The organism is Sneathiella sp. P13V-1, assembly GCF_015143595.1.
Taxonomy (GTDB): Bacteria; Pseudomonadota; Alphaproteobacteria; order Sneathiellales; family Sneathiellaceae; genus Sneathiella.
This window is the reverse complement of sequence record NZ_WYEU01000005.1, coordinates 1-115,343: the sequence shown is the minus strand read 5'-3', so window position 1 is coordinate 115,343 and position 115,343 is coordinate 1. Positions and strand designations below refer to the sequence as shown.

Sequence of the window (115,343 nt, the reverse complement as noted above, 5' to 3'; positions counted from 1 at the left end):
CTGGGGGTCTCAGAAAGCCGGTTTCCCAAGACCAATTGCAAGTTGGAAAAGGATGATAGTCATCCTGCGATGACCGTAGACCTGAACGCCTGCATCCAGTGTGATCTGTGTGTACGCGCGTGCCGCGAAGTTCAGGTGAACGATGTGATTGGCATGTCAGGTCGGGGGGCACATTCAGAGATTACCTTTGATCTAAACGATCCCATGGAGACAAGCACTTGCGTTGCATGTGGTGAATGTGTTCAGGCGTGTCCCACGGGGGCGCTCCTTGAAAAAACAATGATCGAGGCACCCGCATTTGACCGTCAGGTAAAAAGCGTCTGTCCATTTTGCGGAGTTGGCTGCCAGCTGACCTATAATGTCAGTGGAGAAAAAATTGTATCTGTTGACGGGCGCGATGGCCCTGCCAATGAAGAACGCCTTTGCGTGAAAGGGAGGTTCGGGTTTGATTATATCCACAACCCGGATCGGCTCACGGTCCCTCTCATCCGCAAAGATGGCGTTTCAAAAACTGATGTCGAGACTCTGGATCCTAAAAACCCGCTTACCCATTTTCGTGAAGCCACCTGGGAAGAAGCACTGGAAAAAGCGGCTTCAAGTTTCAATCGTATAAAAGCAGAAAAGGGAAGTTCTGCGTTGGCCGGGTTTGGATCAGCCAAAGGGTCGAACGAGGAAGCCTATCTTTTCCAGAAGCTGGTGCGCACGGGCTTCGGCACCAATAATGTGGATCACTGCACGCGCCTTTGCCATGCTTCTTCTGTTGCGGCACTATTGGAAACTGTGGGCTCCGGTGCCGTGTCTGCACCTTTTAACGAAGCCAAAAACGCGGATGTCATTATCATCATTGGCGCCAACCCAGCCGTAAACCATCCGGTTGCCGCTACATTCTTTAAAAATGCAGCGAAATCTGGCACGAAACTGATCGTCATCGACCCGAGGCTGCAAGATTTGTCACGCCATGCCACCCATCACCTTCAAGAAAAGCCGGGATCAGATGTGGCACTTCTCAATTCTATGATGCATGTGATCGTGGAGGAAGAGCTTGTTGATCAGCAATATGTTGCGGAAAACACAACGAACTTTGAAGAGCTGAAACTGCATTTGTCTGGCTTCTCCCCGGAGGAGATGGAAAAGGTCACGGGTGTTCCTTCAGATGAAGTGAAAGACGCCGCCCGGTTATTTGCTAATGCCAAAGCCGGAATGATCTTCTGGGGAATGGGGATCAGCCAGCATGTTCATGGCACAGATAATTCGCGCTGCCTGATATCTCTTGCCCTTCTTACAGGGAATGTGGGGCGACCTGGTACAGGGTTGCATCCCTTGCGCGGACAAAATAACGTCCAAGGGGCATCTGACGTTGCCCTGATCCCAATGTTCCTGCCAGATTATCAACCTGTCACCGACCCAACCGTCCGCGCGCATTTTGAAGATTTCTGGGGCGCGGAACTTGATCCAAATGCTGGCCTGACTGTGGTGGAGATCACTCACGCCATTCATGAGGGGAACATAACGGGCATGTATATCATGGGTGAAAACCCGGCTATGTCTGATCCTAATGTATCCCATGCGCGGGCAGCGCTTGCCAAACTTGATCATCTGGTCGTGCAGGACATTTTCCTGACCGAAACCGCAGCCTATGCGGATGTAATCTTACCAGCATCGGCGTGGCCGGAAAAAGACGGCACCGTTACCAATACCAACAGGCAAGTTCAGATGGGACGCACAGCTGTTTCGCCGCCAGGCGAAGCTAAGCAGGACTTGATGATTATCCAGGAAATTGCCAATCGCATGGGATTAGGTTGGACTTATTCTCATGCCAAAGATGTGTTCGCCGAAATGACTGAGGTGATGAACAGCATCAAAGGGATCAGTTGGGATCGGCTTGAACGCGATGATGCTGTTACTTACCCATGCCCGTCCCCAGATGATCCCGGTCAACCCATCATATTCACCGAAGGTTTTCCAACGGAGAGCGGCAAAGGATTATTTGTCCCGGCGGAACTTATCTCGCCTGATGAAGTTCCCGATAAAGAGTTTCCGATCATCCTGACCACGGGGCGATTGTTGGAACACTGGCATACAGGGTCGATGACACGCCGCGCAGATGTGTTGGATGCGGTGGAGCCAGAACCCACGGTTCAAATGGCCCCTGCAATGCTGGAAGAAATGGGAATAGAGAACGGCGATTACGTCAGAGTCTCTTCTCGCCGCGGCGAAATTAAGATTAAAGCCCGAAGTGACAATGCCGTTCAAAAAGGCATGGTCTTTATTCCCTTCTGCTTTGCTGAAGCAGCGGCCAATCTTTTGACCAATGATGCACTTGATCCATTTGGCAAAATCGCTGAAGTAAAATATTGTGCAGTGAAAGTGAGAGTTCCTGAACCCATATAGAATTCAGGATAAGTGGATGAGTGATAAAAAGATGAAAATTGGTATTTTGCTAACTGGACATATCACAGGTGAACTTGGCGAAAAACATGGCACCTACGCTGATATGTTCATGGATCTGCTTGGATCAGAAGATTTTGAATATGAAACTTTTGTCGTGGCCGATGGCACATTACCTGACAATGTAGAACAGGCAGATGGCTGGATCATTACAGGATCCAAACATGGTGTTTATGAAGACATCGAATGGATTCCAAGACTTGAACAGTTTATTCGCGATCTTCACGCCTCAGGTAAGCCAACCATTGGTATTTGCTTTGGGCATCAAGCCATTGCGCAAGCACTTGGCGGTAAGGTTGAAAAATATCATGGTGGTTGGGGTGTCGGCCATCAAACCTATAAAGATGTGAAGAACGACCGGGACGTCACCTTGCTCGCCTTCCATCAGGATCAGGTCATCATTCCGCCTGAAGGTGCGAAAGTCACGCATACATCTGATTTTTGCGCGAATGCCGGACTGGAATATTCTGACAATATGATGTCTTTGCAACCACACCCTGAGCATGGTCATGAATTCTCAGAAGATCTGCTGGAGGAGCGTCGCGGTCACATTGTGCCGGATGAAGTGGCTGATGCCGCCATTGCCCGCATGAGTGACACGCACCATCACATTGAATATGCGGCGGAGCTTAAGGAGTATTTCCTCTCCCGCCAATAACAGCTCAAGTTTACGAGGCGCCTCAAGCGCCTCGTTGCACTTTCTGTTCCCGATAGAAGGTATAAATACCTGTCGCCACGATAATAGTGCTGCCAATGATGGTGAAGGTGTCAGGAATATCCCCAAACATCACAATACCCAGCAGAATTGACCAGATCAGGATTGTATAACGGAACGGGGAGACAAATCCGATATCCCCAATCCGCATGGCAGAAACGCTGAGCACATATCCCACCATCAGGAACATTGATGCGTAAACCAGTGTCGAGCCATTCTCCCACGTGACCGGGGTCCAATCAATCAGCGGTAACGTTGCCGCAGAGGCTATTGTTATTCCAACCGAGGTCATGAAGGACACCATAGAAGACGGGACAGAACGGCTGATTTTACGGGTCGTCAAATCCCTTAAAACCAGCAGCACGATCGAACCGAGCGCATACAAAGAATACTCGTTAAATCCATCAGTCCCGGGGCGCACAATAATCATCACACCGGCGAAACCAATGATAACCGCCATGTATCGCCGCCACCCCACCGGCTCATTTAGGAAAACAGCGGCCCCAAGCGTTACCGCCAACGGCATGGACTGCAGGATGGCGGTCGCATTGGCAATTGGCATGTTGAAAATGGCGTTCAAAAACATGAACGCACCACAAATCTCTCCAATGGTCCTGAGGAAAATCAGCTTCCGATCTGTCTTGCCAATTCCAATATGAAAGGCTTTTTGCTTCCACGCGTAAAGCCCCAGAAAAACAGACGTGATAATTGAACGCAGGAAGATGGCTTGAAACAGGTGAAAATCTTCACTGGACTGTTTCATCAACGCGTCATTAATACCAAAGGCTGCCATGCAGATCGCCATGAAAAACGCGCCCTGCATATTCTCGGAAAGATTCAATTTCATACTTTCCTCTTTATGCTCATTTTGTTTAAACGCAAACAAAATTTCATCGTTTGACAAATATTCTTGAGGAATTTTACCTTAAGCTTTTTAGGAGCCCTTCATGCCCATCTCTACGATTGCCTTCGATGCAGATGATACGCTTTGGGAAAATGAAGAGTTTTTCCGCCTGACCGAGGAGCGCTTTAGGGACCTGCTCACCGAGCATGTGGACCGTGAAGACATTGCAAAAGATCTTCTGGAAACTGAAAAAAGAAATCTTCGTTACTATGGATATGGAATCAAGGGGTTCACTCTATCCATGATCGAAACAGCTATCGAGGTAACCGGCGGTAAAATTCCAGCGACCATCATTCAGGAAATTTTGCATGCCGGCCGGGAAATGTTCGACCACCCAGCGGTTCCATTATCTGGTGTTCGCGAAACCCTTCAAACACTACATGGGAATTACCGTATCGTGTTGATTACTAAAGGGGACTTGTTCGACCAGGAACGAAAACTAGCCCAATCGGGTCTTGGCGATTTCTTTGATGCTGTTGAAATTGTTTCAGAAAAAGAGGCCGACACCTATCACCGGATATTCGATCAATATGGTGATGGCCCAGCGCGCAGTACGATGGTGGGGAATTCCATGAAATCAGATGTGGTGCCTGCCATTGAAGCCGGGGCCTTTGGCGTTTTTATCCCTTCTCAGATTACTTGGGCAATGGAGGAAGCTGCACCACCTGATGGTCATGAGAGGTTTCATCAGCTTTCCAACATCACCCAATTACCTGATCTGATCGAGCAGATCACAAGCGCTTAACGTCTTGCGGTCACTTCAATTTCAATCTTCATATCGGGTGTCATCAATGGCACCTGAAGCATGGTTGCCGCTGGTTTTGCCACTGAAAATGCTTTGCGCAAATACGGCCAGCATTTTTCGAAATCACCGCCATTCGGCAGGTAATAATGAACCCGTACAACTTTGTCCAAAGATGACCCCGCTTCAACCAAAGCGTCTTCAATATTCTTCAGGCACTGCTCAACTTGTTCTTCGATTGTGGCTGGCATGACCATCTTTTCATAGTTCATACCAGTGGTCCCCGCGACAAATACGTAATGATCATCAACAACCGCGCGGGAATATCCGATTTGTTCTTCAAAAGTGGAACCGGATGAAATGTGCTTTACCATAAAAAAAGCCTCCTCGTTTCAGAGGAGGCCATAGCGCCATATATTAATCGGGAGGTCAATATATGAAAGCGAGGCTACTCACGCAGCCTCAACCGAGTATTCGATTAGCTTTCGCGGATCATGTTAATGATGCCGGAGAAGTCAGCGGTTTCACCATCGCCTGAGACGTATTTCTCATACAGTTCCGTTGCGGCTTTACCAAGTGCTGTACTGGCGTCATAGCCATCAGCTGCAGACTGGGACAGATGCATATCTTTCAACATGTTCTGCGCAGAGAAACCTGGTTTGTAGTCATTGTTCGCAGGAGACGTCGGTACAGGGCCTGGCACCGGGCAATAGCTTGTCAAAGACCAGCACTGACCAGAGGCGGTAGACGCGATGTCATACAAAGTCTGATGGTCCAGCCCCAGTTTTTCGCCCAAAACAAAGGCTTCTGAAACAGCAACCATGGAGATGCCCAGGATCATGTTATTACAGATTTTCGCAGCCTGACCATTGCCGGATGCACCAGTGTGAACAATGTTCTTGCCCATGGCTTCCAGAACTGGTTTAGCCGCTTCAAACGCACCCGCAGGACCACCAACCATAAAGGTCAACGTACCGGCAGCCGCGCCGCCAACGCCGCCACTTACAGGGGCGTCTACCATCATCATGCCTGCACCGTGAGCCGCGTCTGCAACTTCACGTGCAGTGGCAACGTCGATGGTGGAACAGTCAATAAACAATGTACCCTCAGATGCAGCCGCAATCGCGCCACCTTCACCAAGATACACACCGCGCACATGATCACCCTTTGGCAACATGCTCACGACGATATTAACGCCTTTGGCAGCGTCCACTGCACTTTCAGCAGCTTCCGCACCAGCATCGACACAGATTTTTACCGCCTCTTCAGACAGATCGAAAACTTTTACGTTATGTCCGGCTTTCAAAAGATTGAGGGCCATTGGGCCGCCCATATTTCCAACGCCGATAAAACCGATTTTGGCCATTTTGTTTCCTCCAAAGCAAAGTGCCCCGCATGAGCGAGGCACTTGTCGTCACATCTTATTTGTGAGTTGGCATTACGAACTCAGCACCTGCTTTAATGGAGTTCGGCCAACGGGAAGTTACTGTTTTCACTTTCGTGTAGAAGCGAACGCCTTCCGGACCGTGTTGGTTGTGGTCACCAAAAGCGGATGCTTTCCAACCGCCGAAGCTGTGGAATGCCAAAGGAACAGGGATCGGAACGTTCACGCCGACCATACCAACTTCAACATTGTTGGAGAAGGCACGTGCAACGTCACCGTTCTGAGTGAAGATGGAGGTACCGTTACCAAATTCGTGCTTGTCCACCATGTCGATCGCCTGGTTGAAATCATCTGCGCGAACCACTGACAGAACTGGACCAAAGATTTCTTCTTTGTAGATGCGCATGTCTGTCTTCACGTTATCAAACAGGCAACCACCCATGTAATACCCGTTTTCGTATCCCTGAAGGGTCAGTTCACGACCGTCAACAACCAGATCAGCACCTTCGTTGATACCCAGATCAACATAACCTTTAACTTTGGCCAGGTGCTCTGCTGTTACCAGTGGGCCCATATCGCCGTCAGCCGCACTTGGACCAACTTTCAGGTTACGGACACGTGGTGCCAGGCGTTCTACAAGCTGATCACCTGCATCGCCAACAGCCACAGCGACAGAAATCGCCATGCAACGTTCACCTGCGGAACCGTAACCTGCGCCAATCAACGCATCCGCAGCTTTATCCATATCCGCATCTGGCATAATCAGCATGTGGTTCTTCGCGCCGCCCATTGCCTGAACACGTTTACCAGCAGCTGCTGCATTTGCGTAAACATATTGTGCGATTGGTGTGGAGCCAACGAAACTGATCGCTTTAACGCGTTGATCCTGCAAAAGAGTGTCCACAGCAACTTTGTCACCGTTTACAACGTTCAGAACACCAGCAGGTGCACCAGCTTCAAGCATCAACTCACCCAGTTTCATTGGAAGAGAAGGGTCTTTTTCAGAAGGCTTCAGGATAAATGTGTTACCGCAAGCGATGGCAACTGCGAACATCCACATTGGAACCATGGCTGGGAAGTTAAAGGGTGTGATACCAGCAACAACGCCAAGTGGCTTGCGCATGGAGTACATGTCGATACCGGAAGATACGTTATCGGAGAACTCACCTTTTAGGAGGTGCGGAATACCACATGCAAATTCAACAACTTCCAGACCACGAATGATAGAGCCTTTCGCATCGGAGTGAACTTTACCATGTTCGCTGGACAGAAGCGCGGCAAGCTCATCGATGTTGCTCTCCACCAGTTCTTTAAATTTGAACATAACGCGGGCACGGGTAATTGGGGAAGTCGCCGCCCAGCCTGGGAACGCTTCCTGCGCATTGGCAATTGCGTCGCCAACTTCACCTTCTGTCGCCAGACAAACATTACCTGTCTGCTCGCCAGTGCTTGGGTTGTAAACTGGACCAAAGCGGCCAGATGTGCCTTCGACGTATTTACCGCCGATAAAGTGATTGATTTGCGTAGCCATAGGTTTCGCTCCCTGAACAAAATTCGATTGGCGGCACTTTACATGGGTATAAATGCAAAGTAACTAAGAAAGATTGCACAATGTCTGTGCATTTTTACACACAATGAGATCAACTGATGTTTGACTGGAATGATATCCGTTTTTTTCTTGAACTTAGCAGAAAAGGCCGCCTTACAGAAGTCTCAAAAGCCCTGAAGGTAGACCACACCACAGTAAGTCGTCGGATCGCTACTTTAGAAAAAGAACTGGATGCAAAACTGTTTGAAAGCACAGCCCGCGGATATGTCTTAACACAGGCAGGAGAAAAACTTCTCCCGCAAGCGGAGGCCATGGAAAGTGCATCCGCGACTATTCAGGATGATGTGGGCGGGGAAAACCGAAACCTAACCGGTGTTGTCCGTCTTGGTGTCCCGGAAGGCTTTGGTAGTCAGTTCCTGTCCAAAGACATGCCGTTATTCCGAACTATCCACCCCGGTATTGAACTCGAATTTGTGGCCAATGACCGATTTGTCAGCCTCTCCAAACGTGAAGCGGATCTTTCGATCACTCTTGCCCGCCCTCGATCAGGCCGATTGGTTTCCAAGAAACTTACCGATTATACGCTTCGGCTTTATGCCAGCCGGGATTATCTTGATAATCACGCCAAGATCAAAAATATTGACGATCTAAAGGACCACAATTTTGTTTCTTACATCGAGGAATTGGTCCCTGCCCCTGAGATGCTTTACCTGACAGAACTGATCAACAATCCAAATGTCACGTTGAAAAGCTCCAGCATTGTATTTCAGTTTCAGGCTGTCTTATCTGGCGCCGGCCTTGGGATCATGCATTGCTTTGTCGCTGATGAATATCCAGAATTGGTCCCGCTTCTTGAAGAGGATATCGAAGTAAAAAGAACGTTCTGGCTTAATACACCCGAAGATATCCACGATCTCGCCCGCATTAAAGCCGTCACGCAGTTTCTAACGGAGCGCGTAGAGGCGCGTAGAAAATCTCTTCTAGGTATTAGCTAATCTTCTTTTTCGAATTATTTTTGTCCACATGGGGCGAAATCAAAGCCATTTGACTTTCTTTGCTGGCATTCTTAGTTCAGAATTAAAGCCGTAAAAAAGAGGTATATGTCGATGCTTCAAATTGCTGTCGAAAAAGTCTCGGACGTTATTATCAATGCCCTCGCCCTTGGAGCCATTCAGGAAGAGGGAGGCGATGATTTTACTGAAATTCCTGATATCGACGATGATTTGGAATTTGCCCCTCCGCGCGAAGATGCCCATTTGGAACTGAAAAGGGTGATCGACAAATATAATGTGGAAGAACGGCAAAACCTGGTTGCCCTTGCCTGGCTTGGCCGCGGTACATTCTCAAAAGATGAATGGGATGAAGCGATTGCCCAGGCTGAGGAGTTGAACGCTGATCGCATTTCAGACTACCTGCTGAACATGGAACGCCTTGGTGATTATCTTGAAGAAGGCCTGTCTGAACTTGGCTATTCATCCGAAGAATTTGAAACCGGATATCGTTAATCTTCTTTGTCGGCCCTTGCAGTGGCGAGGGCCAGATCTTCTTTAGTGTTCACGTTAAAAAACGGATCCCCCTCTTCTTCCGGCCAATGAACTTCCTTCAAGACATACCGGTTTGCAAAGACCCTTATTTTTCGCAAGTCTTCGATCACCAATGCCTGCTCCAACGCATCCGCAATTGCAAAGGGCCACAGGGAAATTACTGGATGAATACGCTCGTTTGAATACGCCATAACGATTTCGTCATCCGCAAGTTCACCTTCACCACGCAGCCTTTTCACCAAGGTTTTCGGAACAAAGGGAATATCACAAGGACACACAAGCATATGTGATGCTTCGGTACCTTGCGCTTCGAAGTAGCGAAGCCCGCTCAAAACACCAGCCAACGGCCCTAAAAACCCCTCATTCAGATCTTTGATCACTGGATATCGATCAGTATCAACCTTGTCATTGGCATTGATAACTATATCGCCAACTTGAGGTTCCAACCTATCCAGAATTCGGTCCAGAAGTCTTTTCCCACCGATCTGAACTTCATATTTATGGCCACCGCCCATGCGGCGAGATTGTCCGCCAGCCAGTAAAACACAAGGTAAGTTACTCATCTTCAATCTTGGCCGCCCTTACGCTGATGTTTCTTGTTTTCTTCCAAAACGGTTTCGGGATCAGCGTCAAACACTAACCTTTCCACACCAGACACACATTGAAACCGCTTGCCTTTTGCACGTCCGACAAGGGTAAGTCCCACCTGTTTTGCAAGCTCCACCCCCCATGCTGTAAAACCACTTCTGGAAATAAGAACGGGGATCTGCATTTGTACTGTTTTGATAACCATTTCCGAAGTCAGTCGGCCGGTCGTATAGAAAAGTTTCCCCATTGCCGGCACATTGTTCAGCCACATGTAACCAGCAATTTTATCAATAGCATTGTGACGACCAACATCTTCCATATAGATCAAAGGGCGGTCCCCTTCGCATAAAACGCAGCCATGTATGGCTCCTACTTTCAGATATAACGAGGGTTGCTGGTTGATTTTTTTTGACAGCGCGTAAATCCAGGATGTTTTTAGTTTCGCGCTAACGTCCAAAGAAGTGTCGTCAAACTTCTCCATGACATCGCCAAACACTGTCCCTTGCGCACATCCGGATGTTCTTATTTTTCGGGAAAGTTTCTCTTCATAATTGGTTTCTTCTGCTGTCCTGACAATGACCACCTGCAGGTCTTCATCCACATCAATGGAGGTAACACTGTCCGTTCTACGTAGCATATTCTGATTAACAAGATATCCGACCGCCAGATATTCCGGATAATCGCCGATCGTCATCAGGGTGACTATTTCCTGTTTGTTCAGATAGATTGTCAGCGGTTTCTCGTTAATCACGGAGAGCCAATTTTCATTCCCCTCGTGATCAACGGATTTAACCGTTTCATACAGATCGTCCGCCTCTATATTAGGGCTAATTTCAAATTCCTTCATATCCCTACTATTAACACCACATACCCGCCTGTAAAGGCTTGCAATAAACGGATGACATAAATGAAAGAATGGTTATTCTGCGCCCACGTTATTGATAACAGGGAAAATCTGAATAATGGACCGTCAAGCCGTTACTGATGCAATTGTTAAAATTGCCCGCGATGCAGGTGACAAAATCCTTGAGATTTACAATCGTGATTTTGAAATCGACACCAAAAGCGATGAGTCACCCGTGACCGAAGCTGATGTAGCGGCGGAAAAAATTATTCTGGAAGGGCTTTCAAAAGTAACACCGGATATTCCTGTCCTCGCAGAAGAAAGCGTTGCGGCGGGCCGTGTTCCAGATCTGTCAGGCGGCACCTTCTGGTTAGTGGATCCGCTCGACGGTACCAAGGAATTTATCCACAAACGTGGAGAATTTACGGTCAATATTGCCTTGGTGGAAAACGGCCGCCCGACCATGGGCGTTATCCATGTTCCGGCAAAGGACACTATCTATTACGCCTTTGGTAAGGGTGAGGCGTATATGGAGGATGAGGGCGGAAAACGCGCCATTCAGACCCGCGAAGCACCAGCGGAGGGACTAACAGTCGTCGCCAGCCGTTCGCACCGCACACCAGAAACTGATGATTATATTTCGAAGTTTAAGGTAGCCGATTTGGTATCTGCAGGGTCGTCCTTGAAACTGTGTTTGGTTGCGGAAGGTAAAGCGGACCTATATCCACGTTTGGGCCGCACGATGGAATGGGATATTGGTGCGGGCCAAGCCATCTTAGAAGCTGCTGGTGGTGTCGTTGAGACACTGGATGGAGCGCCACTAGGTTATGGCAAGGATGGTCACGACAATCCTTACTTTGTTGCAAAAGGGCGGGCATAGGCGCCGCCCCCTCGCATTATTCTGTTAGAGACATTCCTGGAAACGAACAGGCTGTCCGGCTGAGGTTCCAAGAAGTTCCCCATCACGCATGACCTGACGGCCGCGAATAATGGTGCCGACAGGCCAGCCCGTCACCGTCTTACCTTCAAACGGTGACCACCCGCATTTGGACGCCAGCCAATCACCAGTGATTTCCTGTTCCCGTTTCAAATCAATTAATGTCAGGTCACCATCAAAGCCAAGACCAATACGTCCTTTACCGGCCACACCATAAATCCGGGCCGGGCCTGCGGATGTCAGATCCATAACGTGTTGCAGTGACAGCTCACCTTTATTGCAATGATCCAGCAGAAGCGGCAACAAAGTCTGTACCCCCGGCATCCCGGAGGGACTTGCTGGATAAGGTTGCGCCTTTTCTTCTTTAGTATGAGGGGCGTGATCAGACCCGATCACATCAACCACCCCATCTCGAACCCCCTGCCAAAGACCCTGACGGTGCACTTCTTCCCGAATAGGTGGGTTCATTTGGGCGTAGCTGCCCAACTCCTCATAACATCCTGGGGATGATAAGGTCAGATGTTGAGGTGTGGTTTCCACTGTTGCGATATCTTTATATTGTGCGAGAAGCGCAATTTCTTCTTTCGTCGTGATATGAAGAACATGAATGCGGCGCCCCGTCTCCCGGGCAATTTTCAAAACGCGTTCCGTTGCACGGTAGGCAACCACGTCATCTCGCCAGACAGGGTGGTTTAATACTGTATCTACTGCCAGATGGCGCCGCTCAAGTAAGCGAGGCTCGTCTTCTGCGTGAATGGCAACGCGGCGCACACCGCTCGCCAATACTCTCCGGATATCATCATCGTTATCAACAAGAAGACTGCCAGTGGAAGATCCCATAAAGAGCTTCACACCAGAGACACCCTCTTGGCGCTCCAGCATCGGAAGGTTTTCTACATTTTCTGCCGCTGCACCAATAAAGAAGGCAAAATCGGTCCAAGCTTTCTCGCGGCCACGACGAACCTTATCCGCCATATCAGCAGCTGTCAGCGTAAGTGGATTAGTGTTCGGCATTTCAAAGATCGCTGTCACCCCGCCTAAAGCAGCGGCGGCTGTACCGGTTGCCAGATCTTCTTTATGCTCAAGTCCCGGCTCGCGAAAATGCACCTGACTGTCAATCACCCCCGGCAGAACATGCAGTCCAGTTGCGTCGATCACTTCTGTTGCCTCAACGTCCCCAAGAGATCCGAGGGCGACAATTTTCTCGTCTTTAATGGCGATATCAAGCTGATCAATTCCCCGGTGAGAAACGACAGTTCCATTTTTAACGAGCAGATCGACTTTTGACATTTCAGGCCTCCTTTAAATGATACGCCCTTCTTACCCTTGATCCAATGTTATGCCAAGACATCCTTGCAACCTTGGTAAAGGGTGATAGGATACAAGACCATTTTGGTCTTGTTGAAATCCGGTGCCATGACAGAAGTAACCTACGCCAAACTAGATGATCGATCCTTGCTTAAAATCAGCGGTGATGACCGTACTGATTTTCTCCAGAATCTGATAAGTAACGATCTGGGCCAACTGTCAGCGGACAAGGCTATTTATTCGGCGCTTCTGACGCCTCAGGGCAAGTTTCTTTTTGACTTCTTCCTGATGGACTTCGGTGATTATCTACTACTGGACTGTGAAAAATCAAGATCTGCAGATCTTATAAAGCGGCTCACTATGTACAAGCTACGCTCCGCCGTTGAAATTGAAGATATTTCAGATGCGCTTTCTGTTTTTGGAATTTTCGACAAAAACCCGGGATCTGACATTACTCCACCCGATAATTTGGACGGAAAACTGGTTGCAGATCCTCGCTTATCCGCCCTTGGATATCGGCTTTACACCTCAGGCTCCTCAATTGATCATCTTGAAGAAGCGGACGAAGGTGCTTATCGCCATCATCGTTTTGCACTTGGCGTCCCAGAGGGTTCCGAAGATATTCAGCCTGAAAAGAACTTCCTGCTTGAAGCCAATTTCGAAGAATTAAACGGCGTCAGCTTTTCAAAAGGTTGTTACATTGGGCAAGAGCTCACTGCGCGTACAAAATTCCGCGCAAAAATCAAGAAACGCCTTTTCAAGTTTGAATATGACGGTGACTTAAGCGCTGGCGATCTCATTTCCTCAAATGAAAAAGAAATTGCGAAGGTGGTCAGTTTTTCAAAACCATACGGCCTCGCCATGACCCGTCTTGATGCCTTTGGCAGCTTGTCGCCAACTCCTGAGCTATCTCCAGCGGGGCTAAGACTCACCAAACCTGACTATGTAATTTTGTCGGAAAAAGAAGACTAAGCCCTTTTCCTGTTTGCCTTTAACAGCACTTTATCGTACCGTAAACAAAACAGGAACATTTAAGGGATAATTCATGTCCGAACATGCGCATGTGGGCGAAGATGGGAAGGCGCGCTGCTTCTGGTGTGGCGACGATCCCTTTTATCAGGAGTACCATGATACAGATTGGGGCGTACCCGAGCATGACAGCCGCGCTTTGTTTGAAAAACTGATCCTTGATGGATTTCAGGCTGGCCTTTCCTGGATTACAATATTAAGGAAAAGAGAGAACTTCCGCGAAGCCTTCGATGGATTTCGGCCCGATATCATTGCCGATTACGGCCCGGAAAAAATTGAAAGCCTTATGCAAAATACCGGCATCATCCGCAATCGCGCAAAGATCGTCGGCACTGTAGCTGGCGCACGCCTTTTCTTGGAGATGGAAGAAAAAGAAGGCGGCTTTTCAAACTATCTTTGGAATTTTGTGGACGGCGAGCCTCTTCAAACCCATCGTCGGGTGAGATCTGAAGTCCCCGCTCAAACAGAGTTAAGTCAACTCATATCAAAAGATCTAAAAAAGCGCGGTTTCAAATTTGTTGGCCCAACTATTGTCTACGCCTTTATGCAGGCCGTTGGTATGGTCAATGATCACCAAACCGATTGCTTTCGATATGAGGAAGTCAAAAACCTTGGGGGCGGCAGATGACACCGTCCGCAGCCATTGATCACTTCCCCCTCTCCTCTCGGGCTCAATATTATCTTGAGAAATTTGGTGAGAAGACTGCAATCAAGCTAAAGGAAGAAGCCGACTTTTGGGCAGAGGAAGGCAACCTTCACCGCCGCAATACGCTTTTGCGGTTACTAGACGAAGTCCTCATGATATATCCTGACCTGGAACAAAAATAGACAACAGGTTATTCATGGAACCGCGACTAAAAGCAGAAATTTGGATCAAGGCACATATCAGAAAATGTGCCTTTCAAAACATCCCTGTTTTTGTTGTACATCGCGGGGACGAAACAGCCGGAATTCCATTAATTAAAATTAACCGGTTAAACGGAAAATCAATGATATTGACACCCATGACGGATTTCGAAACGGGAAAACGCCAATGGTTTCAGGCAACTGGACCAGATTGGGTAGAGGAAGCTGTTTCAGACACATATATCAGAAAGCAACTTTCCAATGATCCTGACATGTGGGTTATCGAGATTGAAGATCCGGAAGGACGACATCTTCTTGATGAAAAGGTCGTTAGCTGAGAGCCGACAATCGCTTACCTAGTTCCTGATCCAGGATCTCCTTATTTTCCAAAAGCTCTCTGATCCAGTTATATCGTGCACCCATACTATGATGGAGTAGTCGATTGCCGCGAACGTAACGTCGGCCTCGCAACTGACGCTCGAAACGATACTCCGGATCTTCAATCAACATTTTGAGTTTTTCCGCGAACTGCGCAGGATTCGTTGCGAACTCAACAAACTTTGCTTCTGGATCTGTTTGCTCATAGACAACAGGGCTAGCTATTGCCACAGCGCCACTTCCGGCCACTTCAACAAGCTTCAAATCAGATTTCATACGATTGAATTCAGTATCCTGAAGCGGAAGAAGTGCGATATCTGCCTTTTGCAAAATCTCCAGATATTCAGAATACTCGCATTCAGGTGCGAAACTTTTCTTGTCAGTCTCCAACGCGTCAAAAAACTCTTTGTCAAAAACCACATCAAAATGAAAATCGCCGGACACGCCTTTCAGTATTTCATTTATCTGAGGCATAATCGGCTTCCAGTCATCTTGCCTGTTTAACGCGCCAAAGAAGATATTTGGCACCTCAGAAGCCTGCCTTAAATCCCGGGCTGGCATCTTGTTGAGTTGGTTTGGGAACACACCGATATGTGGGTTAAATTCCCTAAAGAGATCTGCAAGTTCTTCCTTCGTTGTTTGAACAGCGTGAACACCAACGAAATTCAGGTACTTGTTTGCTTCAATTGCAGGCCAAGGCGAGTAGTGATCATCAAATTCTGTAATAATCAGATACCCGGCTTTTCTCAAACTCTGGATATGTTTTAATCCTTCATCCAGCGTCAAAATAGGCCTATGCCAGATAAAGATCTTATTCATGTTAGTGGGGCTATTAACCACCAATTTTTCAGCACGGCTGGCATGAGATAAAACCCCAGGCAAACTGGACAAGGCTGTCAGAGGTTCGTGTATCCGCACGTCGTTTACGCCACCGACTGGTTTTAAGACTTGCGCTTGAATACGCAATTGCGGCACCTGATGATCCATCAAGCGCATGATCAATCTTTCGGCACAAAATGACATCATCATTGTTCGCAGCAATTTTTGCCCGTTATTATCTACCTCTTCCATCTTTCCCGTTACCCAGCTTTGCGCTGTCGGGTTTGGAAATTGGAACAGGTGATCAAAAAAGAGACCGGTATCTTTCAGCAGTAAGTTGACCTGCGCCTGGAAAGTCTTCTGTTTTTCCATCAGTCCGGTCAACAATTGTGCGGATAACTTCGTTTCCTTGCCAATTTTCTGTTCAACAAACTGATAATAAAAAGGATTTATCACACAGGTAAGGATCATTCCCCCTTCGACCAAATGCTCCTTAAGCTCTGTCAATTGAGTGTGAAAATCTGCGTCATTTGCATAAGCGTCCAGAACAACTGCTGTCTGATAGGTCACTTCCGGCCGTTCCTGCACCGCCATCACGAAACGTTTAATACTTGGGAACAGTTTGACCTTACAGTCAGGGTTATAGGGACGGAATTCAGCACTCACATCAGCCGCGTTGCTGCCGATTACAGCAATATTGCGCGCAGTTCTTGGAATAAGATCAACAATTTTCTTCCGGATGAAATCGCTTAGCACTTCTGTCCCCTCGATAGCTGTGTGACTTGAACGAAGTTTACGCTTTGACTGCAATTGAGTATGGCGAAATAGGTTAAAACATTCTATCTTTGCTAAAATTTTTCACAGTAAAAACCTCATTTACTGAGGTAGAGTTTGAAATATGCAACAATATCTGGACCTTGTAAGAAAAATACGTGAAGAAGGCAGCTATAAGGCCGATAGAACAGGGACAGGCACCTATAGCCTATTCGGACATCAGATGCGCTTCAATCTGGAAGACGGCTTTCCGCTTCTCACCACGAAAAAGCTGCATTTGAAATCAATTATTCATGAACTCCTCTGGTTTCTGGCGGGTGACACCAACATTAAATACCTGCAGGATAATGGTGTTCGAATCTGGGACGAGTGGGCCGATGAAAATGGGGACTTAGGTCCCGTTTATGGATATCAATGGCGTTCATGGCCCGCCCCCAACGGCGGCCAAATTGACCAGATTACAAATCTGATTAATCAGATAAAAAACAATCCTGATTCACGTCGGCATATAGTCACCGCATGGAACCCTGCTGAGGTCGACAATATGGCCTTGCCGCCTTGCCATTGCTTGTTCCAGTTTTACGTTGCTGATGGGCGCCTGTCTTGCCAACTCTACCAACGAAGTGCCGATGTTTTCCTGGGCGTGCCGTTCAACATCTCGTCCTACGCCCTTCTCACCATGATGATTGCACAAGTTTGCGATTTGAAACCAGGTGATTTTGTCCATAGCTTCGGCGATGTGCATCTTTATGCTAACCATGTGGAACAGGCCGATTTACAGCTCACACGTACTCCCGGCAGTCTGCCAACCATGACGGTTAATCCGGATGTAAAAGACATTTTCAGCTTCAAGTTCGAAGATTTTGAACTGACCGACTACAACCCGGCGCCTCACATTTCTGCCCCTGTCGCTGTTTAAGGGCATCACATGAAAATCAGTGCAATCCTTGCTGCATCAGAAAACAATATAATTGGTATGGAAGGTGATATGCCGTGGCACCTTCCAAATGATCTGAAGTGGTTCAAAAAGAACACCTTGGACAAACCAATGATTATGGGCAGAAAGACATTCCAATCCCTGCCAGGCCTTTTACCAGGCAGAACCAGTATCATTTTGACAAGGGATCCTTCTTTCTCCGCAAACGGAGCTCTGGTAGCGAATGATGTTGAAACGGCGTTGGAACTCGCCTCAGAAGATTGTCGAAACCGCGGAACAGATGAAATAATGATCGTTGGCGGCGGAGAGATTTACAAATTGTTCTTCGAAAAAACAGAACGGTTTTATCTGACCAGAGTGCACACGGATATCGAAGGTGACACTTCTTTCTTTGATCTTAACGAAGGGGATTGGGTTGAAAAGTCCAAAGAAAAACACTCTTCGGATGAAAAAAACCAATTCGATCACACTTTTATGGTCCTCGATCGCAAGAAATAGCGAAATCTTGAGTGATTAGCCCCTTTTAAAACCGCTTTCAAATGTCTATATTGAGGCCGTTGGGTAACCAACTATGGCAATAAACGTTTCGTGGAATAAACGTTGCGGACCCGGGGGCGGTACCCGGCGCCTCCACCAAACTTTCTTTTGGGGGCGAAATAGGTTCGACGCGCGCAGTAAAGACGTAATTTTTGCCCGGCATGATACCACCGTTACCGGGGTCAAATTTATAAATGCTAACGATAATGAAGCATTTGCCGTAGCTGCTTAATCAGCTACACGGGGTTCGGGGAGGCACCTGGCAACAGAAGCCTCCTCACTTAAAGACGAGAAAATGCTTGTCATAAGGCCTGAGATCATACGGCGGGCGGGAGAGTATGAAAGTGACTGACGGCGATTTTAACTACAACATTCTTGTTGAACAGGCGCTGATGGATGTGGTGCGCAAAACCTTGAGCCATGTGGCCGAAACAGGTCTTGTCGGACAACAGCATTTCTATATCACCTTCAAAACACATTTTCCCGGCGTTGCGATCCCTAATCACCTGCGGGAACGCTACAAAGATGAAATGACAATTGTCATGCAACATCAATACTGGGACCTTACCGTCGATCAGGAGAAATTCAGCATCGGTCTGAGCTTCAACCATCAACGCGAAACTCTGGTCATTCCGTTTGAGGCGGTCACTGCATTTGCTGATCCTTCGGTTCAGTTTGGTTTGCAGTTTAATGTCTCTGAGGAAGATCTTGAAATGGACGCGGCCTTGGAAGAAGAAGATGCACCTCTGGATCAACCGACAGAGGAACCCTCCGAAGAAGCTACCAAATCGGATGACGAGAACAAACAGGGTGAAGTTATTGCCCTAGACGCATTTCGCAACAAGTAAACAGGCATGTGCGGTGAGATATCCCCTCCTCGCCTTCGCCTCACATATTAACCGTCCAAATCAAGTCGGGACAGGAACCTAGAAGAATGCCAGAATTTCACTATCAGGATGTCTTCTCACTCGGGAAAGACAACACCCCTTACAGAAAACTCACCGATGAATATGTCTCTACGATTGAAGTGGATGGCCGTGAAGTTCTGAAGATTGAGCCTGAAGCATTGGAACTTCTGTCAGCCGAAGCAATGCGAGACGCCTCACACCTGCTACGTCCTGCCCATCTTCAGCAACTTGTCAAAATTCTGGACGATGATGAGGCTTCTGAAAATGACAAGTTCGTTGCACGGGAGCTATTGAAAAACGCCAATGTCGCAGCTGGTATGGTACTTCCAAGCTGTCAGGACACCGGCACAGCCATCATTATGGGTAAGAAAGGCCAAAACGTTTGGACACAGGGGCAAGATAAAGCTCACCTTTCCAAAGGCGTATTTAAAACTTACACAGAAACCAACCTGCGTTACTCCCAGCTGGCACCGCTCAGCATGTTTGATGAGAAGAACACAGGTACTAACCTTCCCGCGCAGATTGATATCTATTCTACAGATACAAATGCCTATGAGTTTCTGTTTGTCGTCAAAGGCGGCGGATCTGCTAATAAAAGTTTCCTGCATCAGGCCGTTCCAAGTGTTTTAACCGAAGATCGTCTGCTGCCGTTTCTGAAAGACAAGATCATTGAGCTCGGAACCGCGGCGTGCCCTCCTTATCACCTCGCTATTGTTATTGGCGGCACATCTGCGGAAGACACCATGAAAACGGTGAAACTTGCCTCTACTAAATATTATGACGAGCTTCCAACGACAGGTAACGAGCATGGCCGCGCTTTCCGTGATCTTGAAATGGAAGAGGCCATTCACAAACTGACGCAGGATATTGGTATTGGCGCACAGTTTGGCGGTAAATATTTCTGCCATGACGTCCGCGTTGTCCGTATGCCGCGTCACGGCGCAAGCGTTCCTATTGGCATCGGTGTTTCCTGTTCTGCAGACCGTCAGATCAAAGGTAAAATCACCAAAGAAGGTGTTTTTCTTGAACAGCTTGAAACAGATCCGGCAAAATACCTGCCTGAAGTCACAGAAGAGCATCTGGATGACAACGTGGTTGAGATTGATCTCAACCAGCCAATGAAGGACATTCTGGCAACTCTCACTCAGTACCCAATCCGTACACGCCTCAGCCTCACCGGTACAATTATCGTGGCGCGTGATCTGGCGCACCGTAAATTACGGGAAAAACTGGAAGCCGGTGAAGACCTTCCACAATATTTCAAAGACCACATCATTTATTATGCAGGTCCCGCGAAAACCCCTAAAGGGTATGCTTCTGGATCCTTTGGACCAACAACAGCAGGGCGTATGGACGGTTATGTGGACCAGTTCATGAGTCATGGCGGCAGCATGATTATGCTTGCCAAAGGCAACCGTTCGAAGGCTGTTGTCGATGCCTGCAAGACCCATGGTGGTTTCTATCTGGGATCCATTGGTGGTCCGGCTGCGATCCTTGCGCAGAACAATATCAAGAAAGTCGAAGTCCAAGAATTCGAAGAACTTGGTATGGAAGCGATCTGGCGTATCGAAATCGAAAACTTCCCTGCCTTTATCGTTATGGATGACAAAGGTAACGATTTCTTCGCACGATAAAAGGTCTGGTGACGGATATGACAGATGGCATGGTCAAACATTCCGTCAGCATTTCAGGCCATAGAACCAGTGTTTCTGTTGAGAAGGAATTCTGGGATCTGTTTTGCAAGGCCGCGCAATCGCGCGGCCTCAGCATTAATCAACTCATCACACAAATTGATGCAACCCGCACAGGCAACCTCTCCAGCGCCATACGCCTTTTTGTCCTAAAAGAACTTACCTCAGCTAAAGATTAGCAATCAAAACTTGAAATTTTCTGTATTCTCCCAATTTTAACCATATGCATCAGGGTATAAAGGAACAGGACAATGGGGGATGTCGTCAATCTGAATAAATTCAGAAAACAGCAGCGCCGATCTGAGCAGGAAAAGCAGGCTTCAGAAAACAGGACGCGCTTTGGCCTGAACAAAATGCAAAAGAAAGAAATACGGGACAAAGCGGAGAAAGCGGAGAAAGAGTTGTCCGGAAAGAAGCTCGATGATCCTGAAAATTGATCAGGAAAATACGCAAATCCTCTTATTAGAAATCACACACATATCTTTATAAGCGGACACTAAATATACATCAATTATTCACAATTCTGACGCAATGATTACCTAAATCAGAGCCGACAGAAATCAGGCAAAGGGGTAGCCTCGTGAGTACAGCAGAAAAATTCTTTGAAGAACCGTCGATCGAAGAATTATTGGATGATCCCATTCTTCATGCCGTCCTTGAACGGGACGGACTAACCATTGACGATGTAAGGGCTGTTATTGATACCTATCAACAGAACATACAGCACGGTGAATCACTAACTCATTGACATGCAGATTGCGTTAATCAATCCATAACCGCTTTTCTAAACTCTGAAAAGCAGCTAATGTCAGGGGAGCCGGTTTGGCATCGGCTCCCTTTCCTATTTGTGTAGAAGACCATGATTGTTAAGAAAATCAAACTCAATCCACTGCAATCCAAAACACTCGTCCTACTAAAAGTACTCGCGCGCGATGACAACACCTCAATTGCGGACGCTGCAGAGGGAGGCAGAAAAATTCTCTCTCTTCCACACGCCCATGGCAACCACATGCATGTTGGAGAATTTGTGGTTTCCGCTAAAGATGCAAGTGGATTAACCAATCCATCAGTTTGGAAAGCGCTCGCGCGCAAGGGATTTGTTAAAGACAATTGGCCAAATGAGATGGTGATCACAAAAGCTGGACTTGAATTTTCCACCGGTTTGGAAGACAAATTTATGAGTGTTTCCGATCACTAACGGGGAACAATGATGGGGCAAACAACAGAACGCAAACTTACCACCATTCTCTGTGCCGATATGAAAGGTTACAGCAAGATGATGGAACAGGATGAAGAAAGAACTCTTCAGTCCTTAAAAGAAGCGCGCGCCCTGTTCCAAGAAGAAATCGAAATATCCGGCGGCCGCATCATCAACATGCCGGGGGATGCCATCATCGCTGACTTTCCGAGTGTCGTAAAAGCGCTTGATTGTTCCGTGACCATTCAGAACCGACTGAATGACGACAAGGTGGATGAACTGTCACCACAGTTTCGCATCGGCCTGAACCTTGGTGATGTCATTATCGAAGGAAGTGACATATTCGGTGATGGCGTCAATATCGCCGCTCGTCTGGAAGGTTTAGCGCCAGTTGGTGGCGTGTGCATTTCTGGAACTGTCTACGACCATATTAAAGCCAAAAGGCCTCTTGAGTTTGAATATATGGGCGCCCAGCATGTGAAAAACATCCAAGAGGATGTTGACGCCTATGCCCTTAATTTAGCCGGTGACAAAGAATTCAAAAAAGCAGCGCCTTCGAAAAAGAAGCAAAAAACCCGACATTACCATCAACAGGCAGAAATTGAAGGTGAGGATGAAGAAGCCCAGCTGCGCCGTCAGGTGAAACGCGAAGCGGGGTTCTATCGGCGCCTCCTACCAATGGGAGGTGTTATCCTGCTCCTGTTCCTCATCAACATTTTCACCTCACCGGGATATTTATGGTTCATTTGGCCTGCCATGCCTATGTCAGTTGTCATTGCACTGGATGCCATGCGGGTCTTTGGAAGACGACATTCGGATGATTGGGAAGAAAAGCGTTTTCAGGAACTGAAACAAAAAAAGGGGCCTCAATAGGCCCCCTTTCATTTGGCAAAACCAAATTTAGAAGCCTTTGCTTGATCCCATCTGCCCCATGCGATTACAGATCTCGTGAAAACCGGTAACGGTTTCCTCTATGATGTCAGCGACAGATTTTTGTTCATGGATTAGCGCAGATGACTGACCAGCAAGTCCTGCGCTTGCCTCCATATCCCCTCCAAAATAAAGCTCTTGAATGCGAGCGAACATGTCTTTTGGCATCAGTCCTTCTTCATAGATCTCTTTGGTGCGCTCCGTTTTCAAAGCGCGGATACATGGTGTAGCTTTCTTATTAAGAACCAGAGTTCCTGTATCTTCTGCATCGATGATGGACTGCTTGTAGTTGTCATGGACAGGACTTTCCTTCGCCGAAACAAAACGGGTCCCCATCTGAATAGCCTCAGCGCCTGCCGCAAATGCCGCAGCCATACCGCGTCCGTCAACCGTACCGCCTGCCGCAACCATTGGCACATCCACCTGCTCACGAATGGCCTGAAGAAGCACCAGCAGAGACACCTCTTCCGGATTTTTAAACCCGCCGCCTTCACCACCTTCAACGACCAAGCCATCAACACCTGCTTCCACCGCCTTGACCGCGGCTTTCACAGTTGGCACTGCGTGATAGACAACAATGTCATGCTCTTTCAGGATGCGGATCAGTTTTTCAGGGTTGCCTGCTGATGTGGTTACAAATTTCACCCCGGATTCCGCAACAAACTTGATCATATTTTCATCGCGCAGGAACAGAAGTGGCAGATTGATCCCAAACGGTTGATCTGTCATTTCCTTCATCTTCTTGATCTCAGCGATACAGTTTTCAGTCTCGCCAGAAGATGTTTCGATAATGCCAAGTCCACCTGCATTGCAAACTGCGGACGCCAGTTGAGAGCGAGCGATCCAACCCATTGGCGCCTGAATAATTGGATATTTAGCACCTGTATGTTCAAGAAATCTGTTCATAATAACTCTTTTTTATAATTGGATTTGTTAATTGAATTTGCGACCAAGTGCAGTGCCCAGATCATCAAGCAATTGATCTTCACCCAACACCTTGATTGTCTGCATTCCCATCTGAGCCGCAGGTTTCAGGTTCACGCCTAGATCATCCAGATACAAAATTTCATCTGGTTGCATACCCATTTGCTCACACGTATATTTGTATATTTCCGGATCAGGTTTCCGCATTCCAATTTTGCTGGATTCAATAACCTGATCAAATAACTGCATGACCTCCAATACCGCTTTCTGTGCTTCTTCTGAGCGGCTCATTCCAGGTCCTTTGCCTGCGGATACGTTATTGGTCAAGCACACACATTTCATGTCTTTTGATATTTCGGTCAGGGCACTCACCACCCGCGTTCGAATATCACCAGCGAGAAGTTGTATGACCGCTTGCCCCCTAACAGGATGTCCCAAGGCGGTACTTTCTTTCAAGAACAGCTCATCAAACTCTTCTGCTGTTACCTGACTTCTTTCGAACTTGGCCCAGGCATTTTCATGCGGGTTTGTTGAATTTACAGTTCTCAGAAAATTATCTGGAAGCCCCTGTTCTTTTTCATATCGATTGAAGGATTCAAAAGGGCTTGTTGTCAGAACGCCCCCAAAATCCCAGAGAACGGCCTTAATTGATTTATTTGTCATTATTTTTATTGGGGAAGTTCCCCACCCTGATTTTCATTTTTTTCGGATAGTGGCAGTATGATAAAAATAAGTCAAACGCTCACGATCAATTGAAATGTAAGCAAAATATAATTAGATAGAGTTGAAACCGAATTTATTCCGACCGGAGGAATTACATGAGATCTGTATTTGTTACAGTTATTGGCTTAGCTGCGACTACGCTGACTTTCCAAGCTCAAGCGTATGACGAAAACGATCTCAAAAAATTGAAATCGGATAATGCCTGTGTCGAATGTGACCTGCGACGCACCAAAATGCATTCAGCTGATATGATGGGAGCAGATCTGAAAGACGCAAACCTTCGCGAAGCGATCCTCAAAAATATCGATCTTAAAAAGACAAATTTGGATGAAGCGGACTTACGGCGCGCGGATCTGGAAAAAGCCAATCTTGAAAATGCATCCTTGGTTGATGCAATTTTGAAAAACACAGATCTTGAGAAATCCATTCTGCATAAAGCAAATTTCACTGAAGCTGATATGCGTCAGGCCGATCTGGAAAATGCAGTTGGTGACAACACAGTCTTCACCAAAGCGGACATGCGTCAGACTAATTTCAAGCGAACAAGATTCAATGGTGGTCTTTTTAATGACGCACGATTAAACGAGTCAAATTTTAAACGTGCTGTTCTAAATGGCACTGATTTTTCGAACTCAAAAATCAAAAACACTCGCTTCACACGCGCTGAACTGAAAAATGCCAATTTCAATGGCAGTACTCTGGCGCAGTCCAACTTCTATCGAGCAAATCTGGTAAGCGCGACATTTGAAAAAGCTGACTTGGAATCGGCCATTTTCTGGCAAGCGGATTTGTCTGGCGCTGACATGAGTGGTGCGAAGAATTTAAAAGCGGAGCAATTAGACGGGGCGTGCGGTGATGACAAAACCCGCCTTCCGGAAGGATTGCCATCACTGCCAAATTGCAGCTAACCAAACAGGTTAAATGATCTTGCCTGGATTCATGATGTTATCTGGATCCAGCGCTTGTTTCAGGGTGGCCATGACAGCAACAGCCCCATCGCCAAGTTCTTTCGGTAGATACTTCTTCTTTCCTATTCCAACGCCATGCTCGCCGGTACAGGTGCCTCCCATGGACAAAGCACGTTCAATGAGCCGGCCATTGATGCGTTCTGCTTCGGCGATTTCATCCGGATTGTCTTTATCCAGAACAAATGCCAGATGGAAATTACCATCTCCAACATGGCCAACAAGCGGTGCTATAAGCGGACTGTCCTCCAAATCGGCTTTGGTTTCCATAATACAATCAGCGAGGCGTGAAATCGGCACACAAACATCTGTAGCCCACATAGAAGCATCAGTACGTAGAGCACGCGCAGCATAAGCCGCATCATGGCGCGCTGCCCAAAGTTTCGTCCGGTCTTCCGCTTGGGTTGTCCACTTGAAATCTTTGGCACCAAATTCGTTACAAATATCGCCAACCATTTCCGATTGTTCTTTTACCCCCATGTCACTTCCATGGAATTCAAGAAACAAGGAGGGCTGAACCGGTAAATCCATGTTGGAATATTTGTTAATGGCATCAATTTGCACTTCATCCAGCAGCTCAATACGCGCAATCGGAATACCGCTTTGGATAGTCAGAATCACAGATTGCACGGCACTTTCGATATCCGGAAAGGAAACGGTAGCTGCTGCAATTGCTTCTGGAATACCGTAAAGGCGAAGCGTAATTTCAGTGATGATACCAAGCGTCCCTTCCGCCCCAATGTATAGGCGTGTCAGATCATAGCCCGCGGCGCTTTTCTTTGCGCGGCCACCAGTTTTAATCACATCACCGTTCGGAAGAACGACTGTCAGGTTCAGGATATTGTCTTTCATCGTTCCGTAACGGACCGCATTCGTTCCCGACGCCCTCGTTGAAGCCATGCCGCCAATGGAAGCGTCCGCACCCGGATCAATTGGGAAAAACAATCCGGTATCGCGAAGGAACTCGTTAAGTTGTTTACGGCGCACACCTGGCTGCACAACGCAATCCAGGTCTTCAGGATGGATTTTCAAAATCTGATTCATCTGGTTCAGATCGATAGACACCCCACCTTCGATAGCATTGATATGTCCTTCGAGCGATGTTCCTGCACCAAATGGTACAATCGGTACTTTATGCGCTGCACAGATTTTGACAATAAGGGAAACTTCTTCAGTGCTTTGCGCAAAACAAACGATGTCCGGCGCAGATGCTTCATGCCAGCTTTCATCTTTTCCATGCTGATCACGGACCGCCTGAGACGTGGAACATCTGTCCCCCAAAAGCTCGGATAGTTCTGATTTCACCTGTTCTAGAATTTCTGCCGATACGGCCATCACACACCTCTTACTTTTGAACCTGATAATTTCAGGGAAACCCTGCCCTGTTTGAGGTTCTTTATACTTCGAAGCAGATTTTATCTAAAGCATTTACAGGCATAAAATTTCGGGTACCCTGTTTACATGGAAAAATCAGAACTAATGAAAATAAGATCAACGCATGTCCGCCCGGAATGGATTGATCACAACAACCATCTGAATGTCGCTTACTATGTGTTGATCTTTGATCAATCTTTGGACGAACTGCTGGATCATATTGAACTGACCAGGCCCTACCGAAAAGAAAGCGGAAACACTGTTTATGTTTTGGAGACCCATGTCTGTTACCTGCAAGAGGTAAAAGAAGGCGATCCACTTGAGATTTATGTTCGTGTTGTGGATTGCGATGAAAAACGCATTCATCTGTTCCTTGAAATGTATCATGAAACGGAAGGATATCTTGCCGCTACTTCTGAACAGATGATCCTTCATATTGACAGTTCAGGTCCAAGAGCGACGGCGATGCCAAGGCATATTCAAAACAATTTAGAGAAACTCAAATTAGAAATGGCCCACTTGCCAGCATCTCCCCATCAGTCTTCCAAGATCGGGATACGCAGAAAGAAAGTAAATGCCTAGCTTGAATAGACAGCAGCTCCTTCTAATAGGAACTTCTCTCATTGCCGCGATGAGCTATCTGCTCGTGCCATTTGAAGTAGGATCAGTCCTTATTATCATTCAGAAATCGCTCGCCTGTATTTGTCTGGCGGCAGCCGTTGCTCTGGGAGGTTTAACAGGGCAAACCAGAAAAACTCTGGTATTGGCGCTGTTGGCATCCTCCGCGGGAGATGCGTTCCTTGCGGTTAGATCAAGCGACATGTTCGTTCAGGGCCTCGGCTCATTCCTCATCGCACATCTTTTGTATATTCGCATTTTTGCCCGCCACAGGGCTGTTGGTTTCTTTTCTGAACATAGCCGAAAAAGAGATCTGTTAAGTTTGCTAACGGTCGTCTTGGCGGGCGGCATGCTATTTATCTTGTGGCCCGCACTTGGCGCTATGAAGATTCCGGTATTTCTATATGTGACAGTCATCGCCGCAATGGGTGTCTTCGCCATTTATTCAGCTTTTCCCACTGTTATGGTGGTCGCCGGCGCCTTTAGCTTTATTTTTTCGGATGCTAATATCGCAGTAAACAAATTCATGCACCCATATGACTTGGCGGGGCCGATAATCTGGATAACATATGTGCTTGCGCAATATCTAATTACCTTTGCCATTCTTAAAGGACTTCAAACTAAAAAGGCCAGCTGATGCTGGCCCCTTTATATTTTGCTTTGAGTAACCGGAAGATCAAGCGGCAGATGCGCCTTCATCTCCCTTACTAATCCTTGAGATCAGGTAATCCACATTCCCAGCATCAAAGCGGTCTTGGAAATGTGTCAGAACGCGCGAAATGACCTGGTCACGGAAACGCGCACGGTCACCCGGGTTTCCATCATATTCAAGTTGGCGAACCACATCCAAGGCAACACTGATCATTTCAACCAGCCCTTCAGGGATCTTACATTTCTTACAGAGTTGTGTGAGTCCCTGACCACCCTGATCATTGATCAGAATATGTACGTTGGCGACGCTAATATCTGCGCCTCTTGCAAGGGCCGTTTCAAAGAAATCAATATCACCCATGCACAGAGCACGAAGAACAATGGTTGACGTCAAGCGGCCGTTCTCATGAAGTTGGTCGATCAAGCGAACAAGCTCGCCGCTGCTGGTACCTTCCTTCAACAACCCAATCATGGATTTCTCACGGCTGGCAAGGATAAGATCCGTGGCAGTCTCCGGCGACATCTCATGGTGGGTTACAAGATGTTCCTGCAATTTGTCAGAGACAAGGCTGACAAGTCGTTCCGCCACAGTAATTGGTAAGGATTTACGTGTGGCCATTGGCGCGTTGACTTTTTCGCTATCTCCATACTCATCGAGAACTTTTTCAAAGGTTTTCTCAGAGATCTGCGCACCTTCGTTGCCCATCAATGTCGCGACAACTTCCTCGCTTCCGCTCTCTGCAAGTTTGTCAGACACAGCTTCCGAGACAACAGCCCGTGACGCAATTGCAGCCTGGTGGCTCTCAGACTGGCTGCTGACAATTTCCATAAGATCTTCATCGCTCAGTGCCTCAGAAAAAGTGAGCATTGGCGTTGCTACATCGGCAATGTCCGAAGCCAGTGTTTTGGCAATATCACTTGGCAGATCCGGCAACTCTTTAAGAGTTTCCGAAAGTGTTTGCCTTACCAGCACCTCAGCGTCTGAAACCAAAACCCGAAAGATGGCTTCGGCTTCTTTTCGCTCTGCTGAACTGAATTCTCGATCAGTCAGGCTACTTGCGATTTTTCCAACTGTCTCTGCACGCGCTTCCGGCGATCTATCGCTCAAGAGGCGCTGAACATCTGCGGGACTTAGTGAACCGTTTTCAGACACACTGGCTCCAATTACCAATAAATAATATTGCCTATATCTAAAGATAATACTCTTAAGATACTCTTAATAGAGATATGGCGCAGGCAATTTCAGAACAATTAGGGGTATCACCTAAACCTGTTTCCAAATGCGACAAATTGCCATAGTTTTTACACTTTATTTTTATTTAGTATGCGATATTAAACATACTATATCAGAGCTAGAGACACGATTAGGTGTATAGGAGAGTTTCATGAAGTCCTCAAAACTGTTGGTATTGGGTACAGCCGCAGCAATCGCGCTGTCTGCCGCTTCCGCACATGCCGCTGGTGATGCCGCGAAAGGCGAAAAGGTTTTTAAAAAATGCAAAGCCTGCCACACTGTTGAAGAAGGTGGAAAAAACAAGGTTGGCCCTAATCTTTTCGGCATCGTTGGGAGAGAAGCCGCAAAAGTTGAAGGCTTCAAATACTCCAAAGCGATGGTGGAAGCCGGTCTTACTTGGGATGCAGAAACATTGGACAAGTATCTCGCCAGCCCTAAGAAATTTGTGAAAGGTACGAAAATGTCTTTCGCAGGCCTGAAAAAAGAAAATCAGCGCGCAGACGTTATTGCTTATCTTGAAACGCTGAAATAAAGAACGTTTCATTCAAAAAAAGGCCCGGAAATTTCCGGGCCTTTTTTATTTTGCTAATCTCTCACCACAAGGACCGAACATTCTGCATGACGGACAACCCGCGCCGCATTTGGTCCGAGCAAATAATCCTGCATAGAAGGTCGGTGCGCCCCGAGAATAATCAGATCACAGTTCAATTTCTGCTGCACTCTCAAAATCTCTTCGTAAACATTGCCATGTCCAACAACATGCTGAATGCGAATATCATCAGGAATATGCTTTTTCACGAACACATGCAGATGTTCGTTTGCCTTTTCCAGCACTTCCTTCTCGTACCCTTTTGGGAAGAAGGAACCAACAATGCTCATCCCAAAATTTGGGACAACAGTCATCACATGCAAGGTTGCATCAGACATCTTGGCATACTGTACCGCTTCCGGAACTGTCTTTTTCCAAGAGTCTTCTGTTTCCAGATCTATTGTTAAAAGTATGTCTTTAAACATCTCTTACCCCCTTAAGATGCTGTAGCAGTTTGCGTGGTAGGACGAACATTGCGCTGCCTGCGACGTTGAATAAGTACAAGTAGCCCAAGCATGAAAAGTGCGGGAATGTAGAGCCATTCCTTTGCAGGCTGTTTGGCGGGTACAAGCACCTCTTTGATTTTCTGATCAAAATCCAGCCCTGCTTTTTGCGAGACACTGTCAAAGGCGGCGTTATCAATGATAACTTCCTCATCTTCAATCAGAAGATCCAGACCAATGGCTTCCAGTTTCTCCTTACCTGAAGCTCCTGCTTCCACCGGCAAGATAGCTGTGAAGGTAAGCGGATCGCCAACATCATCTTCCCCTTCAACAATCAGGCGAAGTTCAGAACCCGCTTCTAGCTTACCCAGAACTTCTTCAAGTTTTACCGGCGCTTCATTGTCGTAAGGTGCAACAATCATATCCATCCAGAAACCCGGACGGAACAAAGTAAAGGCGATTAACACCAAGATCACAGATTCCCAGATTTTGGATTTGGCCATGAAGTAACCTTGCGTTCCCGCTGTAAACAGCAACATGGCTGCCGTCGCCACAATGAACACAAAGACACCCTCCAGTGGTGTCACATCAATCAAAAGAAGGTCTGTGTTGAAGATAAACAGAAACGGCAGAATTGCAGTTCTCAAGGAATAGAAGAAGGCCACAAACCCGGTTCGAATGGGATCACCACCCGATACAGCTGCTGCGGCGAATGAGGCAAGTCCCACTGGAGGTGTCACGTCAGCCATAATGCCGAAATAGAACACAAATAGATGGACCGCAATAAGCGGAACAATCAATCCGCTTTGCTGTCCAAGGCTTACAATCACAGGGGCCAACAAAGAAGACACCACAATATAGTTCGCCGTAGTTGGCAAGCCCATTCCCAAAATCAAGCTGAGGATCGCCGTAAAGATCAGCATCAACAGAATTTGTCCCTGGCTCAGGAACTCAACCAGTTCTGCCAGAACCAAGCCAACACCGGTTTGTGACACGGCCCCCACAATGATTCCAGCCGCAGCGGTCGCAATGGCAATTCCGATCATGTTGCGGGCACCGGAAATCATCCCATCAATCAGCTCGTTGAAACCTTGCTTAACTTTGCCTGCCTGCCCTTCTTTTCGGAAGAAAGCAAACAATTGACGTTGAGTAAGCAAGATAAAGATCATCAATGCAACTGCCCAGAAAGCAGAGAGCTCTGGCGACAGTCGTTCGATCATCAGGCACCAGATCAAAACACCCACTGGCAACAAGAAGTGAAGACCCGCCAAAATGGTTGGTTTTGGCTCAGGCAGGGCAGTAACCGGTGCGTTCGGATCGTCCATCACCAGATCAGGAACCTTGGCACATATAGAAACAAGTCCTACATATGCCGCAATAATGACGGCACCGATAACCCAAGGGGCAAGTGTTGGCCCGGCCAATTCGGTGATTAACCCAACTAAATAGAAGACACCAAATGCGCCGATCACCACATTACACAAGACAATACCACCCATTGAGATAATGGAAGCGAGCTTTGCCTTGTCATTTATCTTCTTCACGACACCGAAATAGAGACCTGCCTCAATTGCCATTACAATGACAATCGCCAGCAGGCGATTACCTGTTGACTGCAATGCTTCAAAGAAGGTGAATAAATAGTATGCACCACCAGCCAAAACCAAAATTGATGAAACTGTAATTCCCATCGCGAGCATGGCTGTTTTAAACGGTTTAGGCTCAATAGCACGCGGCAAACCCTGCATATCGTTTTTCATCGCTTCCAAGTGCACGATATACACAAGAGCAATGTAAGAGATGACAGCTGGAATAAAGGCATGCTTCACCACTTCGAAATAGCTGATATCTACATATTCAACCATCAGGAAGGCAGCGGCACCCATCACAGGTGGCATGATCTGTCCGTTCACGGATGAGGCCACCTCAACAGCACCACTTTTCTCAGATGAGAAGCCAACGCGCTTCATCATGGGAATAGTAAAGGTACCTGTTGTCACCACATTTGCGATGGAAGATCCTGAAATCAAACCGGTCATGCCAGATGCCACAACCGCCGCTTTCGCAGGACCACCCCGCATATGCCCCATCAACGAGAAAGCTACTTTGATGAAGTAGTTACCTGCACCTGCTTTATCCAACAGTGCACCGAACAGGACAAACAGGAATACAAGACTTGTGGAGACGCCAAGTGCAATGCCGAACACCCCTTCGGACGAAAGCCACTGATGATCGGCGACCGCACCGAAGCTGGCCCCTTTCCAGGCAAGGAAACCCGGTGCATATGGACCCAGGAATGTGTAGATCAAGAAGACAATAGCCACCACCATCAATGGTGGACCTAGTGCACGGCGTGTCGCTTCCAGCAACATAATCATGCCGACAGTTGCCACAATGATATCGAAGCTGTTTGGATCACCCGGACGATCGCTGAGGCGAGTGCCCAGCAGGCTGTTCATAAATGAACTATCGAAAATAAAGAGATAAAGAGCACAGAAAGTACCAACAATTACCAAAATCCAGTCAGCAAAAGGAACTCTGTATCTTGGGGAAGTACTAAAAGCGGGATAGGCCAGGAAAGCGAGGAAAATGCCAAAGCCAAGATGAATTGGACGTGCTTCACGGCCTGAAAATACACCGGTTCCAATCATATACGGAAGTGGTGAGGCGATCCAAACCTGCCAAATTGACCAAATCAACGCCACACCAGCCATAAGCAAGGCAATATTTCTGTTATCGGGTGACCTGCCACCGGTATCCGTCGAAGCAACGAGATCTTCTAGTTCCTCATTACTCAGCGGTCCATCAGTTTTCGTCGTCATTTGTACCCCCCTTGATTAACGTCCCTAATCTACCCTGTCGTCTTATAAATAAAAAAGGCAGGCCGTAAGATACGGCCCGCCTTGGCTAACAGACTTACATAAGGCCTGCTTCTTTGTAGTAGCGAACAGCGCCTGGGTGCAGCGGTGCAGACAGGTTGTTCTTGATCATCGCGTCTTTCTTCAGGTTCGCAAATGCTGGGTGCATTTTCTTGAAACGATCAAAGTTTTCGAACACAGCTTTTACAATTTCATAAACTGTGTCGTCGTCAGTTTTTGTGGAAGATACAAATGTCGCACCAACACCGAACACAGGTGTGTCTGCATCCGTACCTTTATACATGCCACCTTTAATAGATGTTTTTGCATAATAGGCATTTTCATTGACAAGTGCATCAATCGCAGCGCCTTCAACAGGGATCAGGCGCACATCACATGTAGAGGCCGCTTCTTTTATGTTACCTGTTGGGTGGCCAACAGTGAACACGAACGCATCTATTTTGTTATCGCAAAGTGCAGCAGAATGTTCGGAAGATTTCAGTTCGGAAGCAAGAGCGAAGTCGCCCATTTTCCAACCCATTTTTTCCATAACAACTTCCATTGTGCCGCGCTGACCAGAACCTGGATTACCCACGTTCACGCGCTTGCCTTTAAGGTCTTCAAATTTTGCGATGCCGGAATCGGCACGTGCAACCACTGTAAACGGCTCTGGGTGAACAGAGAATACAGCGCGAAGCTCTTTAAAAGCCCCTTTTGGGAACTGCTTTGGAGCTGTTCCGTTGTAGGCGTGATACTGCCAGTCAGACTGTGCAACCCCCATATCCAGATCACCAGCCTGAATACCATTGATGTTTTTCGTGGAACCACCTGTTGTGTGTGTACACTTGATGTCGTGGTTTTTTGTACCGCGATTTACGAGTTTACAAATTGCACCACCAACCTGGTAATAAACACCAGTTTGCCCGCCAGTACCGATTGTAATGAATTTTTCTGCCTGAGCCGGTGCTGATACGATCATCGCACCGCCCAAAGCAACAGCTGCTGTAGCTGCTACGGAAAATACTTTTCTCATTTGTTTCTCCTCAACCTGTCAATCAAATCAGGGAAATAGCTTCGCATCTCTCCCTGCTTCTTAAGTTCTTCCCGGTACTACTCCAGAAAGTCTATCTCCATTTACTTCATTAGAAAAATGGAAATTTCAAATCGAATGCACAGCGTCTTATACGTGCAATCGAAAAACTGAAAAATTATTATGTAAATACAATTTCTCTAAGCTCAGCAGCACTTCCCAATGGGCGGCCAAGAGCGCGAGATACTTCCGCCACTTGGCGAACTAAATCGGCATTGCTTCTGGCCAGGGCTTTGCCTCTCGTCAGGAAGTTATTTTCAAATCCAACCCGGACATGTCCGCCCATCGCAGCAGCGGCACCTGCTGCCAAATGTTCGTTTTCGCCAAATGCACAAACCGCCCAGACATCTTCTTCCTTGGTAACTTGCAGGAAAGGAACAATATCTTTTGGATCTGACACTTGCCCCTTTGTGTATCTACCCAAAACATAGAGAAGCAGCGCCTTTCTTTGCGGCACAATATTCCGATCCCGCAAGTCGTGGAACCATCGAACATCTTCATCAGAATATAAGATATATTGCAGAAGAACGCCTTCTTCTGTCATTTCATGGAAAAAAGCGGTGGCTTTGTCTTCGTCACCAGGGGTGACCAACTCGCGGATAGCAACAGACGCAGATGGTGGGTTTAGTTCCCGAACCATCGCCATTTGTGCATCAGCATCGTAAATCCCCACGGCTTCGGTCGTCGCCTGTATCAATATTCCATTCCCGCAACTTTCCTGGATTGCTTCCATAGCAGCTCGATACCGGCCTACATCCAATGAATGACCTTCATTGTCATCCCTCACATGCAAATGAATCATCGAGGCCCCGGCCTCAAGACAACTTCGGGCCTCTACAGCCAACTCTTCCGGTGTTATCGGGATCGCCGGGTGATCTTTTTTTGTCTTCCGCGCCCCATTGGGCGCCACAGTGATAAACAAGGGGTCCATAACTCACGCCACTCCTGCATCGTTGAGTGCCGTATTCACAGCAGTAGACAGCTTATCTGTAATTTCCCCAATCTGATCGGACGTGAGAATAAATGGCGGGGCCAGCAATACATGATCACCACGCCGACCATCTATGGTTCCTCCCATGGGGTAACACATCAAGCCTGCATCCATCGCCGCTTGCTTAACACGTGCGTTTATTTTCAAGGAAGGGTCAAAAGGCATTTTGGTTTCGCGGTCCTGCACAAATTCAAGCCCTCTAAACAAACCGCGCCCGCGAATATCACCAATATGGGCATGTTGGCCGAAAGTTTGCTCCAACGCTTCATGTAACTCTTGCCCCAGCTTTTGAACATTTTCGAGCAGGTTATTATTTTGAATATATCTCTGAACTGCTAGAGATGCTGCGCAAGCCAAAGGATGGCCAATATAGGTATGTCCGTGCTGGAAAAAGCCGCTTCCATTTTCGATGGTATCGCAAATGGTCTTGGTTGCCATCATGGCCCCCACCGGTTGATACCCTGCGCCGAGCCCTTTTGCTGTTACCAGAATGTCAGGATTAATGTCTTCCTGTTCTACAGCGAACAATGTTCCTGTGCGCCCCATACCACACATGACTTCATCCAAGATAAGCAAAATGCCATGCTGATCGCATATTTCACGGATGCGTTTAAAGTACCCTTTCACGGCTGGTACGGCACCTAAGGTCGCACCAACAACGGGCTCACAAATAAAAGCACAGATGTTTTCTGACCCGGCTTCATTGATGGCTTCGTCCAATTCGTTTGCAACACGCTGACCAAAGTCAAACTCACTCTCCCCTTCGAGGCGCTCCCGGTATTCATAGCAAGGGGAAATGAGTTTAACCGGCATCAAGAGTTCAGCATATGGTTCGCGGCGCCATTCATTTCCACCCGCAGACAGAGCACCAAGTGTATTTCCATGATAGCTTTGCTTTCGCGAGATAAAGCGTGTTCGCGAAGATTGCCCAATTTCCAAAAAGTACTGGCGTGCAAGTTTCAAAGCAGCCTCTACTGCTTCGGACCCACCTGACACAAAGTACACTTTATCCAGTTCCCCCGGCGCTTTCTCGATCAAGAAATCCGCAAGTTCCTCCATCGCTGGGTTCGAGAAAAACCCTGTATGAGCGAACGCTATCTTATCAAGCTGAGCCCGGATCGCGTCAGAAACCTCGTGATTGCTATGACCAAGACATGACACCGCGGCCCCGCCGCAAGCATCCAGATATTTTTTACCGGTTGTGTCAAAAATATAGGCCCCTTCCCCTCTATCCGCGACGGGGTAGGTTTTGTTTAGCGCCCTGTGAAAAACATGTGTCATGATTTTATGGTCCTAACCATTCCAATATGTATTGTTTCGACGCAGGCCCTTGTCTGACTGCTCCAGCGCCTCAACAGCCGGCTCACCCAATGCTGTAACGATTGCAGCAACAAGTGCCTGGACGATAATAAGCGCGCCGCTTAATGAACGATAAAATGAAGGGCTCGCATTCGCGGCAACGAACAAATGCGTAGCCCCCGCAGCCAAAGGAGAAACTGTATTGTCCGTAATAACAACAGTTTTCGCGCCAACCTTCTGCGCATATCGCACTGCTTCAACCGTCTCACGAGTATAAGGATCAAAGGCAGCAGCAAGAAGAATATCATCTCTCCCTATTTGCTCCATTTCTTCAGGGAACATGCCCGCGTTACCTTGAATCAGTCGGCAATCTTTAAAGAAAACACGAGTGGCATATTTGAAAAAATGGGCAATCGGATAACATTTTCTAAGTCCAACAACATGAACCCGTCTGGCGTTCAAGAAATTACGCGCTGCCGCCTCCAGATCCGTATCATCAAAACCAGATAATGTATTTTGAATATTGCTGACTTCAGCACCCATCATGTCGGCAATCAGACTATCTTCATCTCCAACATTTCTAAGCTGCAAACGTCTTGCGCGTGCCGCATATCCGCTGGATTGCTCTGAATAACGACGACGAAACTCATCCCGCAGTTCAACATAATTATCGAAACCCAGTTTATTGGCGAGCCGCACCATGGTGGACGGTTTTACATCAGCACGTGCTGCGATCTCTCTCATTGAATACACAGCAACATCCCGCGGGGAATCCAAGATAAAGCGAGCTCCCATCTGCAATTGTGGACTGAGCCCCCCGTATCGCCCTTCGATTTCACGCAATATATCTGAACCCTGCCGGCGTTCCATGACCTGCGACCCGCCTCCCCAAAAGAGAAATTACTCAGGTAGACTACCTACTATTCAAAGTATACGCAACAAATGATTCATTGTTTCATTTTATGAAACATTTGTTTTGTCCGAACGGTCAATTTTCAGCCAATTGATGTTCGCATTTCTAAAAATGAAGGTTTTTCTTAAGACCTTATTTACGTCCTAAGGGTATATCTCGACATAGTAGGTTAAAACCTCCCGTCTGATTTTCTTATTTCTGCTGATTGAGTATTCGTTTTGGTTCCATTTGGTACAACATCGCTGAGTAAAGCTGCTAATAACGGCAAGGCGTCTAACGACGACAGCGCAACCTTTGCGCGCGCCGATTTTGATCCCCGGTCCATGCGCCCCATTCTCGTGTGCCAGGACGATCATACGAAAAGACATTTGGCGGATCTTGGAATAAATATTTCCGCAGAAACATCAGAGAACGATTCTTCACTGGCAAAGCTGGTGGAATGTAATCAGACAAGAACCATCATTGTCGATTATGAACTCGGCTCTCGAACGGTCACGAACATTATTAAAAAATATGCCGCGCAAGCGCCCTTTTTATCCATTCTAGTTGTGGATGGCCCCCATGAGCTCATGCTCTACGGGGCGACAGCTTGTATCCCAAGAAATGATATCAACCTGGATAATCTGAGGGCCGCTTTAATTAATGCTGAGCGCGTCCGGGAAATGTATCTGAAGGTAAATCCCGTAGAGGCCGCAACAGCATCTCTCGATCGGTTAACATCGCTATTAAGTAGAGATCACTTCAAACAATGCCTGGATAAAGCCATTCATGAAGCCAGAGCTAGATCTGAAGACGCATCGCTAATCATTCTGGATATTGATGCATTTAAGGGCTTGAACGAAAGCAAGGGGCATACATTTGGCGACTCTGTCCTGGCTACAGTTGCGGAACGTTTGTCACAATTTGCTCCGGAAGGAGCCATTCTAGGCCGTCTGGGTGATGACGAATTTGCGATGCTACTACAGCCACAATGCCTAACCAGCATCTCAGATACGACCATCGCCGCTCGTCTCTCTCATGAATTGAGGCAACCTTATTTCCTGGATAATCAGACAACCTCTTTAAGCGCAACAATGGGAATTGCGAAACTTGAAGAGGAAGATAATGCTGAAAATCTTCTGCATAAGGCCATGTCCGCGCTGTACACCGCGAAACGAGAAAAAAGCCGTTTTATGGTATATACGATGCAACAGGCAACAGAACGCAGGCAGTTGCTTAAACTCTCCCAAGAGCTGCCATATGCGATAGATGAAGACCAACTTCGTCTTCATTACCAGCCAATGATCAGAATGCATGACAGCACGGTAATTGGTGTAGAAGCCCTTGTCCGCTGGCAACACCCATCTCGAGGGTTATTATTCCCGGATTCGTTTATCCCTCTGGCTGAAAGTTCTGGTAATATCGAACCTCTGACCAGATGGGTTCTCGATGCTGCTATTAAACAAGGCGGCACATGGCTTAGAAGCGGCTACAGAATCTCCGTTTCTGTCAACATTTCAGCCCTGATCCTGCACAATCCAATTTTCCCGGATATTGTAAACCGCCTTCTGGAGCAATCACGTTTTCCGGCAGAATTGCTGAAACTTGAGATCACCGAAAGTGCCATTATTTCTGATGTGGTGCGTGCCACCGATGTGGTAAACCGCCTTCATGAGCTTGGCGTGAAAGTCTCAATTGATGATTTTGGAACTGGTTATACGTCCCTTTCCTACATTCGCAAACTCCCAGTGGATGAGATCAAAATTGATAAAAGCTTTGTTCTCAACATGAACACGGTTGCCGACGATGCTGTCATTGTCCGAACACTTCTTGAACTTGCGCGAAATCTTGACCTCGCCGTTGTTGCAGAAGGGGTTGAAGACAGGGAAACATGGTACATGCTGGCAGGCCTCGGCTGCAATGTTGCCCAAGGGTATTACATGAGTAGGCCCATCGAAAAAGAAACGTTTGAAAACTGGCTTCGCGAATCTCCCTGGAACGTATCTACTTAATTCCTGCTTCCTTTACATCCTGTCAGAACAACTGTTTGACGCCCACTTATCTCCTGATAAGATACTTCTCCAATCAATAAGCCGCTGGATAAACCAGGGCAAAAGACAAATCTCAGGGGAAATCAGGTATGCAGCAGTTTGGGCCACAGGTAACCATTGATGAAAGCGCGTATGTCCATCCTACATCTTTGATGTATGGAAAAGTAAGAGTCGGTAAAGGTGCGTCTCTTTGGCCGTATAGTGTTATCAGGTCTGAAGCCAGCGAAGTGGTCATTGGCGATTACACGAATATCCAGGATTTCGTGATGATCCATATTGGCGACAACACCGGCACCTATATTGGCTCCCACTGTTCCATTACACATCATTGCACTATTCACGGATGCACAATTGGCGATAACTGCCTGATCGGCATTAACACAACCATCATGGATGGCTGCGTTATCGGCAACAATTGCATTATTGCGGGCCATAGTTTCCTAAAAGAAGGTACTGTTATTCCTGACAACTCAATTGTAATGGGAACCCCTGGAAAAGTTGTCAGAACCCAGAACAACTACGCCCGCTGCCGGATGAATGCGTTTATGTATTATCGCAATGCACAGAGCTATATGAAAGGGGAACATCGTGAATGGGCAAGCGATGAATGCCTTTCTGCAATGAGCAAAGAAATGAAGACGCTTATGGCTGAGCAAAAGGCCTTGGAACAGGGCGAATAGCTCTTTTAATATTTTTGAAGTTCAAGAGGTTAAATATGGAACATCCTTATCTCATGTTTTTAGGTGACGTCCCGGATCAACTGGGTGCAAAAACCGCACAAGGGATCAAAGATTGGCGTCCAGATTGGTGTGCTGGTCAAATGCGGCTTGAAGGATGTCAGGCAGATCTTGGGCTTGAAGATATTTCTTTGGAAGAGGCGGTAAATCGCGGTGTCAAAACCATGGTAATTGGCATCGTAAATTCCGGTGGTTTTCTACCTGAGCATTGGACAACAAAAATCGTTGAAGCAATGGCTCTCGGCATGGATATCGCAAGTGGCCTTCACATTCGACTTGGGAACATTCCTGAACTTGCGGAAGCTGCCGAAAAATATGGGCGCAACTTGTATGATGTACGCCATCCAACCGAAGAATTGCCTACCGGCAAGGGAACCCCTCGCGGTGGCAAACGTTTGCTCGCGGTTGGTACTGATTGTTCTGTCGGTAAGATGTACACAACTCTTGCCATTGAAAAGGAAATGAAAAAGCGGGGCATGAACGCTGATTTCCGTGCAACGGGTCAGACGGGCATTTTCATCGCGGGTGAAGGTATTTCCATCGATGCCGTGGTTGCCGATTTTATCTCGGGTGCTGTTGAAGTCTTATCCCCAGATAACACTGACGATCATTGGGATATTATTGAAGGTCAGGGATCCTTGTTCCACCCTTCTTTTGCTGGAGTGAGTATTGGCCTTATTCACGGTGCGCAGGCTGATGCGCTTGTGCTTTGCCATGAACCAACCCGAACACATATGCGCGGCCTACCCCATCAACCCCTTCCAGATATTCAGGAATGCATGGACCTGAACTTGCAAACGGCAAAACTGACCAATCCGAATGCCAAATTCGTTGGGATCAGCATTAACACCTCAGGGTTGTCAGAGGAAGATGGTGACAAAATGCTTGCCGATTTCGAGCAAAAATACGGACTTCCTACCGTGGACGCCTTCAGAACAGGTGTCGCAAAAATAGTAGATAATCTGTAATGACTCTTAGAAAGTTCAACTACACAGAAGAAAGCTGGCCTATCCGGGGCAGCTTTCGCATTAGCCGAGGTGCAAAAACCACAGCCGATGTCGTCGTCGTGGAAATTCAGGAAGGGGATTTCATTGGACGCGGTGAATGCGTTCCCTATCGGCGCTATGGGGAAACTCCCTCCTCTGTTAAGGGCCAACTTTCTACTGTCAAAGAGGCCATCGCGCATGGCGCAAGCCGAATTGATCTCTTAACTCTGCTTCCGTCCGGGGCAGCCAGGAATGCGGTTGATTGCGCCCTTTGGGATCTGGAAGCGAAAAAAACCGGTCAATCCATCGCTGAACTGGCCGGAATTTCCCCTCCAGGACCTTTAATCACCGCCTATACCCTGTCTTTGGATACAGCCGACAAAATGGCGGCGGCCGCTGCAGAAAACTCTAACCGTCCCCTGCTCAAGCTCAAACTTGGTGGTGCAGAAGATGTCGACCGAGTAAAAGCTATTCGTGCTGCGGCCCCGAACTCACGGCTAATTGTGGATGCTAATGAGGCGTGGAGTGAGGACATGATCAAGGCATTTCTTCCCCATATGGCTGATTGCGGCGTTGAAATGATCGAACAGCCTTTACCTGCGGGTGAAGATGCCATACTCGGCGAGATTGATAGGCTTGTTCCGATCTGCGCAGACGAAAGTTGTCACGACACGTCCAGCCTTGATTTCGTCGCAAGTAATTATGACTTCATCAATATCAAGCTGGATAAAACAGGCGGCCTTACGGAGGCTCTGCAGTTGGTGGAAGCCGCGCGGGAATTTGGACTTGGCATAATGGTAGGCTGTATGCTCGGAACCAGTCTTGGAATGGCTCCTGCGGTGTATATTGGGGGTTACGCCAGATATGTCGATCTGGACGGCCCTTTACTTCTTGATAAGGACCGCCCAGAGGGGATTTTCTTTGATGGTAGCGTGATGCATCCACCAAGTAAGGCACTGTGGGGATGATTACCTAAAACTGTGACCGTGGAACCAGCCCATAATTGAATGTCTGGTTCCATTGGTTACATTGGTAATCTTGTGCAACCAGTATGCGGGAAACACAATAATTGTACCCTGCGTCCGGAAACCTTCGTTGTCGGTGGGGATATTGTGCAAAACAAGATCGCCGCCTTCATAACTTTTCGGATCCGATAGGTTCAGAATAAAGCATAGCTTTCTTGATGATGTAAAAGACTCCCCAAGATCCACCTGCCATTCTGGGTCTTTTGATTTCGACTTCTTCTGCCGAACCATCCACGGCATATCATCCGCCGGTATACCCGTTAGCTCAAAGCGCCAACCGTCCGCGTTAATCTGGCAAACGCCAAAATTAATCTGATCCAGCGGATAGCCATTCTTTCCGAGAGGAAGGCGTTGATATTCGGTGCCAGCGTCTTCAACCGCATCTGGTAACACGGGCATGTTGCCAGCCCCTACAGGCAGTTTCTTGTTCCAGGCGGCATTGCCGGCCTGGGCGATAATTTGCGCACATTCCTTCGGAGTAAAAACAGGCCAATGCATGGACAAAGACACGTTTTCATTTCGCATAGGAAGCATCGAGATTTTATTCATTTTACCTTCCCTTACCTGAAACTCGGTCCATGGACCCAACCCACAACAACTTTACGTGCGCCTTTGGTCATGGGTGCAACCTGATGTAACCAGAACGAAGGGAAAACAATCAAAGTCCCTTTTTTTGTAAGGTCTTTGCGATCTTTTTTAATCCGATGAAACCCTAGATCCCCGCCTTCATAATCCGTGCCTTCTGTCAGCTGTAGCGAAAAGCCGAGTTTTCTGGACGCTGTAGCTTTTTGTCCCAGATCCACATGCCAGTCATTGTGATCGCCTTGACGGCAATAATCCATGACCCAAGGCATATCGTCTTCCGCAAAGCCTCCCAGATCAAAGCGCCAGATAGATGAATTGGCCGCGCTGATCTCCTGCGCAATACGGTTAAGCGGAAATCCATCTTCACGAACAGGTACTGTTTGCTGATAGTTGCTACGCTTGTCACGTTCCAGTGTGAACTTGCCAACTTCTTCAATACCGCCGACCATGGCTTCTTCCCATTTACCCTCATCCAAGGAAGCGAGGATCTGGTCGCATTCTTCTTCTGTGAACACAGTGTTCACGTACACCGACGCTATACTGCTGTTCCGCAGAGGCGCTGCAGGCATTACAATCATTCAATAATCTCCCCTAACGGCGATCACCCTTGTTCCAACGGCTCCCAATATGTCGCCGGAAAATCTGTGACCACCATCACATTTTCAAAGACTAGGTTATTTTTGAAAATCTGCCAAGGGCGGAATTGGAAAGAAAATCACAATTGAAAACTGAAACGTGAACAGAAGAGATTTCGCTGTTTCTTTAAGTCAAAAATGCTACAAATAGGTCATTACACCCTGCACAAAAAATAAAAACAAAGGTAATGAAGGTATGTCCATTCCAACCATCAGCGAACGCGATCTGCATTTTCAACTCCATGAAATGCTGAATGTTTCGTCCCTCTGCTCAAGAGAACGTTTTGCAGACCACGATCGCGACGTTTTTGATGCCATTTTAGGAACAGCGCAGCAAATGGCAGCGGACCTGTTCGCCCCCCACAACGCAAAATCAGACCAAAACGAGCCAACATTCGATGGCGAAGAAGTTCACATCATCCCAGAGGTCAAAGAAGCGCTAACCGCATTTATCGAAGCTGGCTTTATGGGAATGCAACATGACTATGATGTGGATGGGATGCAGCTACCTGCCACTGTTGCCATGGCCTGCAACTCCATTTTCACAAGTGCAAATGTTGGAACCGCTGGCTATCCGTTTCTAACAGTAGGCGCCTCAAACGTTATTCGTTCATATGGCAGTGAGAGCCAAAAAGAAAAATACATGAAGCCCATGGTGGCTGGCCGCTTTTTCGGCACCATGTGTCTGTCGGAACCCCAAGCAGGGTCTTCCCTGTCAGATATTAAAACCAAAGCAGTTCCTCAAGACGATGGCACCTATCGCCTTACCGGCAATAAAATGTGGATCTCTGCGGGTGAACATGAGTTATCAGAAAATATTGTTCATCTGGTGCTTGCAAAAATTCCAGGTGGTCCAGCTGGTGTAAAAGGTATCTCTCTTTTCATCGTGCCCAAATTCCTGGTAAATGATGATGGAACACTTGGGGAGCGCAATGACGTTCATCTTGCGGGCTTGAACCACAAAATGGGTTACCGGGGCACCACAAACACACTTCTTAATTTTGGCGAAAATGAGGGGGCTGTTGGTTATCTGATCGGGGAGGAGCATAAAGGCCTGTTCTATATGTTCCATATGATGAACGAGGCCCGCATTGGTGTTGGCCTTGGCGCGGTTAGCCTTGGATATGCTGGGTATCTGTACAGCCTTGATTATGCAAAAAACCGCCCTCAAGGCCGCCATCCAGATGGCAAAGACCCCACCTCCTCCCAGCTGATGTTAATCGAACATGCAGACATCAAGCGACTGCTACTTGCCCAAAAAGCAGCTGTTGAAGGTGGCCTTGCCTTGTGTCTTTACGCCGCGCGCCTGGTGGATGAAGAGAATACCGCCGAAGATGAAGCCGCGCGCAAGGAAGCAAGCCTTCTGTTGGACATGCTGACCCCCGTTGTAAAATCCTGGCCGAGTGAGTTTTGCCTCGAGGCAAATAAACACGCCATTCAGGTTCTGGGCGGCTATGGCTACACACGCGATTATCCCGTTGAGCAGTATTATAGAGATAACCGGTTAAATCCAATTCATGAGGGAACCCATGGCATTCAAGGGTTAGACCTTCTTGGACGTAAAGTCATGATGAATGGTGGCGCGGGCCTCAAACTTTTGTCTTCCAAAATTTTGGAAACCACAACCGAAGCCAAATCGAACCCAAAGCTGCAAGAATTTGCGGATCAGCTGGAAAAATCCCTTCACCGAATTGGGGAGGTAACGCAGACAGTAGGTGCCTCAATGATGAAGGGCGAGGTCAATAAGTCTCTCGCTAACGCGACCATCTATCTGGATATGTTTGGACACGCCATTATTGGATGGCAATGGCTGAAACAAGCCTTGGTCGCAGATGCGGCTTTGTCCAAAACTGAAATAGAAGAGGAACGTGATTTCTATCAAGGGAAATTGTCTGCCTGCCAGTATTTCTTCCGCTATGAACTTTGCCGGGTGACCCCTTGGGCAGATTTGGTCGAAAGTCTGGATGACACAACGTATAACATGTCAGCCACTTCTTTCTAGAATGACCCTATGTTTGTAGAGAATTCATCAGACCCTAAATATCTGATCATTGCGAAAACCCTTCGCGAACGGATCAGTGATGGCACATATGAAGTTGGGCATTCCATGCCCACAGAGGTGCAGTTGTCTGAAGAATTCTCTGCCAGCAAACAAACAATCCGAAATGCTCTTCGAATGCTCCAACAATGGGGCCTGACATTTAGCCGCCGTGGGTCCGGCACCATTGTCAGATCCAAAGGAGGGCAGGAGTGCTACACACAGGATGTGGGCACGATGGCCGAACTTCTACAATATCAACCAGGTACTTTTTTGGCCAATCTTCAATATGAGGAAATTCGGCTGAGCAAGGAAGAAGCAGAGCTTATTGAGAGCCAACCGGGAGCCAAATGGTGGCGCGTTAATGCCCGCCGATTCCCATATTCTGGAACCAAAGCGGATGGATTTTTAAATCTGTATTTCCGTGACAGCCACAGAGACGTGATTGATTTACTGGCGGCCACTCCAACCGCGCATACACATGCTTTGCTGCAAGAAGGATATGGTGAAGTTGTTCAAGAGGTTTCCCAACGCATAGAGCCTTTTTGCTTACCTTTTGAAATTGCAGATAAAATGATGGTTGACGAAGGCTCAGCGGGCCTTCGCGTGGTTCGCCGATATTACGGCGCAGGGCGCAAAATGATCTGGGCTGCGATCGTTTATCATCCCCCCGGATATTCCTATGAAAGCACCTTCAACAGACAAGTCCGTTAAGGTTAATTTTTAAGCCGTAATAAAAGTGCCTAGAAAGGTTGCTATATGCGGCTTTGCCGCTATACTGCGCGCGCCCTTTAGCTATTGAATGTAAAGATTATCATGGAAATCCGTAACGTCGCGATCATCGCCCATGTTGACCATGGGAAAACCACACTTGTGGACGGCCTGCTAAAACAAAGCGGGACCTTTAGAGAAAACCAACAGGTAGCCGAGCGCGCCATGGATTCCAACGATCTGGAACGGGAACGTGGCATTACCATTTTGGCCAAATGTACATCCGTTGAATATGAAGGCCTTCGCCTGAATATCGTGGACACCCCAGGCCACGCCGACTTCGGTGGTGAGGTTGAGCGTATCCTGAGCATGGTTGATGGTGTTGTTGTTCTTGTGGACGCTGCCGAAGGCCCAATGCCGCAGACTAAGTTCGTGACACAGAAAGCCCTTGGCCTTGGCCTTAAACCAATTATCGTGATCAACAAAGCAGACCGCCCGGATGGTCGCCCGGAAGAAGTTCTCGACGAATGCTTTGATCTTCTGGTGGCCCTGGATGCAAACGAAGAACAGCTCGACTTCCCTGTGCTTTACGCCTCCGGTAAAGATGGATGGGCCGCACCAGAACTGGATGGCCCAAAAGAGAACCTCAATCCGCTGTTTGATCTGATTGTCAGCCACGTCCCCGCCCCAACGGTAGATGAAAACGCACCTTTCCGGATGCTGGTCACAACCATCGAAAGCAATCCATATCTTGGTCGCCTTCTGACAGGCCGTGTTGAAAGTGGTGTCCTGAAAACAAATGAGCCTCTTAAAGGCATGTCACGTGATGGCAAGAAAATCGAAGATGCGCGTGCATCTAAAATTATGGCGTTCCGTGGTTTGGACCGCGAGCCGATTGATGAAGCGCGTGCTGGCGATATTGTCTCCATCGCCGGTCTTGTAAAGACCACTGTTGCGGATACTCTCAGTACTCCTGAAGAGACTGAACCTTTGTTCGCACAGCCAATTGATCCGCCAACCATCTCTATGACTTTCGCGATTAATTCATCGCCGCTTTCTGGTCGTGACGGTGATAAAGTTCAAAGCCGTGTTATCCGTGACCGCCTGATGAAGGAAATCGAAGGTAACGTTTCTATTCGTGTAGAAGACAGCCCAGAGGCTGACAGCTACGTGGTATCCGGCCGCGGCGAATTGCAGTTGGGTGTTCTGATTGAAAATATGCGCCGCGAAGGTTTCGAACTTTCCATCAGCCGCCCACGTGTTCTGTTCCAAAAAGACGAAGCAACTGGCGAAACGCTTGAACCACTTGAAGAAGTTGTGGTTGACGTGGATGACGAGTTTTCAGGCGTTGTCGTTGAAAAAATTGCCCTTCGTAAAGGGACGATGACGGATATGCGTCCATCTGGCGGCGGAAAAACACGTGTAACATTCCTTTGTCCAACACGTGGCCTGATCGGCTACCATGGTGAGTTCCTGACCGATACCCGCGGTACCGGCATCATGAACCGTCTGTTCCATTCCTACACACCGCATAAAGGTGAAATTCCAGGTCGCCGCAATGGTGTTCTGATTGCCAATGCAACTGGTAAATCCGTCGCATACGCAATTTGGAACCTGGAAGCCCGTGGTTTCTTCTTTGTCGGCGGCGGTGTTGATGTTTACGAAGGCATGATCCTTGGGGAACATAACCGTCCAAACGATCTGGAAGTAAACCCGCTTAAAGCCAAACAGCTCACTAACATCCGCGCCTCAGGTTCAGATGACGCCATTCGCCTGACACCACCACGGAAAATGAGCCTGGAACAAGCGATTGCCTACATTGATGATGACGAATTGGTGGAAGTGACACCAAATCACATCCGTCTTCGCAAACGTCACCTAGATCCGCATGAACGCAAAAAAGCGTCCCGTGCTGCTATCTAATAAGGGTAATTAATAGTTGGCACTCTGACGCTTCTGTGGAAACATGTGAGAACGTGAAGAAACAATAATAAGCACGAGGGGAACAATGTCAGTTATTGATATCGAAAGTGAAATCGCCGGCAAGGTTTGGAAGATCGAGGCTGAGATCGGCGAAACGCTTGATGAAGAAGACGCCATTATCATTCTGGAAAGCATGAAAATGGAAATCCCGGTCGACGCTCCAGAAGATGGCAAAGTCACTGAAATCCTTGTGAAAGAAGGTGACCCCGTTACAGAAGGCCAAGTCGTCGCCCGCATGGAAGTATAAAAAAGCCCCCGGATTTCCGGGGGCTTTTCTTTTGAGCTTAGCTGTATTTCTTAAGTTCCAAGCGACCGATCTGGTTGCGGTGGACCTCGTCTGGGCCGTCGGCGAGACGCAGGGTGCGGGCACCGGCATATGCTGCGGCAAGGCCGAAGTCGGTTGTGACACCGCCGCCGCCATGGGCCTGAATAGCCCAGTCAATAACTTTACACGCCATATTCGGTGCAACCACCTTGATCATGGCGATCTCAGCTTTGGCTTTCTTGTTGCCAACGGTGTCCATCATGTAAGCTGCTTTTAGGGTCAGCAGGCGGGCCTGTTCGATCATGGCGCGGGATTCCGCGATACGTTCCAGCGTTACTGTCTGTTCGGAAACCTTCTTGCCGAACGCCACACGGCTTTGAACACGTTCACACATTTTCTCCAGCGCACGTTCTGCAACACCGATCAAGCGCATGCAGTGGTGAATACGTCCTGGGCCAAGGCGACCTTGAGCGATTTCAAAACCACGACCTTCACCCAGAAGAATGTGATCTGCAGGAACGCGAACGTCTTTAAAGTCCACTTCGGCGTGACCGTGCGGCGCATGGTCATATCCGAACACTGGCAGGAAGCGTTTAATTTCGATGCCCGGTGTGTCCATCGGAACCACAATCATGGATTGTTGGTTATGGATCGCCGCATTTTTGTCTGTCTTACCCATAAAGATCAGCACTTTACAGCGTGGGTCCATTGCGCCGGATGTCCACCATTTACGGCCATTGATCACATATTCATCACCGTCACGAATGATATCTGATTCAATATTTGTCGCATCGGATGAGGCGACGCGTGGTTCTGTCATGGCAAAGGCGGAACGGATTTCACCTTCCAGAAGTGGCTTCAACCAACGGTCTTTCAGCTCCTCAGATGCGTAACGTTCAAGAACTTCCATATTGCCGGTATCTGGCGCGGAGCAGTTAAACACTTCTGGTGCAAAGTGAACACGGCCCATAATTTCACAAAGCGGTGCATATTCCAGATTTGTAAGGCCCGCGCCACGGTCACTTTCAGGCAGGAACAGATTCCAAAGGCCAGCTGCTTTCGCTTTTTCCTTCAGCTCTTCCACGATGGCTGTTGGTTGCCAACGATCCCCTTCGTTGACTTGCTCTTCAAAAATCTCTTCGGCTGGATAGACATGCTCATCCATAAAGGCCTGCACACGAGCCTGTAGGTCTTTCACCTTGTCAGAATGTTCGAAAATCATTTTCTTTCCTCTTTCTTGTTATTCTTATTAAGGGATCCTTTTCACCGTTTGTTGGCGAAAAAATCTTTTAGTAAGCGGGCTGATTGCGCCTCCCCAATGCCACCATAAACTTCCGGTTTGTGATGACAAGTGTCATGATCATATATTCTGGGTCCAAATTCAACCCCGCCCCCCTTCGGATCAAACGCGCCGAAGTAAAGCCTGCGAATTCTGGCATGGGAAATAGCTGCGGCGCACATGGGGCAAGGCTCCAGCGTGACGTAGATATCGCAATCCACAAGCCGCTGACTGCCGATCATGTTCGCTGCCGCCTTAATCGCCAACATTTCTGCATGGGCTGTTGGATCACTCCGACTGATCATCTGATTGCCAGCTTTACCAACAATGCGGCCCGTTTTGCTATCCACAACAACGGCCCCAACGGGAACCTCTTTTCGTTTTGCGGACAGCTCTGCGCTTTGCAGGGCAACTTCCATGTAATTTGACAGCTCGTAATCCATGGGGGACAGATTAACCACACGCGCCTTTAGGTCAAGGATCAAAAGCCTTTATCCACAACGATCTTCTATTGAGTTCAATCTGCCATAAGCGTACAAGAAAGCATGAAAAAACCTGTTATTGGCATTACACTCGATTCCGAAGAACCCGGCGGCTATTCCAACATGCCTTGGTACGCCCTTCGGCAAAATTACGCGGACGTCATCACACAAGCGGGTGGTCTTCCTATGCCCCTGCCGCATGAGCCAGAAATGGCGGCGGATTACGCAGCGCATTTGGACGGATTACTCGTGACGGGCGGTGCCTTTGATGTGGACCCCGCCATGTTCGGCGCGACCAACCGTCACGACACGGTAGTGACCAAAGATCGCCGTACCGCTTTTGAAAAAGCTGTCACCGAATTGATGTTGGACGCCGATAAACCAGTTCTGGGAATTTGTGGGGGGCAACAACTTCTGCACGTTATCCTCGGTGGTACATTGATCCAGCATATCCCCGATGAGGTGGAAAACTGCTTAGCGCATGAACAACCAAACCCACGCACCGAAGCAGGTCACAACGTATCCGTAGAGGCTGGAACGCTCCTACATAAAATCGTGGGAACCGATACGCTTGCGGTGAACAGTGCCCATCATCAGGCCGCAAAAGACGCCTCCGACAACATTACCATCAATTCTTATGCGCCTGACGGGGTGATCGAAGGAATTGAAGATAGTCGCTATCGGTTCTGTCTTGGCGTACAATGGCACCCAGAATACCTGATATCTGAGGGCGATCGAAAGATCATTGATGCCTTTGTAGAATGCGCGAGGCAAAACCCATGAGTGACACCGAAGAGAAAAAAGAACGCATTGCCAAGCGCATGGCGCGTGCCGGTGTGTGTTCGCGCCGGGATGCGGAACGTTGGATCGAAGCGGGCCGAGTAACCTTGAACGGAACGAAGCTGACCACCCCTGCGGTGACTGTGTCCATGCGCGACAAAATTCTGGTGGATGGCAAACCTTTGCCTAAGAAAGAGCGTCCACGCCTGTGGCGTTATCACAAGCCTGTCGGTCTTGTCACAAGCCACAAGGATGAAAAAGGGCGAGATACCGTTTTCAGCAAACTGCCTGAAGATTTCCCCCGCGTGATTTCGGTTGGACGTCTTGATTTGAACTCAGAAGGATTGTTGCTTCTGACCAATGATGGGGAACTGGCCCGACGATTAGAGCTTCCTGCAACGGGTTGGAAGCGTAAATATCGTGTCCGCGTCCATGGTCACCCAAAAGAAGCTGAACTTGCCCGCCTTGCAAAAGGTATTACTGTTGAGGGCATCCGGTATGACGCCATTGAGGCAACTCTCGACAGTTCTAAGGGGGCTAATTCCTGGCTAACCATTTCACTTCGCGAAGGTAAAAACCGTGAAATCCGCAAAGTGATGGAACATCTGAATTATCCGGTTCTTCGGCTGATCCGCACGTCTTATGGCCCTCTGCAATTGGGCGAATTGAAAGAAGGCGAAACGGATGAAGTTAAATCCAAGATCCTTCGTGATCAGATGGGTGTTGAGAAGTTTGAAGAGCCGGAAGAAGAACCGCAGCACCGTGGAGGCCGGGGCCGTCGCAATCAAGGCGGTAAACTGAGCCTTAAAAGCGGCGCGAAAAAACCTGCGCCTCGGAAACCAGCAGGTAAACCGGGTAGCAAACCACCACGTAAACGAGAGCGTTAATGCGGATCGTCGGAGGAGAGGCGCGAGGCAAGAAACTGCTTCTGCCGGAAGATAAACGTGTTAGGCCAACAGCGGATCGTACACGCGAGGCCTTGTTTAACATCTTAGGTCATGGCGACAACTACCGAACCGACAATGGTCCCCTACCTCGCGGCGCGCGCGTTCTGGACGCTTTTTGCGGAACCGGCGCTTTAGGGCTTGAAGCCTTGTCTCGTGGGGCAAGTGATGTTGTCTTCATGGATAATCATCACGATAGCCTGAAGCTCACCAAGCAAAACATTGCCTTGTTGGGTGCACAACGCCAGACCATGGTCCTAAATAAGGATGCCACCAAGTGCGGACGCGGCGGCCCTCCTGCAGATTTGCTGCTCATGGATCCTCCTTACAATATGGATTTGGCAGCACCTGCGCTTCAAAATCTGCTGGAGACAAACTGGCTAAAAGAAGGGTCAATTGCTGTGGTTGAGCTCGCCGCGAAAGAGAAGTTCACGGCACCGGATCAGTTTGAATTGTTGGACGAGCGGAAATACGGAGCTGCAAAGCTCATCTTCCTGAAAGTTGTCGCTTAACCTAACACACCGGCAATATGGCGGTATTTCTCAAATTGCTGATCCAGAAGGGCAAGTCGCGTTTTAAAATCTGGCGGATGTCCGGTATCCAATAACGGTTCTGCCAAGGGATCAAAAGCGGTGTTTTGAAACTCAAATGACAGGCTTCTGCGGGCTGGCAATGCGCTATCTGAATATTCCCCGCCCCAATGGATCAGATCCTGAGGCCAACCAAGGACACTCCCCGCACTGACTGTTAATGGCACCCCGTAGGCGTCCAACTGCTCACGCTGAAATTCATGGTCTGCAGGTAAGTTCTGTTCTTGATCTCGGGGGATGACATACATACAGCCATTCGCCTCCTCCACATCAACCAGCGGCACCCATAGAGAAAAGCTCATGAAAATCTGATCACCGCCAATATCAAACACCGTCTCGGCGCTGCAATCACGATGCGGAGGCCAGCCTTTTGCACCGCCATCCGCCAGATGCCACGCCCAGAAATTTGGAAGGGTTTTATATCCCTCCCCCAATATGGCTGACAAAAGTGGACGCAGACTTTCGAACAGCTGCCACGCCTCATCATAAAGATAAATATAAACGGGTTCGATTTCTTCGCTCACCAGCTTATCCATCCCCGCTTTTAACTTCCGAACTAGATCATCGGGGATAACATCTGAGATAGTCAGATACCCGCAGGATCGAATATCATCAGTCGCTTTGGTCACATCGCTGATGCCCAGAAGGGATTGCACTGGTTGCGCTGCCTCCTCTATATGAAGGCGAGGACAAAGCTCTCGCCAATATTTTGGATCGTCACGCATATTGCCCGGCAACGTAACCTGACGACCACGCCCATTGGAAATTATATCCGCCAAGGAAACCCGTCACATCAACAGCCTCCCCTATAAAATACAGGCCCGGAACGCTTTTGGTTTCCATGGTTTTGGAACTTAGCTCGGATGTGCTAACCCCACCGACTGTCACCTCTGCCTTCCGGTAACCTTCAGTGCCATTTGGGGTAACATGAATTTCCTTAAACGCCGCCGCAATGTTTCGAAACAGCTTGTCTGAACAATTCCCAAATTCAGGAAGCTCTCCAAAAGGTTCTATCAATCGTTCCGCCAGTTTATTGGGGAGCAGGTTCGAGACAAACTTCCGAACGGAAGATTTCGGGTTTTCATTCCGTTGTTTCTTAAATTCTTCTAACAGATCCAGATCAGGCAGGAAGTCAATTTTGACGCTCTTCCCTTCGTCCCAGAATGAAGAAATCTGCAAAATGGCGGGGCCGCTCATTCCTTTGTGGGTAAATAAAATATTCTCCCGGAATTTTACCTTTCCGATCGACACCTCTGCATCTGCCGCTACCCCGGTCAAATCGGAAAACCGCTTCATGTCGGCAGATTCGAAGGTAAAAGGGACTAGACCCGGTTTCATTTCTGTAACGATAAGATCAAATTTTCGCGCCATGCGGTGAGCGAAATCATTTGCCCCCATCTTTGGAATGGAAAGGCCACCGCTGGCAACAATCACCGACTTGCAATGAACTGCTTGCCCATCCAAAAGCACCACAAAGCCTTCTTCCTCTTGCTGAACATCTTTAACCGTAGCATCGCACCAAATAGCGACATCAGCCTGATCACATTCTTTAAGCAGCATCTCATTAATACTGGCGGCACCGTTGTCACAAAAAAGCTGACCCAATTTCTTCTCGTGGTAGGCAACATTGTGCTTTTCGACCATGGAAATGAAATCTGCTTGGGTATAACGACGGAGGGCAGATTTCATGAAGTGCTTGTTTTCAGACACGTACCGGTCAGGTGCCGCCCCGATATTCGTAAAATTACAGCGGCCTCCGCCACTGATCAGGATCTTATTCCCGACCTTCTCGGCTTTTTCAACAACCAAGGTCTGACGGCCGCGTTTACCCGCTTCTATCGCCGCCATCAAGCCTGCGGCCCCACCACCGATAATCACAACATCAAAGGAATGTTGTTTAAGTTCAGACATCTTGTTCTCCAAAGGACTTACCGGCGACCGAACAGCTTTTCAATATCGTGCAGCTTCAGCTCGACATAGGTTGGGCGGCCGTGATTGCATTGCCCGGAATGCGGCGTCACTTCCATTTCCCTTAGAAGGGCGTTCATCTCTTCAGCGGTTAAGCGGCGACCAGACCGCACGGACCCATGACATGCCATCGTGGCGAACACATCATCCATACGATCTTTTAATGCAAGCGCCGTATCATATTCGTCAAGATCATCAGCCAAATCCTGAATGAGGTTCTTTACGTCACAGGTCCCGAGCATGGCTGGTGTTTCCCGAACAACAATTGCCCCACGACCGAAGGGTTCAATCACCAGTCCCATTTGGGCAAGTTCTTCTGCGCGTTCGCTAATACGATTGGCGGAAACTTCATCCAGTTCCACAACGTCCGGCAATAGAAGCATCTGCCTTGGGACATTATTCTCGGCAAACGCCTTCTTCATGCGCTCCATAACCAACCGTTCATGGGCTGCGTGTTGATCAACCAAAACCATACCATCACGCGTCTGTGCAACAATATAGGTTTCATGTAATTGGCCACGTGCTGCGCCCAAGGGATAATCTTCAATTGGTCGTTCCGGTGCAGGGCTTTGTTCATCGCCAACACCCTGAACAGGCAGAGGGTCTGCAATTTCGGGAACCGAACCGCTTACCGGAAGCGGTGCGTGATATGTCGCCGCTTCTTCTTGCAGCCCCTGATAGGCGCGACGTTCTTGTTGAACGTCAGACCAGTTCCCCATCCCAACCGGACGCGAAGGTCTGCTTTGCAAAGGTAGCTGGACACTTTGTGGTTTAAAAGCCCCAAGTACTTGCCCACCAATTGTGGAAGATGCCTGATGACCATTTTCTGCAAGCGCATTCCTTAGAGCACCGATGATAAGACCACGCACACCACCGGAATCCCGAAACCGCACTTCCGCTTTTGCCGGATGCACGTTTACGTCCACCTGTTCCGGCGGCAGCTCTAAGAACAATGCCAATAAGGGGTGACGATTGCGGGCTAGCAAATCCATATAGGCTGCCCGTACCGCGCCGGTAAACTGTTTATCTTTCACCGGGCGACCATTTACAAACATGAACTGCATTGCCGCATTACCACGGTTCAATGTGGGCACACCTGCATAGCCGGTCAGGATAATACCATCCCGCTCCGCATCAATCTTAAGGGCGTTTTCCGTAAATTCACGGCCCATAATCGCGCCCAAGCGATCCAGCCAGGCTTCAAACAAATCACCTTGCGCGGCATTAACTTTGAGCGCAGTACGTTTTTCATCTGCCAGAGAAAAAGCAATATGAGGATAGGCCATGGCAAGCCGGCGCATCACATCCAGCGCCGCTCCGAACTCAGCTCGTTCTGATTTCAGAAATTTAAGGCGCGCAGGTGTAGCGAAGAAAATGTCGCGCACTTCCACACGCGTTCCCGCTGGCATCCCCACAGGCTGCACATCACCACGAGTTCCCCCCTCGACCGTCAGGGTCCAACCGGTATCGGCATCTTTCGTTCGTGTGGAAATAGTCATGCGGCTGACTGATGCGATAGACGGAATGGCTTCCCCGCGAAAACCCAGATGCTGAATGTGAACCAAATCCTCATCGGGTAATTTCGACGTCGCGTGACGTTCAAAACACAGCGCAAGCTCGTCCTCCGACATGCCCTTGCCATTGTCGGTTACCGACAAGAGAGACCTTCCGCCATTACGCATCACCACATCAATGCGCGTGGCACCCGCGTCAATGGCGTTTTCAACAAGTTCTTTTACCGCAGATGCAGGTCTTTCGATCACTTCACCGGCGGCGATTTGGTTGACAATATTATCGGGAAGCCGCCGAAGCGTCATCAGTCACCTTTTAGATACTCTTTCGTTAGTCGCTTGCCATCTTCAACGGCAGGCTGATCAAAAGGATTAACGTCTAGAAGGTAACAGGTAAAGATGGTTTCCAACATAAAGTGCATTATCAACGCACCAAGCGTTTCTTCATCCAGTTTATCAATGTAGATACAGCGTAGGAATTTGCCGCGATCTGCCAGTGTCTTGGCCGTTGCATTTGCTTCCGCAAGGACCACTTCACTGATTCTATGATCACGAAGATATTCCAACTCAGGGTGATTATCCGCGAGCCCAACATCCATAATCGGGCTTTCATCCTGTTGGTGATTAATAATCAAGGTGAAGAATTTATCATTTGGCCCATCCAGCCAAAGCTGCAATTGGCTATGTTGGTCAATGGGTCCAAGCGCGTTAAGTGGCGTGCTGCCTCGGCCGTCTTTACCAATACTCTCTGCCCATAACTGCCTGAACCAGTGGGTAAAAGGCTCCAATTGCTTGGCATATGGCATCAGAACATTCATACGCACACCATGCAAATCATATAACGCATGATTAAGTGCAGCGGCAGCACGAGGTGCAGATTCGGCGTTTTGCAAGGCGTCATCTAGAACTTTTCGAGCACCCCTTCGCACCTTTTTCATATCGATGCCACCCAGAATAGCAGGTAAGGCACCAACGACAGAAAGTCCTGAATATCGTCCGCCGACATTTGGATCATGATCCAGACGTTCTATTCCCCATTTATCTGCAATAAGGCCAAGTGGGTTATTCCCCGGCTCACAAATCGCAAGGCATTGCGAACGCACCTGTTCCGCGCCTCCAGAGTTGTTCAGCGCTTCGATAACCAGCAAGGTTTGCGCCATAATCTCAGGCGTCGTGCCAGATTTTGAAATAAGAAGGAAAGCCGTGTTTTGAAGTTTTTTACCGGTCAGATGAGGTTTCATCACATGGTAATCAAGCGTATCCCAAAAATGAATGTAAGGTTCATCATCCTTGTCGCGCAAACTGACAAGCACCTGTGCGCCTAGGGAGGAGCCGCCAATCCCCACCACGACATAACGCTTAAAATCATTGTCTTTCAGAAAAGGATGATTAGCCAGATCATCGAGATCCTGTTCTTGGTAGGGAAGGCCAAGGATTGGCAAGCGACCTGTATCCCGCATGGTTTCCAGAGAAACAGCAATCGTTTCTGTTTGCGCCAGTGATTTCAAAAAGGCTGTACGAAGCCAGTCCTTTTTATCAGTCGCTTCACCGAAACAATTTTCAAATGTCTGCTTGTAGTTCATGACCCCTCACCCACTACGATTAAGCCCCTTATCTCTCAGAAAAGGGTTAAGATAACGTAGCAGAATGCGACGCCAAAACCGCACACTTTCTGTTCATTTGAGAGAGAATTAAAGTCCCTCTGGCTGACCGACCACAGTTATGATCATTTTCTCCGGATCCGTTAGCCGCAAAGCCGCCCTTTTGATATCCTCATTCGTTACCGCATTGATCAAATCAGCACGCTTTGACAAATAGGAAGGCTCAAGTTCCGATAACTGCATTCCAACCATAATGTTGGCGATTTTATTGTTGGAGGACAGACGTAAAGGAAAAGATCCATTGAGATACGTCTTAGCCGCGGCAAGCTCTCTCTCCGTGACTCCGTTTTCCCGGATTTTCTGAAACTCTGCCTTAACCAGTCCGATCGCTTCGCCAACTGATTTATTGCTGGTGCCAAAACCACCAAGCTGCAACCCAACAGATCGGTAGGGCGAGAGATAGCTATATACCGAATATACCAGGCCTCGTTTTTCGCGGATTTCTTCGTTGAGGCGGCTGGCAAATCCTCCGCCGCCCAAAATATAATTCAAAACATAGGCCGCATAATAATCCGGATCATCCCGTTTGACACCTTGCCCGCCAAATATCACCACGCTTTGCGGGATTGTCATATCGGTGACATCCACAATTGGATTAGCCGGTAATGCAGCCGTCATTTCCAGAGCTTTTCCAACACCATTTTCTTTTGGCAATTTGCCGAATGTCTCATCCAAAAGCCGACCTAAAGTATCGGCATCAATATCCCCAACAACCGAAATATAGATATTGTCCAAAGCTATCAGCCGTGATTTAAATTCCTTCAGATCCGCAGGGGTAAGCATCTCCAGAGTTTCCATATACCCTTGCGATGGAATGGAGAGAGGATTTCCCTCAAAAGCCTTTTCGAACCATTTGCGGCCGGCGATACTGTTAGGGTTGCTCTTCTTCTGGTTCAGACTTACCAGAATTTGACCTTTGATACGTTCAACGGGCTCCTGATCAAATCTCGGATCCGTAATCGCCTTTGAAAATAACTGAAATGCTTCCTCACGGTTCTGACTAAGTGTCTTTAAAGAACCTGAGAAGTTTTCTTTGCTGGCACTGAAAGACAGGCTGATCGCGAGATCGGATAGACGTTTTTGGAATGCCTCGCTATCCAGCTCGTCCGCCCCTTCATCCATGGTTGACGCCATAAGGTGGGCTAGGCCCGCTTTCTCTTTTGGAACAGCAACAGAGCCCCCTTTCCAGATCACCTCCATACTGATGATCGGAATGGATTTTTCTTCAACCAGCCAGGCTTTTACTCCACCAGGGCTGGTCACTTGCTGGATTTCGAGGGCTTCCGCCGACCGCAGAACACTCATAATGATGACACTTGTCAAAAGGAATGCTGCGACCGCTTTTGAACTGGAGAAAATCATACGCACCATCCTATTTTTCCTCCGGCAGCAATTTACCAACAACAGAACGCTCTTCTACGAAGACCTGTCTCGCTGCGTCGATCACCTCTTGCTTTGTTACGTCTGAAATCTGGGAAGGCCAATTGACCACATTTTCAATTTTTGTCCCCTGCGCCAAGGCACCGCCGAAGATGTTGGCCGCTGTACTTAGACTGTCTCGTGCATAAATTGCTGAGGCGAGCATCCGTGTTTTGGCGGTCTTGATCTCTTCATCGCTCACGCCATTTTCCAAAACATCGCGAATTATCAAATGGACCGCTTTTTCCAGTTCTTCAACTGAAATTCCGTTCGCTGGTGTTCCATAAAAGACGAAAGAAGACGGATCGAAACTCGAACTGTCATAATAACTGCCGACACCCACAGCCACCTTGTCTTTAATGACCAGCTTCGAGTAAAGGCGGCTTGTCGGGCCTTCGCTTAAGATATTGTTGAGGACTTCCAGTGCTCTCACCTGTTTAATGCTTGTGCTTCTTTCAACAGGTGCCAGATAAGATTGCTGCCATGAAGGTTGCCGCACACGTTTATCATACATCACTACAGTACGTTTTGCGATTTGTGGCGGCTCTTGGAGGCGAGCGCGTTCTGGAATTTCTTGTGGCACCGCTTTGCCATAGTACTTTCTCGCCAAAGCAAAGACTTCTTCAGCTTCCACATCCCCCGCAACAACAAGGATCGCATTATTGGGCGCATAATATTTTTTGTACCAGTCAATGGCGTCTTGCGTGGTCAATTTTTCCAGCTCATGACGCCAACCAATAACTGGAATGCCATAAGGGTGCGCCAGATATTTCGCGGCGTTAAACTGCTCTGCGAATAATCCTCTTGGGTTGTTGTCAGTACGCTGGGAACGCTCCTCCAATACAACCTGAAGCTCAGCTCCAACAGCCTCATCATTAAGGATAAGGCCCTGCATTCGATCAGATTCCAGCTCCATCAGCAGAGGCAGCTTGTCTTTACTGGCATTCTGGTAATAGGCCGTGTAATCCTGACTAGTGAAAGCATTATCCTGCCCCCCATTCTCAGCCACAATTTCCGAGAACCTCCCTGGCGGGATATTCTTTGTTCCTTTAAACATCAGATGTTCAAGGAAATGCGCAATTCCAGATTTCCCTGGCGGCTCATCTGCGGCACCGATGCGATACCAAACCATATGGGTAACAACAGGCGCCCGCTGGTCTTCAATAACGACCACTTCGAGCCCATTTTTGAGCGTTGTTGTTTTTGGGTTAAATAATTTGGGAACTCCGTCCCCCTCTTTGGCGAAGGCATTTCCACCCAAAAAAAGGGACACAGAAATCAGGAGAATGACTGCAGATAATCTCTTCAACATACGTCTCTCGATTGATAAGAATTTCTTCTAATAAAAGAACAGAATGTGTCCTTTGCAAGGCATATTTTTCTGCCTCGCATCACGTTCCTGTCAAAGACGCATTGTTTTGGTGTCTTGCTTAGTCAAACAAGCCTTCAAGAAGGGCCCGTTTCTTCCGTTCAATAATAGGTGTGTCGCCACCGTCAGACGCGGAGTTACCAAGCGCTGCATTTTCCTGGATTCGCTTCTGTTCTTTAGTCGGATCAACAACTGTTCCGAACTTTGGTTGTTTCTGCCAGAACATTACTTTTTCAAGAAGAGAATTGTCGTTTTCGGCAAGAACAGATGTTTCGCGGTTGACTATCTCGCGAATGGAACTGTCCACATTTTCCGCATCAGCCTGACGAAGCAATGCAAGTTCCCCGGCAGACGTACCCGCCGCACGTGCCTCCTGCTGCGTAATCACCCCATTGGAAGAACTACGTCCCAGCAGGGCAGTTTGCGCATTATTACGCGCTAGTTCATCACGTGGGCTTCGCTGCCCAGGGGTTGGCGGACGAAGGGTGAAATCAGGTGGAATAATCAATGGGGCTTTCGTGATAACCGCAAATTCATCAGGCGCCTTTTTTCCATCAATGCCAAGTGCCTGACGCGTACTGTCACACCCTGCAAGGGTCAATGCACCGATTGAAATTGCCGCTACTGCGAAGATTTTTTTTGTGTCAGCCATACTTGCCCCCAAAATCAGGCTTCATTTTTAGTCGATTTTTCATCAAAAAACAAGCTATCGACCAATAATATGGCGACGCCGCAAACAATTGCAATGTCTGCAATGTTAAAGGCAGGCCATCTCATAAAATAAAGATCGAAATCGAAGAAATCAGCGACCCGCCCATAATGGATACGGTCTATGATATTGCCAACTGCACCACCCAGTACCAAACCAATCCCTGTCGACAGAAATTTCCGATCGGATCGGTAAAGCCAGACGAGCAATATAAGGCTGATAACAGTGGAAATAGCGATAAGGAAAAGGCGGGTCTGTTCACCGCCTGAGAACATACCAAAGCTCACACCACTGTTCCAGACCATCACAAGTCGGAAGAAAGAAGTGACCTCAATCCCATAAGGATGGCCGGCCATAAATTCAACCATGTTGATCTTGAAGATCTGGTCGATCGCCACAGATATAACCGCGACGATCAAACCAAGTTTAAACGGCTTGCTCAAGAAGCCTCCTCTTCCAGATCCATATTGGAAACAACATCCGCGCAGCGACCACACAGTGTCGGGTGGTCTTCGTTCGATCCCACATCGTCCAATATCTTCCAACAGCGATCACACTTTTCACCTTCAGCCAAGGCGGAGACTACTGCTACACCTTCTACATCGTCCAATGTGAACGCACCAGCAGGTGCCTGATCAGTTGAAAGTGCTAGTGCTGAAGCGATGCAGATATCTGCAAGCGGCAAACCTTCAAGAAGGGCTTCATATTCTGCACTTACATAAACGGTTGGCGCAGCTTGCAAACTGGACCCGATGCGTTTTTCGCGGCGCTCCACTTCCAAGGCACCTGTCACCACTTTACGGAACGCACGGATCTTGGTCCATTTGGCATCCAATTCAGCGTTGCGCCAATCTGCCGGAATTTCTGGGAACTGATTCATATGAACGGACCAGTCGTCACTTGGGAAACGGGATAGCCATGTTTCTTCCATTGTGAAAACCAAAACTGGCGCCAGCCACGAAGTCAGACAGTGGAAAAGCTGATCGAGAACTGTACGGGCCGCACGGCGTTCAATACCGTCAACATCGTCACAATAAAGCACATCTTTGCGGATATCGAAGTAGAAGGCAGAAAGCTCAAGTGTACAGAAATTATGAATAGTCGTGAACAAGCGGCTAAATTCATATGAATTGCAGTTTGCACGAACCTGCTCATCCAACTCAGAAAGACGATGCAGAACCCAGCGCTCCAACTCAGGCATGTCATCTGTGGCTACTTTTTCCGCATCATCCCAATCCGCCAGATTTCCAAGGATGTAACGCAACGTATTACGCAGACGTCGGTAGGCATCCATTTGACCTTGAAGGATTTCATTACCGATGCGAACATCATCGGTGTAATCAGATGCAACCACCCACAAACGTAGGATGTCTGCACCACTTTGTTTGATGATTTTTTCAGGTGCAACGATATTGCCCAATGATTTGGACATTTTGCGCCCTTTATCATCCAGCACGAAACCGTGTGTCAGCACCCCATCATATGGTGCCCGGCCGCGTGTACCGCATGATTCCAGCAAGGAGGAGTGGAACCACCCACGATGTTGATCTGTACCTTCCAGATAAAGGTCCGCAGGCCATTTCATTTCAGGACGATTTTCCAGAGTAAAGGCGTGGGTACTGCCAGAATCAAACCATACGTCCAGAATATCCATGACCATTTCATAGTCTTCCGGCTGATAGTCATTTCCAAGGAAACGGGACGCAGGAGAATCGAACCACGCATCCGCGCCTTCTTCCTCCATAATTTTAACGATCCGCGCGTTGACTTCTTCATCACGCAAAATCTCGGCGGTTTCCTTATTTACAAATACAGTGATCGGAACCCCCCATGCACGCTGACGGGAAAGCACCCAGTCAGGGCGGTTTTCCACCATGCTGTAAAGGCGGCGGTGACCTGATTTTGGATACCACTTGGTATCATCAATCGCTTTGAGTGCCTTTTTGCGAAGATCATTGGTTTCCATAGAGACAAACCACTGACTTGTATTGCGATAAATCAGTGGGGCTTTGGAGCGCCAGGAATGTGGGTAAGAGTGCTTGATCTTACCACGCTTCAACAACGCCCCAGCTTCTTCTAGAATATCCGCTACATGATCGTTACATTTGTAAACATGCTGACCGGCTAAAAGCGGTACATGTTTGAAGAAGGTGCCGTCTTCATCAACGGTTTGAGGGATTTCCAAGTTGTAGCGAAGACCAACCTCATAGTCTTCCTGACCATGGCCTGGTGCGGTGTGTACAAAACCTGTACCCGCATCAACAGTAACATGATCGCCATCCAGTAACGGCACATCGAAATCATAGCCCTGACCTGCAAAAGGATGGTGACAGATCAAACCCTTAAGTTTATCGCCAGTTCCTGTCCAGAAAACACTATGTTCTTCGATACCGGCTTCTTTGCAAATCTCTTCAAGCAGATCTTCCGCCACAAGGAGCTTCTCGCCAACTTTTGCAAGCGAGCCTTCTTCTGCAGCTTTGACTTCGATCCCTACATAGTTGATTTCAAGGCCATAGGCGATGGCGCGGTTACCTGGCATCGTCCATGGAGTTGTCGTCCAGATAACAACGCTGGAACCCTTAAATTCGTCGGCACCTTCTTTTACTGGGAAGCGCACATAAATGGTTGTTGAAGTATGGTCGTGATATTCAACTTCAGCCTCAGCCAAAGCTGTCTTTTCAACCGGGGACCACATTACCGGTTTGGATCCGCGATAAAGTCCACCGTTCATGGAGAATTTCAATAGCTCCCGAACGATTTGGGCTTCCGCGTCATAACTCATGGTGAGATATGGGTTATCCCAATCGCCCTCTACGCCAAGACGTTTAAATTCTTCTTTTTGAATTTCAACCCATTTCGCTGCGAACTCACGGCATTCCTGACGAAACTCAACAACAGGAACCTCGTCTTTATTTTTGCCTTCCTTGCGATATTTTTCTTCAATTTTCCATTCAATAGGCAATCCGTGGCAATCCCAACCCGGAATATAGTGGGCATTCTTTCCCATCATCTGCTGTGAGCGGTTGATAACGTCTTTCAGCACTTTGTTAAGAGCATGGCCCATATGCAAATGGCCGTTCGCATAAGGAGGGCCATCATGCAGCACATATTGTTCACGGTCCATAGACTGTTCACGCAATTTGCCAAACAGATCCATATCTTCCCAACGCTTTAACAACCCTGGTTCTTTGTTGGGCAAGCCGGCCTTCATGGGGAAACTTGTTTTAGGAAGGCGAATGGTATTTTTATAGTCAGTGCTCATCTGGCGAACTGATCCTAACAGTAATATGGTTTCACGGGCATCACACCCGGAACGATACGAATAGATACAAACTTTCAGAAAGGTCGGCGCGTACGTCGAGCGTGCGCCTTTACTCCCGGCCTTTTAACGAAAGGCCGGGCAAATAATTCGGCATATGGCGCCGCCAAGGCGTATTACACCGATGCTGCTCTGACAATTATCAAACATGGGCCCTTTTTAACAAGTCAACCAACCCCTGTCGAGCAAGGATTAAGATCACTTTCAAGACTTTTTCCGGTGATGCTTCTTGTCTGCATATTTATCCTGACGGTAATCTTCACGGCTGAGGATTTTCCGTGCTGCCTGCTCATCCAGTTTAATTTGAGTTTGAAGGGCCTCCAGTCCGCTGAACTTCCGCTCTTCCCGAATGTAGTCAACAAATGCCACACGCACATGCTGCCCATAAAGATCACCGCTAAAATCCAGAAGATGCACTTCCAAGAGCGTATCCGCCTTGTCAAATGTAGGCCGGCGACCATAGTTGGCGACACCATCCCTCCATGAAGTCGTTCCATCCTCTGCTGTCATTCCAACCCGCACAGCATAAACCCCTAGTTTAGGTTGCTGGTAATTCGTGATGGGAACATTCGCAGTTGGAAAACCGATGGTGCGACCACGTTGGTCCCCTTTTTCTACAGTTCCATCAACTTCCCACCAATGCCCTAAAAGTGTTGCCGCTTTCAACGGATCACCCGCTTCAAGACATTTTCGGATTTCTGTGGAGGAGAAAATAATGGTCTCTTCACCAACGGGTTCTACGACAGTGACCCCAAATCCATATTTCTTGCCAAGTTCAGCAAGAATGACAGTTGTCCCCTGTCGCTTATGACCAAAAATAAAATCATAGCCAACGACGACATGACTAACTGCAAAGCCATCGACAAGGACGTCTTTGACGAAATCTTCAGCAGATTTTTGCGAAAACTCCAAATCAAAGGTCAGCGCAACCATCACATCAACACCAAGCCAATTGAGATGTGCGGCACGTGTCTCCAGGGTAGACAAGCGAATAGGCGGTGCATCCGGCGCAAAAAACTCACGCGAATGTGGCTCAAACGTAAGCACACCGGAAGGGACAGAGTGTTTGTCTGCTTCTTTTTGGGCTGTTGCAATCACAGCCTGATGCCCGCGATGGACACCATCAAAGTTCCCGATCGCAAGAACAAGACCTTTTAAGTCCTCTGGGACATTTTCACAGCTTCTCAACAATTGCATGGATGTTCCACCAGTTATGACGGGCGTTTGGAAACCATCAGCGTTGCTTCCCCATCCAGCACGACAGTTTCGCCAACTTCACATATGCAATCAAATGTCGCACGCTTTCCATTAATTTCCCGCAAAGTCACAGAAGCATTAACAGTATCACCAATATGAACAGGCGCCTTGAAGTTCAAACTCTGATGCATGTAGATAGCACCCGGACCAGGCAGCTTTGTTCCAAACACAGTGGACAGGAAACTTGCCGACAACATTCCATGTGCGATCCGTTCTTTAAACATAGTGCCTGCGGCAAAATCCGCATTGAGGTGCACAGGGTTCGTATCCCCAGAGACACCGGCAAACATAACAATATCCGCCTCTGTTACCGTCTTGGCAAATGCCGCCGTCATTCCGACTTCAAGATCTTCCAGATAGTAACCATGTAAATTATCAGCTCCAGACATGCCCACACTTTCTTCAGTTATTTTTGCAACGCAATATAAAGGCCATCATATAGTTTTCGCAAGTCTTACCGAGGAAAATCGGCATCAAAAGCCTTTGTAAGAGTAAACTTTGCAAATAATTTGAACTATCTGACATCCGCTCAACATCATTAACCATTTTTTTAGTTTCCAACCGTAGGGTTTACCCAAGAACCCGCTGAACCACATGGGTTTGGCAAACTATTTTTTATAACGTTACTTAAGCAAGAGGGTATATCCATGGCTGTCGATATGAACATGCCGATCCTGATCATCGATGACTATAAAACGATGCTTCGCATTATTCGTAACCTGCTGAAGCAGTTGGGTTTTGACAATGTGGACGAAGCGACGGACGGTTCTGCGGCCCTTGCGAAAATGCGCACAAAACAATACGGGCTTATTATCTCCGACTGGAACATGGAACCTATGACAGGTTATCAGCTCCTTCAGGAAGTCCGAAGCGATGAAGCCCTGAAAGCGACACCCTTCATTATGATCACAGCCGAATCAAAGACTGACAACGTGATCGCAGCCAAGAAAGCCGGTGTAAACAACTACATCGTCAAGCCTTTCAATGCTGCTACTTTGAAAACCAAAATGTCAGCGGTTCTGGGCGACTTCTAATGACCTCCAAATCTGAAGTCGAAGCTCTCCAGCACGAGATTGATAGTCTCCACAAGGATTGTCGCGATCTCGTGCAGTTCATTGTGAACGCGAGGGCTGAGATTTCACAGATTAAGCCTGCGGACATCAAGCAAGACAAACTTCCCCGTGCGGGAAAAGAGTTGGATGCTATCGTTCAAGCGACCGAATCTGCAACCAATCAGATCATGGAAGCGACTGAGCGCATAATGGACGCACGCGTTACCGAGGCAGATGTCGTGAACGACGCCTGTATGGAAATCTTCGAAGCCTGCTCTTTTCAGGACATCACAGGTCAACGCATCAGTAAGGTTGTCTCAACGCTTGAATATATCGAATCCTATCTGGATAAGCTGTCCTCTGCGTGGGGACATGATGATAAGGGCGAAGCACCTTCTGAAGATGATCGCACAGGCGAAGCTGCGCTTCTGAACGGCCCAGCGCTGGAAGGCGAAGGTGTTGATCAGAACTATGTCGACAGCATGTTTGATGAGGCGCCTATAGCCGAAGCTGCAGATGATGAAGTAGAAGCACCTTCTGAAAAGAAAGAAGCTAAAAAAGATCTAGAGCCTGGGGAGACAATTGACCAGGACGATATCGACGCGCTCTTTAACTAAAGCGCGTCGTTTTCATTTCCTACCAGATCATATGCCCGACAACATAAGTTGGCGCGAAACCATAATCTTCGGTAATCTCTTGGACTTGGGCATCAGACGGATGATCTCCCGGGTTTAGTTCCCACTCTTCCGCATGGATACCGCCGCTTACCAGCACGTTATCGATCCCCATACCAGATGCACCTTTGATATCAGTGCGCATGCTATCCCCGACAGCCAGAATTTTAGATGGATCTGAAACGCCAAGTTTCTCCATTGACATCTTGTAGGCCCAAGGGTAGGGCTTTCCAAACAGCTCAACAGTACCGCCGAGTTCCTCTTCATAAAGCTTGGCAAGAGCACCGGCGCAATACTGAATGTTATCCCCCTTCATAACCGTAAGATCGGGGTTCGCACATAACATAGGTAATTTGTAAGAGGCGGCTTCTGTTAGCAGGTCACGATAATCTTCCGGGGTTTCAACTTCATCTTTCGCGAGCCCTGTACAGATCAGGAAATCAGCCGCAGCCAAATCTTTCGTCTTGATATAATCCAGACCGTCATCCAACCCTTTATCTTTTTCCGCACCGAACTGATAAAATTTCAGTCCCTTACCTTCCAGAAAAGGAAAGCGTTTCTCAGATAAGACCAAGCGCGTCATGTCGCCGGAAGTCAGGATTTGGTCGTATGCATCCTCTGGCACACCAATCCCTTTAAGGAACTCACGCACAAAACCGTTTGTACGCGGAGCGTTTGACAGAAGCAAAAGAGGTTTACCGCTTTCACGCAACTTCGCCATACATTCCAACGCACCAGGATAAGGCCGCACACCATTGTGGACAACCCCCCACAAATCCAGAATATAAGCATCATAGTTTTCTGCGAAGGACGAAAGCCCTGGAACAATCTTGAAAGACATTCTGTCTCCAACCTCATAAATTCATCATCAGCGCCCTCTGATAACGATAAAGTCACCAAGGCGTCAATTTAAGAATAGTGAAAGTTAAAAGAACCGTTCGAGATACGTTGGGTCAACCTGCCTGCGGAGGCTTAGGAGCACCGAACAAGTAGCCCTGACCAAAAGCAACATCTGCGTCCAGAAGACTAATAACCGTATCTTCGTCTTCCACTTGACTCGCTATCAGCTCAATCTCAGCACGTGACAACGCCTCATGTAGATCATCAGGGTGAATGTCCATTGGCAAAGTATGGGCACCCGGCATCAAGTCAGCTGCAGATACTTTCAGATATTTAAAATTGCTGTCAGACAGTTCTTTAAAGTTCATATCAAGGCGGATAACCTGATCCATAGAGAAAGTGTATCCCATCTCCGCCAGCATCCCGAGACCTTCTTTCAATTGCTGAGACGCCCCATCGATATCTTCCTGAGCAAATTCTAGGATCAAATGACTTTTCAAATCGCTATTGCGATCCAGAAATTCTACGAACTGATGGAAAAAGGCCGAATCCCGCATTGTGCGGGCAGAGACATTCACAAAGAATCCGACGTCATTTGTTTTCTGGCGAATGCGCCGGATCAACTGCACACAACGAATAAGCAGAAGATTATCAATGGTTCCGACCAGTCCTGCTTCTTCAGCGATAGCCAGATATTGTTTGGGGGTGATCACATCCCCCTCCGGACCACGAATACGGGAAAAGGCTTCGTAATATTTTGTTCGGCGCTGGGGCAGCCGCACGATCGGCTGAAGATAGAGATCCACCCTGTTTTCCTGAAGCCCTGAACGCACAATTTCAAGAATTTCCGAACGACGCTGTTCATCCATTTCTTCAATGCCAGGCCCCTGGTTGGCAACCAATGTGGGCCGTGCCGCTGTGGACTTTACTTCATTTTCAGGGGATTTACCCAGCTTGCCGCCTTTCATTTCGCTGGACAGTTGTCGCATCAACTTGCGGAGCATCTTCATCTCATCCGCAAAACCGTCCATATTCTCATCTTCACCAGCAAAGGAGGAGATGGCGACGTCCAGCTTCTCAAGCCCCATTTCAGCAGCAGAAAGATCTCTTCTCAGGTTTTTCAGCTCTTTGTCGATCTGGATACGCTCAACCCGGCGCATAATAAACTCATGAGCCAGAGCGCAAAATAAAAATAAGGCACCCCCCACCCAATAACCTGTTGTTGGCTCAATTTCGGGAACATATGAAGGAAGTTGCCTCCCGACGACCACAGCTGTCATCAAATAGGCTGCAATTATCACCAGATGATAAAGCACTCGTATACTCCCTTGCCGGTTTTCCCTGTGTCATTAACTATCGCAAGAAGCAGACTGAACAATCAAGAAAAACTATCGGGCATTGGAGTGGAAGTTCTGCAACTATGGCTTTGCGCCCACGAACCTTTTAGATTTGCACCAAACAATTTCCCAAAGTAACCTTACCCCACAATAAATAATAACTTCAGGGGGGCGCCTTTTATGGGACAGCTGGACAACAAAATCGCAATTATCACCGGCGGCACAAGTGGCATTGGCCTTAGATCTGTAGAAATCTTCATTGAAGAAGGTGCAACTGTCGTTTTTGCAGGACGGCGTGAAGAGGAAGGCAATGCCATCGCTGACCGCTTGGGCGAAAAAGCTGTTTTCATCAAAACAGATGTCAGCGTGGAAGCAGACGTTAAAAATATGGTGGACCAGACATTTGAAAGGTTTGGCCGCATCGATGCACTGTTTAACAACGCTGGAGGCCCTGCGCCTGTTGGCAGTATTGAAGGCGTTGACTATGAAAATGCGATGAAAGCCATGGAGGTCTTGTTTGGCGGTGTCCTTCTTGGCATCAAACACGTGGCCCCCATCATGAAAAAACAACAGGCAGGCAGTATTATCAATAACGCCAGTATTGCAGGTCATTTGGCAGGATATTCCACATCCATGATCTACAGTGCTGCCAAATCAGCGGTTCTCCAGCTCACTAGAAGTGCGGCTATGGAACTTGGCGAATCCAATGTCCGGGTAAATTCAATATCGCCGGGCGCGACAGCCACCGGTATTTTTGGAAAAGCCCTTGGGCTCAAGGGTCAGGCGGCGGATGACAGTGCGGTCCTGGCTGCAAAAGTCCTAGGCGGTGCACAGCCCATTCCGCGAGCAGGATTGCCGGAAGATATCGCGCGCGCCGCAGTCTTTTTCGCATCAGATCACTCCAGTTTTGTGAACGCAGCGGATCTGGTCGTTGATGGCGGCATGATCGGTGGTCGCCATTGGACACCGCATCAGGAATCCGTAAAAGCACTTGGCGCAGCCTTTAAATCAGGCCTTTGAGGCACAAAAAAAGGAGCGGGTAACCGCTCCTTTTTAAAATCTCCTGCAGTCCAAATTTACTGCATATCTTCCAATCGTCCCATGGCCAGGAATTTGCGGCGACGTTCCTCACGTAGCTCACCCGGCTCTTTGGCATCCAGCGCTTCAAGTTCTTTTTCAAGGACGTCCGCCATCGAATTGATAGCACCCGGCACATCACGCTGGGCTCCACCAAGTGGCTCCTCAATGATGACATCAATAATGCCGAGGGATTTCAGGTCCTGAGCGGTTAGCTTCATGGCAGTTGCTGCATCCTGCGCTTTTTCACGGGTTTTCCAAAGGATCGCCGCGCAGCCTTCTGGAGAAATCACAGAGTAGATCGCATTTTCAAACATCAAGACACGGTTCGCTGTTGCAAGCGCAACAGCGCCACCAGAGCCACCTTCGCCAACAATACAAGCGATCACAGGCACCCGCACATCCATGCTGACCTGAATGGAGCGGGCAATGGCTTCAGCTTGGCCGCGCTCTTCCGCACCGATACCCGGATAAGCACCAGACGTATCCACAAATGTCAGGATTGGAATACCAAATTGATCCGCCATGCTCATCAGGCGCTGTGCTTTACGATATCCTTCAGGACGGGCCATGCCGAAATTGTGCTTCAGGCGGCTTTCCAGATCGTGACCTTTTTCAGTACCAATCACCATGACGGACCGACCACGGAAACGGCCCAGGCCACCAATAATAGCCTGATCTTCAGCAAAACCGCGATCACCTGCAAGTGGAGTAAAGTCTTCGATCAATTGATCGATGATCTGGCTCAGCTTTGGGCGATCCACATGGCGGGCCACTTGGGTTTTTTGCCACGGCGTGAGTTTTGAATAAGTTGATTTAAGAAGTTGTGACGCTTTTTGACGAAGTTTCGCCACATCCTCATTGATTTCGAGATCACTACCACTATCAAGACCTTCCAGGTCCCGAATACGGCCTTCCAGATCTGCAATCGGTTTCTCAAAATCGAGGAAATTATCCATGTTCAAACTTTCTCCAGCTACACGTTCGTGGGCAATGAGTAATAAATAGGCGGAACCGCCACGTCAACAAGCGGTTCCGCCAAATTTCTTTAAATTTGAACTAAGGCAAATTAAAGGCTGTTAGCCTTTTGTACGGGCGGAGATGATATCTGCCTGATTTACAAGCGCTTCTGCCTGCTTGATGGACGCGATATCAATCAACTTACCATCAAGCGCAACGGCACCAGCGCCTTCTGCCTGTGCTTTTTCCATTGCTTCCAGAATACGGCGGCCTTTTGCCACTTCTTCTTCAGCTGGTGTGAAGATGCTGTTTGCCAGATCAATCTGACTTGGGTGGATGGCCCATTTACCCTCACAACCAAGGATCGCCGCACGGTTACCGTGCGCTGTAAACCCATCTGGATCAGAGAAATCACCAAAAGGACCGTCAATGGCACGCAAACCATTTGCACGGGCAGCAACAACCATACGTGCAATGGCATAGTGCCACATGTCACCCCAGTGATAATCACGGCTTCCATCTTCTGCAGGATCTGTCAGGACGCCGTAAAGTGGGTTCGGGCCACCGATGGATGTTGTGCGGGCTTTCGTTGATGCAGCATAGTCAGCTACACCAAAGTGAAGGCTTTCGTTACGCTTACTTGCTGCAGCGATTTCATGAACGTTCTGCATGCCAAGAGCTGTTTCGATAATCATTTCGAAACCAATGCGCTTTTTACGACCAATTGCTGTTTCGATTTGTGTGACCAGCATATCAACGGCATAGATATCGGAAGCTGTTCCCACTTTCGGGATCATGATGAGGTCAAGACGCTCACCCGCTTTTTCAACAATATCGACAACATCGCGATACATGTAATGTGTATCCAGGCCGTTGATACGGACAGACATTACCTTATCGCCCCAATCGATATCGTTCAGCGCTTCGATGATGTTTTTACGGGCTTGTTCCTTATCACTTGGCGCAACAGCGTCTTCAAGGTCCAGGAAAATAGCATCTGCGTCTGATTTTGCCGCTTTTTCGAAGAATTTCGGGCTGGAACCTGGCACAGCCAGTTCGCAACGGTTCAAACGGGTTGGGCAGAGTTCAGGGGTTGTAAAACTCATTTCTAAAGCCTCGCTTTTGTAATTTTATGACGTTTTATTCGTGTTTTGTGCAGGGAAATTGCTGCAACCGCGTGAAAGAGTCAAGATTTCACCGTCATTTTTCGCAAATTATTTCGCACCTGCGAGAGGGTGATGCTGGTTTACCAACCCAACAAGTCTCTCTTTTAACACATGGGTGTAAATCTGTGTTGTGGAGATATCAGCATGCCCCAACATCTTTTGAAGTGACCGCAAATCAGCACCATGAGCCAACAAGTGACTGGCAAAGGCATGCCTTAAAACATGCGGTGAAACGCGTTTTTGCTCTAGTCCAACTTCAATTGCCAAGTCTTTTAGAATCTGACCAAACCTCTGTCGGGTCAAATGACCACTTTTTCCGCGAGAGGGAAATAACCAACTAGAATACTCCTCCCCCATAAAGCTGTCTCTCACTTCCAAGTATGTGTTTAGAGCTTTTTTCGCACTGTCATTTACCGGAATCAGACGCTCTTTATTTCCCTTACCCCGCACGATAATAAAATCATCTTCCTCTCCAAAGGTTGGAAAAGGCAGGGTGACAAGTTCGCTGACACGTAAACCTGTTGCATAAAGAATGTGTAGAAGCGCGGTACGGCGTTTATCTTCGGCACTTTCACCCTCCGCGCCATTTAGAAGCAGATCCACCTCTTCTTCTGACAGATATTTTGGAAGACGGCGTCCCGATTGCGGGCTTTCCAAGTTCATCGCCGGGTTGTCGGCACGAATATTTTCATTCAGCAGAAACATATAGAACTGCTTTATCGCGCTAATTCGGCGCGCCTGTGTAGCGGTGCTAAATCCCTCTCGCGCCAAATTCTGCACATATTTGGAAAGGTCGCTCTCTTCAGCGTCTTGCGCACTGGTCCGAGTACCAGACAAATACTCATCAAAACTCTCCAGATCCCGGCGGTAAGCGGCAATTGTGTTTTCTGCAGCCCCACGCTCCAGCGCTAACATCTCGAGAAAGCTCTCAAGATAGCCGACCATCAGATACCTCTTGCGATAAAGGCTTCCAGCGCGATCCCACGCGCATCATTTTCAAGTCCTACCGCTTTCAAACCAGCTGTGACCGCTCTTAAGGAGGTAAGAGAAATCTCATCCAACGATGTTCCGTTCAACAGCATGGTGGCCAGGGCAACCGTTTCCCCCTTGCGCTTGTTAGACGCGGCAATCACCACAGCATTTTCAAGACTATGGTTGCTTTTCACCGCGTTAAGCGGCTGCTCCAAACGGATGAGCTGCATCCAGTCACGCTCACCAACACCTACTCCCAACACTTCCAATTGCGATACAAGTAAAGACGCCGCGGCTGCCAGATCGGACCGGTCTTCGGATGCCTTTATCCAATCTTCAAGACTATTTTCTGTCCATTTGGCAATTCCCTGCTCAGGCGAAAGGAGCATGTACATATCTATCCGGGCAACCAGATCTCGGGCCTCAAGCCTATTCTCCGGTGCTCCTTGGAATACTGCGCGGCGGGCGCGGCGTTCCCAAATTTTTGCAAGATCTGAACGCCCAGATAACAAAGCCACCTTCACAGCTTGAAGATTAAAATCAGCCCCGAAATCTCCGGCTGGCAGCCTTTCAAATTCAGGCATTGCCAATACACCCAACATTCGAAGATCATTCACAGAAGCAGCGCCATTCCACAGTGCAAGCAATGCAGCTGCTTTCTCTTCCGCTGCCGCTGCATTCTTGACCGCAGCAAGCAATGAATAATATTGGCTGTATTTCTGAAGATCGGTAGCTGTGTATTCAGGCTGCTCTAAAGGCAGGCTCTCCACTAATTGCGATGTCGAAGCCGCACCCGCTACAAACAGCTCAGACACCAATGGAAACAGATCCGCCTTTTGGTCTTTATACGCCCCATAAGCAGCTTTCAGATTAGCCGTTCCGCTCAAGTCCTGACTAAGCACTTCTACTGTTGATGCTCCCAGCGTATATAAAACTGTTGTTAGAGGGGACCAGGAAATGGGATCTTCAGGAAGGTCGAGTTTTGCCCCATGCGCACGACCGTAGAGGGCCGCGAACAAGGGATCGACATCACCTAGCTCTTCCATCAGGGCATATTTAACATCCGCACGATCAAAATCTTCAGCTTTAAGAAGGCAAAAAATCTCAAACCGGGTTCTCTGGCCTAGGTTTTTTTGAAGGCCATTACTTTCCTGCGCCTCGAACTCTTTGCAGGCTAAATCCGTCTGTCCTGCCGCCAGCATGGCCTGCAACTTTATCAAAGTGCGGCTATCATTCTTCGCGTCAGATGGGAGCCGACGATCAAACTCCATCACATCGCTTGTCCATCCCGCCTCCAACATCTTCTGCATACGCAGGTCAAGAATGGTATCATTTTGGTCGGCTGTGGCACCGATTAAAGCCCCACCTGTCATGAGAAATCTTTTATACAGACTATTTAAGGCAGGTGAAGCTGTTGGCTGCGTTAAATTCTGATAGAGAATTTGAACCAGTGCCGGATCAGATCCTTGCCACATGTCAGAACCAAGCGCACCGGCCCCGTCCCGAAGCAGACTAATGGAAACCGGATGGACAGCGCCCAACTGATTAATTTCAATTGTGGGCGCATTGGCAGGTTTCGTCTCGAACTCCGCTTTGGGCGCTTCTAATTGATTTTCAGGCTCTTGGGGCAGAGGTTTATCCAGTTGTCCCCCCACAAAGGATGGCACAAGACTTCGCGGCTTCTCCTGAGCAGATGCTGCGCTTAAAGCAACGGCTGAGACAAGCAGTCCTGCAAGGGCCGCTTTACCGAACACTTTATTTCGGGAATTGATCATTTGGAATTACCCGCTCTACTGGCACGGTTGGTGCGGGAATGTCCCACGCAGACAGAAACACACCACCACCTACAATAATTGCAGTGATGAGAAACAGTAGGAACAGTGAGACTTTAGACATTTCCCTGTATTACCCCCGGGGTGATCACACATTTTCAGGATACAGACTGCTATATCCTTGCTATTTGTGTTGCTATGCTGTGATTATGGCATAAATTTGGCTTACAGAAGTAACACGCCTTTAGGAAATACATCAACTGCCCAACTGCTAAAAATGCTGATCCGGGTAATTATTGTGAATTGTGGTAACTACTAAATGAATAAAAATGGTGCCCGCCCTTCTAACGCGGGATCAAATAACGACCAAAAAACCATCGTACTTGTGGGATTAATGGGAGCGGGAAAAAGTTCCGTGGGGCGTAGGTTGGCAAGTGCCTTGAACCTTCCTTTCAAAGATGCGGATGCTGAAATAGAAACTGCATCCAATCTTACTGTCAGCGAATTTTTTGAACGCCACGGTGAAGAGAAATTTCGCGATGGTGAAAGAAAGGTTATTTCCAGGCTTCTGGACGGGAGCCGTCATGTTCTTGCAACCGGTGGCGGTGCCTATATGAATGACAAAACGCGCGCACTCATTAAAAGCAAAGCCGTTAGTGTCTGGCTAAAAGCTGATTTGGATACACTTGTGAACCGCTGCATGAAACGCAACACACGCCCACTACTTCGCACTGGTGATCCGCGAGAAATACTGTCCAATTTAATGGACCAAAGATATCCAATTTATTCTGAGGCAGATATTGTTGTTGAAAGCGGCGAAGGCCCTCACGAAATAGTTGTGAACAGTATCATTTCTGCATTGCGGGAATATAAACCGGGTACGGGAAATGCCAGCTAATACTACAGATGAAGACCAGATCGTTCGAGTCCCACTTGGGTGTCGCGCTTACGACATCCGTATTGGCGGAAATCTGTTGTCACGTGCAGGAGAGTTTATTACACCGGTTTTGAGACGCAAACGTGTTGCGATCATTACCGATGATGTCGTGGGACCATTGCACCTTAAAACTCTTGAAGACAGTCTAAATGCAACCGGTGTCGAACATAGCAGCATTACCCTTCCCGCCGGGGAGGCTACTAAATCCATGTCCCAATATGGGGAATTAATGGACACATTGCTGGAGAAGCAGGTCGGCCGGGATGAGGCGTTAATTGCCCTTGGCGGCGGCGTGATTGGAGACCTTACAGGATTTGCTGCGTCAACATTGCGGCGGGGTATTGATTTTATTCAGATCCCCACAACACTTCTGTCTCAGGTAGACAGCTCCGTTGGCGGCAAAACCGGCATCAACAGCCCATATGGCAAAAATCTGATCGGCGCGTTTTATCAGCCCAAACTGGTTCTCGCTGACGTGGATATGTTGAACACTCTGTCCAAGCGGGAACTGCTTGCTGGATATGCGGAAGTTGTGAAATACGGCCTGCTCGGTGATTTTGCATTTTTTGAATGGCTAGAAAAAAACGGCGCTGCCGTTATTCATGGGGAAACAGCCGCCCGCATTGAGGCCGTTAAAAGAAGCGTTCAAGCAAAAGCCGACATCGTCCAAAAGGACGAACGCGAAGGCGGTGTTCGCGCCCTTCTCAACCTTGGGCATACCTTCGGCCATGCACTAGAAGCAGAAACAGGTTATGGCGGTTCACTGGTTCACGGGGAGGGGGTCGCTATTGGCATGTTGATGGCGATGGATCTATCAGCAACCCTTGGGCATCTGAAACAGCAAGACATCCAGCGCGTTGAACAACATTATGATGCAACTGGACTTTTAAAAAACCTTCCTTCAATTCAAAATATAATCTGGAACAGTGAGAATTTGCTGAAACACATGTATCAGGATAAAAAGGTAGATCAGGGCAAGCTCACATTCATTCTAATGAAATCCATAGGCAATGCCTTTATTACACAAGAAGCAGACACCAGCTCTGTACTTGAAACTCTAGAGAAATTTGTTTGCAAAATTGAGGCGGAGGCATAACTCAAAGCGATGGAACTGAATATAGATACGGAACTTCTGGTTTCGATCGGGGCCATTATCCTTCTTTTGGCATTATCCGGTTTCTTTTCCGGCTCTGAAACGGCACTTACAGGTGCCTCCCGCGCCCGCTTGCATCAAATGGAGCAGGCAGGAGATAAAAAAGCGAAAATTGTCAACCGTTTACGGGCCAGGCACACAGAACTGATCAGTGCAATTCTTCTTGGGAATAATCTGGTCAATATTCTGGCATCTGCATTGGCAACCAGCCTGATGATTTCCTGGTTTGGCGAGATAGGTGTGGCTTACGCAACACTCGCAATGACGGCGCTGGTTCTGATTTTCGCCGAAGTCCTGCCAAAAACCTATGCCTTGCGTCGACCCATTCGTGTTGCAAGATTTGTGGCCCCGATTATGCGGCCTGTGACCTTCCTTTTGTCCCCATTTGTTATGGGGGTAAATATGATCGTTAACATGACACTCCGTTTGTTTGGTGTAACAATATCGACAGTGGACCCCGATGCCCTGTCAGATGCTGCACAAGATGAACTGCGTGGAGCCATTGATCTACATTCAGAAGATGCGGGCATCATCATGCATGAACGCCATATGTTGGGGACGATCCTGGATATGGATGAGGTCGATCTGTCCGAGATTATGATCCACCGGAAAAACGTGGAAACCGTAGATAGCAGCAAACCGGTTGCCGAAATTCTGGATCAGGTATTGTCCAGCCCTTATACACGCCTCCCCTTGTGGCGGGATGATCCGGAAAACATTATCGGCATTATCCATGCGAAGGATGTTTTACGCTCTTTGTTACCTTTGAAGGGCGATTACACCGGACTGTCCATCGAGGATGTTGCCTCCGAACCCTATTTTGTGCCCGAAACGACAACCCTTCGAAACCAGCTCAATGCCTTTTTGGAACGTCATGCTCACTTCGCCCTTGTTGTGGATGAATATGGTGCCCTTATGGGTCTGGTGACACTTGAAGATATTCTGGAAGAAATCGTTGGTGACATCTCTGACGAACATGACGAGGAAGTTTCCGGTGTTACCATCATTGACGATGAAACAATCGTAACCGAAGGAACGGTAACAATTCGTGACCTTAACCGAAAATGCGGTTGGTCGCTGCCAGATGAAGAAGCAGCCACTATTGCAGGTTTGGTGATTAACGAGGCAAAAGTCATTCCGGAAATAGGACAAGTCTTTACATTCTTTGGTTTTCGCTTTGAAGTCACCCAAAAAGAGCGTAATCAGATAACCGAATTGAAGGTAACCCATCTGGACTCTTAATTCGTGATATTGCTTAAAACCTGCTGAAGCCTGAACAATAAAATATGATTGAAATTCTGTTTAACGTAATCGCGCCTGTACTGATCTGCGCAGGTATCGGCTTCTATTGGGCAAAAAGCGGACGCTCTTTTCACATGGAAACTGTGACAGGGCTGGTCACCAATATCGGCGCCCCTACCCTCATTTTTTCGACGCTGATCAACCTGAAAATGGAACTGAGCAGCTTTCTGGAATTTGGGTTATTGGCGCTCTATTCCCTCATTGCTTTCTTGGTTATTGGCATCTCAATCTTAAAAGCCCTCCGCATGAATGTGAGGGACTATTTACCAGCATTGGCCTTTCCAAATACGGGGAACATGGGAGTTCCCCTTTGCCTGTTTGCGTTTGGTGAAGAAGGGCTTGCTTTTGCGCTCGCTTTTTTCACGGTATACGCGATCTTGCAGTTTACTTTAGGCGTTTACATCGCCTCGGGCAGCAGCTCCCTCTCCCAACTTGCGAAAACGCCTTTGCTTTACGCCGTTTTGGTGGCCATGACCATCAAGCTTACTGGAACAGTCACGCCGGAATGGATTAATGACACTACTAGTCTACTTGGCGGAATTACTATTCCAATGATGCTGATGGCGCTTGGCGTCAGCTTGGCAAACCTATCCGTTCAGCACTTGGGTAGGGCAACCGTGCTTTCCGTCATTAGATTACTGCTTGGGTTCGGTGTTGGACTGGGACTTGCCACCATATTTGGGTTGGAAGGTACTGCAAAAGGGGTGTTGATTATCGAATGCACTATGCCGGTCGCAGTGTTCAACTACCTGTTTGCCCTGCGTTATAATCGGGCAACAGGTGAAATCGCCGGCACAGTGCTTATTTCAACGCTGTTATCATTTCTAACACTGCCAATATTGCTGACTTACCTTCTCGTTTGATTTGAGTGTTGCGCCATTGTCGATGCAATATTTCAAGATGGCACATCTGATCCTTGAGGTCCGAGATCTCTCTTTCCGGCGCGGATCTTGCGCAGCAAAAGTACAGAACTGATGAATGGTCATCTTATTGATCGCACAGATCTTACGCATGGTATCCCATTCCAGTTTCTCCATACGGATACTAGTTCTACGTTTTTCACCAGTTACGGGATCAAAAATACTTACATTCCCGTTCATTAAAGAGTGTTCTTGTTGAGGCACGCCTGAATACTCCAAGTAATTATAAGTAAAAATACTCTCATAGGTTGAGTTTTTACTTAACGTAACTCGAAATAATTTAGTGAAATCAAATTTCGTCAGGCGTTTTCAATTCCAAAGCCAATGCGTGGATCTGGTTTTTCATTTCATCTTGAAGAACACGATAGACTGCCCGCTGCCTTGCAACACGGCCTTCACCATCAAATGTACGGGCGATCATTTTGACTCTGAAATGGCTCTCCCCGCCCTCCGGAGCACCTGCATGACCTGCATGTAATGCTGATTCATCCAAAACCTCTAAAAACTCAGGAGAAAATGTGTCCCTTAGTTTGGATTCAATGGTATCGCGTACTGACATTTGACATTCCTTTCAGCACATAAACTACCACGCTTCAGAACAATTATCCTCCCAAACTTAACGAGTATATTTTTAATTATTTTCTATTATTTATTTTATCTGTTGAATATTATGGTAAACAACTCTATTTATATTAGACGTTTTGTATGTATGCTTTCGCTCTTAAAAATAGTTAGTTTTAATTTCGCAAACTCTTTTTAATTGAATTACTTTTCACTGCCGGAGAGAAATAATGTCAGCCCCGACAAAACTAGACACAAAAGAGCTGGTGGCCAATTCGAATAATGACACCAATGAACATCAAATGGACGTCCGGCGTATTGATCAACATGTAGGTGCCCGCATTCGTGAGCGGCGCATTATGATGGGCTACACCCAGCAACAAATGGCAGCGATGATTGGTGTCACCTATCAGCAAGCCCATAAATATGAAAAGGGCATTAATCGGATTTCAGCAGGTCGACTTTACAGCATTGCGACAGCTCTCAACGTGCCTATTAATTACTTCTATGATGGGCTTGACGCCTCCACAAATGCGCACACCTCTTCGCGCCAAAGAATGTGTTTGGAGATGGCGCGAAACTTTTCGTCAATTGAAAATGAAAAGTTTCAGGATGCCCTAAGTCATCTTGCCCGGGCTCTGTCAGAAGTAAATACAAACCAGCAATAGGGCCTGCTCACACTTTTTTGCGTCTTTGCGCCTGTGCTTTGCTTGCTTCCAAGCCCCAAAAGGCCGTAATATGGGGCCATGAGTAATTCAGCGAACAAATACCGTTTTGAACAGGCAAAAACATCTGCTCGCACCTGCGATCACCCAGATTGCCAGGAGCCCGGTGATCATCGTGCGCCAAAAACGCGTATGCTCGATCGTGGCTCCCCTGACGATTACCAATGGTTCTGCCTCCCTCATATTCGTGAGTTTAACAAAGGCTGGAATTTTTTCGACGGTATGAGCGACGATGAAGTACTTCGCTACAAGGACGAAGATATCACTGGCCATCGCCCTACATGGAAGCTGGGCAGCCGAACATCTCGCCCCAAACATTCTCCCAGATATGACGATCCATTTGAGTTTCAGAAGGATGGCGAATTTGGGGATTATGCCAAAGCAAAACGGTCTGGCTCCAACAAGGTTGTTGACCCGGAACTGGATCCAGAGCAACGTGCTGCTTTAGCAACTTTAAACCTAAGTCCCGGATGCAGTCTGAATGACATAAAAAAACGCCGCAAGGAACTTGCCAGAAAATACCATCCAGACATTAACGGGGGTGATAAACAGGCTGAAGAAATTCTAAAGAACATCAACCAAGCCTATACTCACCTTCTTTCAAGCGGACAATTCTGAACCAAAAGACATTGAATAAGTAGACGGAAACGTAATGACCCCTTTAGAACTCGCCGGAGACAATCCGGAAATCAATCTGCCCGACATCAAGGTTTCTGTTCGGGACGTATTTAAGCTGGATTCAGATCTTGAAGTCCCGGCTTTCAGCCAGAAAACAGAATTGGTGCCAGACCTTGATCCAACTTATGTGTTTGATCATGACACAACCATGGCCATTCTGGCAGGTTTTGCGTTCAACCGTCGTGTGATGGTGCAGGGTTATCACGGTACGGGTAAGTCTACACATATTGAACAAGTAGCCGCGCGGCTTAACTGGCCCTGCATTCGTATCAACCTGGACAGCCACGTCTCCCGTATTGATCTGGTTGGTAAAGACGCCATTGTACTTCGCGATGGAAAACAGGTTACAGAATTTCAGGAAGGCATCCTGCCTTGGGCTCTTCAATCCCCAACCGCGATTGTATTTGACGAATATGATGCAGGTCGTCCAGATGTGATGTTCGTAATCCAGCGAGTTCTTGAAGTAGAAGGTAAATTGACGCTTCTCGATCAGAACCGAGTGATCCGCCCTCATCCGGCTTTTCGTTTGTTTGCTACAACGAACACTATTGGTCTTGGCGACACAACAGGCCTTTACCATGGCACACAGCAGCTAAACCAGGGTCAGATGGACCGTTGGAACATTGTGACGACATTGAACTATCTGCCGGAAGAAGCCGAGACAGATATCGTTCTTTCCAAACTGCCAAACTATGATACCGCCGAAGGCCGTAAGACAATTCAGGCCATGATTGGCTGTGCGGAACTGACGCGTTCCGGCTTTATTGCTGGTGACATTTCGACTGTGATGAGCCCGCGTTCAGTTATCACATGGGCTGAAAATGCAGAGATTTTTGGTGATGTTGCTTTTGCGTTCCGCGTCACGTTCCTTAATAAATGCGACGAGATTGAACGCCCAATTGTCGCAGAATATTATCAGCGTGCCTTTGGTGAGGAATTGCCGGAATCTGTCGCTAACATTGTGAGCTAGTGTCCGGTGTCCTTATCCAAGAACAAAGAAACGCCAGCAGAGGCATTTAAACGGGCAACCACATCCACGATGCGAGCCATCTCCCGTGATAAGGAGTTGGAAGTGTTGTTTGGAACAGACCTTCCGGGCCTGTTCCAGCATCGTGCCCGCATCTCAAATCCTTCCCGGGATCTGCCCGAAGGCGACATCAACAGGATCCGCGGCGAGTCTGACAGCCTTGCCCTTCGCAAGAGATATCACGACGATGCCTTGCATTCTCAGCTGACACCAAGCGGATCAGATGCCCGCACCATGTTCGATGCCATTGAACAGGCGCGCGTCGAGGCACTTGGCTCCAACCGGATGCAGGGAGTTTCCGAAAACCTCTACCGCCAACTGGACACCAAATGCAAAGAATTCGGGTATGATCGGATCTATGATAAATCTGAAGCGCCCCTTTCAGAAGTTCTGGGTCTTCTCGTTCGTGAAAAGCTGACCGGCACGCCTGTCCCGTCAAGTGCGGCCAATATGGTTGACCTTTGGCGCAGTGAAATCGAACGTAAAGGAGATGAAGATTTTCAAGCGTTGATTGACACCGCGGACGATCAGGAAGCCTTTGCTGCCGCAGCCAAACAACTGCTCCGTGATCTGGATCTATATGACGAAGCTGACGGCATAGATAGCTCCGAAGATGATCAGGGGGAAAGTGACGAAGGTGAACAGGATAGCGAAGCGGAAAGCAGCGGCGCTGAAGGCGATGATGAAGCACAAGATGCAAGTGCTGCCGAAGAAGCCAGTGCGCAAGAGGGCTCTGGCGATGACAGCACCGATACAGAAGCTGGCGACACACTAGAGCAAGAAGCGCAGACTGACGGAGAAGAAGCAGGTAAGGATCGTAAAGCCTCGTATCCAGAGGATTTCAGAAACTCAATGGAAGAGCCTCCATACAAGGCCTTCACAACTGAGTTTGACGAAATCGTTCAGGCGGACGAGCTGAGCGAACCTGAAGAGCTTTCCCGTTTGCGCCAACAACTGGATCAACAACTTTCAACCATGCACAGTCTGGTCAGCCGTCTTGCTAACCGTCTGCAAAGGAAACTACAGGCGCAGCAAAACCGCTCCTGGTCCTTTGATCTGGAAGAAGGCATGTTGGACGCCGCACGTTTGTCACGTGTTGTTGTGGACCCAATGCTGCCGCTTTCCTTTAAACAAGAGCAGGACACAGAGTTTCGTGACACCGTAGTAACACTTCTCATCGACAACTCTGGCTCCATGCGTGGCCGCCCGATTTCTATCGCAGCTATTTGCGCCGATATTCTTGCCAGAACTCTGGAACGGTGCTCAGTTAAAGTTGAGATCCTCGGCTTTACGACCCGCGCCTGGAAAGGTGGCCAATCTCGCGAAAAATGGCTGGCAGAAGGTAAAAACCCGAACCCGGGCCGCTTGAATGATCTCCGGCACATTGTCTACAAGCCGGCCGACCATCCTTATCGCCGGGCCAAGCAATCTCTAGGCTTGATGCTTAAAGAAGGGCTGCTGAAAGAAAACATCGATGGTGAAGGTCTACTTTGGGCTCACAATCGCCTTCTGGGCCGTCCAGAACAACGGCGCATCTTGATGGTCATTTCTGATGGTGCTCCGGTGGATGACAGCACACTGTCAGTCAACCCAGGTAACTATCTGGACCGTCACCTCAGGGATGTCATCAGCTGGATTGAAACACGATCCCCTGTGGAGCTGATTGCCATTGGTATCGGGCATGATGTGACCCGTTACTATGAACAGGCGGTGACGATCATTGATGCCGAACAGCTCGGTGGTGTCATGATGGAGCAGCTGGCCGACTTGTTTGATGAACATAGAAAGTCCAAGAAGTCAGCCAGTCGCTGGTAAGCTAAATTACGCCAGATTTTTGCCGAGGAAGTCCATTGTGCGTGTCCACGCAAGTTGGGCATCTTCGGCATCAAATCGCCCGCCAGAGGGGTTCGCGAAAGCATGGTCTGCTTCGTACCAGTAAGTCTCTGGATCTGGGCGCCCCGCCTCTTTCATGGCCGCCTCAAAGCCTGCGACCATCTCTTTATTGATCCATTTGTCTTTGGTTGCAAAATGCCCCTGAACCGGGCCTTTCAGTTTTTTAAGATCGGATGCAGGACGCGTAACGTTACCATAATAGATAACTGTTGCGTCCACTGGCGCCGCGATTGACGCATTCAGAGACCAGCCACCGCCAAAACACCACCCAACCGTTCCCACTTTACCCGAGGAATCCCTTTCGTTTTTCGCCCATTCCATCCAGCCTTTCAGCGTCTCCTCGGCTTCACTGGCTTTCACGGCTTTCATATTCGCACGCGCCTCATCGGGAGTCGTGGCAACATTCCCACCATAAAGGTCCACTGCAACGGCCAGATAACCTTGCCTTGCAAAATCTGCGGCTACGGATAAGATTTGATCATTCAGCCCCCACCATTCATGTATGAGGATAACAGAGGGAGCATTGGATACCGCTGGCAAGGCGACACCTGCTTTCACTGTTCGTCCGCTTTCAAGATTGAGGCTTTTCATTTCGACACCATCAGCCACCATTTTGGCAAGTGCCGGATTGGCAAGAATTGCGCTTAACGGAAGAAGGCTTGCCCCCTTCAGAATATCCCTACGTGCTTTCATTATGAGCTCTCCCTAATGCACGCCCCGATTCTCAGATGGGTGTGTTTGAGGGAAAAACAAGCATAAAAAAAACGAGCGGCCATCGGCGCACTCGTTTTTTAATTCTATATCTCAGGGATAGCGCTTATGCAGCAGCAGTCTGAGCTTTTTTGATGTCGCGTTTCACACGACGTGCCTGAAGAGAAAGTTTCTCGTCTTTAGCTTTCATCAGGAAGTTATCCAGACCGCCATTATGCTCAACAGAGCGAAGAGCGGCAGCGGATACTTTCAGAGCGAAAGAACGACCAAGAGTTTCAGACATCAGACGAACGTCCTGCACGTTTGGCAGAAAACGACGACGAGTTTTGTTGTGGGCATGGCTGACATTGTTGCCGGCCTGAACACCTTTACCTGTCAATTCACAACGACGGGCCATAGCGCACCTCATTAGAATAAATAGAAATACCGGCCTCTCAGCCGGTGTTGTGAAGAAGGCTTTTAAGGAATGGGAGACTATTCGTCAACCCCCTTTACGCGTTATTGTCACAATTCCCGTAAAAGCCGCCAATTTCTCTGCTATTTCCCCAGAAAAACAGCTAACAGTTCACGTGCTGCTGCCGCTGCACTTACTTTGCCCGCCTTTACTGCGGCTTCTTTTTCCGGAAGTAGAGCAGAAACTGTCGGATGTTCCCTTAAGTGATTCATCAAACTTTCGTCGATTTCTGACCACATCCAGGCAGCTGCTTGTTCTGATCGCTGAGTTTCAAGTTCATCATCAGCACCTCGCGCCTCTCTATACTCTTCGATCGTTTGCCACAGTTCATCAATACCCAATTTTTTCAGCGCGGATGTCATCATCACTTTTGGCATCCAGTTTTTGCTTTTTGGGCGCATCAGGCCGACCGCCCCCCGGTACTCGGAGGCTGCCCGCCGCGCGACAGGAATAAGGTCCCCATCTGCTTTGTTGATGACGATAATATCGGCAAGTTCCATCACGCCGCGCTTGATGCCTTGCAACTCATCACCACCAGCTGGGGCAAGCAAAAGCATAAAGAGGTCCACCATATCCGCGACGGTCGTCTCAGACTGCCCGACACCAACCGTTTCGATCAGGATCACATCAAAGCCTGCGGCCTCGCATAGGAGCATAACCTCCCTTGTCCGCCTTGCCACACCGCCTAGCGATCCCCCTGACGGGGATGGGCGAATGAAAGCATTGGGATCCCGTGACAGCTCTTCCATCCGGGTCTTATCGCCAAGGATGGATCCACCGGTCCGCTTTGAAGACGGGTCAATGGTCAAAACCGCCACTTTTTTCCCAAGCCCTGTCAGGAACTTTCCAAAGGCTTCAATGAAGGTTGACTTACCCACCCCCGGTGTCCCAGAAATCCCGATACGCACCGATTTACCTGTATCAGGTAAAAGGTCATTTAAAAGTGCCTGAGCGCTTTCCTGATGATCTTTACGGATTGATTCTGCCTGAGTGATCGCCCGCGCCAAAGCCCGGCGATCCCCTTTGCGGATTTTTTCCGCCATCTGCTGAATATTTGCAGGGTTTTTATTCTGTGTTTCAGTCATGATTATCCGGTATGGAAAATTCACAGGCATCCGTCAAGAAGAATGCCATTTTTTGAAAAAGATGCTATCTCAGTGAGAGTTCTATAAAGGGATAAACAATGAGTGCTGAAATGACAGACCTTGAAAAACTGGCCGAACACGTTGCGAAAAACGCCTATTCTCCTTACAGCACTTTTTCTGTCGGGGCTGCGATTAGAACAACGTCCGGGAATGTTTATTCAGGCTGCAACGTGGAAAATGTCTCGTCCGGTCTAACCGTTTGCGCTGAAAGGAACGCTGTGGGGGCGGCCATCGCCGCGGAAGGCAAATCCATGAGAATTGAAGAGGTGTTTGTCACCAACTTCAACGCAGAGGGAGCAACTATTCACTGCTCTCCTTGCGGGGCGTGTCGCCAGGTCATGGCCGAATTTTCCACCCCCGACACAAAAGTGATTTACCGGGGAGATGAAGACAATATCGTAACTACTATGGGTCAGTTATTGCCGGACGGATTTACACTTTAATCCGCCCGGTGGATTAAGTTCTTAGCCTTCAAAGCCTTTTAGAAAGCTTACGATATTCGCGCCAAGATGATCGCGATTATATCCGCCTTCTTGAATAAGCACCGTTGGCACATTCAATTCAGAAATGCTGGCGGCCATCCGGCCAAAGCCTTCTGTTGTAATGCTAAGGCCGTCCAACGGATCGCCTTCGAAAGCATCCAAACCAAGGGCAACAAACAGCACATCTGGTGCAAAGGCGCGAAGAGCCGTTTTCGCGGTTTCCAGATACTCCAGATACACGTCATCCCCTGTATTTGGCGGGATCGGAACGTTCAGGTTAAATCCGTCACCATCCCCTTCACCGCGCTCATGGGCGTGTCCCGCAAAGAACGGATAATAATCGATAGGATCACAATGCAAGGACACAGTGAACACGTCTTTTCGGTTATAGAAGATGCCTTGCGTGCCATTTCCGTGATGAACGTCCACATCCAGAATAGCAACCCGCTTCACTTTGGACAGGGCGTGCTGGGCCGCAATCGCAATGTTATTCAGAAAACAGAAACCGCCAGCCTGATCCTGATAAGCGTGATGCCCCGGAGGGCGGCAAAGACCATAGGCCACTGCATTATCAGACATATCATCGAGAACAATATCTGTGGCCGTCAGTGCGACATTACTGGATGCCACTGCCCCTTCCCATGTTTCTGGTCCAATCGGCGCAGAAAGGTCGGTCGTATAATATCCGACTTCACCAATGATGCCTGTTGGATAAGACGGCATATGACGGCCCGGATGAATATTGGGAAGAACCTCTTCATTATCCATACCAGCAGCACGCCAGCGATCCGCAATAGTTTCAAGGAAATGAAGGTAGCCTGGTGTGTGAATGGCGGCACGGGGGGCAGGGCCATAGTCCTTTGCATCGATAAACTCATGCCCAGCTTCATTAAGCCCCTTTGAAAGGGCTTCAGCGCGTCCCGGAACTTCTTGCGGTTCGTGGAAGGAGCCCGCCTTGATATATGTTTTCGGATGATGCTTTGCGTGATCCGGGCTGTAAACAATCTTCATTTCCTGCCTCTCATTGAGAATGTTTGTTTTCTTTTATGAAAGGCAGGAAATTAGTTGGGCGTCAAGCAGACTGTTGCTTGCGAATAAGCTCAAGAACTTCCGCCGCAGCGGCCGGAATATTTGTACCCGGTCCATAAATGGCAGAAACTCCAGCTTCATAGAGGGCGTCATAGTCTTGCGCCGGAATAACACCGCCGCAGACAACCAGAATATCTTCTGCGTCCTGCGCTTTCAGTTCCTCAATAATCTGCGGTACTAATGTTTTGTGACCTGCCGCCTGGGACGAGATACCAATAACGTGAACGTCACTTTCAATGGCATCCTTGGCCGCTTCTGCAGGTGTCTGGAATAATGGCCCAACATCAACGTCGAACCCAATATCAGCAAACGCTGTCGCAATAACCTTCGCACCGCGATCATGACCATCCTGTCCCAGCTTCACCACCAGCATACGTGGGCGGCGACCGGTTTCTTCGGCAAATTCTTCAATATCTTTCTGAATTTTATTGAAGCCTTCGTCCCCTTCGTAGGCGGCCCCGTAAACGCCGCTAATGGAGCGGATTTCCGCACGGTGGCGAGAGAATACTTTTTCCATAGCGTCTGAAATCTCCCCTACGGTTGCACGTGCGCGGGCTGCATTGACGGAAAGTTCCAGAAGGTTAGCATTCCCCTTTGCCCCCTCTGTCAACGCTTCCAGTGCTGCCTGACAGGCTGCTTCATCACGTGTCGCGCGGATCTTCTCAAGACGGGCAACCTGTTGACGAAGCACTTCGGTGTTATCCACGTCCAAAATTTCGATATTACTGTCGTCTTCTTGAATTTGGTATTTGTTCACACCGACAATCACTTCTTCACCGCGGTCAATACGAGCCTGACGGCGGGCCGCTGATTCTTCAATTTGAAGTTTCGGCATTCCACTTTCAACGGCTTTAGTCATGCCGCCCAGTTCTTCAACCTCTTCAATCAGCTTCCACGCATCTTCGATGAGTGAATTTGTAAGGCTTTCCACGTAGTAACTGCCGCCAAGCGGGTCGACCACATTCGGCACACCAGTTTCTTCCTGCAGGATGATCTGTGTGTTACGGGCAATACGGGCAGAGAAGTCAGTTGGAAGCGCAATCGCTTCATCCAGCGCATTCGTATGAAGACTTTGCGTACCGCCAAGGGCCGCCGCCATCGCTTCGTAAGCTGTACGGATCACATTGTTATATGGATCCTGCTCTGTCAGGCTCACACCGGATGTCTGACAGTGGGTACGCAGCATCAAAGATTGCGGATTTTGCGGCTCAAACTGTTTCATGACACGTGCCCACAGAACACGCGCCGCGCGGAGCTTGGCAATTTCCATAAAGAAGTTCATGCCAATCGCAAAGAAGAAGCTAAGACGCGGCGCAAATTCATCAATTTTGAGGCCGGACGCCATCGCAGCACGGGCATATTCCAATCCATCCGCGATGGTGAAGGCCAGCTCCTGAACCTGTGTCGCACCTGCTTCCTGCATGTGATAGCCGGAAATGGAAATGGAATTAAAGCGCGGCATATTTTTGGAAGTATAGCCAATGATGTCGCCAATAATCCGCATGCTTGGGGTTGGTGGATATATATATGTGTTACGCACCATAAATTCTTTAAGGATGTCGTTCTGAATTGTCCCTGCCAGCTGGTCAGGGGTCACTCCCTGTTCTTCAGCGGCGACAATGTAATTAGCCATAACGGGCAGAACAGCACCGTTCATGGTCATGGAGACAGACATCTTGTCGAGCGGAATACCGTCAAACAGGATTTTCATGTCCTCGACAGAATCAATCGCCACGCCAGCTTTACCAACATCACCGACAACACGCGGGTGGTCACTGTCGTAACCACGGTGTGTGGCAAGATCGAAGGCCACAGACAAACCTTTCTGACCTGCGGCAAGGTTACGACGATAGAATGCGTTTGATTCTTCCGCAGTGGAAAAACCCGCATATTGACGGATTGTCCAAGGACGGTTCGCATACATGGTAGAGCGAACACCACGTTTGAACGGCGCAAATCCCGGAAGCTCTTCCTCTAATGGCAAATGCTTGACATCATCAGCTGTGTACAGCGGCTTAACTGCGATTCCTTCCGGCGTATCCCAGGTCAAATCCTCAACCTTGCGGCCTCTCAGTTCTTTCTCAGCCTGCGCTTCCCATTCCTCAAGAGTGGGTTTTGGAAATTCGCTCATATCCCTAAATCCTCTTTTTTGGCGCGATATTGCACTGCACCACTACCGCATGTCAAATTCTCGGCCTCCGATTTTCAACGATTTTTGTTATTTTGTTGCAAATCAGCGGACGCACTATACGCTACTTCCCGTTATAAAGCTAACGATCGTTTGGCAAAACTCAAAATTTTCCAACGAAACCCCAGTTCTTCTGGAATTGCCTTGCGCATGATTGGCAAATCGCTATCTATGGAAGAAGTTCCAACACCTGTAACGCGTTAAAAGAAACCAAGGCAATTCTGATGCCGCTTGATCCCACCTTACATCGCAGCAAAGTTACCGCCGTACTGGGCCCAACCAATACCGGTAAAACCCATTTGGCGGTTGAACGGATGATGGGGCACAGTGACGGGGTCATTGGTCTGCCGCTCAGATTGCTTGCCCGCGAAATCTATGACCGCGTCGTCAGCGTCAAAGGGGCCGCCAATGTTGCCTTGGTAACTGGCGAAGAAAAAATTGTTCCCCCACAAGCCGCTTATTTTGTGTGTACTGTTGAAGCCATGCCTCTGGACCGTGGCTTTCAGTTTGTTGCCGTTGATGAAATTCAGCTGATGGGCGATCCAGAACGCGGCCACACATTCACAGATAGGATCCTATATGCACGTGGCAAACAGGAAACCATGTTTATGGGATCCGATACGGTGCGCGGTTGGATACAGAAACTTATTCCCGACGCTTCTTTTGTTACGAGAGAGAGATTCTCACGTCTGACTTACAAAGGACCTAAGAAAATCTCCCGCCTTCCCGCACGCTCTGCCATTGTGACCTTCTCAACGAATGACGTGTACGCCATTGCAGAACTAGTCAGACGTCAACGCGGCGGTGCGGCAGTTGTGATGGGCAGCCTGTCCCCCAGAACCCGGAATGCCCAAGTGGAACTTTATCAATCGGGTGATGTCGATTATCTGGTTGCGACAGATGCGATCGGTATGGGGCTAAACATGGACATTGACCATGTGGCTTTTGCCAGCACTTACAAATTTGATGGCGTCATGTCGCGCAGTCTTAACGTCAATGAAATGGCACAGATCGCCGGACGTGCCGGACGCCATATGAATGATGGCAGTTTTGGTGTTACTGCAAATGTTCAGCCGCTTGACGAAGATATCATTGAACAGATCGAAGACCACAGATTTGAGCCCTTAAAGCATATCAGATGGCGCAATCGTTCTCTGGATTTTCAAACAACGAGGGATCTAATCCGTTCTCTTGAAATGCCTCCAAAGAGAAAGGGAATGATCTCTCCCCGAGAGCCGGATGATTATCGAACGTTAAAAACTCTCGCCAAAGATTCCGACATACAGGAGATTTCACGCAATCCCCATAAAGTACGTCAGCTTTGGCAAGTGTGTCAGATCCCGGATTTCAGAAAAACCATGCATGATGTGCATGTGCGACTTTTAAAGGATGTTTTCACAAGATTGCAAAATCCATCTGGCAAACTATCGCCGGACTGGATCAATTCTCATCTGAAACGCCTTAAAAAGACTGATGGAGATATTGATACTTTAGCAACACGCATTGCCCATACGCGTACTTGGACATATATTTCCCATGTTCAGGACTGGGTAGATGATTATAAGCATTGGCAAGACGTTGCGCGTAGAATAGAAGATACATTGTCTGACGCCCTACACGAGCGTCTGACACAAAGGTTTGTAGATCGTCGCACCTCTGCGTTGGTGCGTAAATTGAAAGACAGTAGTCAATTGGAAGCAGAAATTAACGAAGCCGGTGACGTGCATGTTGAAGGTCACTTCATCGGAACATTGGATGGATTACGTTTCTCAGCGGACATGTCAGCGAATAGTGCTGAAGCGCGTACATTACGTAATGTTGGCAACAAAGCGGTAGTTCAGGCGATCACCAATCGCGCAGGCGAACTTGCAGCATCTACCGACGAAGATTTTTCTTTGAACGAAGCTGCCGAGATTATTTGGCGCGACATGAAAGTTGCGCGCCTTGCTAAAGGTGATTCTCCTCTGCGCCCGAAAGTTCTGCTCCTCGCCAGTGAACAGTTAAATGGTGCGCCTCAGGAAGCTGTCCAAAAACGGTTGAATGACTGGATTGCCGAACAGATCAAGACGCGACTTGGTCAACTTTCGAAACTGTCCGAGATTTCGTCAAATCAGAACAAATCTACAATGGATCCGGCCGTTCGCGGAATCGCGTTCCAGTTAAGTGAGAATATGGGCGTGTTGCCTCGTTATGTTCTCAACGATCAAATTCGCCTGCTGGACAAGAAGCACTTTGGACAGTTGAAATTTGTAGGTGTCCGCGTTGGCTATGAGCATGTGTTCATGCCACTTCAGTTAAAACCCGATCCAACATCACTTCGCTGTTTACTTTGGGCCATTAATGAAGAACGCCGTGAAATCCCGCCCGCACCGCCTGCAGGCCGTGTGTCATTTGAAGTGACGGAACGTCTTCCCCGTTCATACTGGCTGACTGCAGGTTACGCGATGTTTGACAACCTGGCCGTTCGTCTTGATATGTTGGATCGCTTGGCTGGAATGCTTCGCCGAGCCTCCCGCGGATTGTTGGAAGAAACAGAAAAACCAACAGCGCCCACAAAAGACGAGGTAAAGGCCGAAGAAACCGTCGAGGCTCCTCAGACAGAGGAAACGCCGGCGGAAGAAGCCGTTACAGCAGAAACTGAGACGGTCGCAGCTGAAGCTGCAACTGAAGTTCCTGTAGAAGAAGTTACTGAAACGGGTTCAACAGAAGAGCAGACTGCTGAGCCAAAAGCAGAAGAAAAATCTGAAGAGAACAACGCATCGCAGGTAAAAGGTAAAGACAAACCACGCAATCAGCCTTTCAAACCAACACATGAAATGCTGTCACTGGTTGGGACAACTCGCGAACAGTTTACTCTGATCCTCAAATATCTGGGTTATGAAGCCAAAGGTGAAGGTGAAGAGATTACGTATCGCCGGGCTCCGTTTAAGAAACGTGGTGGCAAACCTAATCAAGGTAAAAAAGGCAGCGGCAAATCAGGAAATCGTAAGCCAAATGCGAAGGGTCATTCCAATGCCCCACGCAAGGCAGGTGGAAAACCTAAACAGGAACGCAAGGAAATTGATCCAGATTCGCCTTTTGCGGTTCTGCAAAGCCTGAAAACCAAATAGCGGATGACGAACGAGCAAGCGCAATCAGGCGACACCCTTCGAGTTGATAAATGGTTGTGGTTTGCTCGTTTCTTCAAAAGTAGAAGTTTAGCGGCTAAACTGGTTCAAGGCCGAAAAGTTCGCCTGAACAGTCAAGTGATCGCAAAGCCCAGCGTCAGTGTAAAACCGGGAGATGTCCTCACTTTCCCGCAAGCCAAAGATATTCGAGTCATTAAAATTCTTGAGCTTGGTACCCGGCGCGGCCCCGCACCCGAAGCCCAGATGCTTTATGAGGATCTGGCACTAAAGGAAACAAAACCTCAGAGATCTGAAACAAACGATCAATCTGGAAAACCGGGGTTTGAACGCGAGAAAGGAAGTGGCCGTCCGACAAAAGCGGATCGGCGTGCCCTTGATAAGTTGCGTCAAAACCCTGACAATTAATATCCATCCAAGTTTAAATTCAGGAACTGGATCATGAGCATTATTAAAGATCTGACAAAATATATCAAAGCATGGGACGAAGGCTCCACAGGCTATTTTAAAGTGGCCCCTGTTACGCTTTCCGTTACGACAAATGCAACTGACCTTGAACAACGGGCCCGCGATACAGCCCGCGACATTGAAGCTGAAGTCTCTTATGCCTGGGATCTAGGAGAAAAAGAAAGCGAATCCTGGTGGCTTGAGTGGGGTGGATACGATTTGGAAGAAGAAATTCCATTTCTTGCTGCCATTAGCCTCCCTGAGGCACAAGAGCGCTTGAAAGAGTTCGATCCAGAAGACAATGAGTTTGAATGCGACACAGAAGATGAGTACAAACTCATGCTGTTCAATGCTTTTGATGAGGACCTTAAGGCGAAAGATCTTGAAAGAGGGTTTAAGCTTTGGTTGGAATCTTTGGACAAATCGGCACTTCAAATCCTGAAAAAAGATCTGGAAAGCTGGACCAGTCGCGCCAAGTAGCCTCTATTCCTTAAACGTAACATAGGCGGCATAAATGCGTGTCGCCGTTGTGATCCAACACATCACGGCAAACACCAAAGCGATAATGCTGAAATATTCCGGAAGGATGCAGAACAGAACAAAGACGGCAATTGTTTCTGCTCCTTCCGCCAGCCCTCCCAAATAATAAAGCGACTTAATCCCCCTAATATCTGTGCTGATATTGTGCTTTGCCGCCATGGCTGCATACGCCAAAAAGGTGGACGCTGTCCCCATGAAACTAAATATCAGAAACGCCGCAACCAAAGTATTTTCCGGGCTAGCCCAAGCGAAGGCAAAAACAATCCCTGAATAAAAAATAAAGTCACAGACAATATCCAGATAACCGCCATAATCTGACAGGATTGTCTGCCGAGCTACTGCACCGTCCAATCCATCAAACAGGCGGTTAAGCAGGATAAAAATAAGCGCGATCAAATAGTTTTCAGAAACTATGAAGGGGATAGCAGCCATACCAAGAAGGAAGCCAACGACAGTCACCATATTTGCCGAAACCCCGACCGCAGCAATCTTGGCACCCACTGAATTTAGCGGGGGATCAATATATTGTCTGATGGCCGCGTCGATCATTAAACCGTCTCATTAATTCTAAAAGCTACTTCTAAATAAATAGACTAGCACGAATGTAAACCAATTATGGGGAAGCTCGCAAAAATTTGAAAAGAGGTTTTTGTGGCAGAAGTGAACTCAATAAATGAACTGTTAACCGTTATTCACTTATGTTTTACCGAAATCCACGTATGAAGTTCGGTTGAAAAATGAAACGGTTTGAAGCGGCCATATATAACGAAGATGTCCTGAACGCACTAAAAGATGGCGTTCCACACAAAGATTTAAAAGATGATTGGGCCGACACCCATTACTTTGAGTTCAAAGCACGCTCCATCGATGAAGCGTGGGATATGATGAAACGTAAATACCGTTCAGAGCATGGCTTTGTCATCAAAGCCATCGAACCACTCGACCCTGAAAATAATTAATACCCGGTGTAATAAGGATTTGTTCCGCCTGCATGATCAGTAACGTCAAGTACCTGCGCAATTGAAGGTACTGCGCGCTTGATCTCAACCTCAACGCCCTGTTTCAAGGTTGCATCAGCCATACCACAGCCCTGACAACCTCCTGCCATTTCCACATAGGCTGTATCTTCCTGAATATCGATCAGGTTGATATACCCGCCGTGTGCAGCAATTGCGGGATTAATGCGTGTTTCCAGTAACACACGAATGGTCTCTGCCTCTGGCGTTTGAAGGCCTGGGCGTTCATTCTCATCAAGTGCCAGCTCTTTCTGCATCCGCTCAAACCGCACGCGCGTAACTTCTGGCACAAAATGCTTCAGTGTATTTTCAATTTTAATCTGGGTACCAAAGGCTGGCGTACTTAAACCGCTACTGTCCATTTCAAGAACAGCGGTGCCGTCCTCCGGATCAAAGGTTTTGAACGCTACATCACCGCCGTCTTCGATGAGTTGGGGCTGAATTCGTTCTTCAAGAAGGTTCTTGATAGAGTTCACGATTATCAGATCTTCTTCCGAATAATTGCCAACCTCAATGTCTTCTACAGAACCGTTGATGACCGGCATACCCGTCATGTAATGATCCATGATCGCCGCGAGCACCATCGGTTTTAACTGGATCCACATGGGACCTTTGTCCTCAGACGAGATCTTGGTGACCGTTACCTGATCTTCACCTAGTTCTACCGCCGCAACACCCGGGATTCCAAACAGACGATCGGCAAGCGGGGATTTCTCCTTCGCGGCTTCAGCCGTTTCAAACAATACAGAGCCACTTGGCATCACCTGACGCCCGGGCAGGAACTGCATCCTGTCTTCATCCTTCAAAGGCAGGGTTTGAATAAACATATAACTCTCTCCGGCTGATCCATTCCATCCACACGTTGGATAACGGATTGGCCGTCAAACAACAAGTGCATTGTGTCACATAAGATGTCTGACAGCCAAAAACAACACTATACCGTTGCTACGGGATTTGCAGGAGATCCGACAGCCCCGGGCAATCTAAGGGGTGGCGCCGTCAGGAAGAAACGCGACCGGCCATTGTTTTTGAGCCAATCATTAAGATCCGCAAAATACCAAAGTTCACCCAAGTGGATGCCTAGCTTAAAGAGACAATGCTCGTGGATGGGAAGGGCTGCACAACAATCACTTCCCGGTTTAGCTGGATAGGTCTCTACCGCATAGTTGTCTGCAATGAGGACCGACAATCCGCTATCTGTAATCCAGTTGAGCAATTTCCCATCACGTCCATTGAGCGTTGCACATGAATTATGGAGCTTGTCTTTATCTGGCTTTCCAGCCATCTCTCTGACAACCGTCGCAAAACCAGTGTGAAGGCAGACCATGTCGCCTTCTTCAACTGTTACCTGATCTTTGTCCATCACCCGCATCAGATCATCATAGCCAACTGAGACTGGATCCCGACCGAACTCACCATGTAGATCGATCATCACCCCTCGCCCCTGAACACCTTTTTCAGCCATACTTTCGATACCGAGCGCCTTTGCATACATCGTTCCATCGGGACCGAATTTGCCGACATGCTCATCTCCACGGTAGCCGTTGTAATAAACAACCTCGGCTATTCCGTCCCCATCGGCGTCAAATTCCTGCCCTACATGAGACAGCCCGTCCCATTGGGTTGAATATTGTGTGTGCAAAAAGACTGCATCATCACTGATAACGTCATAGAACTGCGGAAAATCTCCTGAAATCAGATAATTGCTGTTTTCCTTCTCACCGCGCATTGTTGGCTGCAGCTTTGGTGGATGTCTGTTGGGGTTTAGAAGATTCCCCCCTGGCAGATCCAGAGGCAGGGACAAACAAAAGCGTTCACCAGTTTGAATTTCTTTTGCGGCATTCCTGATTTTTTCCGGCGTTATCAGATTAAGGCGGCCATTTTGGTCTTCCTCCCCGAAATCTCCCCAGTTTGATCCTTCTGGTCTGTTTTTCCAGCGCGACATCATTCCCTCCCCTTTATTGTTATTTGTTTGAGGCAAAGTAAAACGGCGGGTTACCCCGCCGTTTTTTTTAATCTTAATGTGCGTACATGCTGCCTTTACGGTCCAGAATACGAAGTAGACCAGGCCACTCCAATGTATCTGTCGAAGACAGGCTCATGAACTGCTCTTTCGCGGTTTCACACACTTCTTTAGGCGGTAAGATCAGTTCCGCGCCACCAGCCAGCGCTTCGATTTGAGACTGACAGGCTTTTTCTAGGTAGAAAATTCGGCGGAAGGCTTCTGCAACGCTGCCGCCTACGGTAAGCAGGCCATGATTACGAAGGATCATGGCGATACTATCGCCAAGATCACGCACAAGCCGTTCCCGCTCGTCCAGATTAAGGGCAATTCCTTCATATCCATGATAGGCAAGGCGTTGATAGAACATCAACGCATGCTGCGTCATCGGAAGAAGTCCCTGCTTCTGTGAAGAAACCGCCATGCCAGCCGTTGTGTGCGTATGAAGGACACAATCAACATCGTGACGTGCACCATGAACAGCACTGTGAATAGTATATCCGGCTGGGTTGATCTTGAAGTTCGTTTCATCCAAGATCTTTCCATCGATATCCACCTTCACGAGGCTGGAGGCAGTAATTTCATCAAAGAACAAACCATATGGATTGATCAGAAACTGGTCATGGGTCCCGGGAATACGTGCCGAAATATGGGTGAAAATCAAATCGGACATACCGAAATGCGCAACAAGCTGATAACAGGCAGCCAGATCAACACGCGTCTTCCATTCCTCTTCCGACACCTTACCTTTAAGACTTGGTACCATATCAGCAATTACATCAACGCCCATATCTCTCTCCTTTTCGTTATTGTTTGTTTTTCTTATGCTACCGTTTCCAGCATCTTTCTGGCAATAACCAACTGCTGAATTTGTGTTGTCCCCTCATAAAGGCGAAGCAGGCGTACATCACGGTAGAAGCGTTCCACTTTATATTCAGACATGTATCCAGCACCGCCGTGGATTTGCACAGCCTTATCAGCGATGCGCCCTGCAGCTTCCGTTGTGAACATTTTACAACATGCCGCTTTCATGGAGATATCATCCCCTGCATCAAAGCAATCTGCCGCATCCATTGTCATGGATTTACCTGCATAAAGATCTGCCTGACTATCTGCCAACATTGCCTGAACCAGTTGGAAACCGCCGATTGCCTGCCCAAACTGTTCACGTTCAGAGGCATAGGTTAGGGCTTCTTGCAAAATCCGCTCTGAAATACCTGTTGATACTGAACTAAGGTGCAAACGCCCGCGGTCAAGAACACGCATGGCTGTATAAAAGCCTTGCCCTTCTTCCCCACCAAGAAGCGCGTTTGCCGGAACACGTACATCTTCAAAAATAACATCGCTCGTTTTGGTACCGCGCTGCCCCATCTTGTCATCAGCTTTGGCAATGGTAATCCCTGGTGTTTTTGGATCCACCAAAAAGGCTGAAATACCTGACGCGCCTTTTTTGTCTGGGTTTGTCCGTGCCATAACTGTCAGCATGCCTGCGCGAAGCGCATTTGTGATGTATCGTTTGGTACCGTTCAGAACATAATCATCGCCATCGCGAATAGCTGTGGTCCGTAAAGACGCAGCATCTGAACCTGAGCCTGGTTCTGTCAAACAGAAGGAAGAACTGATTTCGCCAGTGGCAAGGCGCGGCAGATACCCTCTTTTCTGCTCATCCGTTCCTGTCATCACAAGGCCCTGACTACCGATACCAACAGTGGTTCCGATGACAGAACGGAATGACAAGGACGCCTGACATAGTTCGTGAATGATCTCACATTCCTGACGCATATTCAGGCCAAGTCCGCCATATTCTGCCGGAATGGAAAGGCCAAAAAGGCCCATGTCACGCATTTCCTGAACGATTTCTTCTGGGACTTCGTTTGTTTCTTCTACCAAGTCCTCAGCCGGGACAAGACGTTCCCGCACAAATCGAGAGACAGTCTCTTTCATCTGATTGAAAAGATCCTGATCCAGTTCCATAACTCTATCCTTTTATTCTTCTTGTTGAGTTTAAGGTTAACCTTGTCCGCACATAATCTCAACACCTCGAGCGAGAGATACCAATTGCGGCCCCATTTCTTCAATAAGTTCTTCCGGTGTCGCTAGATAAGCGGAGCACCCACAGTTGATCGCCATCAGGTCCCCCTTGGCTTGATCTCTGATTGGTACGCCGACAGCATTTGTTGCCCGTTGCCAATCGCCAAAAGATACGCAGAACCCTTTTTCCTCATAATGTATGATGGATTCTTCAATTCCTTTTTTAATCTCTGGCCATTCAGTTCCTGAATGATGCTTGATGCTGTCCATCACGAAATCACGCTCAACATCTACCATGCCCGCAAGAAAAGCCCGCCCCATCGATGTCTTGGCGATGGGAATATAGGATCCCACTTCTAACACCAGCGTACTTGCTTTCGTTCCCCGCGCGGCTTCCACATAGAGCATATTAAGTTTATGCCGCGCTCCCATTGCGAGGCTGTATCCGGTATTTCGCGCCATTTCCCGCATAGCAGGGGCAGCCAAAAGACGCAGCCGACTATTGGCCAAAAAAGTATATCCAAGGGTTAAAACAGCAGGGGAAGGCTCATATCGCGCTTCATCTTCGCGATGAATCAAATAGCCCAATTGCACCAATGTACTCGTAAGGCGAGATACTGTTGACTTCGGCAAACCCGTTCTTGTGGCAATTTCTGTATTACCGACCGCCCCTTCACCCGGACGAAATGCACGAAGTACCTCTAGACCCCGCGCAAGGGCAGTTACAAAATGCCGATCCTTTTCAACGTTATCTAGTTGGAAAGGCTCAATTTTCTGGTTTTTCATAATAATTTCAAAAAAAATAAACTAACAATATCAGAACTAAAAATCTTCTTGCGGAAACATGTTCCGCTATGCAGAATACATTACTGATGAAGCGCCGAGAAGAACAAAAATGCTTCATTCAAATCGGGAGAGTCAAAATGCGATTAATGATAAGTTCCGTTTCCGTAGCGTCCGCAATGCTTCTGGGGGCTATGAATGTTGCATCAGCAGCTGATGTAAAACTACCTGGTACAATTGCCTGGAGTGCCTACAACACGGGTACAACAGGATACAATCAATCCGTTGCGATTGGTAAAGCTCTGAAAGACAAATATGGTGTAAACCTGCGTGTCGTTCCGGGCAAAAACGACATTTCACGTATGGCACCATTGAAAAATGACAAAGTGCAGTTCGTGGCGAATGGCGCGGGCACATACTTCGCGTCTGAAGGTGTGTTTAATTTTGGCGTTGAAGGCTGGGGACCACAAAAAGTACGTATGGTCATCTCAGCAACATCTGACGCCAACGTTGCTTTGGCAGTTGCTGCCGATGCCGGCGTAAAGTCTATGGCTGACCTAAAAGGTAAGCGTGTTGCTGTTGTTCGCAGCTCCCCTGCTCTTACAATTGCCGCGGAAGCTCACCTTGCATTTGCTGGTCTGACATTTGATGATGTTACGACAGTTGAATTTGGTGGTTATGGTGCGTCTTGGAAAGCAATGGTAAATGGTCAGGTTGACGCCGCAATTGCTTCTACAGTTTCCGGTCCAACAAAGAAACTTGAAGCATCTCCACGTGGTATCATGTGGCCAGATCTACCACATTCCGACAAAGCAGGTTGGGAACGCATGACTAAGGTTGCCCCTTATTACGTTCCACACACTGCAACACTTGGCACAGGAATTTCCAAGGAACAGCCACATGAAGGTGGTGCATATCCTTACCCAATGTTGATCACACGTGATGACCAGAATTCTGATCTTGTGTACAGCATGGTGAAAGCTGTCCATACCGAATATGACAACTACAAAGACGCAATGCCGGCCATGAAAGGTTGGGCAACAGAAAACCAGACATTCAAATGGGCCGTTCCTTACCATGAAGGTGCTGTGAAATACTGGAAAGAAGCTGGTGTATGGACTGCCGACATGGAAGCTCACAACCAGATGCTTCTGAAGCGTCAAGACATTCTGGCCGCAGCGTGGGCCACAATGAAAGACAAAAAACTCGACAAAGATGCCTACCTTCAAGAGTGGATGAAAGTCCGTGCGGCAGCTCTTGAAGCCGAGGGTATGAACCCAGTATGGAAGTAACAACCTCTGAGGAGAAGGCTCCGGTTGCTGAAGAGGGCAACCGGAACCGAAATCTTTCCACTACGGCGAAGATCATTTTGGGGCTGACAACAGTAATTGTTGTCGGCCTTGCTGTTAATCAGCTGTTCAACTTCGGTTTTTTCATCGATGTTATCTGGCTGGACAATAAATATCAGTACGCAATTTTTGGACTTTTGGTCCCATTTGCCTTTATGATCTTTCCCGCTACAGCCACCTCCAACCCAAACCGTGTCGCTTGGTATGACATTATTGCCGCAACTGTAATGTTTGCCATTCTCGGGTACTTCTTTTGGAATGCCGCGGATATTGTTGACTACGGATGGGAAATGGGAGGAGCGCCAGACTATGTGATTTATATGGGTATTACCCTTTGGTTATTAGTTCTGGAAGCAACGCGCCGTGCTGGAGGAACAGCTCTCTTTGTCATCGTGTCCCTCATCTCACTTTACCCACTTGTGGCTGAGGTGATGCCAGGACCTATTGCAGGTTTGTCCAGCTCGCTAGAGGATACCACTGCGTATCACACATTAAGTGCGGAAAGCATGCTGGGTATTCCTATGCAGGCCATGGCAAATCTTGTGATCGGCTTCTTGATCTTTGGTGTAGCACTGACACAAACCGGTGGCGGTAACTTTTTCATCAACCTTGCATTTGCTCTGTTGGGGCATGTGCGTGGCGGACCCGCAAAAGTTGCGATTTTCTCCTCCGGCTTGATGGGCTCCATGAGTGGTTCCGTGGTATCCAACGTGATTACAACAGGCGTGCTAACCATCCCAGCCATGCGTAAAACGGGATTTCGCCCGTCCTATGCAGCGGGTGTGGAGGCATGTGCGTCAACGGGTGGTGTTTTGATGCCGCCGATTATGGGCTCCACAGCATTCATTATGGCTGTATTCCTGAACATCCCATATGTTGAAATTGCGATTGCCGCGGTTGTTCCTTCAATCTTGTATTATCTCGCCCTGTTCATTCAGATTGATGCTTATGCAGCGCGTCATGAAATGCCAGGGGAGGATCGTGCAAACCTGCCAAAGGTGAAAGACACTTTAAAAGATGGCTGGCACTTCATTGCCGTATTCGTCCTTTTGGTTGTCATGATGGTCTGGCTGAAACAGGAAGTGCTGGCTCCGTTCTACGCGACGGTTCTACTTCTTGCCGTAAATCAGCTCTTTCCAAAGCATCGTTGGAACTTGAAGCAATTTGGTGCCTTCATTATTGCAACAGGCAAACTGCTTGTTGAAATTGGTGCCATTCTTGTTGGTGTTGGTTTGATCGTGGGTGCCCTGTCCATTACAGGCATGGCGGGAACACTCGTGAATGATCTTATCTTTCTTGCAGGTGGTAACACGCTGATCCTTCTGGTTATGGGCGCGATTACCAGCTTCATTATGGGTATTGGAATGACCGTGACAGCGGCCTATATCTTCCTCGCAATTGTGCTGGCCCCAGCACTGGTGCAGGGTGGTTTGGATCCAATGTCAGTTCACCTGTTCATTCTGTATTGGGGAATGGTGTCCTTTATCACGCCTCCTGTTGCGCTTGGCGCATTTGCCGCGGCTTCGATTTCTGGCGCCAGCCCAATGAAAACAGGTTTGGAAGCAATGAGACTTGGTTCGATTATATACTTCGTTCCTTTCTTCTTTGTTCTAGATCCTGCCTTCATTTTCCAAGGACCGCTTGAAAAAACAGCCTTGCTGTTTATCTCTGCTGTCGTTGGGGTGATCCTGATCGCAAGTGCTTTACAAGGGTATCTTACGGGTGTTGGAAACCTCCACAGGCATCCAACACTTGGCTGGGTTGTCAGGGGAATGATTCTGGCGGCTGGCTTGGCCTTGGCAACACCTGGAGGCAACCTTATTCCATTCTCTAACCTGGAGTTGGGCTTGTTTGCACTGGTAGTTGGCGGCATCGCTGCTGTTCTAGCGAAAGCACTGGACAGCAAATATCAGAAAGGGCTCGCCGCTTGAGTATAATTGGATAAGGCGTTCGCGCCTTACCATATCGCACACCCGAATTCTCGCCCCATGCGCAAATACCGCATGGGGCTTTTTTTTAAGTCATATGCCCCCAAGTTTCTTGCGCTCTAAAATGTAGCTGTACAAAATACGGTCGCACATTGGAAAAGCGATTTGGCTTCGAGGGGAATTATGGGCATAGCTAATTTAAACTTTTGTCGGATTCTTGCTATTCTGGCAGTGTTTCTTCTCGTTGCATCCACTTCCGCTTTGGCGCAAGAAAAGGTTAAATCAGATATTGTTTTTTCTACTGATTCAGTTGTCACAAGCGGCTACGCGCAGGCGATCACTATCAGAAACATTATCCAACCTGAATTCAGAAAAGAGATTTCTGTTTTCGCGGTTCAAAATGAAAGAGACCGTTTAAATCAGTTACTCAAAGGAGAGGCCGACTTGTGTTTTTGCGGTTCTGTAGGATTTATGGCGCAAGAAGGATTGTCTGGCTTTAACAACGCAGATCAGGGCCCGCAGGAAATCAGACGCCTTCTGTCCTCTTTTGGTGAATTTGCAATAACCTTTGCTATTGCTAGCAGAGATAACAAAACGGATATATCGAAACTGAATGGAAAAAGAGTTGTTTGGCTTCGCGATAACGACACATATAACCTCCACACAACGGCTCTGCTCGCTTTTGGTGGGCTTGGTTGGCGTGACGTTCAGCAGGTTATCTTTCCTGATTATCAGGCTGCCATGGAAGGCTTTCAAAGGAACCTCTCCGATGCGTTACTCGTGTTAAGCAGCACGCCGGATATTAACATTTTGAAAAATGGCAAGCGCCGTTTTGCTCTTGCGTCCCTTCCTGCTGATAATCGCGCAGGCTGGCAACGATTGAAATACCTTGCCCCATATATGTCTCCACAGGATGCTGCTTATCAGTCCAGTCAGGGAAATGATATTTTAAAGGGGGCTACCTATCCTTATCCATCCTTGACCGTAACTGCGAACACAAATTCCGAACTTACCTATACGATTACCCGGGCAATCACTGAAAAGTTTGATAGTTTCGCTGAAGCGGCAAAAGACATTGAGGGCTGGAATATTCTGTTTCAAGACTTCTTTGGTTCCATCCCCTTTCATGATGGTGCCATACAATATTTTAAAGAATTGAATTTGTGGACTGAAGAAGCGCAGCAACATCAGGATATGCTGTTAAGAAGGCAGTTGCTTCTACGCCGTGCATTTGAAACACAAAAAAATCTGCACGGGGATAAAAAAGAGTTTCCTTTAATCTGGCAGGAAGCAAGAGATAGCCTCTTGGCCGCGCTGGCAAACGGGCAGTAGCTTCTCCTTGTTCTTTATATCGACTGACATTACTTTAGGCGCGATCCAGATTATACAGGAAACATCCATATGCAACGCGGCCTCACCATTATTATCGCCTTGTTCCTCCTTGCCTTTTGCGCGGTAGTGATCACGATCTATGTATCCATTGGCTCTGTCATTGGTGAAACGCTCGCCGCTAGAGGACAGGAAATTACGCAAACACCGGTGAGTGTAGGGGAAGTTGAGTATTCAGCAAACACGGGCCTTACCAGCATTGCAGGAATGACGATCAAAAACCCCGCCGGTTTCAAAGATCTTCAAGCCATCAACTTTCAGGCCGTTGAATTGCTTATCGACCCTGAAACACTCAATACTCCGGTGATCCATGTCAAGGCCGTCACCATCAAATCACCAGAGATCATTTACGACATCCAGAATGATACCGATAATCTTCGCACCCTGCGTCGCCAGATTGAGTATTCTCTGAAAAACAACAGGCCTAAAGCAGGCGACAAACGCTTTTATGTTGAAAATGTCGTATTCAACCCGGGAACTCTTGTAGTTAGTTCCGCGAACTTAACTGGCAACAAAAGCACGGCGGCCCTGCCAGAAGTAAAACTGCCTGCTATTGGAACCAGAAATGAAGGTGTGACACCAGAGCGATTGGTTTATGAGCTTATTGTTCCTCTTCTTCGCGAAACGACTTTGGCTGCACTCAATACGGATCTTCCGTTAGATGATCAGGCGCGCAACCTGCTAAGCGGTGCTTTGGATGAAACTGAAAAGGCCATTGAGTTATTCAAGGGTATCCTAAACCAGTAATCTCCCAATTAAATTGTTGTTGCATCCACGGTTAAGGTGCATAACCTTATATATAACAACTGTTCGTTAGGGGATTGGGGAACACGTGGCAGGTAAACAGGGAAAAAACGAAGATCACCCGCATCGAAGTGACAATAGACGCCAGGAATTAATGGCGGCAGCGGCACACCTTTTTAATCAAAGGGGATATGACGCCACGTCGATGCGAGATATTGCGAGAGAAGCGGGAATGCTCGCTGGCTCCATGTATTATCATTTCCCCTCCAAAGACGACCTGATCATTGCCACCTATGAAGAAGGCACTCGGCTGATTGCAGAAGCCGTCCTGAAAGCAATTAGTGGCATTGAAGACCCGTGGGAGCGCTTGTATCTCGCCGCCGCGGCACATATGGAAACCCTTTTTGGCGGAAATAATTTCTCAATCCTGCTATGTGCGGATATTTCCAGAACGGCCCCTGCCCTTCGCATCCGTCTGGTTGAGAAACGTGACCGCTACGATGCGCTCTTCATGGACCTGATTGAAGCTCTTCCTTTACCAGAAGATGTAGATCCAACTTTGATCCGATTGAGCCTTCTGGGTTCCCTTAACTGGTCCAGCAGCTGGTATCGTGCCGGGGGGCAGACGCCGGAACAAATTGGACGGTTTTTTGTACGCCTTCTCAAAGAAGGTTTAGAGCCGCAATAAAATAATAGCACACTTTATTTCTGTGTTTTTATTTTATTTACAAAAATATCAGAATAAATATATTTGAATTCCAAATCAGAGTACGCATATATGTACTTGTAAATGGCGGAGTGACGTTTTTTGTGGCAGCATGATCAAGGCTGCGGCATAAATAGGCTTACACATTTGCAAGTTGGTGCCTTTGCGCTTGATTCACGTCATAGAATGGCTTTCTCCACGAGCTTATTAAACGGAACAGTGCAAAACGCAGTAAAGAATGAGAAGCGAGTGAAAAGTTGAGCGAAGCAAGAAATTCTGTCGCCGAAGCGACACAGGATCGGGTCAACGTCCCTAGCGTTGTTATCCGTTTTGCAGGCGATTCCGGTGACGGCATCCAAATCACTGGTAGCAGATTTACAGATACAACTGCCTTCGCGGGCAATGATCTGGCAACATTCCCGGATTTTCCCGCAGAAATCCGGGCACCTGTGGGAACGACATTCGGTGTTTCCGCCTTTCAGATCAACTTCGGCTCGCGCCACATTGAAACACATGGCGATGATCCAAATGTGCTTGTCGCGTTGAACCCTGCCGCTTTGAAAGTGAATATCGACCGCTTAAAACCGGGTGGAGCGCTCATTATCGATGAAGGCGCTTTCACGGATAGAAACTTAAAAAAAGCTGGTTACGACAGCAATCCACTTGAAGATGGCTCCCTTGATCCTTATCGCGTGCTTTCTATCGACATTACAAAAAATGTTCTGGAATCGGTTAAAGAATTTGGCCTCTCCCAGAAAGAAGGTCTACGTTGTAAAAACTTCTGGGTTCTGGGTCTTGTTTATTGGATTTACGGCCGCGACCGTGAAGACACGACAAACTGGCTGAAAACCAAATTTGCCAAGCGCCCTGAAATTGCTGACGCCAACATTGCCGCATTGAATGCGGGTCATGTTTATGGTGAAGCCGCTGAACTTGGTGACAGTGTAGGGCTGTTTGCAGTGGCCCCAGCAGAAATGCCAAAAGGTGTTTACCGAACAGTAACAGGCGGCGAAGCCCTGGCATGGGGATTAGTTGCAGGCGCTGAGCTTGCTGGTCTCGACATCTTCTTTGGCTCTTATCCGATTACGCCAGCTTCTCCTGTTTTGCATTCTCTTGCAAAGATGAAGCAGTTTGGCGTGAAAACATTCCAGGCAGAAGACGAAATCGCAGCGATCTGCTCCGCCATCGGCGGATCCTATGCAGGCGCCCTTGGCATCACTTCTTCATCAGGACCAGGTATTGCCCTTAAAGGGGAAGCAATTGGCCTCGCGATTTCAACTGAGCTACCACTGGTTATCGTCAACTCACAGCGTGCGGGACCGTCAACCGGCCTTCCAACAAAGACAGAGCAGTCTGACCTGTATCAGTCCGTTTACGGCCGCAACGGTGATGCACCGCTTGTTGTTCTTGCCGCACATGGACCAGGTGACTGCTTTGAGGTCGCCATCGAGGCCTGCCGTCTTGCGACAAAATACATGACACCCGTTATGCTTCTTACTGACGGGTATATCGGTAATGCGGCGGAACCATGGCTCATTCCTAACTTAAGTGAGCGCGAGCGCTTCGATGTGAAACACACAACCGAAGCAGAAGGCTTTGCGCCGTTTAAGCGGGATCCTGAAACACTCGCCCGTAACTGGGCCGTCCCAGGCACCGCAGGACTTGAGCACCGTATCGGCGGTATTGAAAAAGCGGATGGCTCTGGTCATATTTCCTATGATCCGGAAAACCACCAACGCATGACAGATTTGCGCCGTGATAAAATTCTTGGCATCGCCAAAGACATTCCTGCTGCCAAACCGGAACAGGGAAATGAGGGCGGTAAACTTGCTGTTGTTGGTTGGGGTTCCACTTATGGTCCAATTAGCCGTGCTGTCGACAACAAACGTGCTCAGAACAAGGATGTTGCTCATATCCACATCCGCCACCTATGGCCACTTCCCGCCAACCTGGGCGAATTGCTGGAAGGTTATGACAAGGTTATCGTTCCTGAAATGAACGATGGCCAATTGAAGACAGTCCTGCGCGACCAATATCTGCTGGATGCAGTGCCGGTTACCAAGGTTACGGGTCAGCCGTTCAAAATTGCAGAAATTGAAGCCGCAATTGACGCAGCGCTGGAGAGTTAAGATGAATGTAATTGCCAAAAACGAAAATCTGAAACCAGCCGATTTTGCCTCTGATCAGGAAGTCCGCTGGTGCCCTGGTTGCGGTGACTATGCGATCCTGAAAGCCGTGCAACGGACATTGCCAGCATTGGACGTACCGAAAGAAAACTACGTATTTGTATCCGGTATCGGCTGCTCGTCCCGCTTCCCTTACTACATGTCCACATACGGCTTCCACACTATTCACGGACGTGCGCCGGCCTTTGCAACAGGCATCAAGATGACCAACCCAGAGCTTGATGTTTGGCTGGTCACTGGTGATGGTGATGGCTTCAGCATCGGCGGCAACCACATGCTTCATGTATTGCGCCGCAATGTGAACATGCAAATCCTGCTATGTAATAACGAGATTTACGGTCTGACGAAGGGTCAATATTCACCAACTTCCCAAGTTGGCTTGAAGACACCATCCTCACCGACAGGCTCAGTTGACACCCCGCTTAAGCCCTGTGTCTTTGGTCTGGGCGCAGGTGGACGCTTCGTTGCCCGTGGTTACGATACACAGAAGGATTTGCCTGTCATCCTGACCCGTGCTCATGAGCATCAAGGAACTTCCTTAATAGAAATCCTTCAAAACTGTATCGTTTATAACGACGAAGTCTTTGAAGATATTCTTAACCGTAAAACAGCGGCGGATCGTCAGATCCATGTTGAACACGGGCAGCCACTTATCTTCGGTGCAGAGAAAAACAAAGGCCTTCGTCTGAACACTCAGTCACTCTCTCTGGAAGTTGTGACAATCGGAGAAGACGGCGTTACCGAAGCTGATATTCTGGTGCATGACGAAAGAAACCGTATGCTGGCAACCATGCTTGCGGATATGGGAGGGGAAGATTTCCCAACCGCTTTCGGTGTTCTCTATTGTGACCCTGCACATACTTACGAACAAGATGTCATCGATCAGATGGAAGCGCAAAAATCAGCGGACAAACCTTCTCTCGATGCGGTGCTCCGTGCAGGACATATTTGGGAAGTTAAATAAGCGCAAGCCACACAACAAAATCAAAAGCCGACTGGAGCAATTCAGTCGGCTTTTTTTATAGCTCTATTTGTTTACACACACATTTTGTTCATGTTATGTTCTCTTTTGATTAGCTAAGGGATAGAAACATGATCACGGGCAGTTGCCTCTGCGGCACTATAAAATTTGAAATCACGGGGGAGCCCTCTTCTCTCAGTTATTGCCATTGCTCCCGCTGCCGTAAAGCCGCTGGCGTGTTCTCGGCGGTTCTGATTGGCAAGGCAGATGACCTCCATATCAGCCAAGGTGCAGAACAAATTGCTAAGATCAACCCGGGGCCAGACTGGAAGCACGAACGCTGTTTTTGCCCTCATTGCGGCACATCACTCGGTGATTTAACGATAGGAGATATCTATGTTGTTGCAGCCTCTGCCCTGGATGATGACCCGAAAATTCGCCCTATGGCCCATATCCACACAGCCTCAAAACCGGATTGGTATGAGATTAACGATGGTCTTCCTCAATTTGAAGGCGACTACATCCCGGAAAAATAAACTTAACCTACGGTGAGTTTCTGTTTTAAGCTCTTTGTTCATTCTATGAATTGGGCACATCATGGACGACCAAAAGGCAAGGACCTTATTACTAAATCGCAAACAGGAACTCATCGCACTTCTTGAAGCAACCGAAAGTGATAGTGATCCGGTCGAGCTTGACCAAAGCCGAGTGGGTCGTCTCTCCCGAATGGACGCCTTACAAGTACAAGCCATGGCCCAGGAAACAGAACGGCGGCGTCACAATGAGCTTAGCCGAATTGAAGCGGCCCTTATCCGCCTGAAAGAAGGGGATTATGGCTACTGCGTCTCTTGTGATGAAGAAATCCCAGACAAGCGACTGGAGTTAGATCCAAGCACAGCTATCTGTGTTGGATGTGCGTCTAAATAATTAGTCGTCGCTACGAGGTTTGCTTTTCTGGCGACTTTTTTCCTGTGCATAATTCACAAGAGCGACAATCGCCCAGATCGGGATCACAATCACAGCGCCGAGCAGTATGTAATCCGCCGCCCAGCGAACAGTGTTTAGGGCCAATGAGTAAATCTCACCGATAGTGCCTGTCAGATCTTCTAGGAGTTCCAGTGGCGTAATGTCAAACCATGTAAGCATCCAACCGACCAGAAACGATCCGATCAGAAGTTTGACAATCAATGAACCTGCATTTTTTGGCATCTGGAAACCCTGTCTCTTAATCCTTAATCCGGATCATAAAACCCGACGCCCTATTAGACCAGAATAATTCTGACCCAAACAGCAAAAAGCCCGGCAATGCCGGGCTTTTCTGTTGGAATTATCTAAGCTTAGAAATTAGCTTTCGTCGCTTACGATAATTGCATTCTTAATATCTGCAACGTCTGTTGTATCCAGATCAACATCTTCCAGTGTGATGGAGAAGCCGGAAACACCGGTGATTTCAATCTTCGTATCATCACCAATGTCAGTGATTTCCAACATACCTTCACGATTTGCATCCGCAATACCCAGATCATCGAACAGAGCATCCAGATCAATTGTGTCTTCAGTTTCATCGAACCCAAGGATCACATCTTCACCGTCTGTTGCCGCATCTGTGTATGTATGCGTATCCGCGCCATCGCCACCGATCAGGACATCATCACCAGCCGCACCGATCAGAGTATCGTCACCGTCGTTACCGCGGAGAGTGTCGCCACCGTCACCACTGATGATAATCTCATTTGCATCACCACCGATCAGTTCACCACCAACCTGGTATTGAACATCTACACTTGCGTCATCTGTTGCATCACCGTCAGTCGCTGTGTAATCGAAGTCACGATCCCCAACATAGACGTTATCGATATAACCGCCCTGTGTATCTTCTGCTGGTAGGCCACGGAATTCGAGGCGTGTAGTGCTGTCTACAGCGTCAGCATCAACCTCATAAGTGAATTCCTGCCATCCTGGGACGTTACCAGACAAGGAGTCGATCAGTACGCCATTCCAGTAGACTTCAACACCGTTCGTTGTTGTTGTTGTCCGTGGTGAGTACCAGAAGCTAAGTGTCAGTTTCTCACCTGGAGTTGTTGGAACATCCTGATAGACGTGAGCATTACTTGATGTGTATCCGCCCTCATCATGAGAGTCGATTTCCATCTTCGTATTACCGTCCTGAGCATTCTGACCACCTGTTCCACCGAACTGCAGTTCGATCGGAGCGTTGGAGGCTAATGTATCAACATTCCAACCTGGCAGGCTGTGATATGTTGCCCAGCTGCTACCGTGCTGTACGTTCACATCAGCAGTAGACAGATCTTCGAAACTTCCGTTCACGATACGGTTGTCACCTGGCAGGGATACGAAGTCATCATCGAAATCAACTGCTGGCGTTGTCACGCTTTCAACAGAGAGCACATCAGTTTCGTCCACATCACTGTCATTTGCCAACAGAGCTGATTTTGGAATGTAGATGGTTTCGAGTGTGTTCGTAATGACCACATCATTTTCTGCAACCGGCGCATCATTTACACCGTTCACATTAATGGTCACTGTCGCACTCTCTGTACCTTCGACATCAGCAGAGTAGTTAAAGACAACTGTCCCTACATCGCCATCATCATCCATTGGCTCCCATGCAGAGTTAGCTGCGTCAGGAATATCCAGGCTTACAGTCGCGCTTTCTTCATTCGAAGCATCGAATGTCAGCGTACCGTAATTATCGGAACCATCCAGAAGATCCAATGTCCAGATACCGGCACCCGCTGGTGACCAGTCACCCGCAGCAAACGTGATCGGAGACATCACACCTGACAGAGGAACAGTCAATGTCACCGCACCAGGTGCGTTAAAGACTGTATCACCGTCATTTGGAATGAAGTCCTGATCCCAAGTTGGGGCCTGACCGGTTACGATAGAAGCAGCAAGATCAGTATCTTCGTCCGTTGTGAAGGCATCATCCAGAAGAACTGGAACTTCAACACCATCCACATGGACCGCTACATTTTCGATATTGGAAGCAGTAATTGTACGTCCATCGATATCCAATGTTGCTGTCTGACCAGCTTCTACACGGTTGGCGAACTCAGCGATTGCATCTTCATTTGCCGCAAACTCTGCCGCTGTGAAGTACAATTCCAAAGTATCCGTATCGAAACCACCATCCGCGATGTCGGCATCACCAGCCGCATTTTCAGATGCTGTCCAACGGATGACATCGTCATCGCTGCCACCTGACATCGTGTCAGAACCGGCACCGCCATCGAGCGTATCGTTATCGAAGCTACCGTTCAGGCTGTCATCGCCTGTACCGCCGAGGAGCAGATCGTTACCGAAGCTTCCGCTCATCGTATCGTTACCGGATCCACCATAGAGGTCATCGTTACCGAAGCCACCATTCATGTCGTCAGCGCCGCTGCCGCCATACATGACATCGTCACCGAAGCCACCATTCATGTCGTCAGCGCCGCTGCCGCCATACATGACATCGTCACCGAAGCCACCATTCATGTCGTCAGCACCGCTGCCGCCATACATGACATCGTCACCGAAGCCACCGGATAGTGTATCGGCACCTTGATCACCATACATCAGGTCATCATCATCGCCACCATCCATGTCATCGGAACCACGGCCACCGGATAGTGTATCGTTGCCGAAGCTACCATCCATTGTGTCGTTACCCCGATCACCTGTCATGCTGTCAGCACCGAAGCCACCATCCATGTCATCGGAACCACGGCCACCTTGTAGGGTGTCTTCACCAGAGCCACCATCCATTGTGTCAGATCCGAAGCCACCTTCCATCAGGTCATTACCTTCGCCGCCATACATGGTGTCGTTTCCGCCACCGCCATACATGCTGTCATCACCGGCATCGCCATACATGACATCGTCATCGCCAACAGAGGCAGAAGCGTTATTGTCACCATACATCACGTCAGCATCTTCACCGCCGCTCATGGTGTCAGCGCTACCAACACCGCCATACATGGTATCGGCACCGGCACCACCAGACATATCGTCGTTACCAGCTTGACCATACATCAGGTCAGCACCTTCGCCGCCTGACATTACGTCATCACCAGTACCGCCATACATGGTATCGCTGTCGGCACCGCCATACATGGTATCTGCACCTGCAGCACCTAGCATACGGTCATTGCCTTCGTCACCATACATCACGTCATCACCGGCACCGCCAGCAATTGTATCGTCACCAATACCGCCATACATCAGGTCAGCATTGTCACCACCAGACATGTGATCAGCGCCTTCGCCGCCATACATAGTGTCAGCACCTTCACCGCCACCCATTGTATCTGCGCCGTCTTCACCGAACATCAGATCGTTACCGGAACCACCAGACATATGGTCATCATCAGCACCACCGTTCATGACATCATTACCGGCACCGCCGCCCATAACATCATTACCAGTACCGCCGTACATAATATCGGCACCGTCGCCACCATTTATAGTATCGTTGCCATCGTTTCCAGCCAAGCTGTCAGCGCCATCGTCACCCCAGATACGGTCATTTCCATCACCACCGATCATCAAGTCGTTGCCTTCGCCGCCTGACATCAGGTCATTACCTGTGCCGCCGAACATACGATCGTTGCCTGCGTCACCTGACATGGTATCTGCACCGCCTCCACCATACATGGCGTCGTGATCTGCACCGCCATACATCAGGTCATTGCCTGCTTCACCTTCCATGAAGTCGTTGCCGGTACCACCAGACATGGTGTCGCCGCCGTCATTACCATAAAGAGCATCGTTACCGGAACCACCAACGATCAAATCGTTGCCGTCTCCACCGAACATACGATCGTTGCCTTCGCCGCCTGACATCAGGTCATTACCTGTGCCGCCGAACATACGATCGTTGCCTGCGTCACCTGACATGGTATCTGCACCGCCGTCACCATACATCAGGTCATGGTCGCCATCACCATACATCAGATCGTCGTCACCGCCGCCGCGCATGTCGTCGTTACCTAGGCCACCATACATGGTGTCAGCACCGTTATCACCGCGCAGAACATCATTTCCGGCATCG

At 48.3% G+C, this 115,343-nt stretch carries 114 protein-coding genes and 1 other RNA gene (1 of these 115 running past the window's edge); 60 read left to right on the top strand and 55 right to left on the bottom strand.

What is annotated here, in order from left to right; translation table 11 throughout:
* Together fdhF and GUA87_RS17015 are read left to right on the top strand one after the other, a co-directional pair.
* Positions 1-2,391 carry the 3' portion of a formate dehydrogenase subunit alpha gene (gene fdhF, locus GUA87_RS17020; protein WP_193717822.1) on the top strand. The gene continues 354 nt to the left of window position 1, outside the view, so 2,391 of the gene's 2,745 nt are visible here — the last part of the coding sequence; its start codon lies beyond the left edge, outside the window; its stop codon occupies positions 2,389-2,391.
* A gap of 16 nt (positions 2,392-2,407) precedes the next feature.
* Positions 2,408-3,106, top strand: coding sequence for a type 1 glutamine amidotransferase (locus tag GUA87_RS17015; protein WP_193717821.1), 699 nt, complete (start codon positions 2,408-2,410; stop codon positions 3,104-3,106).
* Positions 3,107-3,128: 22 nt separating this feature from the next.
* On the opposite strand, the gene GUA87_RS17010 is transcribed toward GUA87_RS17015, so the two are convergent.
* A complete protein-coding gene (locus GUA87_RS17010; protein ID WP_193717820.1) occupies positions 3,129-4,010 on the bottom strand; it encodes a DMT family transporter in 882 nt (293 codons plus the stop codon).
* A 100-nt stretch (positions 4,011-4,110) separates the two neighbouring features.
* Here GUA87_RS17010 and GUA87_RS17005 point away from each other — a divergent pair, with 100 nt between their 5' ends.
* Positions 4,111-4,812 carry an HAD family hydrolase gene (locus GUA87_RS17005; RefSeq protein WP_193717819.1) on the top strand — a complete coding sequence of 234 codons (702 nt, stop codon included), beginning with the start codon at positions 4,111-4,113 and terminating at the stop codon, positions 4,810-4,812.
* Here GUA87_RS17005 and GUA87_RS17000 read toward each other — a convergent pair.
* The 3 genes from GUA87_RS17000 to GUA87_RS16990 form a co-directional block, all read right to left on the bottom strand.
* Positions 4,809-5,183, bottom strand: a complete 375-nt coding sequence (locus GUA87_RS17000; protein WP_193717818.1) for a RidA family protein — start codon at positions 5,181-5,183, stop codon at positions 4,809-4,811. The genes GUA87_RS17005 and GUA87_RS17000 overlap by 4 nt on opposite strands.
* A gap of 104 nt (positions 5,184-5,287) precedes the next feature.
* Positions 5,288-6,175, bottom strand: a complete 888-nt coding sequence (mmsB, locus tag GUA87_RS16995) for a 3-hydroxyisobutyrate dehydrogenase (RefSeq protein ID WP_193717817.1) — start codon at positions 6,173-6,175, stop codon at positions 5,288-5,290.
* 55 nt (positions 6,176-6,230) lie between these two features.
* Positions 6,231-7,724, bottom strand: a complete 1,494-nt coding sequence (locus GUA87_RS16990; protein WP_193717816.1) for a CoA-acylating methylmalonate-semialdehyde dehydrogenase — start codon at positions 7,722-7,724, stop codon at positions 6,231-6,233.
* 116 nt (positions 7,725-7,840) lie between these two features.
* Between GUA87_RS16990 and GUA87_RS16985 the strand changes: the two genes are divergently transcribed.
* Complete coding sequence (locus tag GUA87_RS16985) at positions 7,841-8,737, top strand: LysR family transcriptional regulator (RefSeq protein ID WP_193717815.1); 897 nt, start codon at positions 7,841-7,843, stop codon at positions 8,735-8,737.
* A 111-nt stretch (positions 8,738-8,848) separates the two neighbouring features.
* Positions 8,849-9,247 (top strand): DUF3775 domain-containing protein, encoded by a 399-nt coding sequence (locus GUA87_RS16980; protein ID WP_193717814.1) that lies wholly within the window; start codon positions 8,849-8,851, stop codon positions 9,245-9,247.
* Here GUA87_RS16980 and mobA read toward each other — a convergent pair.
* Together mobA and GUA87_RS16970 are read right to left on the bottom strand one after the other, a co-directional pair.
* A complete protein-coding gene (gene mobA, locus GUA87_RS16975) occupies positions 9,244-9,849 on the bottom strand; it encodes a molybdenum cofactor guanylyltransferase MobA (protein ID WP_193717813.1) in 606 nt (201 codons plus the stop codon). The genes GUA87_RS16980 and mobA overlap by 4 nt on opposite strands.
* Positions 9,850-9,851: 2 nt before the next feature.
* Positions 9,852-10,721 carry a formate dehydrogenase accessory sulfurtransferase FdhD gene (locus GUA87_RS16970; RefSeq protein ID WP_193717812.1) on the bottom strand — a complete coding sequence of 290 codons (870 nt, stop codon included), beginning with the start codon at positions 10,719-10,721 and terminating at the stop codon, positions 9,852-9,854.
* A gap of 115 nt (positions 10,722-10,836) precedes the next feature.
* Here GUA87_RS16970 and cysQ point away from each other — a divergent pair, with 115 nt between their 5' ends.
* The gene (cysQ, locus tag GUA87_RS16965; protein WP_193717811.1) at positions 10,837-11,598 is read left to right on the top strand and encodes a 3'(2'),5'-bisphosphate nucleotidase CysQ; all 762 of its coding nucleotides are present in this window, start codon (positions 10,837-10,839) and stop codon (positions 11,596-11,598) included.
* A 24-nt stretch (positions 11,599-11,622) separates the two neighbouring features.
* Here cysQ and GUA87_RS16960 read toward each other — a convergent pair whose 3' ends face one another.
* Positions 11,623-12,945: a dihydroorotase gene (locus GUA87_RS16960; RefSeq protein ID WP_193717810.1), complete on the bottom strand. Its 1,323-nt coding sequence runs from the start codon at positions 12,943-12,945 to the stop codon at positions 11,623-11,625.
* Positions 12,946-13,047: 102 nt separating this feature from the next.
* Between GUA87_RS16960 and GUA87_RS16955 the strand changes: the two genes are divergently transcribed.
* The 4 genes from GUA87_RS16955 to GUA87_RS16940 all read left to right on the top strand — a co-directional run bounded on the left by GUA87_RS16955 (position 13,048) and on the right by GUA87_RS16940 (position 15,176).
* Positions 13,048-13,935 carry a YgfZ/GcvT domain-containing protein gene (locus tag GUA87_RS16955; RefSeq protein WP_193717809.1) on the top strand — a complete coding sequence of 296 codons (888 nt, stop codon included), beginning with the start codon at positions 13,048-13,050 and terminating at the stop codon, positions 13,933-13,935.
* Positions 13,936-14,008: 73 nt separating this feature from the next.
* Positions 14,009-14,620, top strand: a complete 612-nt coding sequence (locus GUA87_RS16950) for a DNA-3-methyladenine glycosylase I (protein WP_193717808.1) — start codon at positions 14,009-14,011, stop codon at positions 14,618-14,620.
* Positions 14,617-14,820: a hypothetical protein gene (locus GUA87_RS16945; RefSeq protein WP_193717807.1), complete on the top strand. Its 204-nt coding sequence runs from the start codon at positions 14,617-14,619 to the stop codon at positions 14,818-14,820. The genes GUA87_RS16950 and GUA87_RS16945 overlap by 4 nt, the downstream gene beginning before the upstream one ends.
* Before the next feature lie 14 nt (positions 14,821-14,834).
* Entirely contained in the window at positions 14,835-15,176 is a 342-nt protein-coding gene (locus tag GUA87_RS16940; RefSeq protein ID WP_193717806.1) for a DUF1491 family protein, read from the top strand.
* Here GUA87_RS16940 and GUA87_RS18270 read toward each other — a convergent pair.
* On the bottom strand, positions 15,169-16,791 hold the full coding sequence (locus GUA87_RS18270) for a glycosyltransferase (RefSeq protein WP_193717805.1): 1,623 nt from the start codon (positions 16,789-16,791) through the stop codon (positions 15,169-15,171). The genes GUA87_RS16940 and GUA87_RS18270 overlap by 8 nt on opposite strands.
* 142 nt (positions 16,792-16,933) lie before the next feature.
* On the opposite strand from GUA87_RS18270, the gene GUA87_RS16930 reads away from it, so the two are divergent.
* The 10 genes from GUA87_RS16930 (at position 16,934) to GUA87_RS16885 (ending at position 22,953) form a co-directional block, all read left to right on the top strand.
* Positions 16,934-17,728 (top strand): thymidylate synthase, encoded by a 795-nt coding sequence (locus tag GUA87_RS16930; RefSeq protein ID WP_193717804.1) that lies wholly within the window; start codon positions 16,934-16,936, stop codon positions 17,726-17,728.
* A gap of 9 nt (positions 17,729-17,737) precedes the next feature.
* Complete coding sequence (locus GUA87_RS16925; RefSeq protein WP_193717803.1) at positions 17,738-18,244, top strand: dihydrofolate reductase; 507 nt, start codon at positions 17,738-17,740, stop codon at positions 18,242-18,244.
* 19 nt (positions 18,245-18,263) lie between these two features.
* Positions 18,264-18,563, top strand: a transfer-messenger RNA (tmRNA) gene (gene ssrA, locus GUA87_RS16920).
* Between the two features lie 58 nt (positions 18,564-18,621).
* A complete protein-coding gene (locus GUA87_RS16915) occupies positions 18,622-19,131 on the top strand; it encodes an SspB family protein (protein ID WP_193717802.1) in 510 nt (169 codons plus the stop codon).
* Between the two features lie 86 nt (positions 19,132-19,217).
* Positions 19,218-20,825 (top strand): fumarate hydratase, encoded by a 1,608-nt coding sequence (locus GUA87_RS16910; RefSeq protein WP_193717801.1) that lies wholly within the window; start codon positions 19,218-19,220, stop codon positions 20,823-20,825.
* 17 nt (positions 20,826-20,842) lie between these two features.
* Positions 20,843-21,061 carry a ribbon-helix-helix domain-containing protein gene (locus GUA87_RS16905; protein ID WP_227712117.1) on the top strand — a complete coding sequence of 73 codons (219 nt, stop codon included), beginning with the start codon at positions 20,843-20,845 and terminating at the stop codon, positions 21,059-21,061.
* A gap of 72 nt (positions 21,062-21,133) precedes the next feature.
* The gene (locus GUA87_RS16900) at positions 21,134-21,319 is read left to right on the top strand and encodes a DUF4169 family protein (RefSeq protein WP_193717800.1); all 186 of its coding nucleotides are present in this window, start codon (positions 21,134-21,136) and stop codon (positions 21,317-21,319) included.
* A gap of 143 nt (positions 21,320-21,462) precedes the next feature.
* Entirely contained in the window at positions 21,463-21,630 is a 168-nt protein-coding gene (locus GUA87_RS16895) for a hypothetical protein (RefSeq protein ID WP_193717799.1), read from the top strand.
* Positions 21,631-21,741: 111 nt separating this feature from the next.
* The gene (locus GUA87_RS16890; RefSeq protein WP_193717798.1) at positions 21,742-22,080 is read left to right on the top strand and encodes a hypothetical protein; all 339 of its coding nucleotides are present in this window, start codon (positions 21,742-21,744) and stop codon (positions 22,078-22,080) included.
* 9 nt (positions 22,081-22,089) lie between these two features.
* On the top strand, positions 22,090-22,953 hold the full coding sequence (locus GUA87_RS16885) for an adenylate/guanylate cyclase domain-containing protein (protein WP_193717797.1): 864 nt from the start codon (positions 22,090-22,092) through the stop codon (positions 22,951-22,953).
* Between the two features lie 27 nt (positions 22,954-22,980).
* Here GUA87_RS16885 and GUA87_RS16880 read toward each other — a convergent pair whose 3' ends face one another.
* On the bottom strand, positions 22,981-23,919 hold the full coding sequence (locus GUA87_RS16880) for an NAD(P)H-dependent flavin oxidoreductase (protein ID WP_415774805.1): 939 nt from the start codon (positions 23,917-23,919) through the stop codon (positions 22,981-22,983).
* Positions 23,920-23,943: 24 nt separating this feature from the next.
* Positions 23,944-24,597: an HAD-IA family hydrolase gene (locus GUA87_RS16875; protein WP_193717795.1), complete on the bottom strand. Its 654-nt coding sequence runs from the start codon at positions 24,595-24,597 to the stop codon at positions 23,944-23,946.
* A gap of 155 nt (positions 24,598-24,752) precedes the next feature.
* On the opposite strand from GUA87_RS16875, the gene GUA87_RS16870 reads away from it, so the two are divergent.
* Entirely contained in the window at positions 24,753-25,565 is an 813-nt protein-coding gene (locus GUA87_RS16870; RefSeq protein ID WP_193717794.1) for a pentapeptide repeat-containing protein, read from the top strand.
* 9 nt (positions 25,566-25,574) lie between these two features.
* Here GUA87_RS16870 and GUA87_RS16865 read toward each other — a convergent pair whose 3' ends face one another.
* Positions 25,575-26,957, bottom strand: a complete 1,383-nt coding sequence (locus tag GUA87_RS16865) for an FAD-binding oxidoreductase (RefSeq protein WP_193717793.1) — start codon at positions 26,955-26,957, stop codon at positions 25,575-25,577.
* Positions 26,958-27,101: 144 nt separating this feature from the next.
* Between GUA87_RS16865 and GUA87_RS16860 the strand changes: the two genes are divergently transcribed.
* Positions 27,102-27,578 (top strand): thioesterase family protein, encoded by a 477-nt coding sequence (locus GUA87_RS16860; protein ID WP_193717792.1) that lies wholly within the window; start codon positions 27,102-27,104, stop codon positions 27,576-27,578.
* Positions 27,571-28,251 (top strand): lysoplasmalogenase, encoded by a 681-nt coding sequence (locus GUA87_RS16855; RefSeq protein ID WP_193717791.1) that lies wholly within the window; start codon positions 27,571-27,573, stop codon positions 28,249-28,251. The genes GUA87_RS16860 and GUA87_RS16855 overlap by 8 nt, the downstream gene beginning before the upstream one ends.
* A 39-nt stretch (positions 28,252-28,290) precedes the next feature.
* Here GUA87_RS16855 and GUA87_RS16850 read toward each other — a convergent pair whose 3' ends face one another.
* Complete coding sequence (locus GUA87_RS16850) at positions 28,291-29,418, bottom strand: DUF2336 domain-containing protein (RefSeq protein WP_193717790.1); 1,128 nt, start codon at positions 29,416-29,418, stop codon at positions 28,291-28,293.
* 232 nt (positions 29,419-29,650) lie between these two features.
* Here GUA87_RS16850 and GUA87_RS16845 point away from each other — a divergent pair, with 232 nt between their 5' ends.
* Entirely contained in the window at positions 29,651-30,031 is a 381-nt protein-coding gene (locus GUA87_RS16845) for a c-type cytochrome (RefSeq protein WP_193717789.1), read from the top strand.
* A gap of 53 nt (positions 30,032-30,084) precedes the next feature.
* Here GUA87_RS16845 and GUA87_RS16840 read toward each other — a convergent pair whose 3' ends face one another.
* The 6 genes from GUA87_RS16840 to GUA87_RS16810 all read right to left on the bottom strand — a co-directional run bounded on the left by GUA87_RS16840 (position 30,085) and on the right by GUA87_RS16810 (position 37,639).
* Positions 30,085-30,513, bottom strand: coding sequence for a universal stress protein (locus GUA87_RS16840; RefSeq protein WP_193717788.1), 429 nt, complete (start codon positions 30,511-30,513; stop codon positions 30,085-30,087).
* Positions 30,514-30,524: 11 nt separating this feature from the next.
* A complete protein-coding gene (locus GUA87_RS18010) occupies positions 30,525-33,353 on the bottom strand; it encodes a TRAP transporter permease (protein ID WP_227712116.1) in 2,829 nt (942 codons plus the stop codon).
* Positions 33,354-33,447: 94 nt separating this feature from the next.
* Positions 33,448-34,422 (bottom strand): TAXI family TRAP transporter solute-binding subunit, encoded by a 975-nt coding sequence (locus tag GUA87_RS16825; protein WP_193717787.1) that lies wholly within the window; start codon positions 34,420-34,422, stop codon positions 33,448-33,450.
* Between the two features lie 178 nt (positions 34,423-34,600).
* On the bottom strand, positions 34,601-35,410 hold the full coding sequence (locus GUA87_RS16820; protein WP_193717786.1) for a 3-keto-5-aminohexanoate cleavage protein: 810 nt from the start codon (positions 35,408-35,410) through the stop codon (positions 34,601-34,603).
* A gap of 3 nt (positions 35,411-35,413) precedes the next feature.
* Positions 35,414-36,751, bottom strand: coding sequence for an aspartate aminotransferase family protein (locus GUA87_RS16815; RefSeq protein ID WP_193717785.1), 1,338 nt, complete (start codon positions 36,749-36,751; stop codon positions 35,414-35,416).
* A gap of 12 nt (positions 36,752-36,763) precedes the next feature.
* Positions 36,764-37,639, bottom strand: a complete 876-nt coding sequence (locus GUA87_RS16810; RefSeq protein ID WP_193717784.1) for a MurR/RpiR family transcriptional regulator — start codon at positions 37,637-37,639, stop codon at positions 36,764-36,766.
* Positions 37,640-37,900: 261 nt separating this feature from the next.
* On the opposite strand from GUA87_RS16810, the gene GUA87_RS16805 reads away from it, so the two are divergent.
* From GUA87_RS16805 to dgcA, 4 genes are all read left to right on the top strand, one after another.
* Complete coding sequence (locus tag GUA87_RS16805; RefSeq protein ID WP_193717783.1) at positions 37,901-39,673, top strand: putative bifunctional diguanylate cyclase/phosphodiesterase; 1,773 nt, start codon at positions 37,901-37,903, stop codon at positions 39,671-39,673.
* 128 nt (positions 39,674-39,801) lie between these two features.
* Positions 39,802-40,392, top strand: coding sequence for a gamma carbonic anhydrase family protein (locus GUA87_RS16800; RefSeq protein WP_193717782.1), 591 nt, complete (start codon positions 39,802-39,804; stop codon positions 40,390-40,392).
* A 35-nt stretch (positions 40,393-40,427) separates the two neighbouring features.
* Positions 40,428-41,417, top strand: coding sequence for an N-acetyltransferase DgcN (gene dgcN / locus GUA87_RS16795; RefSeq protein WP_193717781.1), 990 nt, complete (start codon positions 40,428-40,430; stop codon positions 41,415-41,417).
* Positions 41,417-42,403: an N-acetyl-D-Glu racemase DgcA gene (dgcA, locus tag GUA87_RS16790; protein WP_193717780.1), complete on the top strand. Its 987-nt coding sequence runs from the start codon at positions 41,417-41,419 to the stop codon at positions 42,401-42,403. Before dgcN ends, dgcA begins: the two co-directional genes overlap by 1 nt.
* On the opposite strand, the gene GUA87_RS16785 is transcribed toward dgcA, so the two are convergent.
* Together GUA87_RS16785 and GUA87_RS16780 are read right to left on the bottom strand one after the other, a co-directional pair.
* Positions 42,404-43,009, bottom strand: coding sequence for a 2OG-Fe(II) oxygenase family protein (locus tag GUA87_RS16785; protein ID WP_193717779.1), 606 nt, complete (start codon positions 43,007-43,009; stop codon positions 42,404-42,406).
* Positions 43,010-43,020: 11 nt separating this feature from the next.
* A complete protein-coding gene (locus GUA87_RS16780) occupies positions 43,021-43,623 on the bottom strand; it encodes a 2OG-Fe(II) oxygenase family protein (protein WP_193717778.1) in 603 nt (200 codons plus the stop codon).
* Between the two features lie 253 nt (positions 43,624-43,876).
* Between GUA87_RS16780 and GUA87_RS16775 the strand changes: the two genes are divergently transcribed.
* From GUA87_RS16775 to GUA87_RS16760, 4 genes are all read left to right on the top strand, one after another.
* Positions 43,877-45,682 (top strand): acyl-CoA dehydrogenase, encoded by a 1,806-nt coding sequence (locus GUA87_RS16775; RefSeq protein ID WP_193717777.1) that lies wholly within the window; start codon positions 43,877-43,879, stop codon positions 45,680-45,682.
* A 9-nt stretch (positions 45,683-45,691) separates the two neighbouring features.
* A complete protein-coding gene (locus tag GUA87_RS16770) occupies positions 45,692-46,432 on the top strand; it encodes a GntR family transcriptional regulator (protein WP_193717776.1) in 741 nt (246 codons plus the stop codon).
* 102 nt (positions 46,433-46,534) lie between these two features.
* Positions 46,535-48,352 (top strand): translational GTPase TypA, encoded by a 1,818-nt coding sequence (typA, locus tag GUA87_RS16765; RefSeq protein ID WP_193717775.1) that lies wholly within the window; start codon positions 46,535-46,537, stop codon positions 48,350-48,352.
* A gap of 85 nt (positions 48,353-48,437) precedes the next feature.
* Positions 48,438-48,659: an acetyl-CoA carboxylase biotin carboxyl carrier protein subunit gene (locus GUA87_RS16760; RefSeq protein ID WP_193717774.1), complete on the top strand. Its 222-nt coding sequence runs from the start codon at positions 48,438-48,440 to the stop codon at positions 48,657-48,659.
* Between the two features lie 37 nt (positions 48,660-48,696).
* On the opposite strand, the gene GUA87_RS16755 is transcribed toward GUA87_RS16760, so the two are convergent.
* Positions 48,697-49,899 carry an acyl-CoA dehydrogenase family protein gene (locus GUA87_RS16755; RefSeq protein WP_193717773.1) on the bottom strand — a complete coding sequence of 401 codons (1,203 nt, stop codon included), beginning with the start codon at positions 49,897-49,899 and terminating at the stop codon, positions 48,697-48,699.
* Between the two features lie 41 nt (positions 49,900-49,940).
* Positions 49,941-50,375, bottom strand: a complete 435-nt coding sequence (locus GUA87_RS16750) for a nucleoside deaminase (RefSeq protein WP_193717860.1) — start codon at positions 50,373-50,375, stop codon at positions 49,941-49,943.
* Between the two features lie 126 nt (positions 50,376-50,501).
* Here GUA87_RS16750 and GUA87_RS16745 point away from each other — a divergent pair, with 126 nt between their 5' ends.
* From GUA87_RS16745 to rsmD, 3 genes are read left to right on the top strand one after another with little or no spacing between them, the layout of a single operon-like run.
* Complete coding sequence (locus GUA87_RS16745; protein WP_193717772.1) at positions 50,502-51,221, top strand: gamma-glutamyl-gamma-aminobutyrate hydrolase family protein; 720 nt, start codon at positions 50,502-50,504, stop codon at positions 51,219-51,221.
* Positions 51,218-52,105 (top strand): pseudouridine synthase, encoded by an 888-nt coding sequence (locus tag GUA87_RS16740; RefSeq protein ID WP_193717771.1) that lies wholly within the window; start codon positions 51,218-51,220, stop codon positions 52,103-52,105. The genes GUA87_RS16745 and GUA87_RS16740 overlap by 4 nt, the downstream gene beginning before the upstream one ends.
* On the top strand, positions 52,105-52,674 hold the full coding sequence (rsmD, locus tag GUA87_RS16735; protein WP_193717770.1) for a 16S rRNA (guanine(966)-N(2))-methyltransferase RsmD: 570 nt from the start codon (positions 52,105-52,107) through the stop codon (positions 52,672-52,674). Before GUA87_RS16740 ends, rsmD begins: the two co-directional genes overlap by 1 nt.
* Here rsmD and GUA87_RS16730 read toward each other — a convergent pair.
* The 11 genes from GUA87_RS16730 to GUA87_RS16680 form a co-directional block, all read right to left on the bottom strand.
* Positions 52,671-53,531, bottom strand: a complete 861-nt coding sequence (locus GUA87_RS16730) for a phytanoyl-CoA dioxygenase family protein (protein ID WP_193717769.1) — start codon at positions 53,529-53,531, stop codon at positions 52,671-52,673. The genes rsmD and GUA87_RS16730 overlap by 4 nt on opposite strands.
* The gene (locus GUA87_RS16725; RefSeq protein ID WP_193717768.1) at positions 53,470-54,663 is read right to left on the bottom strand and encodes an NAD(P)/FAD-dependent oxidoreductase; all 1,194 of its coding nucleotides are present in this window, start codon (positions 54,661-54,663) and stop codon (positions 53,470-53,472) included. The genes GUA87_RS16730 and GUA87_RS16725 overlap by 62 nt, the downstream gene beginning before the upstream one ends.
* A gap of 17 nt (positions 54,664-54,680) precedes the next feature.
* Positions 54,681-56,537: a DNA mismatch repair endonuclease MutL gene (gene mutL, locus GUA87_RS16720; RefSeq protein ID WP_193717767.1), complete on the bottom strand. Its 1,857-nt coding sequence runs from the start codon at positions 56,535-56,537 to the stop codon at positions 54,681-54,683.
* The gene (locus GUA87_RS16715) at positions 56,537-57,814 is read right to left on the bottom strand and encodes a glucose-6-phosphate isomerase (protein ID WP_193717766.1); all 1,278 of its coding nucleotides are present in this window, start codon (positions 57,812-57,814) and stop codon (positions 56,537-56,539) included. The genes mutL and GUA87_RS16715 overlap by 1 nt, the downstream gene beginning before the upstream one ends.
* Before the next feature lie 108 nt (positions 57,815-57,922).
* Positions 57,923-59,263: a M16 family metallopeptidase gene (locus GUA87_RS16710; protein WP_193717765.1), complete on the bottom strand. Its 1,341-nt coding sequence runs from the start codon at positions 59,261-59,263 to the stop codon at positions 57,923-57,925.
* Between the two features lies 1 nt (position 59,264).
* Entirely contained in the window at positions 59,265-60,623 is a 1,359-nt protein-coding gene (locus GUA87_RS16705; protein WP_193717764.1) for a M16 family metallopeptidase, read from the bottom strand.
* Between the two features lie 118 nt (positions 60,624-60,741).
* Entirely contained in the window at positions 60,742-61,332 is a 591-nt protein-coding gene (locus GUA87_RS16700; protein ID WP_193717763.1) for a DUF3035 domain-containing protein, read from the bottom strand.
* Between the two features lie 14 nt (positions 61,333-61,346).
* Entirely contained in the window at positions 61,347-61,832 is a 486-nt protein-coding gene (gene lspA, locus GUA87_RS16695) for a signal peptidase II (protein WP_193717762.1), read from the bottom strand.
* Positions 61,829-64,651, bottom strand: a complete 2,823-nt coding sequence (gene ileS / locus GUA87_RS16690; protein ID WP_193717761.1) for an isoleucine--tRNA ligase — start codon at positions 64,649-64,651, stop codon at positions 61,829-61,831. Before ileS ends, lspA begins: the two co-directional genes overlap by 4 nt.
* A gap of 261 nt (positions 64,652-64,912) precedes the next feature.
* Positions 64,913-65,905, bottom strand: a complete 993-nt coding sequence (locus tag GUA87_RS16685; protein WP_193717760.1) for a bifunctional riboflavin kinase/FAD synthetase — start codon at positions 65,903-65,905, stop codon at positions 64,913-64,915.
* Between the two features lie 14 nt (positions 65,906-65,919).
* Positions 65,920-66,354: a MaoC family dehydratase gene (locus GUA87_RS16680; RefSeq protein ID WP_193717759.1), complete on the bottom strand. Its 435-nt coding sequence runs from the start codon at positions 66,352-66,354 to the stop codon at positions 65,920-65,922.
* A 258-nt stretch (positions 66,355-66,612) separates the two neighbouring features.
* On the opposite strand from GUA87_RS16680, the gene GUA87_RS16675 reads away from it, so the two are divergent.
* Together GUA87_RS16675 and GUA87_RS16670 are read left to right on the top strand one after the other, a co-directional pair.
* Complete coding sequence (locus GUA87_RS16675; RefSeq protein ID WP_193717758.1) at positions 66,613-66,999, top strand: response regulator; 387 nt, start codon at positions 66,613-66,615, stop codon at positions 66,997-66,999.
* Positions 66,999-67,634 (top strand): protein phosphatase CheZ, encoded by a 636-nt coding sequence (locus tag GUA87_RS16670; protein ID WP_193717757.1) that lies wholly within the window; start codon positions 66,999-67,001, stop codon positions 67,632-67,634. Before GUA87_RS16675 ends, GUA87_RS16670 begins: the two co-directional genes overlap by 1 nt.
* Before the next feature lie 19 nt (positions 67,635-67,653).
* Here GUA87_RS16670 and GUA87_RS16665 read toward each other — a convergent pair whose 3' ends face one another.
* Together GUA87_RS16665 and GUA87_RS18265 are read right to left on the bottom strand one after the other, a co-directional pair.
* Positions 67,654-68,532, bottom strand: coding sequence for a TIGR01459 family HAD-type hydrolase (locus GUA87_RS16665; protein ID WP_193717756.1), 879 nt, complete (start codon positions 68,530-68,532; stop codon positions 67,654-67,656).
* Between the two features lie 112 nt (positions 68,533-68,644).
* Positions 68,645-69,847 carry an EAL domain-containing protein gene (locus GUA87_RS18265; RefSeq protein WP_193717755.1) on the bottom strand — a complete coding sequence of 401 codons (1,203 nt, stop codon included), beginning with the start codon at positions 69,845-69,847 and terminating at the stop codon, positions 68,645-68,647.
* A gap of 201 nt (positions 69,848-70,048) precedes the next feature.
* On the opposite strand from GUA87_RS18265, the gene GUA87_RS16655 reads away from it, so the two are divergent.
* The gene (locus GUA87_RS16655; protein ID WP_193717754.1) at positions 70,049-70,888 is read left to right on the top strand and encodes an SDR family NAD(P)-dependent oxidoreductase; all 840 of its coding nucleotides are present in this window, start codon (positions 70,049-70,051) and stop codon (positions 70,886-70,888) included.
* 56 nt (positions 70,889-70,944) lie between these two features.
* On the opposite strand, the gene GUA87_RS16650 is transcribed toward GUA87_RS16655, so the two are convergent.
* The 5 genes from GUA87_RS16650 to GUA87_RS16630 all read right to left on the bottom strand — a co-directional run bounded on the left by GUA87_RS16650 (position 70,945) and on the right by GUA87_RS16630 (position 75,939).
* Positions 70,945-71,904, bottom strand: a complete 960-nt coding sequence (locus tag GUA87_RS16650) for an acetyl-CoA carboxylase carboxyltransferase subunit alpha (RefSeq protein ID WP_193717753.1) — start codon at positions 71,902-71,904, stop codon at positions 70,945-70,947.
* 120 nt (positions 71,905-72,024) lie between these two features.
* Positions 72,025-73,011, bottom strand: a complete 987-nt coding sequence (locus GUA87_RS16645) for an HpcH/HpaI aldolase/citrate lyase family protein (RefSeq protein ID WP_193717752.1) — start codon at positions 73,009-73,011, stop codon at positions 72,025-72,027.
* A 108-nt stretch (positions 73,012-73,119) separates the two neighbouring features.
* Positions 73,120-74,016 carry a site-specific tyrosine recombinase XerD gene (xerD, locus tag GUA87_RS16640; protein ID WP_193717751.1) on the bottom strand — a complete coding sequence of 299 codons (897 nt, stop codon included), beginning with the start codon at positions 74,014-74,016 and terminating at the stop codon, positions 73,120-73,122.
* Positions 74,016-75,818 carry a hypothetical protein gene (locus GUA87_RS16635; protein ID WP_193717750.1) on the bottom strand — a complete coding sequence of 601 codons (1,803 nt, stop codon included), beginning with the start codon at positions 75,816-75,818 and terminating at the stop codon, positions 74,016-74,018. The genes xerD and GUA87_RS16635 overlap by 1 nt, the downstream gene beginning before the upstream one ends.
* Positions 75,799-75,939 (bottom strand): hypothetical protein, encoded by a 141-nt coding sequence (locus GUA87_RS16630; RefSeq protein ID WP_193717749.1) that lies wholly within the window; start codon positions 75,937-75,939, stop codon positions 75,799-75,801. Before GUA87_RS16630 ends, GUA87_RS16635 begins: the two co-directional genes overlap by 20 nt.
* 195 nt (positions 75,940-76,134) lie before the next feature.
* Here GUA87_RS16630 and GUA87_RS16625 point away from each other — a divergent pair, with 195 nt between their 5' ends.
* The 4 genes from GUA87_RS16625 to GUA87_RS16610 are packed head-to-tail and all read left to right on the top strand — an operon-like array spanning position 76,135 to position 80,070.
* On the top strand, positions 76,135-76,713 hold the full coding sequence (locus GUA87_RS16625) for a shikimate kinase (protein WP_193717748.1): 579 nt from the start codon (positions 76,135-76,137) through the stop codon (positions 76,711-76,713).
* A complete protein-coding gene (gene aroB, locus GUA87_RS16620) occupies positions 76,703-77,848 on the top strand; it encodes a 3-dehydroquinate synthase (protein ID WP_193717747.1) in 1,146 nt (381 codons plus the stop codon). Before GUA87_RS16625 ends, aroB begins: the two co-directional genes overlap by 11 nt.
* Positions 77,849-77,857: 9 nt before the next feature.
* Positions 77,858-79,147 (top strand): HlyC/CorC family transporter, encoded by a 1,290-nt coding sequence (locus GUA87_RS16615; protein ID WP_193717746.1) that lies wholly within the window; start codon positions 77,858-77,860, stop codon positions 79,145-79,147.
* A 44-nt stretch (positions 79,148-79,191) separates the two neighbouring features.
* Positions 79,192-80,070: an AEC family transporter gene (locus tag GUA87_RS16610; RefSeq protein ID WP_193717745.1), complete on the top strand. Its 879-nt coding sequence runs from the start codon at positions 79,192-79,194 to the stop codon at positions 80,068-80,070.
* Here the strand turns inward: GUA87_RS16610 and GUA87_RS16605 are convergent.
* Together GUA87_RS16605 and GUA87_RS16600 are read right to left on the bottom strand one after the other, a co-directional pair.
* Entirely contained in the window at positions 80,032-80,307 is a 276-nt protein-coding gene (locus GUA87_RS16605; RefSeq protein WP_193717744.1) for a ribbon-helix-helix domain-containing protein, read from the bottom strand. The genes GUA87_RS16610 and GUA87_RS16605 overlap by 39 nt on opposite strands.
* 109 nt (positions 80,308-80,416) lie before the next feature.
* The gene (locus GUA87_RS16600) at positions 80,417-80,686 is read right to left on the bottom strand and encodes a BolA family protein (RefSeq protein WP_193717743.1); all 270 of its coding nucleotides are present in this window, start codon (positions 80,684-80,686) and stop codon (positions 80,417-80,419) included.
* A gap of 304 nt (positions 80,687-80,990) precedes the next feature.
* Between GUA87_RS16600 and GUA87_RS16595 the strand changes: the two genes are divergently transcribed.
* The 4 genes from GUA87_RS16595 to cobT all read left to right on the top strand — a co-directional run bounded on the left by GUA87_RS16595 (position 80,991) and on the right by cobT (position 84,933).
* Positions 80,991-81,356: a helix-turn-helix domain-containing protein gene (locus tag GUA87_RS16595; RefSeq protein WP_193717859.1), complete on the top strand. Its 366-nt coding sequence runs from the start codon at positions 80,991-80,993 to the stop codon at positions 81,354-81,356.
* A 78-nt stretch (positions 81,357-81,434) separates the two neighbouring features.
* Positions 81,435-82,031 carry a J domain-containing protein gene (locus tag GUA87_RS16590; RefSeq protein WP_193717742.1) on the top strand — a complete coding sequence of 199 codons (597 nt, stop codon included), beginning with the start codon at positions 81,435-81,437 and terminating at the stop codon, positions 82,029-82,031.
* 34 nt (positions 82,032-82,065) lie between these two features.
* Positions 82,066-83,061, top strand: a complete 996-nt coding sequence (gene cobS, locus GUA87_RS16585; protein ID WP_193717741.1) for a cobaltochelatase subunit CobS — start codon at positions 82,066-82,068, stop codon at positions 83,059-83,061.
* 6 nt (positions 83,062-83,067) lie between these two features.
* Positions 83,068-84,933 (top strand): cobaltochelatase subunit CobT, encoded by a 1,866-nt coding sequence (gene cobT, locus GUA87_RS16580; RefSeq protein ID WP_321575927.1) that lies wholly within the window; start codon positions 83,068-83,070, stop codon positions 84,931-84,933.
* A 6-nt stretch (positions 84,934-84,939) separates the two neighbouring features.
* Here cobT and GUA87_RS16575 read toward each other — a convergent pair whose 3' ends face one another.
* From GUA87_RS16575 to meaB, 3 genes are all read right to left on the bottom strand, one after another.
* Positions 84,940-85,704 (bottom strand): dienelactone hydrolase family protein, encoded by a 765-nt coding sequence (locus tag GUA87_RS16575; RefSeq protein ID WP_193717740.1) that lies wholly within the window; start codon positions 85,702-85,704, stop codon positions 84,940-84,942.
* A gap of 124 nt (positions 85,705-85,828) precedes the next feature.
* Positions 85,829-86,119, bottom strand: a complete 291-nt coding sequence (rpmB, locus tag GUA87_RS16570; RefSeq protein ID WP_193717739.1) for a 50S ribosomal protein L28 — start codon at positions 86,117-86,119, stop codon at positions 85,829-85,831.
* Positions 86,120-86,259: 140 nt separating this feature from the next.
* A complete protein-coding gene (meaB, locus tag GUA87_RS16565) occupies positions 86,260-87,261 on the bottom strand; it encodes a methylmalonyl Co-A mutase-associated GTPase MeaB (protein WP_193717738.1) in 1,002 nt (333 codons plus the stop codon).
* Between the two features lie 98 nt (positions 87,262-87,359).
* Between meaB and cdd the strand changes: the two genes are divergently transcribed.
* Complete coding sequence (gene cdd, locus GUA87_RS16560; protein ID WP_193717737.1) at positions 87,360-87,764, top strand: cytidine deaminase; 405 nt, start codon at positions 87,360-87,362, stop codon at positions 87,762-87,764.
* Between the two features lie 21 nt (positions 87,765-87,785).
* Here cdd and GUA87_RS16555 read toward each other — a convergent pair whose 3' ends face one another.
* Positions 87,786-88,814 carry a histone deacetylase family protein gene (locus GUA87_RS16555; protein ID WP_193717736.1) on the bottom strand — a complete coding sequence of 343 codons (1,029 nt, stop codon included), beginning with the start codon at positions 88,812-88,814 and terminating at the stop codon, positions 87,786-87,788.
* Between the two features lie 61 nt (positions 88,815-88,875).
* Positions 88,876-91,023: a methylmalonyl-CoA mutase gene (gene scpA, locus GUA87_RS16550; RefSeq protein WP_193717735.1), complete on the bottom strand. Its 2,148-nt coding sequence runs from the start codon at positions 91,021-91,023 to the stop codon at positions 88,876-88,878.
* Positions 91,024-91,304: 281 nt separating this feature from the next.
* Here scpA and GUA87_RS16545 point away from each other — a divergent pair, with 281 nt between their 5' ends.
* From GUA87_RS16545 to GUA87_RS16535, 3 genes are read left to right on the top strand one after another with little or no spacing between them, the layout of a single operon-like run.
* Positions 91,305-94,190, top strand: coding sequence for a helicase-related protein (locus GUA87_RS16545; RefSeq protein WP_193717734.1), 2,886 nt, complete (start codon positions 91,305-91,307; stop codon positions 94,188-94,190).
* Positions 94,191-94,193: 3 nt separating this feature from the next.
* Complete coding sequence (locus GUA87_RS16540; protein ID WP_193717733.1) at positions 94,194-94,613, top strand: RNA-binding S4 domain-containing protein; 420 nt, start codon at positions 94,194-94,196, stop codon at positions 94,611-94,613.
* Between the two features lie 33 nt (positions 94,614-94,646).
* Positions 94,647-95,132 (top strand): hypothetical protein, encoded by a 486-nt coding sequence (locus tag GUA87_RS16535; RefSeq protein ID WP_193717732.1) that lies wholly within the window; start codon positions 94,647-94,649, stop codon positions 95,130-95,132.
* A 3-nt stretch (positions 95,133-95,135) separates the two neighbouring features.
* Here GUA87_RS16535 and GUA87_RS16530 read toward each other — a convergent pair whose 3' ends face one another.
* Complete coding sequence (locus GUA87_RS16530; RefSeq protein WP_193717731.1) at positions 95,136-95,741, bottom strand: CDP-alcohol phosphatidyltransferase family protein; 606 nt, start codon at positions 95,739-95,741, stop codon at positions 95,136-95,138.
* Positions 95,742-95,929: 188 nt separating this feature from the next.
* Between GUA87_RS16530 and GUA87_RS16525 the strand changes: the two genes are divergently transcribed.
* Positions 95,930-96,151 carry a hypothetical protein gene (locus GUA87_RS16525; protein WP_193717730.1) on the top strand — a complete coding sequence of 74 codons (222 nt, stop codon included), beginning with the start codon at positions 95,930-95,932 and terminating at the stop codon, positions 96,149-96,151.
* On the opposite strand, the gene GUA87_RS16520 is transcribed toward GUA87_RS16525, so the two are convergent.
* The 5 genes from GUA87_RS16520 to GUA87_RS16500 form a co-directional block, all read right to left on the bottom strand.
* Complete coding sequence (locus GUA87_RS16520) at positions 96,148-97,035, bottom strand: NifU family protein (protein WP_193717729.1); 888 nt, start codon at positions 97,033-97,035, stop codon at positions 96,148-96,150. The two genes, GUA87_RS16525 and GUA87_RS16520, sit on opposite strands and share 4 nt — an antisense overlap.
* 107 nt (positions 97,036-97,142) lie before the next feature.
* The gene (locus GUA87_RS16515; protein WP_193717857.1) at positions 97,143-98,153 is read right to left on the bottom strand and encodes a cyclase family protein; all 1,011 of its coding nucleotides are present in this window, start codon (positions 98,151-98,153) and stop codon (positions 97,143-97,145) included.
* Between the two features lie 73 nt (positions 98,154-98,226).
* The gene (locus GUA87_RS16510; protein WP_227712112.1) at positions 98,227-99,000 is read right to left on the bottom strand and encodes a class II aldolase/adducin family protein; all 774 of its coding nucleotides are present in this window, start codon (positions 98,998-99,000) and stop codon (positions 98,227-98,229) included.
* A 32-nt stretch (positions 99,001-99,032) separates the two neighbouring features.
* Positions 99,033-100,184 (bottom strand): acyl-CoA dehydrogenase family protein, encoded by a 1,152-nt coding sequence (locus tag GUA87_RS16505; RefSeq protein WP_193717728.1) that lies wholly within the window; start codon positions 100,182-100,184, stop codon positions 99,033-99,035.
* Positions 100,185-100,220: 36 nt separating this feature from the next.
* Positions 100,221-101,027, bottom strand: a complete 807-nt coding sequence (locus GUA87_RS16500) for an IclR family transcriptional regulator (RefSeq protein ID WP_193717727.1) — start codon at positions 101,025-101,027, stop codon at positions 100,221-100,223.
* Between the two features lie 137 nt (positions 101,028-101,164).
* Here GUA87_RS16500 and GUA87_RS16495 point away from each other — a divergent pair, with 137 nt between their 5' ends.
* From GUA87_RS16495 to GUA87_RS16455, 9 genes are all read left to right on the top strand, one after another.
* Positions 101,165-102,316 carry a TAXI family TRAP transporter solute-binding subunit gene (locus GUA87_RS16495; protein WP_227712111.1) on the top strand — a complete coding sequence of 384 codons (1,152 nt, stop codon included), beginning with the start codon at positions 101,165-101,167 and terminating at the stop codon, positions 102,314-102,316.
* Complete coding sequence (locus GUA87_RS16490) at positions 102,307-104,304, top strand: TRAP transporter permease (protein WP_193717726.1); 1,998 nt, start codon at positions 102,307-102,309, stop codon at positions 104,302-104,304. Before GUA87_RS16495 ends, GUA87_RS16490 begins: the two co-directional genes overlap by 10 nt.
* 180 nt (positions 104,305-104,484) lie before the next feature.
* Positions 104,485-105,633: a TAXI family TRAP transporter solute-binding subunit gene (locus GUA87_RS16485; protein WP_193717725.1), complete on the top strand. Its 1,149-nt coding sequence runs from the start codon at positions 104,485-104,487 to the stop codon at positions 105,631-105,633.
* A 69-nt stretch (positions 105,634-105,702) separates the two neighbouring features.
* The gene (locus tag GUA87_RS16480) at positions 105,703-106,437 is read left to right on the top strand and encodes a hypothetical protein (RefSeq protein WP_193717724.1); all 735 of its coding nucleotides are present in this window, start codon (positions 105,703-105,705) and stop codon (positions 106,435-106,437) included.
* Between the two features lie 85 nt (positions 106,438-106,522).
* Positions 106,523-107,122, top strand: coding sequence for a TetR/AcrR family transcriptional regulator (locus tag GUA87_RS16475; protein ID WP_321575926.1), 600 nt, complete (start codon positions 106,523-106,525; stop codon positions 107,120-107,122).
* Between the two features lie 275 nt (positions 107,123-107,397).
* Complete coding sequence (locus GUA87_RS16470) at positions 107,398-109,269, top strand: 2-oxoacid:acceptor oxidoreductase subunit alpha (RefSeq protein WP_193717723.1); 1,872 nt, start codon at positions 107,398-107,400, stop codon at positions 109,267-109,269.
* A 1-nt stretch (position 109,270) separates the two neighbouring features.
* A complete protein-coding gene (locus GUA87_RS16465; protein ID WP_193717722.1) occupies positions 109,271-110,290 on the top strand; it encodes a 2-oxoacid:ferredoxin oxidoreductase subunit beta in 1,020 nt (339 codons plus the stop codon).
* A 128-nt stretch (positions 110,291-110,418) separates the two neighbouring features.
* Complete coding sequence (locus GUA87_RS16460) at positions 110,419-110,823, top strand: GFA family protein (protein WP_193717721.1); 405 nt, start codon at positions 110,419-110,421, stop codon at positions 110,821-110,823.
* Between the two features lie 61 nt (positions 110,824-110,884).
* Positions 110,885-111,214, top strand: coding sequence for a TraR/DksA family transcriptional regulator (locus GUA87_RS16455; RefSeq protein ID WP_193717720.1), 330 nt, complete (start codon positions 110,885-110,887; stop codon positions 111,212-111,214).
* On the opposite strand, the gene GUA87_RS16450 is transcribed toward GUA87_RS16455, so the two are convergent.
* Together GUA87_RS16450 and GUA87_RS16445 are read right to left on the bottom strand one after the other, a co-directional pair.
* On the bottom strand, positions 111,215-111,496 hold the full coding sequence (locus GUA87_RS16450; RefSeq protein WP_193717719.1) for a DUF6460 domain-containing protein: 282 nt from the start codon (positions 111,494-111,496) through the stop codon (positions 111,215-111,217).
* A 135-nt stretch (positions 111,497-111,631) separates the two neighbouring features.
* Positions 111,632-115,343: Ig-like domain-containing protein (locus GUA87_RS16445; RefSeq protein WP_193717718.1), on the bottom strand; the 3,712-nt coding region annotated here is incomplete at its 5' end.

Excerpts from the sequence above, each read along its gene's own strand:
- GUA87_RS17015 (WP_193717821.1), top strand. The coding sequence starts at position 2,408 with ATGAGTGATAAAAAGATGAAAATTGGTATTTTGCTAACTGGACATATC.
- GUA87_RS17010 (WP_193717820.1), bottom strand. The coding sequence starts at position 4,010 with ATGAAATTGAATCTTTCCGAGAATATGCAGGGCGCGTTTTTCATGGCG.
- GUA87_RS17005 (WP_193717819.1), top strand. The coding sequence starts at position 4,111 with ATGCCCATCTCTACGATTGCCTTCGATGCAGATGATACGCTTTGGGAA.
- GUA87_RS17000 (WP_193717818.1), bottom strand. The coding sequence starts at position 5,183 with ATGGTAAAGCACATTTCATCCGGTTCCACTTTTGAAGAACAAATCGGA.
- mmsB (WP_193717817.1), bottom strand. The coding sequence starts at position 6,175 with ATGGCCAAAATCGGTTTTATCGGCGTTGGAAATATGGGCGGCCCAATG.
- GUA87_RS16990 (WP_193717816.1), bottom strand. The coding sequence starts at position 7,724 with ATGGCTACGCAAATCAATCACTTTATCGGCGGTAAATACGTCGAAGGC.
- GUA87_RS16985 (WP_193717815.1), top strand. The coding sequence starts at position 7,841 with ATGTTTGACTGGAATGATATCCGTTTTTTTCTTGAACTTAGCAGAAAA.
- GUA87_RS16980 (WP_193717814.1), top strand. The coding sequence starts at position 8,849 with ATGCTTCAAATTGCTGTCGAAAAAGTCTCGGACGTTATTATCAATGCC.
- mobA (WP_193717813.1), bottom strand. The coding sequence starts at position 9,849 with ATGAGTAACTTACCTTGTGTTTTACTGGCTGGCGGACAATCTCGCCGC.
- GUA87_RS16970 (WP_193717812.1), bottom strand. The coding sequence starts at position 10,721 with ATGAAGGAATTTGAAATTAGCCCTAATATAGAGGCGGACGATCTGTAT.
- cysQ (WP_193717811.1), top strand. The coding sequence starts at position 10,837 with ATGGACCGTCAAGCCGTTACTGATGCAATTGTTAAAATTGCCCGCGAT.
- GUA87_RS16960 (WP_193717810.1), bottom strand. The coding sequence starts at position 12,945 with ATGTCAAAAGTCGATCTGCTCGTTAAAAATGGAACTGTCGTTTCTCAC.
- GUA87_RS16950 (WP_193717808.1), top strand. The coding sequence starts at position 14,009 with ATGTCCGAACATGCGCATGTGGGCGAAGATGGGAAGGCGCGCTGCTTC.
- GUA87_RS16945 (WP_193717807.1), top strand. The coding sequence starts at position 14,617 with ATGACACCGTCCGCAGCCATTGATCACTTCCCCCTCTCCTCTCGGGCT.
- GUA87_RS16940 (WP_193717806.1), top strand. The coding sequence starts at position 14,835 with ATGGAACCGCGACTAAAAGCAGAAATTTGGATCAAGGCACATATCAGA.
- GUA87_RS16930 (WP_193717804.1), top strand. The coding sequence starts at position 16,934 with ATGCAACAATATCTGGACCTTGTAAGAAAAATACGTGAAGAAGGCAGC.
- GUA87_RS16925 (WP_193717803.1), top strand. The coding sequence starts at position 17,738 with ATGAAAATCAGTGCAATCCTTGCTGCATCAGAAAACAATATAATTGGT.
- GUA87_RS16915 (WP_193717802.1), top strand. The coding sequence starts at position 18,622 with ATGAAAGTGACTGACGGCGATTTTAACTACAACATTCTTGTTGAACAG.
- GUA87_RS16910 (WP_193717801.1), top strand. The coding sequence starts at position 19,218 with ATGCCAGAATTTCACTATCAGGATGTCTTCTCACTCGGGAAAGACAAC.
- GUA87_RS16905 (WP_227712117.1), top strand. The coding sequence starts at position 20,843 with ATGACAGATGGCATGGTCAAACATTCCGTCAGCATTTCAGGCCATAGA.
- GUA87_RS16900 (WP_193717800.1), top strand. The coding sequence starts at position 21,134 with ATGGGGGATGTCGTCAATCTGAATAAATTCAGAAAACAGCAGCGCCGA.
- GUA87_RS16890 (WP_193717798.1), top strand. The coding sequence starts at position 21,742 with ATGATTGTTAAGAAAATCAAACTCAATCCACTGCAATCCAAAACACTC.
- GUA87_RS16885 (WP_193717797.1), top strand. The coding sequence starts at position 22,090 with ATGATGGGGCAAACAACAGAACGCAAACTTACCACCATTCTCTGTGCC.
- GUA87_RS16875 (WP_193717795.1), bottom strand. The coding sequence starts at position 24,597 with ATGACAAATAAATCAATTAAGGCCGTTCTCTGGGATTTTGGGGGCGTT.
- GUA87_RS16870 (WP_193717794.1), top strand. The coding sequence starts at position 24,753 with ATGAGATCTGTATTTGTTACAGTTATTGGCTTAGCTGCGACTACGCTG.
- GUA87_RS16865 (WP_193717793.1), bottom strand. The coding sequence starts at position 26,957 with ATGGCCGTATCGGCAGAAATTCTAGAACAGGTGAAATCAGAACTATCC.
- GUA87_RS16860 (WP_193717792.1), top strand. The coding sequence starts at position 27,102 with ATGAAAATAAGATCAACGCATGTCCGCCCGGAATGGATTGATCACAAC.
- GUA87_RS16855 (WP_193717791.1), top strand. The coding sequence starts at position 27,571 with ATGCCTAGCTTGAATAGACAGCAGCTCCTTCTAATAGGAACTTCTCTC.
- GUA87_RS16845 (WP_193717789.1), top strand. The coding sequence starts at position 29,651 with ATGAAGTCCTCAAAACTGTTGGTATTGGGTACAGCCGCAGCAATCGCG.
- GUA87_RS16840 (WP_193717788.1), bottom strand. The coding sequence starts at position 30,513 with ATGTTTAAAGACATACTTTTAACAATAGATCTGGAAACAGAAGACTCT.
- GUA87_RS18010 (WP_227712116.1), bottom strand. The coding sequence starts at position 33,353 with ATGACGACGAAAACTGATGGACCGCTGAGTAATGAGGAACTAGAAGAT.
- GUA87_RS16825 (WP_193717787.1), bottom strand. The coding sequence starts at position 34,422 with ATGAGAAAAGTATTTTCCGTAGCAGCTACAGCAGCTGTTGCTTTGGGC.
- GUA87_RS16820 (WP_193717786.1), bottom strand. The coding sequence starts at position 35,410 with ATGGACCCCTTGTTTATCACTGTGGCGCCCAATGGGGCGCGGAAGACA.
- GUA87_RS16815 (WP_193717785.1), bottom strand. The coding sequence starts at position 36,751 with ATGACACATGTTTTTCACAGGGCGCTAAACAAAACCTACCCCGTCGCG.
- GUA87_RS16810 (WP_193717784.1), bottom strand. The coding sequence starts at position 37,639 with ATGGAACGCCGGCAGGGTTCAGATATATTGCGTGAAATCGAAGGGCGA.
- GUA87_RS16800 (WP_193717782.1), top strand. The coding sequence starts at position 39,802 with ATGCAGCAGTTTGGGCCACAGGTAACCATTGATGAAAGCGCGTATGTC.
- dgcN (WP_193717781.1), top strand. The coding sequence starts at position 40,428 with ATGGAACATCCTTATCTCATGTTTTTAGGTGACGTCCCGGATCAACTG.
- dgcA (WP_193717780.1), top strand. The coding sequence starts at position 41,417 with ATGACTCTTAGAAAGTTCAACTACACAGAAGAAAGCTGGCCTATCCGG.
- GUA87_RS16785 (WP_193717779.1), bottom strand. The coding sequence starts at position 43,009 with ATGAATAAAATCTCGATGCTTCCTATGCGAAATGAAAACGTGTCTTTG.
- GUA87_RS16780 (WP_193717778.1), bottom strand. The coding sequence starts at position 43,623 with ATGATTGTAATGCCTGCAGCGCCTCTGCGGAACAGCAGTATAGCGTCG.
- GUA87_RS16775 (WP_193717777.1), top strand. The coding sequence starts at position 43,877 with ATGTCCATTCCAACCATCAGCGAACGCGATCTGCATTTTCAACTCCAT.
- GUA87_RS16770 (WP_193717776.1), top strand. The coding sequence starts at position 45,692 with ATGTTTGTAGAGAATTCATCAGACCCTAAATATCTGATCATTGCGAAA.
- typA (WP_193717775.1), top strand. The coding sequence starts at position 46,535 with ATGGAAATCCGTAACGTCGCGATCATCGCCCATGTTGACCATGGGAAA.
- GUA87_RS16760 (WP_193717774.1), top strand. The coding sequence starts at position 48,438 with ATGTCAGTTATTGATATCGAAAGTGAAATCGCCGGCAAGGTTTGGAAG.
- GUA87_RS16755 (WP_193717773.1), bottom strand. The coding sequence starts at position 49,899 with ATGATTTTCGAACATTCTGACAAGGTGAAAGACCTACAGGCTCGTGTG.
- GUA87_RS16750 (WP_193717860.1), bottom strand. The coding sequence starts at position 50,375 with ATGGAAGTTGCCCTGCAAAGCGCAGAGCTGTCCGCAAAACGAAAAGAG.
- GUA87_RS16745 (WP_193717772.1), top strand. The coding sequence starts at position 50,502 with ATGAAAAAACCTGTTATTGGCATTACACTCGATTCCGAAGAACCCGGC.
- GUA87_RS16740 (WP_193717771.1), top strand. The coding sequence starts at position 51,218 with ATGAGTGACACCGAAGAGAAAAAAGAACGCATTGCCAAGCGCATGGCG.
- rsmD (WP_193717770.1), top strand. The coding sequence starts at position 52,105 with ATGCGGATCGTCGGAGGAGAGGCGCGAGGCAAGAAACTGCTTCTGCCG.
- GUA87_RS16725 (WP_193717768.1), bottom strand. The coding sequence starts at position 54,663 with ATGTCTGAACTTAAACAACATTCCTTTGATGTTGTGATTATCGGTGGT.
- mutL (WP_193717767.1), bottom strand. The coding sequence starts at position 56,537 with ATGACGCTTCGGCGGCTTCCCGATAATATTGTCAACCAAATCGCCGCC.
- GUA87_RS16715 (WP_193717766.1), bottom strand. The coding sequence starts at position 57,814 with ATGAACTACAAGCAGACATTTGAAAATTGTTTCGGTGAAGCGACTGAT.
- GUA87_RS16710 (WP_193717765.1), bottom strand. The coding sequence starts at position 59,263 with ATGGTGCGTATGATTTTCTCCAGTTCAAAAGCGGTCGCAGCATTCCTT.
- GUA87_RS16705 (WP_193717764.1), bottom strand. The coding sequence starts at position 60,623 with ATGTTGAAGAGATTATCTGCAGTCATTCTCCTGATTTCTGTGTCCCTT.
- GUA87_RS16700 (WP_193717763.1), bottom strand. The coding sequence starts at position 61,332 with ATGGCTGACACAAAAAAAATCTTCGCAGTAGCGGCAATTTCAATCGGT.
- ileS (WP_193717761.1), bottom strand. The coding sequence starts at position 64,651 with ATGAGCACTGACTATAAAAATACCATTCGCCTTCCTAAAACAAGTTTC.
- GUA87_RS16685 (WP_193717760.1), bottom strand. The coding sequence starts at position 65,905 with ATGCAATTGTTGAGAAGCTGTGAAAATGTCCCAGAGGACTTAAAAGGT.
- GUA87_RS16680 (WP_193717759.1), bottom strand. The coding sequence starts at position 66,354 with ATGTCTGGAGCTGATAATTTACATGGTTACTATCTGGAAGATCTTGAA.
- GUA87_RS16675 (WP_193717758.1), top strand. The coding sequence starts at position 66,613 with ATGGCTGTCGATATGAACATGCCGATCCTGATCATCGATGACTATAAA.
- GUA87_RS16670 (WP_193717757.1), top strand. The coding sequence starts at position 66,999 with ATGACCTCCAAATCTGAAGTCGAAGCTCTCCAGCACGAGATTGATAGT.
- GUA87_RS16665 (WP_193717756.1), bottom strand. The coding sequence starts at position 68,532 with ATGTCTTTCAAGATTGTTCCAGGGCTTTCGTCCTTCGCAGAAAACTAT.
- GUA87_RS16655 (WP_193717754.1), top strand. The coding sequence starts at position 70,049 with ATGGGACAGCTGGACAACAAAATCGCAATTATCACCGGCGGCACAAGT.
- GUA87_RS16650 (WP_193717753.1), bottom strand. The coding sequence starts at position 71,904 with ATGGATAATTTCCTCGATTTTGAGAAACCGATTGCAGATCTGGAAGGC.
- GUA87_RS16645 (WP_193717752.1), bottom strand. The coding sequence starts at position 73,011 with ATGAGTTTTACAACCCCTGAACTCTGCCCAACCCGTTTGAACCGTTGC.
- xerD (WP_193717751.1), bottom strand. The coding sequence starts at position 74,016 with ATGGTCGGCTATCTTGAGAGCTTTCTCGAGATGTTAGCGCTGGAGCGT.
- GUA87_RS16635 (WP_193717750.1), bottom strand. The coding sequence starts at position 75,818 with ATGATCAATTCCCGAAATAAAGTGTTCGGTAAAGCGGCCCTTGCAGGA.
- GUA87_RS16630 (WP_193717749.1), bottom strand. The coding sequence starts at position 75,939 with ATGTCTAAAGTCTCACTGTTCCTACTGTTTCTCATCACTGCAATTATT.
- GUA87_RS16625 (WP_193717748.1), top strand. The coding sequence starts at position 76,135 with ATGAATAAAAATGGTGCCCGCCCTTCTAACGCGGGATCAAATAACGAC.
- aroB (WP_193717747.1), top strand. The coding sequence starts at position 76,703 with ATGCCAGCTAATACTACAGATGAAGACCAGATCGTTCGAGTCCCACTT.
- GUA87_RS16615 (WP_193717746.1), top strand. The coding sequence starts at position 77,858 with ATGGAACTGAATATAGATACGGAACTTCTGGTTTCGATCGGGGCCATT.
- GUA87_RS16610 (WP_193717745.1), top strand. The coding sequence starts at position 79,192 with ATGATTGAAATTCTGTTTAACGTAATCGCGCCTGTACTGATCTGCGCA.
- GUA87_RS16605 (WP_193717744.1), bottom strand. The coding sequence starts at position 80,307 with ATGAACGGGAATGTAAGTATTTTTGATCCCGTAACTGGTGAAAAACGT.
- GUA87_RS16600 (WP_193717743.1), bottom strand. The coding sequence starts at position 80,686 with ATGTCAGTACGCGATACCATTGAATCCAAACTAAGGGACACATTTTCT.
- GUA87_RS16595 (WP_193717859.1), top strand. The coding sequence starts at position 80,991 with ATGGACGTCCGGCGTATTGATCAACATGTAGGTGCCCGCATTCGTGAG.
- GUA87_RS16590 (WP_193717742.1), top strand. The coding sequence starts at position 81,435 with ATGAGTAATTCAGCGAACAAATACCGTTTTGAACAGGCAAAAACATCT.
- cobS (WP_193717741.1), top strand. The coding sequence starts at position 82,066 with ATGACCCCTTTAGAACTCGCCGGAGACAATCCGGAAATCAATCTGCCC.
- GUA87_RS16575 (WP_193717740.1), bottom strand. The coding sequence starts at position 85,704 with ATGAAAGCACGTAGGGATATTCTGAAGGGGGCAAGCCTTCTTCCGTTA.
- rpmB (WP_193717739.1), bottom strand. The coding sequence starts at position 86,119 with ATGGCCCGTCGTTGTGAATTGACAGGTAAAGGTGTTCAGGCCGGCAAC.
- meaB (WP_193717738.1), bottom strand. The coding sequence starts at position 87,261 with ATGACTGAAACACAGAATAAAAACCCTGCAAATATTCAGCAGATGGCG.
- cdd (WP_193717737.1), top strand. The coding sequence starts at position 87,360 with ATGAGTGCTGAAATGACAGACCTTGAAAAACTGGCCGAACACGTTGCG.
- GUA87_RS16555 (WP_193717736.1), bottom strand. The coding sequence starts at position 88,814 with ATGAAGATTGTTTACAGCCCGGATCACGCAAAGCATCATCCGAAAACA.
- scpA (WP_193717735.1), bottom strand. The coding sequence starts at position 91,023 with ATGAGCGAATTTCCAAAACCCACTCTTGAGGAATGGGAAGCGCAGGCT.
- GUA87_RS16545 (WP_193717734.1), top strand. The coding sequence starts at position 91,305 with ATGCCGCTTGATCCCACCTTACATCGCAGCAAAGTTACCGCCGTACTG.
- GUA87_RS16540 (WP_193717733.1), top strand. The coding sequence starts at position 94,194 with ATGACGAACGAGCAAGCGCAATCAGGCGACACCCTTCGAGTTGATAAA.
- GUA87_RS16535 (WP_193717732.1), top strand. The coding sequence starts at position 94,647 with ATGAGCATTATTAAAGATCTGACAAAATATATCAAAGCATGGGACGAA.
- GUA87_RS16530 (WP_193717731.1), bottom strand. The coding sequence starts at position 95,741 with ATGATCGACGCGGCCATCAGACAATATATTGATCCCCCGCTAAATTCA.
- GUA87_RS16525 (WP_193717730.1), top strand. The coding sequence starts at position 95,930 with ATGAAACGGTTTGAAGCGGCCATATATAACGAAGATGTCCTGAACGCA.
- GUA87_RS16520 (WP_193717729.1), bottom strand. The coding sequence starts at position 97,035 with ATGTTTATTCAAACCCTGCCTTTGAAGGATGAAGACAGGATGCAGTTC.
- GUA87_RS16515 (WP_193717857.1), bottom strand. The coding sequence starts at position 98,153 with ATGTCGCGCTGGAAAAACAGACCAGAAGGATCAAACTGGGGAGATTTC.
- GUA87_RS16510 (WP_227712112.1), bottom strand. The coding sequence starts at position 99,000 with ATGGGCGTTGATGTAATTGCTGATATGGTACCAAGTCTTAAAGGTAAG.
- GUA87_RS16505 (WP_193717728.1), bottom strand. The coding sequence starts at position 100,184 with ATGGAACTGGATCAGGATCTTTTCAATCAGATGAAAGAGACTGTCTCT.
- GUA87_RS16500 (WP_193717727.1), bottom strand. The coding sequence starts at position 101,027 with ATGAAAAACCAGAAAATTGAGCCTTTCCAACTAGATAACGTTGAAAAG.
- GUA87_RS16495 (WP_227712111.1), top strand. The coding sequence starts at position 101,165 with ATGCGATTAATGATAAGTTCCGTTTCCGTAGCGTCCGCAATGCTTCTG.
- GUA87_RS16490 (WP_193717726.1), top strand. The coding sequence starts at position 102,307 with ATGGAAGTAACAACCTCTGAGGAGAAGGCTCCGGTTGCTGAAGAGGGC.
- GUA87_RS16485 (WP_193717725.1), top strand. The coding sequence starts at position 104,485 with ATGGGCATAGCTAATTTAAACTTTTGTCGGATTCTTGCTATTCTGGCA.
- GUA87_RS16480 (WP_193717724.1), top strand. The coding sequence starts at position 105,703 with ATGCAACGCGGCCTCACCATTATTATCGCCTTGTTCCTCCTTGCCTTT.
- GUA87_RS16465 (WP_193717722.1), top strand. The coding sequence starts at position 109,271 with ATGAATGTAATTGCCAAAAACGAAAATCTGAAACCAGCCGATTTTGCC.
- GUA87_RS16460 (WP_193717721.1), top strand. The coding sequence starts at position 110,419 with ATGATCACGGGCAGTTGCCTCTGCGGCACTATAAAATTTGAAATCACG.
- GUA87_RS16455 (WP_193717720.1), top strand. The coding sequence starts at position 110,885 with ATGGACGACCAAAAGGCAAGGACCTTATTACTAAATCGCAAACAGGAA.
- GUA87_RS16450 (WP_193717719.1), bottom strand. The coding sequence starts at position 111,496 with ATGCCAAAAAATGCAGGTTCATTGATTGTCAAACTTCTGATCGGATCG.